89 protein-coding genes, 2 tRNA genes, 3 rRNA genes and 1 pseudogene (2 of these 95 running past the window's edge) are annotated in these 115,343 nt (G+C 62.3%); 28 read left to right on the forward strand and 67 right to left on the reverse strand.

What is annotated here, in order from left to right; all coding sequences use genetic code 11:
* The 35 genes and pseudogenes from CLU86_RS11780 to surE all read right to left on the reverse strand — a co-directional run.
* Window positions 1-488, reverse strand: partial view of a hypothetical protein gene (locus CLU86_RS11780; protein WP_099656248.1) — the 5' portion only. The gene continues 25 nt to the left of window position 1, outside the view; only the first 488 of its 513 coding nucleotides appear in the window; the start codon lies at window positions 486-488; the stop codon falls past the left edge of the window.
* A gap of 220 nt (window positions 489-708) precedes the next feature.
* Window positions 709-2,124, reverse strand: a complete 1,416-nt coding sequence (gene glnA, locus CLU86_RS11785; RefSeq protein WP_099656249.1) for a type I glutamate--ammonia ligase — start codon at window positions 2,122-2,124, stop codon at window positions 709-711.
* A 170-nt stretch (window positions 2,125-2,294) separates the two neighbouring features.
* The gene (locus CLU86_RS11790; RefSeq protein ID WP_099741732.1) at window positions 2,295-3,116 is read right to left on the reverse strand and encodes a molybdopterin-binding protein; all 822 of its coding nucleotides are present in this window, start codon (window positions 3,114-3,116) and stop codon (window positions 2,295-2,297) included.
* Complete coding sequence (locus tag CLU86_RS11795; protein WP_099656251.1) at window positions 3,113-4,024, reverse strand: EI24 domain-containing protein; 912 nt, start codon at window positions 4,022-4,024, stop codon at window positions 3,113-3,115. The genes CLU86_RS11790 and CLU86_RS11795 overlap by 4 nt, the downstream gene beginning before the upstream one ends.
* A gap of 41 nt (window positions 4,025-4,065) precedes the next feature.
* Window positions 4,066-5,079, reverse strand: a complete 1,014-nt coding sequence (locus tag CLU86_RS11800; RefSeq protein ID WP_099741733.1) for a sterol desaturase family protein — start codon at window positions 5,077-5,079, stop codon at window positions 4,066-4,068.
* Window positions 5,080-5,150: 71 nt separating this feature from the next.
* Window positions 5,151-5,906 (reverse strand): annotated as a pseudogene (locus tag CLU86_RS11805) (polysaccharide deacetylase family protein); the annotation flags it as partial.
* Window positions 5,907-5,928: 22 nt separating this feature from the next.
* Entirely contained in the window at window positions 5,929-6,882 is a 954-nt protein-coding gene (locus tag CLU86_RS11810) for a YncE family protein (RefSeq protein WP_099743525.1), read from the reverse strand.
* A 105-nt stretch (window positions 6,883-6,987) separates the two neighbouring features.
* Window positions 6,988-7,737 (reverse strand): 16S rRNA pseudouridine(516) synthase, encoded by a 750-nt coding sequence (locus CLU86_RS11815; RefSeq protein ID WP_099741734.1) that lies wholly within the window; start codon window positions 7,735-7,737, stop codon window positions 6,988-6,990.
* Window positions 7,738-7,829: 92 nt separating this feature from the next.
* A 5S ribosomal RNA gene (gene rrf, locus CLU86_RS11820) occupies window positions 7,830-7,942 on the reverse strand.
* A 153-nt stretch (window positions 7,943-8,095) separates the two neighbouring features.
* Window positions 8,096-10,974 (reverse strand): 23S ribosomal RNA (locus CLU86_RS11825).
* A gap of 371 nt (window positions 10,975-11,345) precedes the next feature.
* Window positions 11,346-11,421: transfer RNA gene (locus CLU86_RS11830), tRNA-Ala, on the reverse strand.
* Window positions 11,422-11,453: 32 nt separating this feature from the next.
* Window positions 11,454-11,530 (reverse strand) — tRNA-Ile (locus CLU86_RS11835).
* Between the two features lie 91 nt (window positions 11,531-11,621).
* Window positions 11,622-13,150: ribosomal RNA gene (locus tag CLU86_RS11840) — 16S ribosomal RNA — on the reverse strand.
* Together the 16S, 23S and 5S rRNA genes with 2 tRNA genes alongside form the textbook arrangement of a ribosomal RNA operon.
* Window positions 13,151-13,609: 459 nt before the next feature.
* Complete coding sequence (locus CLU86_RS11845; protein ID WP_099658737.1) at window positions 13,610-14,134, reverse strand: phosphoribosyltransferase; 525 nt, start codon at window positions 14,132-14,134, stop codon at window positions 13,610-13,612.
* Window positions 14,135-14,150: 16 nt separating this feature from the next.
* Window positions 14,151-15,527: an adenylosuccinate synthase gene (locus CLU86_RS11850; protein WP_099741735.1), complete on the reverse strand. Its 1,377-nt coding sequence runs from the start codon at window positions 15,525-15,527 to the stop codon at window positions 14,151-14,153.
* Window positions 15,528-15,554: 27 nt separating this feature from the next.
* Window positions 15,555-16,703 carry an ATP phosphoribosyltransferase regulatory subunit gene (locus tag CLU86_RS11855; protein ID WP_099741736.1) on the reverse strand — a complete coding sequence of 383 codons (1,149 nt, stop codon included), beginning with the start codon at window positions 16,701-16,703 and terminating at the stop codon, window positions 15,555-15,557.
* A gap of 140 nt (window positions 16,704-16,843) precedes the next feature.
* The gene (hflC, locus tag CLU86_RS11860) at window positions 16,844-17,749 is read right to left on the reverse strand and encodes a protease modulator HflC (protein ID WP_099741737.1); all 906 of its coding nucleotides are present in this window, start codon (window positions 17,747-17,749) and stop codon (window positions 16,844-16,846) included.
* Between the two features lie 9 nt (window positions 17,750-17,758).
* A complete protein-coding gene (hflK, locus tag CLU86_RS11865) occupies window positions 17,759-19,093 on the reverse strand; it encodes an FtsH protease activity modulator HflK (protein WP_099743526.1) in 1,335 nt (444 codons plus the stop codon).
* A 53-nt stretch (window positions 19,094-19,146) separates the two neighbouring features.
* Window positions 19,147-20,307 carry a GTPase HflX gene (hflX, locus tag CLU86_RS11870; protein ID WP_099741738.1) on the reverse strand — a complete coding sequence of 387 codons (1,161 nt, stop codon included), beginning with the start codon at window positions 20,305-20,307 and terminating at the stop codon, window positions 19,147-19,149.
* A gap of 70 nt (window positions 20,308-20,377) precedes the next feature.
* Entirely contained in the window at window positions 20,378-20,635 is a 258-nt protein-coding gene (gene hfq / locus CLU86_RS11875; protein ID WP_099743527.1) for an RNA chaperone Hfq, read from the reverse strand.
* A gap of 156 nt (window positions 20,636-20,791) precedes the next feature.
* Window positions 20,792-22,138, reverse strand: coding sequence for a ribosome biogenesis GTPase Der (gene der / locus CLU86_RS11880; RefSeq protein WP_099741739.1), 1,347 nt, complete (start codon window positions 22,136-22,138; stop codon window positions 20,792-20,794).
* A 16-nt stretch (window positions 22,139-22,154) separates the two neighbouring features.
* Window positions 22,155-23,306, reverse strand: a complete 1,152-nt coding sequence (bamB, locus tag CLU86_RS11885) for an outer membrane protein assembly factor BamB (RefSeq protein WP_099741740.1) — start codon at window positions 23,304-23,306, stop codon at window positions 22,155-22,157.
* 14 nt (window positions 23,307-23,320) lie between these two features.
* Window positions 23,321-24,007, reverse strand: a complete 687-nt coding sequence (locus CLU86_RS11890) for a tetratricopeptide repeat protein (protein ID WP_099741741.1) — start codon at window positions 24,005-24,007, stop codon at window positions 23,321-23,323.
* Window positions 24,008-24,024: 17 nt separating this feature from the next.
* Complete coding sequence (gene hisS / locus CLU86_RS11895) at window positions 24,025-25,296, reverse strand: histidine--tRNA ligase (protein ID WP_233195264.1); 1,272 nt, start codon at window positions 25,294-25,296, stop codon at window positions 24,025-24,027.
* 126 nt (window positions 25,297-25,422) lie between these two features.
* Complete coding sequence (gene ispG, locus CLU86_RS11900) at window positions 25,423-26,700, reverse strand: flavodoxin-dependent (E)-4-hydroxy-3-methylbut-2-enyl-diphosphate synthase (RefSeq protein WP_099741743.1); 1,278 nt, start codon at window positions 26,698-26,700, stop codon at window positions 25,423-25,425.
* The gene (locus tag CLU86_RS11905; RefSeq protein WP_099741744.1) at window positions 26,700-27,611 is read right to left on the reverse strand and encodes a RodZ domain-containing protein; all 912 of its coding nucleotides are present in this window, start codon (window positions 27,609-27,611) and stop codon (window positions 26,700-26,702) included. Before CLU86_RS11905 ends, ispG begins: the two co-directional genes overlap by 1 nt.
* Window positions 27,604-28,437: a type IV pilus biogenesis/stability protein PilW gene (gene pilW, locus CLU86_RS11910; RefSeq protein WP_099741745.1), complete on the reverse strand. Its 834-nt coding sequence runs from the start codon at window positions 28,435-28,437 to the stop codon at window positions 27,604-27,606. The genes CLU86_RS11905 and pilW overlap by 8 nt, the downstream gene beginning before the upstream one ends.
* A 26-nt stretch (window positions 28,438-28,463) precedes the next feature.
* On the reverse strand, window positions 28,464-29,585 hold the full coding sequence (gene rlmN / locus CLU86_RS11915) for a 23S rRNA (adenine(2503)-C(2))-methyltransferase RlmN (protein ID WP_099656265.1): 1,122 nt from the start codon (window positions 29,583-29,585) through the stop codon (window positions 28,464-28,466).
* A gap of 87 nt (window positions 29,586-29,672) precedes the next feature.
* Entirely contained in the window at window positions 29,673-30,098 is a 426-nt protein-coding gene (ndk, locus tag CLU86_RS11920) for a nucleoside-diphosphate kinase (protein WP_099656266.1), read from the reverse strand.
* Between the two features lie 78 nt (window positions 30,099-30,176).
* Window positions 30,177-31,598, reverse strand: coding sequence for a pseudouridine synthase (locus tag CLU86_RS11925; RefSeq protein ID WP_099741746.1), 1,422 nt, complete (start codon window positions 31,596-31,598; stop codon window positions 30,177-30,179).
* Window positions 31,591-32,331: an SMC-Scp complex subunit ScpB gene (gene scpB, locus CLU86_RS11930; RefSeq protein ID WP_099741747.1), complete on the reverse strand. Its 741-nt coding sequence runs from the start codon at window positions 32,329-32,331 to the stop codon at window positions 31,591-31,593. The genes CLU86_RS11925 and scpB overlap by 8 nt, the downstream gene beginning before the upstream one ends.
* 148 nt (window positions 32,332-32,479) lie before the next feature.
* Window positions 32,480-33,535: an RluA family pseudouridine synthase gene (locus tag CLU86_RS11935; protein ID WP_369803820.1), complete on the reverse strand. Its 1,056-nt coding sequence runs from the start codon at window positions 33,533-33,535 to the stop codon at window positions 32,480-32,482.
* A gap of 50 nt (window positions 33,536-33,585) precedes the next feature.
* Entirely contained in the window at window positions 33,586-34,518 is a 933-nt protein-coding gene (locus CLU86_RS11940; RefSeq protein ID WP_099741748.1) for a peptidoglycan DD-metalloendopeptidase family protein, read from the reverse strand.
* A gap of 12 nt (window positions 34,519-34,530) precedes the next feature.
* A complete protein-coding gene (locus CLU86_RS11945) occupies window positions 34,531-35,307 on the reverse strand; it encodes a protein-L-isoaspartate(D-aspartate) O-methyltransferase (protein WP_099741749.1) in 777 nt (258 codons plus the stop codon).
* Entirely contained in the window at window positions 35,307-36,107 is an 801-nt protein-coding gene (gene surE / locus CLU86_RS11950; RefSeq protein ID WP_099658742.1) for a 5'/3'-nucleotidase SurE, read from the reverse strand. The genes CLU86_RS11945 and surE overlap by 1 nt, the downstream gene beginning before the upstream one ends.
* A 243-nt stretch (window positions 36,108-36,350) precedes the next feature.
* On the opposite strand from surE, the gene CLU86_RS11955 reads away from it, so the two are divergent.
* The 4 genes from CLU86_RS11955 (at window position 36,351) to CLU86_RS11970 (ending at window position 41,549) form a co-directional block, all read left to right on the forward strand.
* Entirely contained in the window at window positions 36,351-37,328 is a 978-nt protein-coding gene (locus CLU86_RS11955) for an NADPH:quinone oxidoreductase family protein (RefSeq protein WP_099741750.1), read from the forward strand.
* 135 nt (window positions 37,329-37,463) lie between these two features.
* On the forward strand, window positions 37,464-38,993 hold the full coding sequence (locus tag CLU86_RS11960) for a diguanylate cyclase (protein ID WP_099656272.1): 1,530 nt from the start codon (window positions 37,464-37,466) through the stop codon (window positions 38,991-38,993).
* Between the two features lie 212 nt (window positions 38,994-39,205).
* Window positions 39,206-40,774, forward strand: a complete 1,569-nt coding sequence (locus tag CLU86_RS11965; RefSeq protein ID WP_099741751.1) for an alkaline phosphatase — start codon at window positions 39,206-39,208, stop codon at window positions 40,772-40,774.
* Window positions 40,775-41,003: 229 nt separating this feature from the next.
* Window positions 41,004-41,549 (forward strand): DUF5329 domain-containing protein, encoded by a 546-nt coding sequence (locus tag CLU86_RS11970; protein ID WP_233194972.1) that lies wholly within the window; start codon window positions 41,004-41,006, stop codon window positions 41,547-41,549.
* An 11-nt stretch (window positions 41,550-41,560) separates the two neighbouring features.
* Here the strand turns inward: CLU86_RS11970 and CLU86_RS11975 are convergent, their stop codons facing one another.
* The gene (locus CLU86_RS11975) at window positions 41,561-43,207 is read right to left on the reverse strand and encodes an acyl-CoA synthetase (protein WP_099743530.1); all 1,647 of its coding nucleotides are present in this window, start codon (window positions 43,205-43,207) and stop codon (window positions 41,561-41,563) included.
* Window positions 43,208-43,323: 116 nt separating this feature from the next.
* Between CLU86_RS11975 and dnaG the strand changes: the two genes are divergently transcribed.
* A complete protein-coding gene (dnaG, locus tag CLU86_RS11980) occupies window positions 43,324-45,387 on the forward strand; it encodes a DNA primase (protein WP_233194973.1) in 2,064 nt (687 codons plus the stop codon).
* Between the two features lie 403 nt (window positions 45,388-45,790).
* Window positions 45,791-48,145, forward strand: coding sequence for an RNA polymerase sigma factor RpoD (gene rpoD / locus CLU86_RS11985; RefSeq protein WP_099743532.1), 2,355 nt, complete (start codon window positions 45,791-45,793; stop codon window positions 48,143-48,145).
* Between the two features lie 227 nt (window positions 48,146-48,372).
* Here rpoD and CLU86_RS11990 read toward each other — a convergent pair whose 3' ends face one another.
* The 5 genes from CLU86_RS11990 to CLU86_RS12010 are packed head-to-tail and all read right to left on the reverse strand — an operon-like array spanning window position 48,373 to window position 53,028.
* Entirely contained in the window at window positions 48,373-49,773 is a 1,401-nt protein-coding gene (locus CLU86_RS11990) for a sulfite reductase subunit alpha (RefSeq protein ID WP_233194975.1), read from the reverse strand.
* Window positions 49,774-49,821: 48 nt separating this feature from the next.
* On the reverse strand, window positions 49,822-50,901 hold the full coding sequence (locus tag CLU86_RS11995; RefSeq protein ID WP_099743533.1) for an FAD:protein FMN transferase: 1,080 nt from the start codon (window positions 50,899-50,901) through the stop codon (window positions 49,822-49,824).
* A 50-nt stretch (window positions 50,902-50,951) separates the two neighbouring features.
* Window positions 50,952-51,776 carry a DUF4198 domain-containing protein gene (locus CLU86_RS12000; protein ID WP_099741753.1) on the reverse strand — a complete coding sequence of 275 codons (825 nt, stop codon included), beginning with the start codon at window positions 51,774-51,776 and terminating at the stop codon, window positions 50,952-50,954.
* 58 nt (window positions 51,777-51,834) lie between these two features.
* On the reverse strand, window positions 51,835-52,371 hold the full coding sequence (locus CLU86_RS12005; RefSeq protein WP_099741754.1) for a DUF2271 domain-containing protein: 537 nt from the start codon (window positions 52,369-52,371) through the stop codon (window positions 51,835-51,837).
* A gap of 24 nt (window positions 52,372-52,395) precedes the next feature.
* Window positions 52,396-53,028 carry a PepSY-associated TM helix domain-containing protein gene (locus CLU86_RS12010; RefSeq protein WP_099656277.1) on the reverse strand — a complete coding sequence of 211 codons (633 nt, stop codon included), beginning with the start codon at window positions 53,026-53,028 and terminating at the stop codon, window positions 52,396-52,398.
* Window positions 53,029-53,449: 421 nt separating this feature from the next.
* On the opposite strand from CLU86_RS12010, the gene CLU86_RS12015 reads away from it, so the two are divergent.
* Entirely contained in the window at window positions 53,450-54,460 is a 1,011-nt protein-coding gene (locus CLU86_RS12015; protein ID WP_369803821.1) for a tripartite tricarboxylate transporter substrate binding protein, read from the forward strand.
* Window positions 54,461-54,992: 532 nt separating this feature from the next.
* Entirely contained in the window at window positions 54,993-56,567 is a 1,575-nt protein-coding gene (locus CLU86_RS12025) for a methyl-accepting chemotaxis protein (RefSeq protein WP_099741756.1), read from the forward strand.
* A gap of 85 nt (window positions 56,568-56,652) precedes the next feature.
* On the opposite strand, the gene CLU86_RS12030 is transcribed toward CLU86_RS12025, so the two are convergent.
* The 3 genes from CLU86_RS12030 to CLU86_RS12040 all read right to left on the reverse strand — a co-directional run bounded on the left by CLU86_RS12030 (window position 56,653) and on the right by CLU86_RS12040 (window position 60,045).
* On the reverse strand, window positions 56,653-57,717 hold the full coding sequence (locus CLU86_RS12030) for a tripartite tricarboxylate transporter substrate binding protein (protein ID WP_099741757.1): 1,065 nt from the start codon (window positions 57,715-57,717) through the stop codon (window positions 56,653-56,655).
* Between the two features lie 96 nt (window positions 57,718-57,813).
* On the reverse strand, window positions 57,814-59,055 hold the full coding sequence (locus CLU86_RS12035) for a CaiB/BaiF CoA-transferase family protein (RefSeq protein ID WP_099741758.1): 1,242 nt from the start codon (window positions 59,053-59,055) through the stop codon (window positions 57,814-57,816).
* Window positions 59,056-59,073: 18 nt separating this feature from the next.
* Window positions 59,074-60,045: a hydroxymethylglutaryl-CoA lyase gene (locus CLU86_RS12040; protein WP_199175118.1), complete on the reverse strand. Its 972-nt coding sequence runs from the start codon at window positions 60,043-60,045 to the stop codon at window positions 59,074-59,076.
* 118 nt (window positions 60,046-60,163) lie between these two features.
* On the opposite strand from CLU86_RS12040, the gene CLU86_RS12045 reads away from it, so the two are divergent.
* The 3 genes from CLU86_RS12045 to CLU86_RS12055 all read left to right on the forward strand — a co-directional run bounded on the left by CLU86_RS12045 (window position 60,164) and on the right by CLU86_RS12055 (window position 62,139).
* Window positions 60,164-61,075 (forward strand): LysR family transcriptional regulator, encoded by a 912-nt coding sequence (locus CLU86_RS12045; protein ID WP_099741759.1) that lies wholly within the window; start codon window positions 60,164-60,166, stop codon window positions 61,073-61,075.
* Window positions 61,076-61,356: 281 nt separating this feature from the next.
* Window positions 61,357-61,668, forward strand: coding sequence for a helix-turn-helix domain-containing protein (locus CLU86_RS12050; RefSeq protein WP_099656283.1), 312 nt, complete (start codon window positions 61,357-61,359; stop codon window positions 61,666-61,668).
* 114 nt (window positions 61,669-61,782) lie between these two features.
* A complete protein-coding gene (locus tag CLU86_RS12055; protein ID WP_099741760.1) occupies window positions 61,783-62,139 on the forward strand; it encodes an FKBP-type peptidyl-prolyl cis-trans isomerase in 357 nt (118 codons plus the stop codon).
* 97 nt (window positions 62,140-62,236) lie between these two features.
* Here CLU86_RS12055 and CLU86_RS12060 read toward each other — a convergent pair whose 3' ends face one another.
* From CLU86_RS12060 to ppsA, 4 genes are all read right to left on the reverse strand, one after another.
* Window positions 62,237-62,725: a hypothetical protein gene (locus tag CLU86_RS12060; protein ID WP_099741761.1), complete on the reverse strand. Its 489-nt coding sequence runs from the start codon at window positions 62,723-62,725 to the stop codon at window positions 62,237-62,239.
* 175 nt (window positions 62,726-62,900) lie between these two features.
* Window positions 62,901-64,964, reverse strand: coding sequence for a VC_2705 family sodium/solute symporter (locus tag CLU86_RS12065; protein WP_099743535.1), 2,064 nt, complete (start codon window positions 64,962-64,964; stop codon window positions 62,901-62,903).
* A gap of 22 nt (window positions 64,965-64,986) precedes the next feature.
* On the reverse strand, window positions 64,987-65,364 hold the full coding sequence (locus CLU86_RS12070) for a DUF4212 domain-containing protein (protein WP_099741762.1): 378 nt from the start codon (window positions 65,362-65,364) through the stop codon (window positions 64,987-64,989).
* A 57-nt stretch (window positions 65,365-65,421) separates the two neighbouring features.
* Window positions 65,422-67,812 carry a phosphoenolpyruvate synthase gene (ppsA, locus tag CLU86_RS12075; RefSeq protein ID WP_099741763.1) on the reverse strand — a complete coding sequence of 797 codons (2,391 nt, stop codon included), beginning with the start codon at window positions 67,810-67,812 and terminating at the stop codon, window positions 65,422-65,424.
* A gap of 257 nt (window positions 67,813-68,069) precedes the next feature.
* Here ppsA and CLU86_RS12080 point away from each other — a divergent pair, with 257 nt between their 5' ends.
* Window positions 68,070-68,891: a pyruvate, water dikinase regulatory protein gene (locus CLU86_RS12080; protein ID WP_099656288.1), complete on the forward strand. Its 822-nt coding sequence runs from the start codon at window positions 68,070-68,072 to the stop codon at window positions 68,889-68,891.
* Window positions 68,892-68,966: 75 nt separating this feature from the next.
* Here CLU86_RS12080 and CLU86_RS12085 read toward each other — a convergent pair whose 3' ends face one another.
* The 8 genes from CLU86_RS12085 to ahpC all read right to left on the reverse strand — a co-directional run bounded on the left by CLU86_RS12085 (window position 68,967) and on the right by ahpC (window position 78,289).
* Window positions 68,967-69,794: a heme ABC transporter ATP-binding protein gene (locus CLU86_RS12085; protein WP_099743536.1), complete on the reverse strand. Its 828-nt coding sequence runs from the start codon at window positions 69,792-69,794 to the stop codon at window positions 68,967-68,969.
* A 56-nt stretch (window positions 69,795-69,850) separates the two neighbouring features.
* Window positions 69,851-70,972 carry an iron ABC transporter permease gene (locus CLU86_RS12090; RefSeq protein ID WP_233194977.1) on the reverse strand — a complete coding sequence of 374 codons (1,122 nt, stop codon included), beginning with the start codon at window positions 70,970-70,972 and terminating at the stop codon, window positions 69,851-69,853.
* Window positions 70,973-70,993: 21 nt separating this feature from the next.
* Entirely contained in the window at window positions 70,994-71,911 is a 918-nt protein-coding gene (locus CLU86_RS12095; RefSeq protein ID WP_233194979.1) for a hemin ABC transporter substrate-binding protein, read from the reverse strand.
* Window positions 71,908-73,029: a hemin-degrading factor gene (locus CLU86_RS12100; protein ID WP_099741764.1), complete on the reverse strand. Its 1,122-nt coding sequence runs from the start codon at window positions 73,027-73,029 to the stop codon at window positions 71,908-71,910. Before CLU86_RS12100 ends, CLU86_RS12095 begins: the two co-directional genes overlap by 4 nt.
* On the reverse strand, window positions 73,026-73,370 hold the full coding sequence (locus tag CLU86_RS12105) for a hypothetical protein (RefSeq protein ID WP_099658752.1): 345 nt from the start codon (window positions 73,368-73,370) through the stop codon (window positions 73,026-73,028). Before CLU86_RS12105 ends, CLU86_RS12100 begins: the two co-directional genes overlap by 4 nt.
* A gap of 44 nt (window positions 73,371-73,414) precedes the next feature.
* On the reverse strand, window positions 73,415-75,661 hold the full coding sequence (locus CLU86_RS12110) for a TonB-dependent hemoglobin/transferrin/lactoferrin family receptor (RefSeq protein WP_099741765.1): 2,247 nt from the start codon (window positions 75,659-75,661) through the stop codon (window positions 73,415-73,417).
* A 302-nt stretch (window positions 75,662-75,963) separates the two neighbouring features.
* Complete coding sequence (gene ahpF, locus CLU86_RS12115) at window positions 75,964-77,532, reverse strand: alkyl hydroperoxide reductase subunit F (RefSeq protein ID WP_099741766.1); 1,569 nt, start codon at window positions 77,530-77,532, stop codon at window positions 75,964-75,966.
* Between the two features lie 181 nt (window positions 77,533-77,713).
* Entirely contained in the window at window positions 77,714-78,289 is a 576-nt protein-coding gene (gene ahpC / locus CLU86_RS12120; RefSeq protein WP_099656294.1) for an alkyl hydroperoxide reductase subunit C, read from the reverse strand.
* Between the two features lie 263 nt (window positions 78,290-78,552).
* Between ahpC and bfr the strand changes: the two genes are divergently transcribed.
* From bfr to CLU86_RS12150, 6 genes are all read left to right on the forward strand, one after another.
* Window positions 78,553-79,029, forward strand: a complete 477-nt coding sequence (bfr, locus tag CLU86_RS12125) for a bacterioferritin (protein WP_099656295.1) — start codon at window positions 78,553-78,555, stop codon at window positions 79,027-79,029.
* 324 nt (window positions 79,030-79,353) lie between these two features.
* On the forward strand, window positions 79,354-79,662 hold the full coding sequence (locus tag CLU86_RS12130; protein ID WP_099741767.1) for a DUF3649 domain-containing protein: 309 nt from the start codon (window positions 79,354-79,356) through the stop codon (window positions 79,660-79,662).
* Complete coding sequence (locus CLU86_RS12135) at window positions 79,659-81,437, forward strand: PepSY domain-containing protein (RefSeq protein WP_099741768.1); 1,779 nt, start codon at window positions 79,659-79,661, stop codon at window positions 81,435-81,437. Before CLU86_RS12130 ends, CLU86_RS12135 begins: the two co-directional genes overlap by 4 nt.
* Window positions 81,438-81,441: 4 nt before the next feature.
* A complete protein-coding gene (locus tag CLU86_RS12140) occupies window positions 81,442-81,774 on the forward strand; it encodes a DUF3325 domain-containing protein (RefSeq protein ID WP_099741769.1) in 333 nt (110 codons plus the stop codon).
* A 139-nt stretch (window positions 81,775-81,913) separates the two neighbouring features.
* Window positions 81,914-84,100 carry a TonB-dependent siderophore receptor gene (locus tag CLU86_RS12145; protein WP_099741770.1) on the forward strand — a complete coding sequence of 729 codons (2,187 nt, stop codon included), beginning with the start codon at window positions 81,914-81,916 and terminating at the stop codon, window positions 84,098-84,100.
* Between the two features lie 136 nt (window positions 84,101-84,236).
* On the forward strand, window positions 84,237-86,357 hold the full coding sequence (locus CLU86_RS12150) for a TonB-dependent siderophore receptor (RefSeq protein WP_099741771.1): 2,121 nt from the start codon (window positions 84,237-84,239) through the stop codon (window positions 86,355-86,357).
* Between the two features lie 92 nt (window positions 86,358-86,449).
* On the opposite strand, the gene CLU86_RS12155 is transcribed toward CLU86_RS12150, so the two are convergent.
* Entirely contained in the window at window positions 86,450-88,603 is a 2,154-nt protein-coding gene (locus CLU86_RS12155) for a M48 family metallopeptidase (RefSeq protein WP_099741772.1), read from the reverse strand.
* Between the two features lie 377 nt (window positions 88,604-88,980).
* On the opposite strand from CLU86_RS12155, the gene CLU86_RS12160 reads away from it, so the two are divergent.
* The 6 genes from CLU86_RS12160 (at window position 88,981) to CLU86_RS12185 (ending at window position 100,311) form a co-directional block, all read left to right on the forward strand.
* Window positions 88,981-90,123, forward strand: coding sequence for a porin (locus tag CLU86_RS12160; RefSeq protein ID WP_233194981.1), 1,143 nt, complete (start codon window positions 88,981-88,983; stop codon window positions 90,121-90,123).
* Window positions 90,124-90,229: 106 nt separating this feature from the next.
* Window positions 90,230-91,807 (forward strand): esterase-like activity of phytase family protein, encoded by a 1,578-nt coding sequence (locus CLU86_RS12165; protein ID WP_099741773.1) that lies wholly within the window; start codon window positions 90,230-90,232, stop codon window positions 91,805-91,807.
* 635 nt (window positions 91,808-92,442) lie between these two features.
* Window positions 92,443-94,638, forward strand: coding sequence for a TonB-dependent siderophore receptor (locus tag CLU86_RS12170; RefSeq protein WP_099743540.1), 2,196 nt, complete (start codon window positions 92,443-92,445; stop codon window positions 94,636-94,638).
* Between the two features lie 275 nt (window positions 94,639-94,913).
* Window positions 94,914-95,651: a DUF4198 domain-containing protein gene (locus tag CLU86_RS12175; protein ID WP_099741774.1), complete on the forward strand. Its 738-nt coding sequence runs from the start codon at window positions 94,914-94,916 to the stop codon at window positions 95,649-95,651.
* Window positions 95,652-95,759: 108 nt separating this feature from the next.
* Window positions 95,760-97,961 carry a TonB-dependent siderophore receptor gene (locus CLU86_RS12180; protein ID WP_099741775.1) on the forward strand — a complete coding sequence of 734 codons (2,202 nt, stop codon included), beginning with the start codon at window positions 95,760-95,762 and terminating at the stop codon, window positions 97,959-97,961.
* Between the two features lie 184 nt (window positions 97,962-98,145).
* Complete coding sequence (locus CLU86_RS12185; protein WP_099741776.1) at window positions 98,146-100,311, forward strand: TonB-dependent siderophore receptor; 2,166 nt, start codon at window positions 98,146-98,148, stop codon at window positions 100,309-100,311.
* An 86-nt stretch (window positions 100,312-100,397) separates the two neighbouring features.
* Here CLU86_RS12185 and CLU86_RS12190 read toward each other — a convergent pair whose 3' ends face one another.
* Complete coding sequence (locus CLU86_RS12190) at window positions 100,398-100,739, reverse strand: HPF/RaiA family ribosome-associated protein (protein ID WP_099741777.1); 342 nt, start codon at window positions 100,737-100,739, stop codon at window positions 100,398-100,400.
* Window positions 100,740-100,959: 220 nt separating this feature from the next.
* Here CLU86_RS12190 and CLU86_RS12195 point away from each other — a divergent pair, with 220 nt between their 5' ends.
* Window positions 100,960-101,181 (forward strand): hypothetical protein, encoded by a 222-nt coding sequence (locus CLU86_RS12195; RefSeq protein ID WP_099741778.1) that lies wholly within the window; start codon window positions 100,960-100,962, stop codon window positions 101,179-101,181.
* 36 nt (window positions 101,182-101,217) lie between these two features.
* Window positions 101,218-101,616 (forward strand): hypothetical protein, encoded by a 399-nt coding sequence (locus CLU86_RS12200; protein ID WP_099741779.1) that lies wholly within the window; start codon window positions 101,218-101,220, stop codon window positions 101,614-101,616.
* A gap of 16 nt (window positions 101,617-101,632) precedes the next feature.
* Here the strand turns inward: CLU86_RS12200 and CLU86_RS12205 are convergent, their stop codons facing one another.
* The gene (locus CLU86_RS12205) at window positions 101,633-102,529 is read right to left on the reverse strand and encodes a LysR substrate-binding domain-containing protein (protein ID WP_099741780.1); all 897 of its coding nucleotides are present in this window, start codon (window positions 102,527-102,529) and stop codon (window positions 101,633-101,635) included.
* A gap of 107 nt (window positions 102,530-102,636) precedes the next feature.
* Here CLU86_RS12205 and CLU86_RS12210 point away from each other — a divergent pair, with 107 nt between their 5' ends.
* Complete coding sequence (locus CLU86_RS12210) at window positions 102,637-103,080, forward strand: hypothetical protein (RefSeq protein WP_099741781.1); 444 nt, start codon at window positions 102,637-102,639, stop codon at window positions 103,078-103,080.
* A 35-nt stretch (window positions 103,081-103,115) separates the two neighbouring features.
* Here the strand turns inward: CLU86_RS12210 and CLU86_RS12215 are convergent, their stop codons facing one another.
* From CLU86_RS12215 to CLU86_RS12225, 3 genes are all read right to left on the reverse strand, one after another.
* On the reverse strand, window positions 103,116-104,744 hold the full coding sequence (locus CLU86_RS12215; protein ID WP_233194982.1) for a tannase/feruloyl esterase family alpha/beta hydrolase: 1,629 nt from the start codon (window positions 104,742-104,744) through the stop codon (window positions 103,116-103,118).
* 220 nt (window positions 104,745-104,964) lie between these two features.
* A complete protein-coding gene (locus CLU86_RS12220; RefSeq protein WP_099741783.1) occupies window positions 104,965-106,008 on the reverse strand; it encodes a helix-turn-helix transcriptional regulator in 1,044 nt (347 codons plus the stop codon).
* A gap of 307 nt (window positions 106,009-106,315) precedes the next feature.
* Window positions 106,316-107,098 carry a hypothetical protein gene (locus tag CLU86_RS12225; RefSeq protein WP_099741784.1) on the reverse strand — a complete coding sequence of 261 codons (783 nt, stop codon included), beginning with the start codon at window positions 107,096-107,098 and terminating at the stop codon, window positions 106,316-106,318.
* A 216-nt stretch (window positions 107,099-107,314) separates the two neighbouring features.
* Here CLU86_RS12225 and CLU86_RS12230 point away from each other — a divergent pair, with 216 nt between their 5' ends.
* A complete protein-coding gene (locus CLU86_RS12230; RefSeq protein WP_099741785.1) occupies window positions 107,315-107,704 on the forward strand; it encodes a hypothetical protein in 390 nt (129 codons plus the stop codon).
* Between the two features lie 111 nt (window positions 107,705-107,815).
* On the opposite strand, the gene CLU86_RS12235 is transcribed toward CLU86_RS12230, so the two are convergent.
* The 5 genes from CLU86_RS12235 to CLU86_RS12255 form a co-directional block, all read right to left on the reverse strand.
* The gene (locus CLU86_RS12235; protein ID WP_121728284.1) at window positions 107,816-108,469 is read right to left on the reverse strand and encodes a hypothetical protein; all 654 of its coding nucleotides are present in this window, start codon (window positions 108,467-108,469) and stop codon (window positions 107,816-107,818) included.
* Window positions 108,470-108,583: 114 nt separating this feature from the next.
* Complete coding sequence (locus CLU86_RS12240) at window positions 108,584-110,020, reverse strand: NAD-dependent succinate-semialdehyde dehydrogenase (RefSeq protein WP_099741787.1); 1,437 nt, start codon at window positions 110,018-110,020, stop codon at window positions 108,584-108,586.
* A gap of 234 nt (window positions 110,021-110,254) precedes the next feature.
* Window positions 110,255-111,748: an efflux transporter outer membrane subunit gene (locus tag CLU86_RS12245; protein ID WP_099741788.1), complete on the reverse strand. Its 1,494-nt coding sequence runs from the start codon at window positions 111,746-111,748 to the stop codon at window positions 110,255-110,257.
* 104 nt (window positions 111,749-111,852) lie between these two features.
* On the reverse strand, window positions 111,853-115,095 hold the full coding sequence (locus CLU86_RS12250) for an efflux RND transporter permease subunit (RefSeq protein WP_099741789.1): 3,243 nt from the start codon (window positions 115,093-115,095) through the stop codon (window positions 111,853-111,855).
* 36 nt (window positions 115,096-115,131) lie between these two features.
* Window positions 115,132-115,343, reverse strand: partial view of an efflux RND transporter periplasmic adaptor subunit gene (locus CLU86_RS12255; protein WP_099743541.1) — the 3' portion only. Its footprint extends 1,051 nt past the window's final position; 212 of the gene's 1,263 nt are visible here — the last part of the coding sequence; its start codon lies off the right edge, out of view — the gene reads right to left on this strand; its stop codon occupies window positions 115,132-115,134.

Consider the following 115,343-nt stretch of genomic DNA (forward strand, 5'->3'; position numbering starts at 1 on the left):
TCGCGTTTGATGCCAGCGACATCGCTCTCGCTGCGGGCGACTGCGGCCTTGAGCTCGGCAGTGCGCTCCATGTAGCGCTGTGGGTTGCGCAAATCCAGCGCATTGCGCTCTGGCGCGCCGCCGTTGTATTCCTTGACCAGTTCCGCCTGCCGAGCCTCGGCCTTGCGCAACTCGGACTCGAGGATTGCGCGTGCATCAGAGTCGCGCGCACGCTGGTCGTTGTTGCTGACGCGCGGCGCCCCTGCAGGGGATGACGATGAGGCGGAGGAAGAAGCAGAGGAGCCACCAGACGAGGCCCCGCCGCCGCCCGAAGGCCGCGAACCCTGGATGACGGTGACGTTGCCACCTTCAACCAGTTTGCAGCCACGCTCTTTGGCTTGGGTGGCATTGTTGGTGTATTCGTTGCCGCAGCGGTAGATGCGGTCTTGCGCCAGGGCGGCGACTGGCAGCGCCGCCAAGATCCACAGGGTGAGTAGCGTTTTGTTCATAGATTTTCCTCGCACAGTGCATGCAGGGTTGCCGTGGAGTATCTCCCAATCACTCCGCATCGCCAATGTAGCGATGGGCACGGCTGGCAGGGATTTGTGTAAGGATGCAACGCTTTACACGACGGCCCTGCTGGGGTGGATAAACCGCGCTCACCAATGTTCCATAAAAAAAGGCGGCCGAAGCCGCCTTTTTGGCAAGTGACAGCCGCGTTGCGGGCTATCAGAGCGAGTAGTACATGTCGTACTCGACAGGGTGCACGGCCATGCGGAAGCGGGTCACTTCGTTCATCTTCAGATCGATGTAGGCGTCGATCATGCTGTCGGTGAACACACCACCCTTGGTCAGGAATGCACGGTCCTTGTCCAGGTGCTCCAGCGCCTGGTCCAGGCTGTGGCACACGGTAGGCACCAGCTTGTCTTCTTCTGGGGGCAGATGGTACAGGTCCTTCGTAGCGGCTTCGCCGGGATGGATCTTGTTTTCCACGCCGTCCAGGCCTGCCATCAGCAGGGCTGCGAAGCCCAGGTAGGGGTTCATCAGTGGATCGGGGAAGCGGGCTTCCACGCGACGGCCCTTGGGGTTGGCCACGTAAGGGATGCGGATCGAGGCAGAACGGTTCTTGGCCGAGTAAGCCAGCTTCACCGGGGCTTCGAAGTGGGGCACCAGGCGCTTGTAGCTGTTGGTACCAGGGTTGGTGATGGCGTTCAGGGCACGGGCGTGCTTGATGATGCCGCCGATGTAGTACAGGGCATAGTCAGACAGGCCTGCATAGCCGTCGCCAGCAAACAGGTTCTTGCCATCCTTCCAGACGGACTGGTGCACGTGCATGCCGGAGCCGTTGTCACCGTGGTATGGCTTGGGCATGAACGTAGCCGTCTTGCCGTAGGCGTTGGCCACGTTGTGGATCACGTACTTTTGCAGGATGGTCCAGTCAGCGCGCTCGACCAGCGTGCTGAAACGGGTGCCGATTTCGTTCTGGCCAGCGCCCGCCACTTCGTGGTGGAACACTTCAACCGGAATGCCCAGGGATTCGAGGATCAGGGACATTTCAGCGCGCATGTCTTGCGTGCTGTCAACCGGAGGCACAGGGAAGTAGCCGCCCTTGACGGTGGGACGGTGACCACGGTTGCCACCTTCGAGCTTGGCGCCAGTGTTCCAGGGGGCTTCGTATTCGTCGATTTCGTAGAAAGTGTTGTTGGGCTCTGTGCTCCAGCGAACGCCGTCGAAGATGAAGAATTCTGGCTCGGGGCCGAAGTAAGCTGTGTCGCCCAGGCCAGAAGCCTTCAGGTAGGCTTCAGCGCGCTTGGCGATGGAGCGCGGATCGCGGTCATAGGCCTTGCCATCGCTGGGCTCGATCACGTCGCAGGTCAGGATCAGCGTGGTTTCTTCAAAGAAGGGATCGATGTTGGCCGTGCTGGGGTCAGGGATCAGCTGCATGTCGGAGGCTTCAATGCCCTTCCAGCCAGCGATCGAAGAGCCGTCAAAGGCGTGGCCCGAAATGAACTTGTCTTCGTCGAAGTGAGAGACAGGCACCGTGGTGTGCTGCTGCTTGCCACGGGTATCGGTGAAACGGAAGTCAACGAACTTGACTTCGTTTTCCTTCACCATCTTCATCACATCTGCAACGGTCTTGGCCATCAGGTTCTCCTGGGTAAAGCGCTTGTTGAAAAAATTTAACGAAATTAAGCAGGTTGCGTGCCAACTGGCCACAACCACTGCACTACCGTGGCGCAAAGCCTTGGCATCTGAAGTGCCGAGGACAAAGCAATGCACCAAAAGAAATCAAACCTCACAAAAAACCAACCCACTCACAAAGATCGCACCAATTCAGGGCCTAAATTTGCACCAATTGAGTGCAACCCCTGCAACAGACTGCTCCAACCAGCGGGCACCAGGTCTTTGGGCCCCTTCACCCCGAGCTCAATGTGGCGCCCATATTGGGGGTGGTCCACACTGGGCAGGCTGAAAACACGCAGGCCACGGTGGCTTTGCTCAATCTGCTCCATGAGCGGCGTCAGCGACGACTCCATGGCGCCAAACACAATCACCGAGCGCTCGACTTGGGGGGCTGAGTGAAAGTGGTCCTGGTAGTAGTGGTCCAACGCCCACTCCATCATGGGCCACGCCATGACGGGAAAGCCGGGTACGAAATGTACCCTGCCACCACCCTCGCCCAGACAACTGAAACCCGGAATTTTGTTGTACGGGTTAGGAATGATTTCAGCCCCTTGAGGGAAGACGCCCATGTTCAATCGATGCAGATTGTCCGCGCGCTCGGGCTCATACGCAGCGCCCTGCTCCCGCGCCACATCCTGCATTCGCTCGCGGATCAGCGCTGCGGCACCTTCGTGCAGCGCCAGCTCACGCCCCAACGCAGCCCCAGCGCATTGCCTGGTGTGATCGTCAGGCGTTGCGCCAATCCCACCGCAGGAGAAGACCACGTCACCCGAGGCAAAGGCTCGCTGCAACGTGGCCGTGAGGCGGGCGGGGTTGTCTCCCACGTAGTCAGCGTAGGACAGAGACAGGCCACGGGCTGCAAGCAACTCTATGGCCTTGGGCATGTGCTTGTCCGCACGCTTGCCGGACAGGATTTCATCGCCAACGATGATCAAACCAAAGTGAGGGGTCATGGCGCAGCTCTATGTTGCTCTGTGAGGTTGTTGGCATCAGGCGCATGGGGAGGGTCAGACGCCGAGACATCCCGAGCCAGGGAATTCCCCTCGACAGGTTGGGCCCGCAGTTCACGCTCCGCTCGTAAACGCTCCAGCGCATGAAGACAAAAATGGGCAAACCAGAGCGAGGAAAACGCAAAGACCAGGGTGTAAATCCAGATCGCTAACGGTAGCAGCACCACAAAAGCCGCGGCAAACACCACACCGGAGGCCCAAACAATGCTCGGTGCAGCCCCCAGGTATCCCGTCAATATGCCGATCCCTAGCAAACTGGGGCGGTACCGTTTAAACAGCTCCATGCGCTCTTCCTGGGTCGCATGCTCTGCCAAGGCATCGAATGCCATGACCCTGTAGCTCAGCCAGCCCCAAATCAATGGCGGCAGCACCAGCACCAGAGGTGGCACCAGCCAGAGGGGCATAGAGACCACCAAAGCCACCAGCGCCATCAGCGTGGAAGCGATGGACCACAGCAGGCCAGAGATGAAAGTCCCCCCTTGCTTACGCATCAGCTGAGGAAATCGCCTGGCAGCCACCATGTTGACCAAGGCAGGCGTCATGAGCAGTGCCACCCCCAGGAGTGACAACACAACCAAAACAGGAGACACCAGTAGCACCAGCATCAGCGGCGCCAGCCAGTCCAGCACGCTCGACACGCCCCAGGCTTCCAGCCACGTCAAAACACTGGACAAGAGGGAGGAGCCATCCAGCAATCGGGTCATTGCAGCAACGGCGCTATCCCAATAAAAGTGATGCGACACCAACGCCAAAATCGCCATCAATACCAGCGGCGCCGCAGACAGCAGCATGACGCGTGGGCGCAAACAATATGCGGCAGCACGCCAAAAGGAATCAAAAAGCAGACCCATAGCGCGAGCATAACGCGCCTGCAGAAAAGCCTTGAATACGCCTACGCGCGCCCCAACAAACGCAACACTCCGCGCCATTGCTGCGACCAGAATCCCTGCCCATAGTCACGTACCCTGCCATTGGCGTCGGGCTCGATCTGATCGCGGACTCCAGTGGGGTCACAGCGTTGTTCGAAATTAGCGGTCCCCATCAACATGTCCCACCAGGGTAAGAGCACACCAAAATTATGGCCACCCAGCACGACATGTTTTGCCGATACAACCTGCCCATCTGCACCACAGCGGGCGTCCTTCACAGTTTCATGGCCGATACCGATACTGTGATGCAAGCGGTGGAATCGCGGGCTCACCCAGAGGCGCTCACCAATCACTCCAAACCACACTCGTAGGTTGGCGTGCTGAAAGCTCTCGCTCAACTGGGCAATCGCCACGATCGCAATGAACTGGGCCGGTGCCACGCCAATGCACTGTGCAACGACCACCCAAATGACATCTCGCAATACGTCATCCAACAGGTGATTGCGGTTATCAGTCCACATGGTCATTTGCCGCTGCGAGTGATGCAGTGCGTGCAGCTTCCACCACCATTCAAAATGATGTTGACCTCGGTGAATCCAGTAGTCCACAAAATCGAATACCACCAAGTAAACGATCAAGCTGACCCAAGGAATATCTGTCCAGCCAGGCAGCAATCCGTCTAGTTGCAAAGGGCTGAAACCCGCCAGCCTCAGCACGCCAAACAGCGAATCCATCACTGGCGCCAAAAGAAAGAACATCGCGACGCGGAACAACCCAAGTCGATGGATCAAGGTGTAAAGCACATCCACGCGCACTGCGGCGCGATCCACCACCAGCTCTACAGGCCGCCATTTCTGCAAGGGCCCAATCACCAGACAAATCACTGCAATTTGAAGCGCACCAACCAGTAGCCAACCTGCCGCGTCGTAACCTGACTCAAGGATGCCCCCCAAGCCCATCGCAAACAAAAGCGGCTGCATGACGCTTTCAAAAATCCACTGCTGCGCGGCATCAAAAATACTGGCGACCCATTCCATAAAACAGCGACCTCAATTTCTTTCAACGCAAGCGACCGCAAAGAATCATCGCGACCAACAAGACCAAGCTGGGGATGTTCTCTCAAGGTCTTAAAGCAAAACCCTTTTTGCTTCAATCCCACGATCAAAGGCTCCAACACGGCGGGAGCCCAGGGCTCTTGCCGTGACCAGATTCCAAGATGGGCCATCAAAATATCGCCACTGCGTATGTCCCGCAGAGCCTGGGCAAGTAACTTAGCGTTACCGAACTTTTCGCTGGGCAGTTCATCACCCAAAAAACCTGCTTGAGCCCAGCCTACGTGGCTGTAGCCGCAGGATTTTGCGGCCCGCTCCAATGCCGGGGAGAGCTTTCCACCAGGCGCCCGGAACAGTGGCAAGGTCGCCTGCCCGGTGAGAGCTTCAAGTCGTTGTGAAGCTTGTGTGAGTTCAGAGCAATAGGCTGCGGTGTTCATCACAAAAGATTCGCCTTGGCGAGACCCTGCCGAAGGCTTGACCCTGAAGGCAGACGCGCTCACATCCGATTGCCAGTAAACGTGGTTAAAGGTGTGCGATGCAAACGCATGCCCCTCTTTTGCCCGATCACGCCACCAAGGAGCCCAATAGTCACCCAGGCTGCCATCACCTTCTTTGGTTTTCTCATTTGCCGCGAAAAAAGTGACCAGCACCTTGTGTCTCGCCAACACATCCGCGATCAATGGGGCCACGCCCATGTGGCCCGTATCAAATGTCAAATAAAGCGGCTGACGACAAGGCTCGACGGACGTTGCGAAGACTGAAGAAGCAAACAACACTCCGCAAGACAGCAAAGGCACAACCAAGGCTCGCATGTTGAGCTACTTTTTGTGCGTATCAACGCGGTGCGTGCTGCAAAGTCCAGACGCCATGGGGTGATTTGCCTACCGGAACCTGGCGGACGACTTTTTTCTCAACGGTGTCGACGACCGACAGCTTCTTCGCCCAGCGGGAACTCACATAAATATATCGACCGTCTGCAGACACATCCATGCAATCGGGGCCACCCGGCACTGGATAGCTCTCAACCACCTCCTGGCGTTGCATATCAATCTTGCTGATCGTATTGGCCACTCGGTTGCTCACATACAGATGTTTGCCGTCCCCTGTCGCGCGAAAAGCATGTGCGCCACTGCCCGTTTTGATTTTCTTGATGCTCTGAGGCTGCGAAGCAGACACGTCAAAGACCTCTACGCTGTCACTGCCGGTCAGCCCGACAAATAACTTCTTGTCATCTGAGCTGCCATACACATCGGCAGGCATAGGTCCGGTTTTGATACGCCACCTAATGGACTGGGAAGCGATGTCCATTGCAACCAGCTCGTCACTGTCCTGCATCGTGACGTAAGCCGTAGTACTTTTGCTATCAATCCAAACATGACTAGGGGTGCGCGAGGTAGCAACCCGCTTCACCAAGGTCAAATCCTTGCCATCCCATTTATAAAAATCCACGTGATTCAAACGGTTGGCAGCAGTAATCAACCACTTCATGTCTGGCGTAAAACGCAATTGGTAGGGGTCGACAATGTCGCGGACTGTCCGCTGCACTTCTGCAGTACGAGGATCGATAAACGTCAAGGTGTCACTCAAGGCGTTCGCAATGATCAGCGAACGCTCATCGGGCGTCAGATACAGGTGATGCGGTTCTTTGCCGGTAGCAATCCGCTGTGTCTCGGTCCATGTCTCCGGGTTGATCACGCTGACGTTTGCATCCAGCGAGTTCAACACAAACAATGGTGGGGACTGAACGGCGAACGCTGACACAGAGAGCAGTGTCGATGCCAAAAAGATGGGGACAAAACGGAAATAGACAGAAAAACCCACAAGCTACCTTTTGAATAAACGCACTCTAAGCATGCAAAGCACGTGCAATGTTCACAGACCTCATGAAACCAATCACGCGTGGAAGCCCAACTCTTTCAGATGGGTTGCATCCAGCCACATCCAATCGCCGGGCTTCATCGACTCAGGCAAAACAAGCGCCCCAATCTGCGAGCGGTGCAAACGCTCCACGCGGTTCCCCACTGCTGCAAGCATTCGTTTGACTTGATGGTACTTGCCTTCCAGCAAAGTGAGCTTCAAATGCGTCGAACCCACCATCTGAGCCGCTGCGGCGCGCACAGGCCCGGGATCATCATCCAAAACCACGCCACCTAACAGGCGTTGAATTTGACTTTCATCAAGAGGGTGCTTTGTTGTGACCTCGTAAACCTTAGGCACATGCTTTTTAGGCGAGGTCATCCGATGGATGAACTGCCCATCATCACTGAGCAGCAGCAAACCTGTAGTGTCCTGGTCTAGGCGCCCAACCGCTTGGACCCCCTGAATCGCATTTTTGTTGGGTCGCTGCCTTAGAGGGGCTGGTAAAAGCGTGTAAACGCTAGGGTGCATTGAGGGCTTTTGGGAACACTCTGTACCCTCGGGCTTGTACAACAGAATGTAGGCCTTCTCACACCATGGCCACTCAGCACCCTGTACACGTAACCGCAAATCCCTAGGATTGAAATCCCGGGTTGAATCGTTAATCAACTCAAAACTGTCAGAGGAAGGAACAGTGGCGACTGACACCCAGCCTTGCTGAACCAGACCTGCACACACGCGACGCGTACCAAATCCCTGAGAAAAAAGAATATCTTGTAACTGCATTGCGATTCGGACTTGCCATTTATTGCAAATTCAATACCCATAACGCAAAACCCCCCAATCCTTGTGGACTGGGGGGTATTGGGGCTATAAGAGCCTGACGATGACCTACTTTCACACGGGAACCCGCACTATCATCGGCGCAAAGTCGTTTCACTGTCCTGTTCGGGATGGGAAGGAGTGGTACCAACTTGCTATGGTCATCAGGCATAACTTGGTGCTGGGCTGTTCGTGGAACAGCCTGGCGAATTCATAGAGTTTGGAATCAGATTTTATGTGTTTTGACTGCGTCAACTTGGCATAACAATCTTTGAGCTTTTCACACAAGCATGACTGCTTGAGCGTTGGCTATCAAAGTTATAGGGTCAAGCCTCACGAGCAATTAGTATCAGTTAGCTTAACGCATTACTGCGCTTCCACACCTGACCTATCAACGTCCTGGTCTTGAACGACTCTTTAGGGGGCTCAAGGCCCCGGCAGATCTCATCTTGAAACGAGTTTCCCGCTTAGATGCTTTCAGCGGTTATCTCTTCCACACTTAGCTACTCGGCAATGCCACTGGCGTGACAACCGATACACCAGAGGTGTGTCCACTCCGGTCCTCTCGTACTAGGAGCAGGCTTCCTCAAATCTGCAGCGCCCACGGAAGATAGGGACCAAACTGTCTCACGACGTTTTAAACCCAGCTCACGTACCTCTTTAAATGGCGAACAGCCATACCCTTGGGACCGGCTACAGCCCCAGGATGAGATGAGCCGACATCGAGGTGCCAAACACCGCCGTCGATATGAACTCTTGGGCGGTATCAGCCTGTTATCCCCAGAGTACCTTTTATCCGTTGAGCGATGGCCCTTCCATACAGAACCACCGGATCACTATGTCCTGCTTTCGCATCTGCTCGACTTGTCAGTCTCGCAGTTAAGCACGCTTATGCCATTGCACTATCGTCACGATGTCCGACCGTAACTAGCGTACCTTCGAACTCCTCCGTTACGCTTTGGGAGGAGACCGCCCCAGTCAAACTGCCTACCATGCACTGTCCCCGATCCAGATAATGGACCTAGGTTAGAACCTCAAACACACCAGGGTGGTATTTCAACGTTGGCTCCATGAGAACTAGCGTCCTCACTTCAAAGCCTCCCACCTATCCTACACAGATCTGTTCAAAGTCCAATACAAAGCTACAGTAAAGGTTCATGGGGTCTTTCCGTCTTTCCGCGGGGAGATTGCATCATCACAAACATTTCAACTTCGCTGAGTCTCAGGAGGAGACAGTGTGGCCATCGTTACGCCATTCGTGCAGGTCGGAACTTACCCGACAAGGAATTTCGCTACCTTAGGACCGTTATAGTTACGGCCGCCGTTTACTGGGACTTCAATCAAGAGCTTGCACCCCATCATTTAATCTTCCAGCACCGGGCAGGCGTCACACCCTATACGTCCACTTTCGTGTTTGCAGAGTGCTGTGTTTTTATTAAACAGTCGCAGCCACCGATTTTTTGCAACCCCTTTGGGCTCCCTCTGTACGAGTTCACCTACTTGGGGCATACCTTCTCCCGAAGTTACGGTATCAATTTGCCGAGTTCCTTCTCCTGAGTTCTCTCAAGCGCCTTAGAATACTCATCTCGCGCACCAGTGTCGGTTTGCGGTACGGTCGTCAATAGCTGAAGCTTAGTGGCTTTTCCTGGAAGCAGGGTATCACTCACTTCGTCTGCAAGCAGACTCGTTATCACCCCTCATCTAAGCCCGGCGGATTTGCCTACCAGGCACGACTACAGGCTTGAACCAACATATCCAACAGTTGGCTGAGCTAACCTTCTCCGTCCCCACATCGCACTATTGATCGGTACAGGAATATTGACCTGTTTCCCATCAGCTACGCATCTCTGCCTCGCCTTAGGGGCCGACTCACTCTACGCCGATGAACGTTGCGTAGAAAACCTTGCGCTTACGGCGAGGGGGCTTTTCACCCCCTTTAACGCTACTCATGTCAGCATTCGCACTTCTGATACCTCCAGCATCCGTTACCAGACACCTTCACAGGCCTACAGAACGCTCTCCTACCACGTGCAATAAATTGCACATCCGCAGCTTCGGTAACTGGCTTAGCCCCGTTACATCTTCCGCGCAGGACGACTCGATCAGTGAGCTATTACGCTTTCTTTAAATGATGGCTGCTTCTAAGCCAACATCCTGACTGTTTTAGCCTTCCCACTTCGTTTCCCACTTAGCCAATTTTAGGGACCTTAGCTGGCGGTCTGGGTTGTTTCCCTCTTGAGTCCGGACGTTAGCACCCGGTGCTCTGTCTCCCAAGCTGTACTCGTCGGTATTCGGAGTTTGCATAGGTTTGGTAAGTCGCCATGACCCCCTAGCCTAAACAGTGCTCTACCCCCGACGGTAATACTTGAGGCACTACCTAAATAGTTTTCGGAGAGAACCAGCTATTTCCAAGTTTGTTTAGCCTTTCACCCCTATCCACAGCTCATCCCCTAGTTTTGCAACACTAGTGGGTTCGGACCTCCAGTACCTGTTACGGCACCTTCATCCTGGCCATGGATAGATCACTTGGTTTCGGGTCTACACCCAGCGACTGATTCGCCCTATTCGGACTCGATTTCTCTACGGCTTCCCTATTCGGTTAACCTTGCCACTGAATGTAAGTCGCTGACCCATTATACAAAAGGTACGCAGTCACCCTTGCGGGCTCCTACTTTTTGTAAGCATGCGGTTTCAGGATCTATTTCACTCCCCTCCCGGGGTTCTTTTCGCCTTTCCCTCACGGTACTGGTTCACTATCGGTCGATTACGAGTATTTAGCCTTGGAGGATGGTCCCCCCATATTCAGACAGGATTTCTCGTGTCCCGCCCTACTTTTCTCTAACTTAGTACCACACGTCTGTTTTCGCATACAGGGCTATCACCTGCTATGGCCGAACTTTCCATTTCGTTTTGCTAACAGTCGTGCTATCACTAGAAGGCTCTTCCGATTTCGCTCGCCACTACTTTCGGAATCTCGGTTGATGTCTTTTCCTCGAGCTACTGAGATGTTTCAGTTCACCCGGTTCGCTTCGCATACCTATGTATTCAGTATGCGATACCTCTTGCGAGGTGGGTTTCCCCATTCAGAAATCTCCGGATCAAAGCTTATTTGCCAGCTCCCCGAAGCTTATCGCAGGCTATCACGTCTTTCGTCGCCTGTAATCGCCAAGGCATCCACCACATGCTCTTAGTCACTTGACCCTATAACTTTGACATCTCTTTCAAGATATCGCCATTATTTTCAAGGACTTGCCAGGTCTTTCACCTGACGCGTTATGCCGTAATGTGAATAATTCCTCGACTCCAGGTATTTCTACCTTTCATCTGAGAACATTCGTCATTACTGAATTTCAATCAGCTTTCGCTTATTGAATATTCGTTTTGACGCAATCAAAAAATTGTCATCAGAGGCACGGTCTGCACTAAACCTTTACGAATGTGCAGTTTCCTCTGACAACTCTGATTCGACTCTATGAATTTTTAAAGAACAGCCGATTGATCAATCGATATTGATCAACAACAAAGTGGCCTTTTGCAAAGCCGCTTTGGTGTTGAAGTCCGATGCTTGTTGGTGGTGGAGGATGACGGGATCGAACCGACGACCCCCTGCTTGCAAAGCAGGTGCTCTCCCAGCTGAGCTAATCCCCCAGTTTCCTCTCACGTATCCGTCTATTGGAATATGGTGGGTCTAGTTGGGCTCGAACCAACGACCCCTGCGTTATCAACACAGTGCTCTAACCAGCTGAGCTACAGACCCATTCCGCCTTCTTGCGAATGACTTCGCAAGTCAGCAGCTTGTTCCAACAACCGATAAGTGTGGGCGTTCAATATTGAATGCAGTTTTCCAGAAAGGAGGTGATCCAGCCGCACCTTCCGATACGGCTACCTTGTTACGACTTCACCCCAGTCACGAACCCTGCCGTGGTAAGCGCCCTCCTTACGGTTAGGCTACCTACTTCTGGCAGAACCCGCTCCCATGGTGTGACGGGCGGTGTGTACAAGACCCGGGAACGTATTCACCGCGACATTCTGATCCGCGATTACTAGCGATTCCGACTTCACGCAGTCGAGTTGCAGACTGCGATCCGGACTACGACTGGCTTTATGGGATTAGCTCCCCCTCGCGGGTTGGCAACCCTCTGTACCAGCCATTGTATGACGTGTGTAGCCCCACCTATAAGGGCCATGAGGACTTGACGTCATCCCCACCTTCCTCCGGTTTGTCACCGGCAGTCCCATTAGAGTGCCCTTTCGTAGCAACTAATGGCAAGGGTTGCGCTCGTTGCGGGACTTAACCCAACATCTCACGACACGAGCTGACGACAGCCATGCAGCACCTGTGTTATGGCTCTCTTTCGAGCACTCCTCTATCTCTAAAGGATTCCATACATGTCAAAGGTGGGTAAGGTTTTTCGCGTTGCATCGAATTAAACCACATCATCCACCGCTTGTGCGGGTCCCCGTCAATTCCTTTGAGTTTCAACCTTGCGGCCGTACTCCCCAGGCGGTCAACTTCACGCGTTAGCTTCGTTACTGAGTCAGTGAAGACCCAACAACCAGTTGACATCGTTTAGGGCGTGGACTACCAGGGTATCTAATCCTGTTTGCTCCCCACGCTTTCGTGCATGAGCGTCAGTACAGGTCCAGGGGATTGCCTTCGCCATCGGTGTTCCTCCGCATATCTACGCATTTCACTGCTACACGCGGAATTCCATCCCCCTCTACCGTACTCTAGCTATACAGTCACAAATGCAGTTCCCAGGTTGAGCCCGGGGATTTCACATCTGTCTTATATAACCGCCTGCGCACGCTTTACGCCCAGTAATTCCGATTAACGCTTGCACCCTACGTATTACCGCGGCTGCTGGCACGTAGTTAGCCGGTGCTTATTCTTACGGTACCGTCATGGACCCCAGGTATTAACCAGAGTCTTTTCGTTCCGTACAAAAGCAGTTTACAACCCGAAGGCCTTCATCCTGCACGCGGCATGGCTGGATCAGGCTTTCGCCCATTGTCCAAAATTCCCCACTGCTGCCTCCCGTAGGAGTCTGGGCCGTGTCTCAGTCCCAGTGTGGCTGGTCGTCCTCTCAGACCAGCTACAGATCGTCGGCTTGGTAAGCTTTTATCCCACCAACTACCTAATCTGCCATCGGCCGCTCCGTTCGCGCAAGGCCTTGCGGTCCCCTGCTTTCATCCTTAGATCTTATGCGGTATTAGCAAAGCTTTCGCTTCGTTATCCCCCACGATCGGGCACGTTCCGATGTATTACTCACCCGTTCGCCACTCGTCAGCATCCGAAGACCTGTTACCGTTCGACTTGCATGTGTAAGGCATGCCGCCAGCGTTCAATCTGAGCCAGGATCAAACTCTACAGTTCGATCTTGATAAATTTAAAGTCTTTCGACTTAACTCATAAAAACGGAATTGAAGTGAACTTCACTTCTATTCTCATGAGCGTTTGTAGTGCTAAGCACTAGTTCCAAAGAACTTGGCACTCGCCATCAAACGCCCACGCTTATCGGCTGTATATTTTTAATGAACCGGATCACAAAGCAACCGAAGTTTTCTTTATTTTCCCGACTTAGCTGCAATCAGCTGAGCCTTGAATTCTAGCACAGGTTTTAAAGTCCTGTCAAACTTTAGGGTCTTTGCAGTTTGCAGCAATCACTCTTTTCAGAACAACCACCGCATTTAGCGCAGCCTTAGATTGTACAACAGCTTTTAACCCGCCGACAACAAAAACCTAACTTTCTGCAATCCCCTTCGCTACCTCAACAATCTAAACCGTCTCAGTAGCGAAGCCCTCGATCATAGCACTACTTTGAATCCAAAAACCTCAAAGCTTCCACTTTTCCAACAATCTATCGGGTCCCAAACTGTCGTAGCCTTCGAAAGGCTGATGTATCCAAGGGTTTGAGGGCAAGAACTCAACAGAGTAGTCCGGAGTGAAAGAAGACACCCCCTTTGTCCAAATCACAGCACTACGAAGCTCTGTGATTGGCGCATAGTTTGTTCTCAACATATCCAGCACTGCCCTGAGCGTGTGACCCGAATCGGCCAAGTCATCCACCAACAGCACTCGCCCAGCAATTTCGCCTTTGGGTGTCGTGATGAAGCGCGCGATGTCCAAATGGCCTTGAACAGTGCCGGCTTCCGCTCGGTATGAACTCGTAGACATGATCGCCAGCGGTTTCGAAAAAATTCGACTGAGAATGTCTCCCGGCCTCAAGCCACCTCGCGCCAAACAAAGAATCGTGTCAAATTCCCAGCCAGATTGATGCACCTTGAGTGCCAGTTTTTCAATCAGGCTATGGTACTCATCGTAACTTACGTATAGGTGCTTGCCATCTTCTGTCAGCATCATCTTGCTCCAAGCGTCAGTTCATTGCATAGGGGTGACGCATCAGGATCGTGTGATCACGGTCCGGACTGGTCGAAATCATCGCAATCGGGACGCCAGTAACCTCTTCTATGCGCTCCAAATAGCGCCGCGCATTCGCTGGCAACTTTGAATACTCCGTCACACCCACTGTAGAGTCCGCCCAACCGGGGACGCTTTCGTAGATAGGAAGGCAGCGGGCAATATCGTCTGCGCCCATGGGGAGCAGATCAACACGCTCACCATCAAGCTCGTAACCAATACACAGCTGCAACTCGGTCAAGCCATCCAAGACGTCTAGCTTTGTGATGCATAAACCACTTAAACCATTCACTTGGGCACTGCGCTTCAGCAGCGCAGCATCAAACCAACCGCAACGGCGGCTACGACCAGTCGTCACGCCCTTTTCTGCACCGATCGTGCTCATGTGATATCCAGGAGTTCCTGGAACCTCCCAATCCAACTCCGTGGGGAACGGACCGCCGCCGACACGCGTGCAATAAGCCTTGGTAATCCCCAAAATATAGTGAAGCATTCCCGGCCCAACCCCTGCCCCCGCAGCAGCATTGCCAGCAACACAGTTGCTAGAAGTCACATAGGGATAGGTGCCGTGATCAACATCAAGCAACGTACCCTGCGCACCTTCGAACAACAGATTGCTGCCTTGACCGTGTGCAGCATTCAACTCGCACGACACGTCCGCCATCATGGGACGCAACAACTCGGCATGCAGCATTGCTTCGGAGTAGACCGGATCGAATTGGACTTCTCCATTCTTGAGATACGGAGCAAGCGACTCTCCGAACACGAACTTGGCCGAGCCCAGATAGGTCGTTAGAACATGGTTGTGGAGGGCCAACAATTCCTTGAGCTTCACGGCAAAACGATCTGGATACTTGAGATCTTGAACACGCAAGGCACGACGGGCAATCTTGTCCTCGTATGCTGGGCCGATACCGCGACCAGTCGTTCCAATTTTTTCTACCCCACCCTGCTCACGTACTGCTTCACGGGCCACATCCAATGCAGCATGAAAAGGGAGGATCAGGGGACAGGCTTCACTCACACGCAAACGAGAGCGGACTTCAACACCTGCACGCTCAAGACCTTCAATTTCCTCAAACAATTTGGCAGCAGACACCACTACACCGTTGCCGATATAACACTTGACCCCAGGCCGCATGATGCCGCTGGGGATAAGGTGCAAAGCCGTCTTTACTCCGTTGATCACCAATGTATGACCAGCATTGTGCCCCCCTTGAAAGCGGACCACCCCTTGAGCACTCTCGGTAAGCCAATCAACGAGCTTGCCCTTGCCCTCGTCACCCCATTGGGTACCAACTACGACGACGTTACGACCTTTGGTTGCTTTCATCTCAAACCCAATTCAATTTTCAAAATCTTAGATTGCACGAACAGTCCAGAGACCGGATATTTCAACCAACTCTCGGTCAAAGTTGAATTCATCAGCATCACTCTCATGTCCGGGAAGTACGCAGACAACAGTCTCACCTTGACTGCGCAATGCGATAACCGCCTGGTTGACGGCCACACAATCCACCCAAGGAGCGCGTATTGCTGTTTGAAGAGATCTAGCAGGAACGACGCCCACAATCTGCTTGATATCCAAACTAAAGCCCGCAGCAGGTCGGTTGCGCCCAAACGCAGCACCGACCTCGTCATATCGACCACCGCGGGCCATAGCGTCAGGGGCGCCAGGAGCGAACACAGCGAAACGCACACCGCTGTAGTACGAATATCCACGCAAATCCGCTAGGTCAAAGGTAACGGTCTGATCGCTAAATGCCGAAGCCAAACGCTTCAACTCGTCAACCAAGTCAGCCACCCCGGGGAAGCTACCTAACACCCGCAGGGCCTTGTCCAAAACCGACGCATCGCCGAAAAGCCCCGGCAGGGCCATTAGCCCATCCCGGCTTGCCTTTGGAAAGGGCTGCGAAAGACGGTCAATTTCCGTCAAATCTTTGCGAGCCAATGCTCCATGCAAATCTCGCAATACAGAAGGACTTACTTGCACGCCAGCAAGCAGGCAACGAACGATACGAACATCTGCAAGATCAATCGTCATTTTGACAATGCCAGCCCGATGCAAGCACTCAACAGCCAGAGTCAGAGCCTCAACGTCAGCTTCCAGCCCGGCATGGCCATAAATTTCAGCTCCAAACTGGAGCGGCTCTCTCGTAGCATGCGGCTTATCGGGTCGCGTATGCAAAACGGGCCCGCAATAACAAAGCCGAGTTACGCCTGAGCGATTGAGCAGATGGGCGTCAATCCGTGCCACCTGTTGTGTAGTGTCAGCACGCAAGCCCATAGAACGGCCAGACAACTGATCGACCAACTTGAACGTTTGTAAACTTAATGCTTCACCCGCACCCGTTAACAAAGAATCCAAGTGCTCCAACATGGGTGGGATGACCAATTCGTACCCATAGCTGCGCGCAGTATCGAGCATGCCTCGGCGCAACTCTTCGATGTGTCGAGCCTCTGAGGGCAGAACATCGGCAACGTGATCCGGCAGGATCCAAGCAGACATGTAGAAAGAGGGATGCTGTTAAAACCGCAATTCTACCGGGTGAGCGAACAAGGACCAGCAATCCCTACCGGTTCGTGCCGATCAGCATGCAAAAACTTCAGACAGATCGGTGCCGAAGAATCATGCGATCGAGCAAACGACTAGCGACGAGCAGAGGCACTGCCAGCACCCTGCCCATCGCGAAAGACCTTGAAAAAATCTGATGTCGATGGATCCACAACAACCAAATCAGATTTCTTGCTCAAAGTCGCTTTGTAAGCCTCCAGGCTGCGATAAAAATGTGCAAACTGAGCATCGCGACCAAAAGCCTCGGCATAGACGCGAGCAGCCTCGGCATCACCTTCACCCTTGACTCTCTGAGCGTCTCGATTTGCATTTGCAATCGCAACTTCGCGCTGACGATCTGCATCGGCGCGAATTTTCTCACCTTCAGCAGCACCTGTTGAGCGCAACTCGTTGGCAACCCGCTTACGCTCCGCCTCCATCCGACGGTACACAGATTCGGTGATAGCTTCCACATAATCGACCCGTGTGATGCGGACATCAACAACATCGACACCCCAAGGCTTTGCGCCACGCACGGCACCCAATACCTCTCGCTTAACGTCTTCCATGACGGCTTCTCGCTTCAGAGAGAGGAGTTCCTTGACCGTGCGTTTATTGATTTCTTCCTGGAAAGCATTCCGAACAACGCGATTGAGTTGAGCGGCGCCTGCCTCCTCATCCAGCCCGACATTGCGGATGTATTGGGCAGGTTCCGAAATACGCCAGCGCACATACCAATCAATCACGACCCGCTGCTTTTCGGCCGTCAGCATAGGCTCCGTGTCCTTGCTGTCCAGCGTTAGAAGCCGCTTGTCAATGTATGAAACATTCTGAAAAGGCGGCGGTAACTTGAAGTTCAAGCCGGGTTCGGTGATGACCTCTTTGATTTGTCCTAGTGCGTAGACGACACCAAACTGGCGTTGATCGACCACGAAGAACATAGAACTCATCAAGGCCAGCACAACCAGAAAAGTTGTAGCAATAAATCCAATTCGATTCACAAAACTCTCCTAGCGAACTTCGCGCTCACGGCTACGACCACTGTCACGCCCCCTGACGTCAACGGGCGCCGAGTTTGAAGAGGCTTGCGGAACAACGCTCCCCGAAGCACCGGAAGCAGGCTCAACCAAAGCAGCTCCCGGAGCACTGGCAGCACTTTGCATGATTTTGTCCAAAGGCATATACAACAGGTTTGAACCTTGGCGAGACTCCACAATCACCTTAGTCACATTCCCATAAATTTGCTGCATCGCATCAAGATACATGCGATCCCGGGTGATCTGAGGCGCCTTTTGGTACTCCATCAAAACCGAGGAAAACCGCTGCGCATCACCTTGGGCCTGGGCAACGATTCTTGCCTTGTATGCAGAAGACTCTTCAGCAAGCCGAGACGCCGCCCCCACAGCTCGCGGAATAACGTCATTGGCATAGGCCTGCGCTTCATTTTTCGCGCGTTCACGCTCTTGCCCTGCCTTCAAGACATCATCGAACGAGGCTTGTACCTGCTCAGGAGGTCTAACCCCACCCTGTTGCAAATTAATGCCGACAACCTCAACACCCACCTTGTACCGATCCAGGATGGTCTGCATAAGTTGACGCACCCGAGGAGCGATTTGGTCTCGCTCCTCAGATAACGCCGTGTCCATTCGCATCTTGCCAACGACCTCACGCACAGCGGTTTCTGCAGCCTGGACTACAGCGTCAGAGGGGTTTTTGCTCTCAAACAACCAAGCTCTGGCATCGCTCAATCGGTACTGCACAGCGAACTTGATTTCGACGATGTTTTCATCCTCGGTCAACATCGCTGATTCACGAAGCCCAGTACTCTTGACAATCGAATCCCTGCCAACATCCGCAGAGCGAATTTGGGTCACGAACACCAACTCGTGGCGCTCGATTGGATAGGGCAATCGCCAGTTGAAACCAGCCCCTACAGTTGATTTGTACTTTCCAAACTGGGTGATGACGGCCTGCTGACCTTCTTTGACGATAAAAAAGCCCGAGGCCATCCACACCGCCAAAGCAATCCCCCCAATCAGGGCGATGCCAACACCCGCATTGCGCATGTCAGGCTGCCCACCTTTAGGAGCCCCGCCACCTGAGCCCCCACCAAACAGACCGCTCAGCTTGCGGTTGAGATCTCGCCAGAGTTCATCCAGATCGGAGGACTGCCCGCCGCCTGCCGCCTGGCCACGGTCTCTTGGACTAGGAGTCTTGTCCCCGGGTTGGCGACCTTCATCGGGCTTATCTTCGCTCCGCCCCCATCTAGGGTCATTCAGATTGAAAACCCCTAGTGCCAACCTCTGCAATGCAGCTAAGCGCGAATCGCGATTTTGAAAATTCATGCGCAAAATCTCTTGGTCTCTATAGGTAACGATCAGAGCAGCATTGTGCCCAATCAAGCCGAAAGCTCTGAAAATTCAGCCCCGTCAGCTGGGGACATCTCTGCGGCTTCACGCAAAACGATCTCAGAGAGTATTTCCCTCAGCGCGCCGACACCCATCCCCGTCAAGGCACTCACAAAAACCCGCGTGCACAAAATGCCATTCAAGTCGTAAGTGTCTTTTGACACAAGAGGATGAGACGCCTCCGCCAAAGCATCAGACTTGTTAAATACCAAAATCTGAGGAATTCGGTCAGCGCCAATTTCGGTCAGAACGCGCTGCACTTGCTGAATTTGCTCTGGAAAAGCAGGGTTGGCCGCATCCACAACATGGAGCAACAAATCGGCATCCACAGCCTCTTGCAAGGTCGCCTGAAACGCATCGACAAGTCCGTGCGGAAGATCACGAATGAATCCGACCGTGTCAGACAAAGAGATTGATCGGCCAGCGTCAGCAAGGTACAGCTGTCGCGTTGTAGTGTCCAACGTTGCAAACAGCTGATCAGCAGCATAGGCGCGCGCCTTGACCAAGGCATTGAACAAAGTCGATTTGCCTGCGTTCGTGTAACCCACCAATGAGATGGTGAACGCGTCACGCCGCTCGCGCTGCTTGCGCTGCGTAGAACGCTGGCGCTTGACCTTGAGCAACCGCTCCTTCGTCCGCTTGATGGCGTCTCCAATCATGCGCCGATCAAGCTCAATCTGCGTTTCCCCAGGGCCACCACGTGTGCCGATACCACCGCGCTGCCGCTCCAAGTGGGACCACCTTCGCACTAAACGCGTGCTCAAATACTGCAGCTTGGCAAGTTCCACCTGCAGCTTGCCTTCGTGGCTGCGGGCACGTTGCGCAAAAATCTCCAGAATGAGGAGAGTACGGTCGTTGACAGGAAGCTCCAGATGTCGCTCAAGGTTGCGCTGCTGCGCAGGACTTAAAGACTGGTCAAAGAGCACCTCGACGGCGCCATGCATTTGCGCCAGCATTCTGATCTCATCGGCCTTGCCACTACCAACGAACAAAGCTGCATCCGGAGCTTTGCGCTTGCAGGTCACACGAGCAACAGGGTTCAATCCCGCCGTTTGAGCAAGCAAACCCAACTCTTCCAGTTCGGCATCAAAATGAGGAAACCCCATATCAACACCGACCAAGATGACTGGAGGTGTCGTTTGGGGCTTCATTGTGCAGACCTCGGCACGCTCTTAATGAGGTATGCCACAAGCAAAGGAGAAGTTAGGACGGTGATAAATGTCAGGCCTGAGCACTAACGTCCGTGTCCGATGACTCTGCAGTCGAAAAATTCACAGCACGCCCAGGAACGATTGTGGAGATAGCGTGCTTGTAGACCATCTGGGTCACCGTGTTACGCAGTAAAACGACGTACTGATCAAAAGACTCAATTTGACCTTGTAACTTGATTCCATTCACTAAATAAATGGACACTGGAACGTGTTCACGCCGCAGTGCATTCAGGAATGGATCTTGAAGAAGCTGACCTTTATTGCTCACGATATGCTCCGTGTTCAAAATGTTGTTGTAAAGCAGCACCATACCACACCAAGGATAGCTGGCAGGTGAAATGATGCATTGCCCTTTGGCACCAATGGACAGTCAACCCACCGAACCATTGGTTCAAGCGCCTTTCAAGCCAACGAAGCCACCAGGCTACGAGCTCTCGCCGTCCTTGAAGGGATTGTGAGACGTTTTCATCTCGATTCTCAGTGGCGTACCGACCAGTTCAAACTCTTTGCGAAAACGACCTTCAAGGAACCGTTTATACGCCGCCGTCACATGTTCCAGCGAGTTACCGTGGATCACGATCACTGGTGGATTCATGCCACCCTGGTGGGCATAACGCAGCTTGGGCCTGAACATGCCTGATCGCTGAGGGCTCTGAAATTGCACGGCCTCCAATAGCAACCTCGTCAAGACAGGTGTAGGCATTTTGCAGTTTGCTGCCTTGTGGGCCTGCGCAATGGATGCCCACAACGGACCAAGGCCCTGCCTCTTCTTCGCAGAGATGTAGTGCAAAGATGCAAATTTCAAAAAGGACAGCCGAGACTCGATAGAACGCTCGAGCAGTTGACGCTGGTAATCATCCACAGCATCCCATTTGTTCACTGCTATCACAACAGCCCGCCCACTCTCAAGAATGTACCCAGCGATGTGAGCATCTTGATCTGTCACCCCTTGGGTCGCATCCAAGAGCAGCAAGACGACGTTGGAGGACTCAATCGCCTGCAGGGTCTTGACCACCGAAAACTTTTCGATCGCCTCAAAGACCTGCCCTTTGCGTCGCAAGCCCGCCGTGTCAATCAACTCAAATTTCTGCCCATTTTTCTCAAACGGCACAGAAATCGCGTCTCGCGTGGTTCCCGGCATGTCAAAAGCGACCAAGCGCTCCTCACCCAGCCAAGTATTGATCAACGTCGATTTCCCGACATTGGGTCGCCCTGCTACAGCCAGCTTGATGACATCAGAGGAAGTTTCCGAAACCGCCTCATCATCAAGGTCGGAGATGTTGAGAAGAGCAAACGCGGTATCGACGATGCCGCGAATACCCTGGCCATGGGCCGCGGATGCTGGGACCACAGCCCCCAAACCCAACTCATAGAACTCAGCAAGCTGAACACCCTCCACCATACCTTCGGCCTTGTTCGCCACAAGCAGACAGGGCTTGCTCAGGCGTCGCAGGTATTTGGCAATGTCATGGTCTTGTGCGGAAACGCCAGCGCGAGCATCCACGATAAACAAAACCACATCAGCTTCGGCAACCGCTTGCTGGGTTTGTTTGGCCATCTCGCGGTAAATCCCCGCAGAAGCATCTGGCTCGAATCCACCAGTGTCCACCACGATGTACTCGTGCTTGCCCTGCCGCCCATTGCCATAGTGACGATCACGCGTGAGACCCGCAAAATCAGCAACGATAGCGTCCCGCGATTTGGTTAAACGGTTGAAAAGTGTTGACTTCCCAACATTTGGGCGCCCGACAAGGGCAATAACTGGCTTCATTCAATACCTATCACTATCAATCTGGACGGAAGCCGTACACGCCGCCACTACGCGTGACAACAACCAAAGTATCTGCAGCAACCACTGGGGCCGTAACCATGCCCGAGGAATCAGTCATGACGCGATTCAGAGGAGCGCCATCGGCGCGCGACAAAAAGTGGACCCAACCGGACTCATCGCCCAAGACCACAGATCGCCCCAAGACCAAGGGTGCTGTCAACTTTCGCAACCTGAGTCGATCAGAAGACCACAAGCGTGTCCCATCATCGCGGCGCCAAGCAATCACATGTCCATTGCTCTCAGTCCCATAGATGGCTTCAGAGTCCCCGTGAACACCTTCAGAGCCACTGGCCTGCTGAGACCAAACAACATTGGCCCGATCTCGGACCACATTCACACAGCCCACAGAGGCTTGGAATGCACGCACACAAACCGAATCCCCCACACGGCTGACGCGTCCCACCAACTCCACCAAACGCTCAACGTCATTGATTCCACGTGGACTGGCCAAAGGAGCCTCCCAACGGACCGTCCCAGTGTCAGGATTCAATCCGACCAGCCGACCTGACATACCAACCACCAAGGTATCACCCACAGCAGCTATCACGCCACCCTGCCTCAAGACCAAGGCTTCGCCTCCAGACCGTGCCTGGTTCCAGAGCTTTCGCCCCGTATTCAAATCAAACGCTGAAACCGAACGATCTGCAGCCAAGACGAATACGCGGCCACCAGCGACCAAAGGTGCCGTAAATACCTGCGAAGCAAGACTTTGACGCCACGCTTCTTTACCCTGGTCCAGCACGATCAGGGCATTGGATCGAGAGACAACCGCCGTATACCGAGCGTCACCACCGACGCCAGCCGATAAAGGCGCCCCAAGACTTGCACGCCACAAATCACCACCGGTTCGGGCGTCAATCGCAACCAGGCTGCCCTCGGACGATGCAATCGTCACCCGATAGTCCTGAACACGGACATCTAACGCTGCGCCAGACGAAGCGCCAACCTTGGCACTCCAAGCCTGACGAACACCCAGAACCGGGATGTTTTCTCCCAAATCAGGGGCGACAGCTTTGCTTCCACCCCACATGGAGCAGCCGCTCAAAGCGATTGCAATCACCAGAGGAGCAACTCGCGCACACCATCTGGACGGACGAAGTGAAGACATGGAAGCTATTGATTTCATTTCTTTACATCCGGCGAAGCAATAGCACCAGAGGACGTGCTTTGAGGATCGACACCCAGTGCATTCAGTTTGACTTCCACCATGCGCCGGTATTCAATGGTTTCATCCAGTGCCTTGTAGGCCCGGCCGTACTCAACCGCAGCGTCTGACCGGCGATCAAGCAACATCAGAACATCACCTTTGCGGTCGGCTGCGACACCCTCAAACTCAGGTGGGAAGCTGCCCTGCAATTGCTGCAAAGCTGCATCAAACTGCTTTTGCTCCATCAGCACACTAGACAACCGCAGCTTGGCAATGGCCTTGTAACCCGCATCCGTAGATTGCTCGGCCACCCAACCAAGCGCGGATTTAGCAGCATCCAGGTTGCCGGCTTCCTGCATCGTCTTTGCCAAAGCAAAACCCGCCATATCGGCCTGTGGCGTACCAGAGTACTTCGCCTTGATATCGGTAAACGCCTGCTCTACGCGTGATTGATCTTTTGCTTGGGCGGCAACTTCTACGGCATCCAGCAAAGCAGCCGCCTGGGAAGCTTGTCGATTCTGCCAATATTGGTAGCCATTCCAAGCCGCAAGTCCCCCCATCACCACCAGCAAGACTGCCGAAATAGGTGTACCCCAGGTATTCCAAAAATGCTTGAGTTGATCAAGCTGTTCTTGTTCTTCCAGATCTAAGTGATTTGCCATGAATGCTTTACGTCAGTTCAGTTGGTTGGGCGCGATTGTAGGTTGCCAGCCCAAAGAGAAACGGTTTCCAAGGATTGCTCGACCTGGGCCCCCACCCCATCGCGAAGTGACTTGATGGATACGACGCCACGCGTTAGCTCTTCATCACCAAAAACGAGCGCATACGCAGCACCACTGCCATCGGCCCTCTTGAATTGCGACTTCATGCTACCCATCGAGCCATCAGCAGACGCCGATGCGTGCATCTGAATAGAGAGACCCAAAACACGAAGTTGCTCTATCGTCCTCATTGCCACAGGGAGGGACGAGATACTGGGAACCACTGCATACACATCGGGGGCTAGTGAAATCGCGGCCTTGTCCTGCTCTTTCAACAACTCCAACACACGCTCAACTCCCAAAGCCCAGCCGACGGCGGGAGCGGCCTTCCCACCCACTTGCTCCATCAAATAGTCATAGCGCCCGCCACCACAGATAGTGCCCTGAGACCCAAGCTGGTCCGTCACAAACTCAAAAACAGTGAGGTTGTAATAGTCCATGCCGCGGACCAGCCTCGGATTGAGGGTCCATGCCACACCATTCGCATCCAAAATCGCCTTGACCCTGTCAAAGTGGGCCAGTGACTCTGGACCCAAGAAATCGATCAATCTCGGGGCCGCATTCACAATGGCCTGCAGCCCAGGGTTCTTCGTGTCCAAGATACGCAGCGGATTGCTATGGAGTCGGCGACGAGCCTCTTCGTCAAGGGATTCGCTGTGTTGCTCCAAGTACGCAATCAATGCGGCCCGGTGGGCTTGTCGCTCCTGCGGCTGACCAAGGCTATTCAACTCCAGGCGCACACCTTGCAGTCCCAACTCCCGCCATAAAGAATTGGCCAGAAGTATCAGCTCCGCATCCACCTCCGCCCCAGGAAAGCCAAGCGCTTCGGCACCGATCTGGTGAAACTGGCGATATCTTCCACGCTGCGGCCGTTCGTGGCGAAACATAGGCCCCATGTAATAAAGGCGTTTCCCACCGTCATAGAGCATGGAGTTTTCAGAGACAGCCCGCACAACGCCAGCAGTGGCTTCTGGGCGCAAGCTCAAATGCTCTCCGTTGAGACGGTCTTCAAACGAATACATCTCTTTTTCCACGATATCCGTCACCTCGCCCAAGCCGCGCACGAATAACGCTGTAGGCTCCACAATGGGGGTGCGGATGTTGCGGTAGGAGTAGCGATCCATCAGCGTGCGAACCTTACCCTCCAGCCATTCCCAACGGGCGGAGTCTGGGGGCAAGATATCGTTCATCCCCTTCACCGAGGTCACTTTTTCCGCCTTTGAGGCGGTTACGACTTTGTCTGTGCTCACAGCTTTGCTTTTCTAAAATCTGATATTTCAAGGGTGCGAAAAAACGCGCACCTCATCGAGAGATGGCTAGGCAGCAACCACGCCACCGAATCGGCGTTCAATGTAGCTCTCAACGATCTGATGGAATTCGGCGGCAATGTTCTCGCCACGCAGAGTCAGGGCTTTTTCTCCATCGATAAACACAGGGGCCGCAGGCGACTCACCCGTGCCTGGCAAGCTGATACCGATATCCGCGTGCTTGCTCTCCCCAGGGCCATTCACAATGCAGCCCATGACAGCCACACGCAATCCCTCAACGCCGGGGTACTTGACACGCCACACCGGCATCTGCGAGCGCAAGAAGTCATCAATCTGCTTGGCAAGCTCTTGAAAGGTCGTGCTGGTGGTTCTCCCACAGCCAGGGCAAGCCGTCACACTAGGGACAAATACGCGCAAACCCAGGGCCTGCAAAATCTCGGAAGCAACCACGACTTCCTGATTCCGAGACTCACCAGGTTGGGGTGTCAAGGACACGCGAATCGTGTCGCCAATCCCTTCTTGCAGAAGCACCGAAAGGGCTGCAGCAGACGCCACAGTGCCTTTGGTTCCCATACCTGCCTCTGTCAACCCCAAGTGCAATGCGTAGTCACACCGGCGTGCCAACTCACGGTACACACCGATGAGATCCTGCACACCGCTCACCTTGCACGACAAAATGATCTGGTTGCCGTCCATCCCCATTTCCTCTGCGCGGTGCGCAGATTCAATAGCCGAGGAAATGAGCGCCTCGTACATGACTTGACGGGCATCCCAAGGCTGGCTTCGGCGGCTATTCACATCCATCAAACTCGCCAGCAACTCCTGGTCCAGGCTCCCCCAGTTAACGCCGATGCGAATGGGCTTATTCCAGCGCATCGCAGCTTCAATCATCTGACCAAACTGGCGATCACGCTTCTCACCCTTGCCTACATTTCCCGGGTTGATACGGTACTTTGACAAAGCCTCTGCGCAAGCAGGAAACTGCGTGAGGAGCGTGTGCCCGTTGTAGTGAAAATCACCCACAAGCGGAACGTTCTCACCCATACGATCCAGTTGCTCACGGATGTATGGAACGGCCGCTGCGGCTTCAGGCGTATTGACCGTGATGCGCACAAATTCAGAGCCCGCCTGGGCGAGCTCTTTGACTTGAATCGCGGTGCCGATGGCGTCGACGGTATCCGTGTTGGTCATCGACTGCACGCGTACCAAGGCACCACCACCCACCGTGACAACACGATCGCCCCAAACCACTCGCGCCTGGCGAGATTTACGCACGGCAGGAGTCACCAACGGAATGGGACCGGAAACGTTTGTGAAGTTGCTCACTATTTCACCTCGAAGCGCGCGACGTTCTCACGCGACACAGCATTCAGCTCCAGGGGCTTGCCACGAACAAAGACGTCGGTCACATCGGCACGCCCCACAACCACGCTCAAGGGCAAAACCCCCGACACTGGTGCGGCGTCGCCTGACGCTAACTTTTTCTCGAAAACCACGCGCCCTGTTGCATCACGCACTTGAACCCAAGAGTCCCCACGCGCGCGCAACATCAACAATGCAGCAGACGTATCAGCGATCGCAGGCAACGCAGCAGAAGCGGGTTGAGCGACGGCAGGAGAAGGGGCTACGGGCACTAAGGCAACCGTACTGCTGGCAGCAGGCGCTGGCTCTGCAGCCACCGGCGGCTGAACAACGGCAACAATCTCCTCAGTCTTTGAAGCCGACGCCTCTTGGCCCGAAGTGGGAACAGCTGCGCTCCCCACCAAGGAGAGTGGTCTGGAATTCCAAGGCTGAAAGCCAGCAGGCCAATAAAAAACGGCAGCGGCTCCAATCAAAAGCACGAACACACCGAACATCAACCACGACGAATGCCTCGAACCACCGTTGGAAACAAAAGTCTTGCCGGCCACACTTTTCACGGGTGTGTTGATATCGGATCGCTCGGGAATCAAGCGCGGATTTTTTGACTGAGGCAGAAGAGATAAGACTTGCGCAGGATCCAGCTTGAGTGTCCGACACACACTGGAAGCCAAAGCCCGCATGAATACGGTATCGGGGAGCAACTCAAGCCGATTGGACTCCAACGCTTCCAGCTTGCTGACAGGCACCTTCAGAGCCACAGCCAACGCCTCAATGTGAACACCCGACGCCTCACGGGCACTGCGCAAAATTTCACCCGCAGTGGGCTGAGTCGCACCGTCTTGAGCCGATGCCAAGGCAACCGTGGGCTCACTCATTGAAGGCTCCACGCTGGTACGCACCCATCTCAGCAGACTCTGGGAAGCGCTTGCGCAGTTGGTCAGCCAACTGAAGCATTGCTACGTTGTCGCCTAGCGCCTTCTCGACCTTAATTCCCAACCAAAGGGACTCGGAGTTGGCCATGCCGCTGTTGTTCAATCGCCGAATGTAAAACTGCGCACGCGTCAGTTCTTGACGGCGAAACAGCAGCGAAGCAAGGTGATAACTCACCACCGGATTGGCGGCATCCAGTTGGTATGACTTGAGCAAGGACTGCTCGGCATCCTCTAATTTTCCAGAACTCGACTGGCACAGCCCCTTGCCCATCAAGGTTTTGCTTCTGGCTACGTAAGCAGGGTTCGCCAACGCCCTATCGAACTGCTGATCTGCTTCTGCATACTTTCTTTGCTGACAAAGCAACCAGCCATAGTTGTGCAGCAGATTCGAGTCCGTAGAACGCATGGAAATCGCACGACGGAAGCTGTCCTCCGCTTGGGCTACATCATTCAACTGCATGTAAATCAACCCACGCATATTGAGGGCATCTACATAGGTGGGATCGGTTGCGAGTGCCTGCTTGACCTCATCCAACGCGACGCTGGCCTGTCCGTTCTCAAAATACTTGGCCGCCAACTCAAGCCGGATGCGGGCACGCCGACGCACCTCTGACTCGTCAGAAGGCGTCACCACACTGGAATTGGTGTCAGAGGCCTGCACACCACCATTTGTCGCGCAACCAGGAAGCAGAAAACCCGTGCTTGCTACACCCAACACCCAAAGCGCCCCACGGCAATAGATTCGAATACGCCCAACCAATCTCACCATACAACGCCCCTCTTTGTGTCAGTGAATCAAGCTATCGGCTTCAGCACAATGGTGCGTTGTTTAGCCATGCGCTCTGCAGCGCGCGTTCTGTCCTTAACATCTCCAGCCAACTGCCCGCAAGCCGCATCGATATCATCACCGCGCGTTTTGCGAACTGTCGTGACAATACCTGCATCGCTGAGCAATTTGGCGAAAGCAAGCACCTGATTCTGCGGCGATCGCGTCAAACCCGATGCTGGAAATGGATTAAATGGAATCAGATTGAACTTGCACCGAACACCGCGACCGCGTGCGGGTTGGACCAGCTCAATCAACTGCCTGGCATGCTCAGCTTGGTCATTGACGCCGTCCAGCATGCAATATTCGAAGGTGATGAAGTCACGCGGAGCATGCTCCAAATAACGCTGACAGGCATCCAGCAATTCATGGATGGGATATTTGCGATTGAGCGGGACCAAGTTGTCCCGCAGGGCATCATTCGGGGCATGCAGCGAAACCGCCAGCGCCACAGGGCAGTCTTGGGCCAACCGATCCATCATCGGAACAACGCCTGATGTAGAGACCGTCACCCGCCGCCTGGACAGACCATACCCATGGTCGTCCAGCATGACGCGCAAAGCCGGAACCAACGCAGAGTAGTTCTGCAAAGGCTCACCCATGCCCATCATCACCACATTGGAAATCACCCGGTCAGAGGTATTCAACCGGGCACGCAGCGCATGCTCGGCAAACCACAGTTGCGCAACGATCTCACCCGAAGTGAGATTGCGACTGAAACCTTGGTGACCCGTGGAGCAAAAGCGACACCCCACGGCACAACCTGCCTGGGATGAAATGCACAAGGTGCCTCGATCATCCTCGGGGATAAAGACCGACTCCACAGCGTTTCCATCGCCCACGTCAAAAAGCCATTTGACGGTGCCATCCGCAGACACATGCTCACTGATGACGGGTAACGCTTCGATGTGCGCGCAGCCTTTGAGCTTTTCTCTCAATGCCTTGGCCAAATCGCTCATGGCATCGAAATCGCTGGCCCCGCGCTGGTGAATCCAACGAAATAACTGGGTCGCGCGAAAACGCTTTTCGCCCAATCGCTCACAAAAAGCGATCAGCGCATCCAGGTCAAATTCAAGGAGGTTGGTGGTCATTGCGGCAGCCTTGCGCGAGACCGCTCGCAGCTGTCCCCATGGCACATCCACCCCACACAGGTGGGACAAGTCATGGGGACCGCCATCTCAGCGGGAGTAAATGTTCAGGCCAGGGAAGAAGAAGGCAACTTCCACTTGCGCTGTTTCAGGAGCATCAGAACCGTGCACTGCGTTGGCATCGATGCTGTCTGCAAAGTCAGCGCGGATCGTGCCAGCATCAGCCTTCTTAGGATCGGTAGCGCCCATCAGCTCGCGGTTCTTCAGGATGGCGTTTTCACCTTCCAGAGCCTGGATCATCACAGGACCGGAAATCATGAAGTCCACCAGATCTTTGAAGAAAGGACGTGCCTTGTGCACAGCATAGAACTGCTCGGCTTCCAGGCGCGACAGGTGGGCCATACGGGCAGCCACCACCTTGAGGCCGGCAGCCTCAAAACGGGCGTAGATCTGGCCGATCACGTTCTTGGCCACTGCGTCAGGCTTGATGATGGAGAGAGTGCGTTCGATAGCCATGTTGATATTCCTGAATAAATGTTACTGAAATTCTTTTGCCTAGCAGACAAAACCCTCGATTCTAACCGTGCTGCGCGATCAAGAGCGACCACGGCCGCGTCGAGCGCCCCCCCCACCCGGGGCGCGTTGCGCCTGGCGTTGACGGGAGAGGCTGTCGGACCCGATGTATCCCACCGACGTTTTCATCGGGTCGGGCTGGGCTCCGCCACGCTGGCGATCACCTGCCGAGCCCGCACCACCATCATCACGACGGCGCGAACGTTGCCCGCCAAAGGCACCCACAGCACCTCGGTCGTTGCGGCGGGCTGGCGCACCCGGGCCACCACTTTTGCCACGGGGGTTCGCTCCTGCACGCCGCTGCGCACCCGCATCACCATCACGGTCAGGCGCTGCATCGTTGCCCTCGCCTGCGGCGCGCAACAGCGAGCGGATATCGGAATCATCCAACTCCATCCAGGCACCGCGCTTGAGCCCTCGGGGCAACATCATGGCGCCATATCGGATGCGAATCAGACGACTGACGGCATGCCCGACCGACTCAAGCATGCGGCGCACTTCCCGATTGCGCCCCTCAGAGATCGTGACCCGATACCAGCAGTTTGATCCCTCACCGCCACCGTCTTCAATGGAGCCGAAGGAGGCCATGCCATCGTCTAGGCGCACGCCATCGAGCAGCCGTTGCTTTTCTTCGTTGCTGAGCGCGCCCAAGACACGCACAGCGTACTCGCGCTCCAGCCCGAACCGGGGGTGCATCAACTTGTTAGCCAACTCTCCGGAGCTGGTAAACAGCAACAAGCCCTCGGTATTCAAATCCAAGCGCCCCACAGACTGCCACTTGCCATTTTGAAGTCGGGGTAATTTGCGAAACACCGTGGGCCGGTTTTGCGGATCGTCGTGGGTCACCACTTCGCCGACGGGCTTGTGGTACGCGATCACCCTGGGTGGCGGCGGGTCAATGCGGTAGCGAATGGGTTTGCCGTTGACCTTGACTTGGTCGCCGTACTGGATGCGCTGACCCACGTGGGCGGGCTCGTTGTTGACAGAGATCCGCCCCTCCAGAATCAATTGCTCCATCTCAAGGCGCGACCCCAAACCCGCCTGGGCCAAGACCTTATGCAACTTGGGGGTTTCCACCTGCGGCAACAGCACCCGCTTGGCTGGCAGGACATCGCCTTCGGCATCCTCATCGTCAAACCGGCCCGACACCACATCAGAGAACTGATAACCCTGCGCAGCACCTGCAGAGGGCTGAGGCTTGGCACCGGGACGCCCCCCACGGGACTTAACGGACGGAGACTCGGGTGCAGAATTTTCTGGCACAGCGTCAGCCACTAGTGGCTCCACAGCAGCGCCAACATCATCTGCCAGGTCCGCCGCAGAGGATGCTGGTTTTTTGGTTGCGGCACGCTTGCGTGGAGCCCGTGCTGCAGGTGCAGCATCGTCTTGGACAAGTGGCTCGCGCGGAAGGTCTTCCGCATTCACTGGAGTCGAATCATTCATGTGGGGTTCCTGTAATGCCATCACTGGCATCTACCTGGTCATTGCGGAGCGTGTCCTCCGCCATTTCAAACAAATCACCGCCCAAAGCACCACCCGCCCCCCCAGCCTGTGCTGACGGCACATCGGCTGCAGCCTCTAGCGGAGTCAAGTCGCTCCCGCCACCTTCTTGTACACCTGTGGACTGGGCCACTGCCATCGCCTCCAGTACATTGGCGTGGGACGAAGGATCGTCCAACACCGGCAGTTGGTCCAGCGATGAAAGCCCCAGGTCATCCAAAAACTGCCGGGTCGTTGCAAACAATGCAGGACGACCCACCGTTTCCCGGTGACCAATCACCTCCACCCACCCTCGGTCTTCCAGTTGCTTGATGATCAGACTGTTCACGGTCACCCCGCGAATGTCTTCAATATCCCCCCGGGTGACCGGCTGGCGGTACGCAATGATGGCCAAAGTTTCCAGCGTGGCGCGGGTATACCGGGGCGGCTTTTCAGGATGCAGGCGGTCCAGATACTCGCGCATCTCAGGCTTGCTCTGAAAGCGCCAACCTGTCGCCACTTGCACCAGTTCCACACCACGAGATTCCCAGTCGCGCTGCAAGTCTTGCAGCAGCATTTTCAGCGTGTCTGAACCCAGGGCATCATTGAACAGCACCCTCAGCTCACGCAAAGGCACGGGCTGAGGAGCACAGATCAGGGCAGTCTCTAGGACCCGCTTGGCATCCACCGTATTCATGGTTCAGCGATTCCGGAAAATGGCCCTCGCAACAGGAAGGGCTCACCGATAGCAGGGATTGGTCAAAGGGCGCTGAAAGCGCGGTCGGTATACGACAGGGCCCGGCGGGATTCCGTCTTCGGGCATTCTCAGGCCTCACGGCCCGTTGCTACGGATTGTAGCTCAGCCCCCAATCGGACAGCGCCAAGCGCATATCCGCAGGCACGGGCGCCTCAAGCACCAAGTCATCACCTGTGACTGGATGCCTGAAGGCCAGACGGTAGGCATGCAACGCCTGCCTTTGGATTGCCCCCACGGGAGAGCCGCCATACAACGCATCCCCTACCAGCGCATGCCCCAGCGAGGCCATGTGAACGCGAATCTGGTGGGTGCGCCCAGTGTGCAAGGTGCATTCAACCCAGCACCCCTGCCCACAAGACTGCAGCAGGCGAATATCAGTGCGCGCCGCCTTGCCTGCATGGGTAGAGAGATCCACCACCGCCATGCGCAGCCGATTGCGAGGATCACGCCCTATTGGTGCATTCACCGCACGCAGGGCATTACCGACCCAGGGCTTGTGCGCCAAAGCCAGGTACTTGCGGCTGACGTCGCGGGCCGCAATCATGGTCACCAGCGCATCCATCGTTGACCGATCGCGCGCCACCACCATCAGGCCACTCGTGTCCTTGTCGAGTCTGTGCACAATGCCCGCACGGGGCACCAAAGCAGCCCGCTCATCACGCCCCAAAAGGCCATTGAGCAAGGTACCGCTCCAGTTACCGGGCGCCGGGTGCACCACCAAACCCGCAGGCTTGTTGATCACCAGCAGATGGGCGTCCTCGTACACCACATCAATGGGCATGGACTCTGGACGAAACGCCTGGCTTTGCAACGTAGGGCGCATTTCCAGCACCACTGCATCACCAGCCTTGACGCGGGTGGACGGCTTGGGCACCACCCGGCCATTAACCGCCACCAACCCCTGCCCCAGCAGTTGCTGCAAATAGCTGCGTGAAAACTCAGGCACCAACTCTGCCAGGGTGCGATCCAGGCGCTCGCCGTGCTGCGATGCAGGCACAGACATTGTGCGCAACTCAGACTCTGCCGCAATTCCATCGGCCAGCTCGCCCTCCAAACCCTCCTCTGCCACAGACTGGATGACGCCCAGGGCCCCATCTTCGGATTCAGGCTGTGCGAGGGGCGATGCTGCGTTTGCGCCCTCCAAAACGCTCAAAGGGGCTTTCGCCCCTTTGACTGCCACAGACTTGGCCACGCTCAACGGGCCGCCAAGTAGCGCGCCGGGTCTACCGGTTTGCCCTGACGGCGAATCTCAAAATGCAACTTCACCCGGTCTGCATCCGTGTTGCCCATCTCGGCAATCTTCTGACCGCGCCGCACTGCCTGGTCCTCCTTGACAAGCAAGGTCTGGTTGTGAGCATAAGCCGTCAAGAACGTGTTGTTGTGCTTGAGGATGATCAGGTTGCCATAGCCACGCAAACCAGCCCCCGAATACACCACACGGCCGTCTGCTGCAGCCAGCACCGCGTCTCCAGCCTTGCCGGCAATGTCATAGCCCTTGTTGCGGGCTTCATCAAACCCCGCCAACAAAGCGCCGGACGCGGGCCAGATGAAGGACACATCGTCTTCGACCGCACCTGCGGGAGGTGCCGCTGGTGCAGGGGCAGGCGTTGGCGTTGCAACAGCCACCACAGGCGCTGCCCCAGAGGCAGGCGTCTTGGGAGCGCTGGATGCGCTGGCCGCAGCGGCTGGCGTCACAGACGACGATGTGACGGGGCGCGTCACCACGCCGGTGTCGGAAGCAACGGCCGCAGAGGCGGCTGGCGCGGGAACAGGCACTGAGGCACTCACTCGCAACACCTGCCCGACCTCGATCAGATTGGGGTTCTCCAGGTTGTTCCAGCGGGCAATGTCTTTCCAGCCCTGGCCGTTTTCCAAGCCGATGCGGATCAGGGTATCCCCAGGCTTGACGGTGTAGTAGCCCGGTTTGCCGGCATTTTCAGCGCCAGGCAACGGCTTGATGGGGGTTGCCACCACCACACCAGGCTGAGAGCTGGAGCCAGACGCGTTGCCAGAAGACGTTCCCCGATCTTCCACTGGGGCCTTGCTCAGCCGGGTGCCGCAGCCGGACAGCAGGACCCCCGCCATCGCCACAGAAAACCCAACGACAAGACCACGCGATACGAACATAAGCAATTCCCTTCAGGCAATCCCCGATTTTAGAGGGACAAAATGGACCGGTTCGAGCACGTTTTGTTTCAAACCGTGCACCGTTTTGTCGATTACGAGCAACATTTGCTGACCGCCGGCCACCGCCATAGGGGCCACCAAGCGCCCCCCCACGGCCAATTGGTCGCACCAGGCCTGCGGCACCGAGTCGCCACCCGCCGCCGCAATGATGGCGGCGTAAGGGGCGCCCTTGGCATATCCCAGCATTCCATCGCCAAACAGCAGATGCACATTGGGCAAGCGAAAGGGGCGCAAATTGTCACGGGCTTTTTCATGCAGATTGCGCACACGCTCCAGCGTGTAGACCTCGCGGGCCAGCAGGCTCAGCACCGCCGCCTGGTAGCCACAGCCCGTGCCAATTTCCAGAACACGCCCCATTCCACCCGCACGCGCACCTTCAGCACCCAGAAGCAACTCGCACATGCGGGCGACGATGCTGGGCTTGGAGATGGTTTGCCCCATGCCGATGGGCAAACTGGTGTCTTCGTAGGCTTGGTTACCCAGGGCGCTGTCGACAAAGCGATGGCGCTCCACCGCCCCCATGGCCTGCAGCACCTGGGGTGAAGCACTGCCTGCGGCTGCCAGCTTTTGCACCATGCGGGCACGCACCGCCGCAGAATCCAGCCCCGTGCCCACCGCCGTCGGCACGGCCACCCGGCCCGCCACGGGCAAGGCTGGTGCCGGGGGCTTGGCCGCCGGGGCGTTGGATGCCCCCGGCAATTTGGCGGGGAAACCAGGGCGCCGCTGCATCAATGCCCGCCTCCGCCAGTACCGCCAGACTGCATGCGGGCCGCAGTTTGCGCCCAATACCCCAGGTGGTCGTGGTCTGTCAGGTCAACCTTCAAGGGCGTCATCGACACATGGCCCTGCGCCGTGGCATGGAAGTCCGTGCCCTCGGCATCGTCCTTGGCAGGTCCCGCGCCGCCGATCCAGTACATCACCTCGCCCCTGGGGCTTTCCTGTGTGATGACCCGCTCTGCAGCATGGCGACGCCCCAGGCGGCACAGCTTCAGGGGCTTGAGCGCTTGCAGCGGCATGTTGGGAATATTGACATTCAGCAGCCAAGGCGCTGCCGCCGAAGACGCCACAGGGGCCACCAAATTGCTGTGCAGCAACTGCGCCACGATCTCACGCGCCTTGGCGGCCGCAGCGTCAATCTCGCCCCAACCCTTGTCCACCTGTGAAAAAGCGATGGCCGGAATGCCGAACAGATAGCCCTCCATGGCCGCGCCCACGGTGCCTGAATAAATGGTGTCATCCCCCATGTTGGCGCCGTTGTTGATGCCAGACACCACCAGATCGGGCCGGTAACCCAGCAACCCCGTGAGCGCAATGTGCACGCAATCTGCGGGGGTGCCATTCACGTAGCGAAAGCCATTGGCCGCCTTGTGCACGTACAGGGGGGAATGCAGGGTCAGCGCGTTCGACTTGGCACTGTTGTTGTGCTCTGGGGCCACCACCTCAACGTCTGCCAGAGACTTGAGCGCCTCGTACAACGCCACAATTCCGGGCGCCTGGTAACCGTCGTCGTTGGAGATGAGAATTTTCATGGGGTACGGGTGCTGATTGCAGCGCATTGTAGGAGGGGTGCCCAAGAATGCCCCAAGTGGACATTCGCTGCTTTGGCGATACAGATCAACCCGGGCCCAACCATCCTGGCCATGAAGCGGCCGAAACCCAGGCCGACGCCTGCCGAGGGTCTTTGCTGTCGGTTCCCGGGGGTCGCTCGTGGGACATCGCCCCACCCCAGCCCCACCTATCATCCGCGCCCATAACGACCCAAGGAGACAACCATGCACGCCTGGCTTTGCACCAACCCCACTGGCGTAGACGCGCTGGCCTGGACAGAACTGCCCACGCCCACCCCCAAAGCGGGCGAGGTGCTCATCGAGATCAAGGCCGCCAGCCTGAACTTCCCCGACCTGCTGATCGTGCAGAACAAATACCAGATGAAACCACCGCTGCCGTTTGTGCCGGGCTCTGAGTACGCGGGCACCGTGGTGGCCGTGGGCGATGGCGTCAAGCACCTGCAGGTGGGGCAAAGCGTGGCCTGCCTCTCCGGCACCGGGGGCTTTGGCACCCACACCCTGGCGCCAGCGGCGCTGTGCATGCCACTGCCCGCAGGATTTCCGGCGGTGGACGCTGCTGCATTCATCATGATTTATGCCACCTCGCACCACGCCTTGGTAGACCGCGCCCAGCTCAAGGCGGGAGAAACCGTGCTGGTGCTGGGCGCCGCCGGGGGCGTGGGCACCGCAGCCATCCAGATTGCCAAAGCCATGGGCGCCCGGGTGATTGCGGCCGCGTCCAGCGATGAAAAGTGCGCGCTGTGCACCTCCATCGGGGCAGACGCCACCATCAACTACAGCAAAGAGAACCTGCGCGATGCCATCAAGGCCCTGACCGATGGCAAAGGCCCCGACGTGATCTACGACCCCGTGGGGGGCGACTTTGCCGAACCCGCCTTCCGCTCCATCGCGTGGCGGGGCCGCTACCTGGTGGTGGGATTTGCCTCGGGGCCCATCCCCGCCCTGCCCTTCAACCTGGCGCTGCTCAAAGGCGCGTCCATCGTGGGCGTGTTCTGGGGCGACTTTGCCAAGCGCGAGCCCCAGGCCAATGCCGCCATGATGGCCGAGCTGGCCCAGTGGTACGGGCAGGGCAAGATCAAACCTGTGATCGACCGCATCATGCCCATGGCCGAGTTGCCCCAGGCTTACGCCCACATGGGCTCGCGGGGCGTCATGGGCAAACTGGTCATGGTCAACGGCTGACCGCCCGGGGTGCCAGCCACCACGCCCCAGCCAGGGGCGTGCAGACGCCCCAAAGGCCACCAAAAGGCCACCGCGCCGCAGCGGGGCTGTGTCACACTCGGGCACCCTTGCTGTCCTTGATACTGGTGTTCGCACATGGCAGACCGTCAACCTTACGAAATCGCGCGCGAAACGCTCAAACAACTGGCCACCCGCCGGCTGGCCCCTACGCCAGACAACTACCTGGCCATTTACGACGAGATTGCCGGCACCCGTAGCAGCCAGCCTTTTCCTGACGCCCAGTTGAGCAGCATCCAGCGCCTGCTGCCGGCGCAAACGCCGCCCCAAAAGCGGCTGCTCACCCAGTTTGAAAAAGCCATTGCCAACAAAGACTGGTCAGCGCTGCAAAGCGTGATGGTGGGCTACGCCAACCTGGGACTGAGCCCTGTGGCCGCAACGCCCGCAGCCGCCCCAGAGGGCGCCACCAGTGGCGTGCTGCCCCCCGACTTTGCCGAGCTGCTGGCCCGCCTCATCGACAACACCCTGCCCGCCCTGGGCGAAGACGATGCACGCGTGCACGACATGGCCGGGCAACTCACCGGCTTTCTGCGCGAGCCTGCGCCGCCGCTGTCCACCGTGCAGCTCATGCTGGGCAACTTCACCTACCGCCTGTCGTTCGCCACCGAAGACCAGGCCGCCATCCGCGCCAGCCTGCTGCAATTGCTGCACATGGTGTTTGAGAACATTGCCGTACTCAGCGTGGACGACCGCTGGCTGCGCGGGCAGGCCGAGGCGCTGATGGCGGCCTCGACCCCGCCGCTCACGCTGCGCCGCCTGGACGACGTGCAACTGCGCCTGAAGGACGTGATCTTCAAGCAGACCGAAGCCAAGGCCCGTACAGCGGAGGCCCAGGAGCAAATGAAGGACATGCTGGCCACCTTCATCGAGCGCCTGGCGCAGATGACGGCCTCCAGCACCACCTACCACGACACCATGGAGCGCTGCGCCGACCTGATCGGCAAGGCCAACAACCTCCAGGAAATCGCCCCGGTGCTCGAAGAGGTGATGACCGCCACCCGCGCCATGGCCCTGGACACCAAGCTCACCCACACCGAACTGCAAGAGCTGCGCGAACGCACCGACGCCAAGCACGCCGAGGTGGCCAAGCTGCAGCAAGAGCTGGACCGCGCCAGCGCCCAGGCAAGGCACGACCCGCTGACCGGCACCCTCAACCGCAAAGGGCTGGACGAGGCCATGGAGCGCGAGGTGGCCCGCGCCCGCCGCCTGGGCAACCCTCTTTGCCTGGCGCTGCTGGACATCGACAACTTCAAGAACATCAACGACCGCCTGGGCCACACCGTGGGCGACGCGGCCCTGGTGCACCTGGCACAGGTCACCCGCGAAGTGATGCGCCCCCAGGACCTGCTGGCCCGCTACGGCGGCGAAGAATTCGTGCTGCTGCTGCCCGACACCAACGTGGACAGCGGCGTGGCCGCCATGACGCGGCTGCAACGCGAGCTGACCACACGCTTTTTCTTGCAGGGCAGCGAAAAAATCCTCATCACCTTCAGCGCGGGCGTGGCCCAACTGCACGACAGCGAAACCAGCGTGGACGCCCTCAAGCGGGCCGACCAGAGCATGTATCTGGCCAAACGCTCGGGCAAAAACCGGGTGATGGCCGCGTGACCCCAAAGCCCCCCTGAGTCGCCTGCGGCGCCTTCCCCCACCGGGGGACACCGCCAGCGCACAGAGCGAAGCCGACATTGGCATGTCGGGGCGGCCCTTGCACGGCGGCTGCGCGCCTCGGCCGCGCGATTTTGAAGCGCCGCGGACCGCAACCACCGCCCTGAAGCTGCAAACGGAGTCAGCAAGGGAACAACACAACCCCGGAGCCTGCCATGCACCCCCAGCAGAGACGACTCTTTTTGCAGCGTGCTGCCATCGCGGCGGCCGCCACCACCCTGCCCCGCTGGGCTTGGCTGCAAACCGCGCACCTGACGGGCGACCCCTTTGCCCTGGGCGTGGCCAGTGGCGACCCAACGCCTGATGGCGTGGTGCTGTGGACGCGCCTCATCGCTCCGCTCGGCCAGCCCCTGCCCGCGCAGACCGTGCACTGGGAAGTGGCCCACGACGAGGGCTTTCAACGCATCGTGCAAAAAGGCCAGGCCACCGCCAGCCCGCAGCAGGGCCACAGCGTGCATGTGGAGGTGCAGGGGCTGGAGCCCGCCCAGTGGTACCACTACCGCTTTTTGCTGGGGCAGGCCACCAGCGCCACCGGGCGCACCCGCACCGCACCGGCGGCTGACGCCCTGGTGGCCAGGCTGCGCGTGGCCTTTGCCTCCTGCCAGCGCTGGGAGCACGGCCACTACGCCGCCTGGCGCCACCTGTGCGCCGATCAGCCAGAGCTGGTGCTCTTTTTGGGTGACTACATCTACGAATACGCCACGCCTAAAAACACCGACGGGCTGGCGCGCACCCACAACCTGCGCCACGCCACCACACTGGCCGATTACCGCGACCGCTACGCCCTGCACAAAAGCGACCCCGCCCTGCAAGCCGCCCACGCCGCCTGCCCCTGGGCCGTGACCTGGGACGACCACGAGGTGCAAAACGACTACGCGGGCACCAGCAATGGCCAGGGCGATGCCACCGCTTTCTTGGCGCAGCGCGCCGCCGCGTGGCAAGCGTTCTACGAAAACATGCCCTTGCGCTCCAGCAGCCTGGTCGATGCACAGTTTGGGCAATTGCAGGTGTACCGCCACCTGCGCTGGGGGCGGCTGGCCCAGCTGCACCTGCTGGACGACCGCCAATACCGCGCCCTGCAAGCCTGCCGCAAACCGGGTGCCAGCAACGCAGGCGCCGTGCGCCCAGGCGACTGCGCCGAGCTGGCCGACCCCGCACGCAGCCTGCTGGGCCCTGCGCAAGAGCAATGGCTGGACGCAGGCCTGGCCGCAGACGCGAAAAACGACCACACCCGCTGGAGCGTGCTGGCCCAGCAGACCCTGTTCTCGCCGCGCCACTACCCCAGCGGCCAAGTGGCTACCGATGGTTGGGACGGCTACCCTGCGGCGCGCGAGCGCCTGCTGCAATCGGTACAGCGCCACCAGCCGCGCAACACCGTGCTGCTGGGCGGCGACATCCACCAGAACTATGTGTGCAATGTGCACGCCCCCGGTGCGGGCGCCAGCGGTGGCAGCCTGCCGGTGCTGGCCAGCGAGTTCTGCGGCACCTCCATCAGCTCGCGCGCGGGCACCACGCAAGACAAGGTGGATGCCATCGTCCGCCACAACCCCCATGTGCTGCTGGCCCGTTGCGAGCAACGCGGCTACGGCCTGGCCGACATCACCCCCACGCGCTGGACCACCACCTTGCGCGTGGTGGACAACCCGATGGACGCGGCCAGCACCGCCAGCACCCAGGCCCGCTTTGTGGTGGAAGACCGCAAGCCGGGGCCCGTGGCGGCGTAGGCCTGCGGTGCCAGGTGGCTTAAAATGCTATCAAATAAATAGCTGCTAGCGCTTATCAATCAAGCGCTAGGGGCCAAAATCATTGAAACCCCAGCCCCTCAAAGCCTGCCCAAGGCTGGTGCCAGGCGGCTGCGATGCTTCAGCACGGTGCTGTTGCGCAATTTTTAACAAAAAAGAGGGTGTAGCGCTCACCAAATAAGCGCGAGCAGCTATCAAAACATGAGCAATCATGGCAAGATTGCCCGCTCTGGAGAGCCTGCCGACGATCTCGCAAGAGGTCGTGACCCGGTTCTTGCCGCCGCCTTGCGGCCCCTCCACCCTGTTACCCCGCACCACCATGCACACCACGCCCCGCCGCTTGCCCACACTGGCCCTGCCTTGCCCTCCTTCATTGCGCACCGCCTGCCTGGCTGCCACGCTGTGGGCACTGGCGGGCTACAGCGTGGCGGGCAGCCTGCCCGCAGCCGCCAAGGCCGAGGTCAACACCCTGCTCACCCGGCTGCAAACGTCTGGCTGCGATTTCAACCGCAATGGCTCTTGGTACAGCGGCGCCGAGGCCAAGGCGCATTTGCTCAAAAAGCTGGACTACCTGGACGGCAAGAACGCGGTGCAAACCACCGAGCAGTTCATTGAGCTGGGGGCCTCGTCCAGCAGCGCCAGCGGCAAGGCCTACCAGGTGCGCTGCGCCGGGGCGGCGGCGGTGGAAGCCGGGCCCTGGCTCAAGGGCGAACTCAAAGCCGTGCGCTCAGGCACCGCGGCACCTGCGGCCAAGTAAGCCCAGCCACCTCACACGTTGATCGCGCTGGCCGACCCGGCCTGCTTGCGCAGCTCAAACTTCTGGATCTTGCCCGTGCTGGTCTTGGGCAGCTCGCCAAACACCACGGCGCGGGGCACCTTGAAGCCCGCCAGGTGCTTTTTGCAGTGCGCCACGATGTCTTCGGGGGTGGCGGTGGCACCGGCCTTCAGTTCCACAAAAGCGCAGGGGGTTTCGCCCCACTTGACATCAGGCTTGGCCACCACGGCGGCGGCCAGCACGTCGGGGTGGCGATAGAGCACGTCCTCCACCTCGATGGACGAGATGTTCTCGCCGCCCGAGATGATGATGTCCTTGCTGCGGTCCTTGATCTTGATGTAGCCGTCGGGGTACTGCACCGCCAAGTCACCGCTGTGGAACCAGCCACCGCGAAAGGCGTCCTCGGTGGCTTTGGGGTTCTTCAGGTAGCCCTTCATGGCAATGTTGCCCTTGAACATGATCTCGCCCATCGTTTCACCATCCCAAGGCACGGGCTGCAGGGTTTCCGGGTCCAGCACACGTACATCGCGCTGCAGGTGGTAGCGCACGCCCTGGCGGGCGTTGAGGCGGGCGCGCTCGCCAATGTCCAGGGCATCCCACGCCTCGTGCTTGGCGCACACAGTGGCGGGGCCATACACCTCGGTCAGGCCGTACACGTGGGTCAAATCAAACCCCATCTTCTCCATGCCCTCGATCATCGAGGCCGGTGGCGCCGCGCCCGCCACCATGGCCTTGACGCCTGCGGGCACGCCCACCTTCATCGCGTCGGGGGCGTTGACCAGCAAGCCGTGCACGATGGGCGCGCCGCAGTAGTGCGTGACGCCGTGGGTGCGAATGGCATCAAAAATCGCCTGTGCCTCCACGCGGCGCAGGCACACGTTGACGCCCGCGCGCGCCGCAATCGTCCACGGAAAGCACCAGCCGTTGCAGTGGAACATGGGCAGCGTCCACAAATACACGGCGTGCTTAGGCAGGTCCCACTCCAGCACGTTGCTGATGGCGTTGGTGGCCGCACCCCGGTGGTGGTAGACCACGCCTTTGGGGTTGCCGGTGGTGCCGCTGGTGTAGTTCAGGGCGATGGCGTCCCATTCATCGGCGGGCAGCTCCCAGGCAAACTGCGGGTCACCGCTGGCCACAAAGGCTTCGTAGTCTGGGCCCGGCAAGGTCTGGGCTGGCGCGCCATAGAGGTCGTCTTGCACCTGCACCACCAGCAGCGGCGCGGTGGACTGGCGCAGCGCCAGGGCCTTGGCCAGGGTGGCGGTGAACTCCGGGTCCACGATCACGGCCTTGGCCTCGCCGTGGTCCAGCATGAAGGCAATGGTTTCCGGGTCGAGCCGGGTGTTCAGGGCATTGAGCACGGCCCCGGCCATGGGCACGCCAAAGTGGGCCTCGACCATGGGCGGGGTGTTGGGCAACATCACGGCCACGGTGTCGTTTTTGCCGATGCCGCTGCGCTGCAAGGCGCTGGCCAGCTGACGGCAGCGGGCGTAGGTCTGCCCCCAGGTCTGGCGCTGCGCACCGTGCACGATGGCCAGGCGGTCTGGGTAGACCTCAGCGGCCCGCTCCAAGAACCCCAACGGGGACAGGGGCGCAAAGTTGGCCGGGTTGCGCGGCAGGTGCTGGTCGTACGCAGAGGTCATCACATCCATCCTTGAGCAGAAAAACAGGTAATTTCCCATTACAGCCCCCCGGGCTGACAGCGCGCTGAAAGCGCCCTGGCCGCAATTTACGGCGCCCCGCCCGGGAAGCACCACGCATGGGCGAAAATACTCCCGTGTCCATCCCCCAGTCGTTCATCCAAGAGTTGCTCTCGCGCGTCGACGTGGTCGATATCGTGGGCCGCTATGTGCAACTCAAAAAAGGCGGCGCCAACTTCATGGGGCTGTGCCCCTTTCACGGGGAAAAGTCGCCCTCGTTCAGTGTCAGCCCCTCCAAGCAGTTCTACCACTGCTTTGGCTGCGGCAAGAACGGCAACGCCATCAGCTTCCTGATGGACCATGCGGGCATGGGCTTCATCGAGGCGGTGAACGACCTCGCCCAAAGCGTGGGCCTGCAGGTGCCCGACGACGACATCTCCCCCCAGGAGCGCGAGCGCGCCGCTGCCGCCCGGCAAAAGCAGGCCACGCTGAGCGATGTGCTGGAAAAAGCCGCCGACGCCTACCGCCGCCACCTGCGCGAGTCGCAGCGCGCCATTGGCTACTTCAAGGGCCGGGGCGTGTCGGGCCATGTGGCCAAGCAATACGGCCTAGGCTATGCGCCCGAGGGCTGGCGCAGCCTGGCCAGCGTGTTCCCGGCGTACGACGACCCGCTGCTCGAAGAAAGCGGCCTGGTCATCGTCAACGATGAAGACGGCGGCAAGCGCTACGACCGCTTCCGCGACCGGGTGATGTTCCCGATCCGCAATGTCAAAGGCGAGTGCATTGGCTTTGGCGGGCGGGTGCTGGGCGACGACAAGCCCAAGTACCTGAACTCGCCCGAAACCCCGGTCTTCCACAAAGGGCGCGAGCTGTACGGCCTGTTTGAAGCCCGCACGCCCATCCGCGAGGCGGGTTACGCGCTGGTGACCGAGGGCTACATGGACGTGGTGGCGCTGGCGCAGCTGGGCTTCCCCAACGCCGTGGCCACCCTGGGCACGGCCTGCACGCCCGAGCATGTGCAAAAGCTGCTGCGCTTTACCGATGCCGTGGTCTTCAGCTTTGACGGCGACGCCGCCGGGCGCCGCGCCGCGCGCAAGGCACTCGATGGCGCCCTGCCCCACGCCACTGACACGCGCAGCATCAAGTTCTTGTTTTTGCCCGCCGAGCACGACCCCGACAGCTACGTGCGCGAGCATGGCACCGACGCCTTTGCCCGCTGCATTGCCGAGGCCATGCCGCTGAGCCGCTTTCTGGTCGAAGCCGCCAGCGACGGCTGCGACCTGGCCACGGCCGAGGGCCGCGCCCACATGGCCAGCAACGCCCGCCCCCTGTGGGCCAGCCTGCCCGACGGCGTGCTGCGCCGCCAGCTGCTCAGCGAGCTGGCCCAGCTCACCCAGTTGCCCGCCAACGACCTGTCTGACCTGTGGAGCCAGGCATCGGCGCAAGAGCACCACCGCCGCCCCGGCCCCAGCGCGGGCGTGCAGGGGCACAGCGCACCAGCCCATTCCCCCTACCACTCGCCGGACGAGCCGCCCTGGGGCGGGCCACCCGATGGCGCCGAGCCCTGGCATGGTGCCCCAGATGCGAGCTACGACGCCGGTTATGGCTCACACCAAGGCCAGGGTGGCAGCGCCAAGCCCCCGTTTCGCAAAAGCGGAGACTGGAAGGGCAAGGGCGACTGGAAAGGCAAAGGCAACTGGAAAAAGCGCGACGACAGCCCCTGGCCGCCCCAGCCCCGCCTGCCCAACACCCCCATGGCCAGCCGGGTGGACCATGCAGCGCGGCTGCTGCTGTCGCACATGGCGTTTTTGGAGCACCTGGCGCCGGACGACCATACCGCCCTGTGCGCCCTGCCCGCGCCCCACGGCCCGCTGTTTGCCTGGCTGGAGGCGCAATTCATGGAGCAAGGCCCCCTGGCCTGGGCGGTGCTGCGCGAGAGCCTGCGCGGCCACGAATGCGAAACGCTGGCCGTGAAAGTGATGACCGGCGCCCATGCGCAAACCGAAGGCGACGTGGCCGAGCTGCGGGCCGAGCTGAGCGACCTGCTGACGCGCATCCAGCTGGAGCAGATCAAAGAGCAGCTGAGCGCGGCCAGCGCCAGCGGCGACCTGGCCCTGTGGCGCGAGCTGGATGCGCGCTCACGCACGCTCAAGGCCGCGCTGGAGCCTGCGGCGCCCAAATAACGCTCAGATAACGCCCCAGCAGCGCCTGGGCCCAATGGCGTGGCAGCGCGCAGGCCACCGTCCACACGCCAAAACCAAAAAACCACAAAAGCCACACTGCGGGCTGCAACGGCTGAGAATTACAGCGAAAGTCCTTGAAAAAGCCCCCCGCTGGTATAATGTAGGGTTTTTTGGCAAGAGCGACAGCAGCACCTCCGAGCCGGGCCATCGTGACACGCGCGCACATCAGCGCAGATCAGCCCACTTATCGCAAGGACTGCACACCAAATGTTCGCCCAGACATCTTGCCAATGAGGGCCTCCCCTCCAAGCGCCTGAGCTTTTGCGCTCATGCGTTGCCACCCGCGCCGGGATCTGTGGCGTTTGCGTTTTCTTTGTGTCCGTTTTTGATTCTGAGGTTTTTCATGCCCGCTCAAAAGTCCGCGAAGCCGCCCAAGACTGCTCCAGACACCGCCGCCAAGGCTGTCTCCAAAACCGCTGCCAAAGCGCCTGCCAAGGCTGCAGCGACCAAGAAAGTCCAGACCGTGTACAAAAGCCCAGCCGAGCTGAAAAAAGCCGCCGATGAACTGCTGAAGAAGAAGCCCACCCGCGCCAAAGCCGCGCCGGCCGCCGAGGAAGAAGAAGCAGCTGCTGCCGAAGCCCCCAAGAAGAAGCCAGGCCGCCCTGCCAAGGCTGCAGCCTCCGCCGAAGCCAAGGTGCCCGCCAAGCGTGGCCGCAAGCCCAAGGCAGCCGCAGCGGGCGATGACAGCGGTGACGACACCGACCTGTCGGACATCGAAGCAGACTTGGAAGGCGAAGTCGAGGAAACGACCGAGACGGCCGCTACGGTCGAGAAGGTCAAGCCTCTGCGCATGAAGATCAGCAAGGCCAAGGAACGCGCCTTGATGAAGGAATTCGGCCTGGACGAGACCGTCCTGTCCGAAGAAGACCTGCAAAAGCGCCGCTCGCGCCTGAAGACGCTGATCAAGCTGGGCAAGACACGCGGCTACCTCACGCACGTTGAAATCAACGACCACTTGCCCGACAAGCTGGTCGATGCCGAAACCCTCGAAGCCGTCATCACCACGCTGAACGACCTGGGCGTGGCGGTGTACGAGCAAACGCCTGACGCCGAAGCGCTGATCATCACGGACAACGCCCCCGCAGGCGCCACCGAAGAAGAAGCCGAAGAAGCCGCTGAAGCCGCGCTGTCCACCGTGGACTCGGAATTCGGCCGCACCACCGACCCCGTGCGCATGTACATGCGCGAAATGGGCACGGTGGAGCTGCTGACCCGCGAAGGCGAAATCGAAATCGCCAAGCGCATCGAAGGCGGCCTGATGGCCATGATGGAGGCGATCAGTGCATCACCCGCCACCATTGCCGAAATCCTGAACATGGGCGAAGAGATCCGCGAAGGCAAGGTCGTCATCTCGACCATCGTGGACGGTTTCTCCAACCCCAATGAGGCCGACGACTATGTGGCCGAAGAAGACTTCGACGAGTTCGACGAAGCCGACGACGACGACGGCAAGGGCGGCTCCAAGGCGCTGACCAAGAAGCTCGAAGAGCTGAAGAAGCAGGCGCTGGAGCGTTTTGACAAGCTGCGCGAGCTGTTCGAGAAGATCCACAAGATCTATGACAAGGAAGGCTACGGCACCCCTGCCTACATGAAGGCCCAGGCCTCTTTGTCGGAAGAGCTGATGACCATCCGCTTCACCGCCAAGACCATCGAAAAGCTGTGCGACATGGTGCGCGGCCAGGTGGACGATGTGCGCAAGAAGGAGCGTGAGCTGCGCCGCATCATCGTGGACAAGTGCGGCATGCCCCAAGAGACGTTCATCAAGGACTTCCCACCCAACCTGCTGAACCTGCAGTGGGTCGAGAAGCAAGCCGCCGCTGGCAAGCCCTGGTCGTCCATCATTGCGCGCAACATCCCGCCCATCCAGGACCTGCAGCAAAAGCTGATGGACCTGCAGTCGCGCGTGGTCGTGCCGCTGACCGAGCTCAAGGGCATCAACAAGCGCATGAACGAAGGTGAAGCCACCTCGCGCGATGCCAAGAAGGAAATGATCGAGGCCAACCTGCGCCTCGTGATCTCGATCGCCAAGAAGTACACCAACCGTGGCCTGCAGTTCCTCGATTTGATCCAGGAAGGCAACATCGGCCTGATGAAGGCGGTGGACAAGTTCGAATACCGCCGGGGCTACAAGTTCTCGACGTACGCCACGTGGTGGATTCGCCAGGCCATCACCCGCTCGATCGCCGACCAGGCGCGCACCATCCGTATCCCGGTGCACATGATCGAGACGATCAACAAGATGAACCGCATCAGCCGCCAGCACTTGCAAGAGTTTGGTTTCGAGCCCGATGCGTCCATCCTGGCGGCCAAGATGGAAATCCCCGAGGACAAGATCCGCAAGATCATGAAGATCGCCAAAGAGCCGATCTCCATGGAAACGCCGATCGGCGACGACGACGACAGCCACCTGGGCGACTTCATCGAGGACGGTGCCAACACTGCGCCTATCGAAGCTGCCATGCAAGCCGGCCTGCGCGACGTGGTCAAGGACATCCTCGATGGCCTGACCCCCCGCGAAGCCAAGGTGCTGCGCATGCGCTTCGGTATCGAAATGACCAGCGACCACACGCTGGAAGAAGTGGGCAAGCAGTTCGACGTGACCCGCGAGCGCATTCGCCAAATAGAAGCCAAGGCGCTGCGCAAGCTCAAGCACCCTTCGCGCTCGGACAAGCTGCGCAGCTTCATCGACTCGCTGTAAAGCGCTGCAAAGCTCGGTACAGGGCCCGCCAGCCGGTGTCCCTGCCCCAGTCATTGGGCTCAAGCCCGCCGCCTCTGAACAGGCTGGCGGGCTTTTTCATTGGCGGGGTGGATTATTTAGACAAAAGCAGGCCCTAGCGCAATCTAGATAAGCGCTAGCAGCTATGTTTTTCATAGCGAGTTGCCACACGATGCAGCGCCTGCACTGAGGGCCTCTGTTCAATCCCCTCAATACACGTCGCGCCGGTAGCGCCCTTCGCGCAGCAAGTGGTCCAGGGCGTCTGCCCCCAGAATCTGGCGCAGTGTGCTGTCCACTGCCTGGGCCATGCCCTGCAGGCTGCCGCACACGTACACCGCTGCGCCTTGCGCCACCCAGGCGCGCACAGTGTCGGCCTCGGCCGCCAGCAGGTGCTGCACGTACACGCGGGTGGGCTGGTCACGCGAGAAGGCCACATCCAGCCGCTGCAAGGTGCCTTGCCGGTGCCAGCCCTCCAGCTCGGCCTGGTGGTGAAAGTCGTACGCCGCATTGCGCTCGCCAAACAACAGCCAGTTGGGCCCGGCCCCCACGGCCGCCCGGGCGCGCAGGTGGGCGCGCAGCCCGGCCAGGCCGGTGCCGTTGCCAATCAGAATCAAGGGGCGCTGGGCATTGCCCTCCAGCCGGAAGTTGCTGTGCGCACGCAGCCGCAGGGCTATGGCCGCGCCCACGGCAGCACCCTGCGTGAGCCAGCCCGAGGCCAAGCCGAGCGAGCCATCGCCCCGCACCGCCTGGCGCACCAGCAAGTGGACGCCGCCGTCGCTGGCGATGGAGGCCACCGAGTACTCGCGCGGGTGATCGGGATCTTGCGGGGCACGCACCTGCACCAGGTCGCCCGACTCCCATGCCACGGCAGCGCCTGCAAGGTCTGCGGGGGGCACCAGTTCGAGGTGAAACACCGCCCCGCCCGCGCTGCCGGGGTTCAGGTGCGTGCGGCCAGCCAGCACCCAGTCGGCAAACTCGGGCGCCTGCCAGGCGGGTAAATCGCTGACATGGGCCACCTGCCCCAGGTGGTGCTGCCACTGCTGCAGCGCCTGGGCATCGCCGTTGTCCATCTCCACGGTGTCAAACAAGCGCGTGGCGCCGCAGCGCTGCAGCCACGCGTCCACCTGGCGCCCAAAGCCGCAAAAGTGGGTGTACTGCCGGTCGCCCAGCGCCAGCAGGCCGTAATGCAAGTTCGCCAAATGCGGCTCGCTGGCCAGGGTGTGGCTGGCAAAGGCGGCGGCGTGGTCGGGCGGGTCGCCCTCGCCGCAGGTGCTGACCACCCACAGCGCGCATCGCGCCTGGGCCAGCGCCTCGGGGGTGAGCTGGTGCACGGGGCACAGTCGCACGGGCTCTCCGGCGGCGTGCAGCAGGCGGGCGGTTTCTTGCGCCAGCTCCTGGGCCTGGCCGGTCTGGCTGGCGTACACCACCAGCAGGGCATGAAGCCCCTCGCGGGCAGCGGCCAGCGACGCGGCTTGCGCCTGGGCCGCCTGGCGCTTGCGGCGCTCGCGCCACCACACGGCGGCGCACAGGGCGGCATACAAAGCCACCAGGGCTGCAGCAGCCGTCCAGCGTGCAGCACTCACCATCGCCAAGTCACCCAAAAGCCCCATGGAGTTTCCAAAGAATTTCAATCCACCCGAGCAGGTGGGTTCAGCCACTCAGAGCAGCTCAAAAGCGTCGCTGGTGTGCACCACCAACCCCGCATCCGTGTGCTCGCACAGCAGCGCGGCAATGCCGTGGCGCTGCGCAAAGGCCAGCCCCTTGTGCGGCCCCAGCACCGTGAGCACGGTGGCCAGGGCATCGGCCTGCATGCATTCGGCATGCAGCACCGTGACGCTGCTGAGCCGGTGCAACACCGGCTCGCCCGTGCGCGGGTCCAGCGTGTGCGAGTAGCGGCGCCCGCCCAGCTCGAACGCATGCCAATGGTCCCCCGAGGTGGCCACGGCCCTATCGCGCAGCGGCAGTACGCGGGGAGCAGCCTGCGAGGGCTGGTGCGCCCCATCGGTCACCCCTGCAATCTGCACCCGCCAGGGCTGCCCATCGGGGCGCTGGCCGCTGGCGCGCAGCTCGCCGCCCACCTCCACCAAAAAATGTTCAAAGCCCAGGCGCTGCAGGGTGCGCGCCACCAGGTCCACCCCATAGCCTTTGGCAATGCCGCTCAAATCCAGCTGCGCGCCACCAGGCTGCAGCACGCGGCGCTCGGCCGGGCTCAGTTGCAGCCGCTCAAAACCCACACGGGCCCGGGCCGCCTGCAACCGCTGCGGTTGGGGCAACTGGGCACAGTGGTCTGCCAAAGGGTTGGCACGCGGGCCAAAGCCCCAGGCGTCCACCAGCGGGCCCACAGTGGGGTCCCACGCGCCCTGGCTGGCGCGTGACCAGTGCAGCGCACACGCCATCACTTCCATGAACTCGGGCGATATCACCTGCCACGTGCCCGCCTCCGCGCGGTTGAAGCGGCTGATTTCTGAATGGGCCTCCCAGTGGCTCATCTGCTGTACCACGGTGTCCAGCGCCTGCTGCACCGCTGCCTGCACGGGCTCCAGCGCCTCAAACCCCGGGTTGGCCAGGCGCACCGACCAGGTGGTACCCATGGTGGCGCCCGCCAGGGTGTGCAACGCCGCCGGATCGCGCGCGCGCAGCACTGCGGCCGGGCCCGCGGCATAGCCAGCGGCGGCAGAAGCCAAAGATGCGGTCGGCAGGCCACCGGGCTGGCAACCGGCCCCGTAGCGCACGCGGATGCGCGGGGCCTGGGGTGTGGTGTGCTGGGCGTACAAGGTGTGCGGTGCGCTCAGGGCAGCACTTCCAGGGTGCCGACGTACGACAGGCGGCGCTCCTTGGCCTGGGGCACCGAGGTCTTGTCGTCCTTCACATCGGCATCCACCCAGTACATGCCAGCCGCTGGCCAGGTGATGCTGAACTGGCCCTGCGCATCGGTCTTGGCCTTGATCTCGCCGAGCTTGTCGCGGTAGCGCGAGCTGCCCGCCACCACCACCACCTCCACGCCTGCGGCAGGCTTGCCATCCACATGGAAGGCGAAGGTGGCCTTCTCGCCCTGGGCCAGGTCGTTGGGGTGCGTCACGGGCACCAGCTCCAGCCCCTTGCCGCTGGCCTTGACGGCGCTGGGCTTGCCCACGGTGACATAGGTTTCTACCCGCCCGGCGGACTGGGTGACCTTCAGGTCTTGTGCGTCGGCTGGCACTTCGGCAGCGAACTTGTCGGGGGTACCGCGCCAGCGCTTGGGCTGCCCGGCCTTGTCCTTGTAAGTGGCCATCAGGCCGCCATTGAGCACGGCCAGTCGGTAGGTTCCGGGCTGGGTCAGGTTCAAATCAAACACGCTGCGCAGCTTGCCTTTGTGGGCGTTTTCCGGGGCCAGCGTGGAGCCATCGGGCGCAGTCACCACCAGGTTGTCCAAACCCAGCGGCACGTGGTTGAAGAAGAACAGGTCGTTGGACACCGCAGCGTCCACCGTGATCCATTCCGACTTGGACAGCACAGTGCTCGAAGGCAGAAGCCACACGTTGTGGGCCTGGGCGGCCGAAGCAGCTGCCAACATCAGCGCCACGCCAGCGGCCAGGTGCGCCCACCGGGCGCGTGCAGGAACAGGAAATTTCATCAATGACTCCAGTTGAGCGAAGAGAGCGAATCAAAAAAAGGGGATGTGCCGGAGCAGCTCAGGGCTTCAGGTCCAGGGTGATCTCGCCCAGCTCGCTGCTGCCTGCGACGCGCAGTTGCTGCGCCTTGGCCGCAGGCCAGGTGAAGTGCACCGACACCACCTCGCGCCCACCCACCTCGCGGGCGGCTTCCACCACCAGCTTGTAGTTGCCTGCGGGCAGGGCGGCCAGCGGGTTCTTGCCTTCGGTGAACTGCAGCTGGTGCTTGCCTGCGGGGCGTGTGGGGCTGGTCACGCCATCGATGGGCATCTCCAGATCGCGCCCGGCGCGGCGCCACCACTGGCGCATGTCCTTGAGCCACTTGGTGCCCGTGCCCTCGGCGTTCTTGAGCTTGACGTCGTACCAGACCGACAGCGTGGACGCCACGGTGTTGTCCGCACGCTCCAGCCAGATGGCCACGTAGGGGCGGTGGTACTCGGCCACGTCCAGGCGGGGGATTTCCACCCCCACATTCAGCCCCGCCGCAAAGGCAGGGGCGCCCAGGCACGCGCCCAGGGCCACGGTGTAGCGCAGTTTGGATGGGGAAGGCTTCAGCATAGGCAGGCTTTCTTTCGTGAAAGTTCAGTGGATAAACAAGAGCGCCAGCAGCGCAGGCACCACCAGGCCCAGCCCCACCATGGGCCAGGTCCAGGGGCGGTTGCCCGCGTGCATCTTCAAAATGAACAGGCCCGTGAAAGAGAACACCAGGCAGGCCACGGCAAACAGGTCGATGAACCAATTCCAGGCCACTCCGGTGTTGCGGCCCTTGTGCAGGTCGTTGAGGTAGGCAATCCAGCCTCGGTCGGTGCTTTCGTATTCGGCCTCGCCGTCTTGCAGCCCCAGGCGCAGCCAGGCATCGCCGCCGGGGCGTGGCAAGGAGACATAGACCTCGTCGTCAGCCCACTCGGCCTCGCGCCCGGCCAGCGAGACACCCCACTGCGCGTGGGCCCACTGCGCCAGCTCGGGCGGCACGGCAGAGCGCTTGCCCGCACTCTGGGCCCGCGCTGACAGCACCTGCTGCAACGCCTGCGGGGCCTGCGCCTGGGCCCGCAACACGCGGGGCTTGGATTCGATCTGCCCTGCATGGTTGAGCGTGATGCCCGTCACCGCAAACAGCAGCATGCCCAGCAGGCACAGGGCCGAGCTGACCCAATGCCACTCGTGCAGGGTTTTGAGCCAGAAAGAGCGCCGCCGGTGGTCTTGTAACTTGGTCATGCCTGGGGAAAAAAGAACACGAGGCCGCCCCAACCCGCCTTGGAGAGGCGCAGCCCAAACCCGGCATTGTAGTTTTCAAAACGACAATCATTCTCATTTGCAAAAACTTTACACACCACATGAATCGCAGCGGTTGGCCTTCTCACCGTTACCGCAATGGTAGTAACCCCTACAACCCAGACAGCAAACTGACAGCTTTGCAAGTCACGATTACATCCATTACAAAAACTTCCAGGCATGGACCCGCTCGCCGGGCTGCATGACTTGGCGTGGCGCACACTGCATCCACACCCGGAGCCAACGGGTAGAAAAAAAGCAGGGCCCACAGACACCCCAACCGTTCGTTGTTTCATCGTTCGTTGTCTGGGTGCAGGCCATGAGCCCGCACCCGCTTCAGCCCACTACCCAAGGTTCCATGACCATGCAACGCAGACAGATCCTGGCGCGCAGCGCCGCAATGGCAGCCCTCCTGACCCCGCTGGCACCTGCCGCCCTGGCCCAGGCCACCGCGCCGCGCCCCGGCGCACCCGCCCCCAAGGCCGCCAAGGTGGCGGGCACGCTGCGCATCGTCATCCCGGCCAACCCCGGCGGCGGCTGGGACCAGACGGGCCGCGCACTGGGCGCCGCCCTCAAGGCCGTGGGCGCGGCCGACCAGGTGGAGTTTGAGAACATTGGCGGCAAGGGAGGCACCATCGGCCTGGCCAAATACGCAGAGAAGTACGGCAACGACGCCAACACCCTGCTGATGGGCGGCATGGTGATGGTGGGCGCTGTAGCCCTGCAAAAGCCCACCGTGGATATGGGGCACATCCAGCCCATTGCCCGACTGACCAGCGACTACCTGGTCACAGCGGTGCCAGCCTCGTCCCCCATCAAGAGTGGCAAGGACCTGGCCGAAGCCATGCGCGGCGACCTGCCTGCCCTGCCCGTGGCCGGTGGTTCCGCCGGTGGCGTGGACCACATCTACGCCGGTGTGCTGGCACGCGCCGCCAAGGCCAAGCCCGAAACCTTGGTGTACCGCCCGTTTGCCAGTGGCCCAGAGGTGGTGGAGTCGCTGCTCAAAGGCGATGCCGCCGTGGGCATCTCGGGCTACAGCGAGTTCAGTGATGCCCTGGCCGCTGGCAAACTGCGGGCCATCGGCGTATCGGCGCGGCGCAATGCGTTTGGCATCCCGGCCTTCAAAGACCAAGGCATTGACGCCGTCATGGCCAACTGGCGCGGCGTGTTCACCGGCAAGGGCGTGAGCCCCGCCCGCACCGCCGAGCTGCTGGCCGCCGTAGAGCAGGCCACCCACCACGAAAGCTGGCTGCAAACGCTCAAGCAAAACCGCTGGGAAGCCTCCTGGCTGGCGGGCAAAGACCTGACCGAGTTCATGGAACTGGACCTGACCACCGCACGCGTGATGGTGTACCTGCTCAAGCTCAAGGCCTGAGCCCACTCTCCAGCCCCCTGACTCAGCCCACTGCGGGGTCTGGGTCCGCACGGCCCAGCTGAGAACCTGTTCAAAGTCTTTTTGGAGTTGCACAAGTGTCTTGCCGGGATGGGATGCAAGGCGCGGTGCGCAGCCAATAGCACGGCTATTGGCAAGCGCCGCAACGCCGCAGACCGCCCGACCAGCCACTTGCCCGAAGGGTTGGAGTGAAATCGGGCGATTGGACGCCCCGGCTGCTTGCATGGGCACCAGCCCATGCGGCGCACCCGAAGCATCCACTCATCCCGATTGCACTCCAATGCAATCTCCAAAAAGACTTTGAACAGGTTCTGAGAGGTGTTGTAAGCCGCCCTCACCCGCCATGCCCCCCGCACAGCCCCGCTTGCGGGGCGCCGCCGCCATCGGCACACTGGATTCAGCCCAGGTGCTTTTCTGGATCGCTGCACAGCTAGGCAAGCTGTGCCCATGCCAGAGGGGGCCTGGAGCCGCAGTGCATCCCATTTTTGACCCGCCCTGACCCGCGAGGCTTTTTATGAAAATGTCCCACTTCTCCATTGGTGCACGCATGGCGGGAGCGCTTGGGCTGGTGCTGGCGCTGTTGATTGGTGCCGCGCTGTTTGGCATTGCCGCGCTGTACAAAACCCTGGGCACCTACGACAGCACCGTGCTGCAACGCGTGGCGCAAGAGCGCGCCGTCAGCCGCATGGAAAGCGAGTTCAAAACCCAGGTGCTGGAGTGGAAGAACACCCTGCTGCGCGGCGAAGATGCCCGCAAGCGCGAGTTGCATTGGGGCGCCTTCCAGGCCAGCGAAAAGCGCGTGGCCGAGGCCGCCCGTGCGCTGGAGCCCCAGCTGAGCGACCCGCAAGAAAAGGCAGCGCTGCAGAAGTTCACCGAGGCGCACACGCAGATGGCCCAGGGCTACCGCAAGGGGTTTGAAGTGTTCCAGTCGCTCGGGTTTGTGCCTTCCGCAGGCGATGCCGATGTGGCCGACATCGACCAGGGCCCGGCCAAGCTGCTCACCGCGCTCAGCGAGCAAGTGGCCAACAGCAGCGCCGCCATTGCGCAAGAGGCAGCCCAGGACGCCCGCCACGCGCTGGTCAGCAGCCTGGTGGCGCTGGCGCTGGTCACCGGGCTGGGCGTGGTGGCCGGGCTGGTGCTCACCCGCTCGGTGGTGCGGCCGCTGCGCGAGGCGGTGTCGGTGGCGCACAAGGTGGCTGCGGGCGACCTGACATCGACCATTGCGCTGGAGGGCCAGGACGAGCCCGCCCGGCTGCTGCAGGCCCTCAAGGCCATGCAAGAGAACCTGGAGAACGTGGTGTCAGGCGTGCGCAGCAGCGCCGAGAGCGTGGCCAGCGCCAGCGCCGAAATCGCCCAGGGCAACGCCGACCTGAGCATGCGCACGGAAGAGCAAGCCTCGTCGCTGGACGAGACCGCTTCGTCCATGCAGCAGCTGCAACAAACCGTGCAGCAAAACGCCGCCAACGCCCAGCGCGCCAGCGAACTGGCCCGCAACGGCTCGGCCGTGGCCGAGCGCGGCGGCGCCGTGGTAGAGCAGATGGTGCAGGTGGTGCAAGGCATCCAGGAAAGCTCGCGCCGCATCGCCGACATCATTGGCGTGATCGACTCGATTGCTTTTCAGACCAACATCCTGGCGCTGAACGCCGCCGTGGAAGCCGCCCGAGCAGGCGAACAAGGCCGGGGCTTTGCCGTGGTGGCCAGCGAGGTGCGCAACCTGGCCACCCGCAGCGCCAGCGCCGCGCAAGAGATCAAGACCCTGATCCAGACCAGCGTGGAGCGCGTGCAGGCGGGCTCGGCCCTGGCCCAGAACGCGGGCGGCACCATGGCCGAGGTAGTGGCCTCCATTCGTGGGGTGAGCGAGCTGATGCAGGAGATCAGCCACGCCAGCAGCGACCAGACCAACGACATGCAGCGCGTGACCCAGGCCATCGTGCGCATGGACGAGGCCACCCAGCAGAACGCCGCCCTGGTGGAAGAAAGCGCGGCCGCCGCAGGCAGCCTGAGCGGCCAGGCCAGCGAGCTGGTGCAGGCCGTGGCAGTGTTCCGCGTGCGGCACCAGGGCTCCCACGCACCGGCCTTGTTGCGTTGAGAGCAACGCCAAAATGCTCACATATTCATAGCTGCTAGCGCTTTATTAGCAAGCGCTAGCAGGCAAAAACATTCATAACCTCGCCTCAATCCACCTTCACGTTGGCGGCTTTCACCACCTGCGCCATGCGCGCCGCCTCGGTGCGGAAGAAGGCGGTAGCAGCATCGGGCTGGGTGAGCTTGATCTCGTAGCCCTGCGCGATGAGGGCATCGCGCGCCTCGGGCATGTCCATGGCGGCCTTGAAGCCGTTGAACAGGCGGGCCAGCTCCGCCTTGGGCAGGCCGGTGGGCGCCACGGGGGCGATCCAGCCGTCCAGCTCGTACGCGGGCAAACCTTGCTCTGCAATGGTCGGCACGCCGGGCAGCGAGGCCACGCGCGTGGCCGTGGTCACGCCCAGGGCGCGCAGTGATCCCGACTTGATGTGCGCGGCCGCAGGCGCCACGGCCACCACCGCCAGCTGCACTTGGCCGCCCAGCACGTCGTTCATCAGCGGGCCCATGCCCTTGTAGGGAATGTGCTGGATGGCGACCTTGGCCTGGTCCACAAACATGGCAGCCCCCAGGTGCAGGATGGTGCCGTTGCCCGACGAGCCGTAGTTGAGCACCCCGGGCTTGGTCTTGGCGTAGGCGATCAGCTCCTGCACATTTTTGGCGGGCACCGACGGGTGGGCCACCAGCACAAACGGCGTGGCGCCCAGGATGGTGATGGGCGTGATATCGGCCAGCGAATCGAACGGAATGTTCTTGTACACGCTGGGATTGACCACATGGTTGTTCGACACCACCCCGATCACCGAGCCGTCTTTGGGTGCACGCACGATCTGCGTGGTGCCGGTGATGCCGCCCGCGCCGGGCAGGTTCTCGATCACCACCGGCTGGCCCAGCGCCTTGGCCAAGCTGTTGCTGATGGCGCGGATGGCACCGTCGGCCCCCGAGCCTGCAGACAGCGGCAAGATGATGCGCAATGGCCGGTCGCCCAGGCTTTGCGCCCACACCAGGCCCGGGCGGGTGATGGCGGCAGCGCCCAGGGCGGCGGCCCCCAGCCACAAGGCTTGGCGCCGGGTGGGGGATACCAGAGATGCCGGGGTGGCAGAGGGAGCAAAGGGGCTGCGCAGGCCTGGGGCCACGGCTTTCGGGGGCTGATTCGTCATGGTGTGTCTCCGTTATGGTGGTCAATCCGCCGTGGGCCGCGCAGTCTGTTGCTGTGCTGGTCTCAGGCGGGGGTGTTCAGGGCCTGCCCAGGCAGTTCAGGCCACGGCGCCCGCCTGCTGCAGCGCCTGCACCTGCTCGGGCGTATAGCCCAGCTCTTGCATCAAAGCCGCCGTGTGCTGGCCCAGCACCGGGGGCTGCAGGCGCACGCCCAGGCGCTGGCCGTCCATGGCCAACGGGAGCAGCGTGGTGCGGGCGGTTTGCCCGGCACGCTCGCCGTCGGGCAATGTGATGTCGGCCAAGCCGCCAGTGGCGTTGAGGTGCGGGTCGTCCAGCAACTGCTCGGGCCGAGAGATGGGGGCAAACGGCAGGCCGTGCTTTTCAAAAATGGCGGCCAATTCCGCCGCGCTGTGGGCGGCCAGGCGCTGGCGCAGGTCGGGCATCAGCGTGGGGCGGGCGCGCACGCGGTCGTTGTTGGTAACGAGTTGCGGGTCGGCCTTCAGGTCGGCATAGCCCATGGCGTCGCAGAAGGTGAGCCACTGCGCATCGCTCACGGCGGCCAGGAAGATTTGCTCGCCCTCTTTGACCGTGAACACGTCGTACAGCGCCCACGAGGAGATGCGGTCGGGCATGGGGGCGGCGGGCTTGCCGGTCACGGCGTACTGCATCATGTGCTGGCCGACGAGGAAGACGTTGTTCTCGAACAGGGCTGAGTCCACCTCTTGCCCGCGCCCGGTGATGCCGCGCTGCATCAGCGCCGCCATGGCGCCAATCGCGCCAAACATGCCGCCCATGATGTCGTTGACGCTGCTGCCTGCGCGCAGCGGGTCGCCGGGGCGCCCGGTCATGTAGGCCAGGCCGCCCATCATCTGCACCACTTCATCGAGCGCGGTGCGGTGCTCGTACGGCCCGGCCAGAAAGCCGGTGTGGTTCACGTAGATGAGGCGGGGGTTGATCTGCGACAGCGCTGCGTAATCCAGCCCGTACTTGGTCATCACGCCGGGCTTGAAGTTTTGCGCAACCACATCGGCCGACGCGGCCAGCTTGCGGGCCACTTCCAGCCCTTCGGGGTTGCGCAGGTCCAGCGCGATGCTTTTCTTGTTGCGGTTGAACATGGGAAAGAAGCCCGCCCCGGCGCCCAACAGGTGGCGAGTGCGGTCGCCTTCCACGGGCTCGACCTTGATGACCTCGGCCCCCAAATCGCCCAGCACCATGCCGCAGGTGGGGCCCATGACCATGTGGGTGAACTCAACGACCCGCAGGCCCGCCAGGGGCAAGGAGCCTGCGGACGATTTGGGCGATTCGGACGGGAAAGAAGAAGTAGAGGTGGTGCTTGTCATGGGCGAACGATACAGAAATCAAACCGCTGCAGCGGCCAGGGTGGGCTGTGCGTGGCGGGGCAAGCCCGCCTGCCACAGGGCGCCGTGCAGGGTCTCGCCCACCAGCCAGCCGGCTACGCGATGGCGCAACGCCAGCAGCGCAGGCACGTCGACGCCGGTGGCCACCCCCATGCGCTGCAGCATGTATTCCAGGTCTTCGGTGGTGACATTGCCGCTGGCGCCCGGCGCGTGGGGGCAGCCGCCAATGCCCGCCAGGCAGGCGTCAAAGCGGGTGATGCCGGTTTGCCAGGCGGCGTAGGCATTGGCCAGGCCCATGCCGCGCGTGTCGTGGAAGTGCGCGCAGGCCAGTCGGTCGCCCACCAGGGCGCGGGCCTTGGCAAACAGGCGCTGCACGCTGGCCGGGTCGGCAAAACCTACCGTATCGGCCAGGCTCACGTGGTCGGCCCCAGCGTCGAGCAGGGCTTGCATCAGGCGCAGCACTTCGCTCTCGGCCACCTCGCCCTGCAGGGTGCAGCCAAACGCGGTGCCGACGCCGCCTTCAATCAGCATGGCGCTGCCGGCAGCGTCGCGGGCAGCGCGGATACGGGCCACCTCGGCCACCACCTCGTCGGGCGTCTTGCGCAGATTGGCCAGGCTGTGCGCATGGCTGGCCGATAGGGGCACGACCATCAGGTGCGCGCCACATTCCAGCGCACGCTCTGCCCCTTTGAGGTTGGGCACCAGCACCGAGGCACGCAGGCCCGGTAGCGTTTGCGCATGGGCCAGCACCTCGGCCGTGTCGGCCAGTTGGGGCAACAGACGGGCCGGGACGAACGACCCCACCTCGATCTCGCGCTGCCCGGCGGCGTAGGCGGCGTTCACCCACTCGATCTTCTGGGCCGTGGGCAGCACACGGGCAATGCTTTGCAGGCCGTCACGCAGCCCCACTTCGCGAACGATGGCGCGGGCCACGGGGGGCTGCAGGTCTGACGGGATCGGGGAAGTGCTCACGGGATGTCTCTTGGGGTGGGTTTGTGGAAGATTCTAAAAATTCCAAAAAGAATCAGAAAATACATCTCGGAATCCATAACATTCCCAAACGGAACATCACACCCCCTGGAGACTTGCCATGCGTGACCTTGATTTGCAGACCCTGCGCCTGTTTGCCGCCGTGTGCGAACAGCGCAGCATTGCGCGGGTCGCCGAGCAGGAATCCATCGTGGGCTCGGCCATCAGCAAGCGGCTGGCGCAACTGGAAGACGTGGTGGGGACGCCCCTGCTGCTGCGCAAACGCCGGGGGGTGGTGCCCACCCCGGCGGGCGAGACGCTGCTGGAGCACGCCCGCACCATGCTGGCCAGCGTGGGCCAGATCGAGCGCGACATGGCCGCGTATGCCACCGGCACCCGGGGCCATGTGCGCATGCTGGTCACAGCCTCGGTCATGGCGGAATCGTTGGCCGATGATGTGGCGGCGTTTTTGCAAGACCCTGCCCACCGAGACATTCAGATCAGCATGGAAGAGCGGGTGAGCCCGGACGTGGTGCAGGGCATCCGCGAGGGCAGCGCGTCCATCGGCATCTGCTGGGACGCAGCCGACCTGAGCGGCCTGCAAACGCGCAGCTACCGCAGCGACCACCTGGCCATCGTGGCCCACGCATCACACCCTGTGGCACAACTGCCCACGGTGCGCTTTGCCGATGTGCTGGGCTACGAGTTTGTGAGCATGCCCGCGCTGAGCGCGGTGCAGGTGCTGCTGGCCCGCGCGGCGGCAGTGGAGGGCAAGACGCTGGACCACCGGGTGCTGGTGTCCAACTTTGACGCGGCCCTGCGCGTGGTGCGGGCCAACCTGGCCATCAGCGTGGTGCCCCGCGAGGTGGCTGCGCCCTTTGCCAGCATGGCGCCGGTGCGCATCGTGCCGCTGAGCGATGCCTGGGCCCAACGCCGCTTTGCGATTTGTTTCCGCGATGAGGTTGCCTTGTCTCCCGCCGCACAGTTACTGGTGCAGCACCTGGCCGCCCAGACACAAGCCATGACTGCGTAGCCTGCGTGCCACACTTGAAAGGCCGCCGTGGCCGCTTTGCCCCAGCAACAGCGCGTGCCAAAAAGCCGTTGCCGCACGGGCGAAAACCCCTGACAAAACCCCGCTGGGCAGGCATAAAAACAAGGCCCAAAATCAAGGGTCTATCGCATATGCAGATTGCCTTTTGAGCTACCAAACTTGTAGCAAAATAGGTTCCGCGCTATAGTCGCAGCGCATTGGCAGGTGCGCAAGCACCCTGCTCCCAAATAACCGACCCAACACTCGCGCAAGGAGAAGCATCCATGAGCTCCAAAGAAAACGCCGCCATCCACCAGCTGTTTGAACGGCTCGAATGCCGTTACGCGCTGCGCGTGCTGTGGGCCCTGCGGGACGGGCACCCCCAAACCTTCCGCCTGCTGCAAGACAGCGTGGGCGGCATCACCCCCAACACCCTGAACACCCGCATCAAAGAGCTGCGCGAAGCCGGCCTGCTGGACCACGGCAACGACGGCTACACCGTGACCGCCTCGGGCGCCGACCTGCTCAAGCGCCTGAACGATGTGCAAGCCTTTGCCACACGCTGGGTGGCAGGCCGCGCCAAAAAGCAGGCCTGAACCCGGCCCACTGATGGCAGCGCCCCAGGCGGCGCAAACATCAAGCAAAAACACCCCCTAAGGCTTGATAGACAAGCGCTACAAGCTATATTTTCAATAGCAAAAGGACATTCCATGGCCCTCACCACCACCGCCTCTGGCCTGCAATACGAAGACACCACTGTGGGCGAAGGCGCCGAAGCCACCAAGGGCGCCAGCGTTTCGGTGCACTACACCGGCTGGCTGTACAAGGATGGCGAGCAAGGCGCCAAGTTCGACTCCAGCCGCGATCGCAATGACCCCTTCGAGTTCTCGCTGGGCGCTGGCATGGTCATCAAGGGCTGGGACGAAGGCGTGCAAGGCATGAAGATCGGCGGCCAACGCACGCTGATCATCCCCGCAGCCCTGGGCTACGGTGCACGCGGCGCGGGCGGCGTGATCCCCCCGAACGCCACCCTGAAGTTTGATGTGGAACTGCTGAAGGTGCGCTGAGCGCTGGCAGCCCCGCGGCTCACGCCCCCCAACAAAAAAGCCAACCGGATCGGTTGGCTTTTTTCATGGTGAATCCGATGGGTTGGGGCGCCCCCCATCACCCAAACAGCGCCTTGCGCAGGGGTTCGTACTTGGCCTCCCCCACCGCTTCCTTGATCTTGGGGGCCAGTGCGGCCAGGTCTTCAAAGCTCGAAGCCGCCTCCACCGCCAGATTCAGTCGAAAACCGCGCAGGCCCAGGGCGGCCGTCATGGCCGTGGCCACCGGGTAGGCATCTTTGTAACGTTGCTGTGACGGCCTGGCAGTCTCGCCCGCCCCGCCCTCCGCAGGGGTTGCCGATGGCGCGGCAGCAGGTGCTGCAACCGCTGCTACGGGCAGGGCACCACCGCCCACAGGGGCCAGCAGGCCTTGCTCGATCATCGCCTGCACATCGTCCTGCGTAATGCCCATGGCGGCCGTGGCGGCCAGCACCTCGCCCAAAGTCCGCTTGCCATCAAACAGGATGAATGCCGAGCGTTGCCTGGACGTCAGCCCACCGTGCCGATCCTTCATTGCATCCTGACCTGCCTGCGTTTTGACGAGAACCATGTGCCTCCTGGGTTTAAATCAGGCTGCACCGCTGGGCGCAACCTGGGGCACAGCGTGGCACATTTGGTGACAATTGGGTATGGGGTTTATCCATAAGAATTTGTTCACCTTTGCCGAACGCCGTGCAGCGCCGGAACAGAAGCCGAATCGCCACCGCAGGGGCTGAGACAGATTCTCAGATTTCGAGCCGCACCCCGGTGGGCACGGGCGCCGGGCGCGTGATGCGGCTGACCACCGCTGCCGCAACAAACCCCGCCGGCACACCAAACACCCCGGCCGAGATGGGCTGGATGCCAAACCACATGCCATTGGCCAGCAGCCATCCAGGCAGCGCACCGCGCACAGCAGGCACATGCGAGAGCAGGTAGTACACCGCCACGCCCAAGCCCGCCAACATGCCTGCCACCGCCCCCTTGCGGGTGGTGCCGCGCCAGAAAATGCCCAGCACCATCACCGGCACAAAGGCCGACGCTGCCAGCGAAAACGATGCCGAAACCATGGTCAGGATCTCGGACGGTTTGAGCGCTGCCACAAAGGCAGCCGACAGCGCCACCGACAGCAGCGTGAACTTGGTGAGAATCACCCGCTGCTCAGGCGATGCATCGCGCTTGGTGCCCCTGAAGTACAGGTCGCGCACCAGCGCATTGCTGATGGTGAGCAGCAGCCCATCGGCCGTGGACAGCGCCGCCGCCAGCCCTCCCGCAGCCACAAGGCCCGACACCACATAGGGCAGGCCGCCCAGCTCGGGCGTGGCCAGCATGATGAGGTCGGCCCCCAGACGGATTTCGCCAAACTGCACGATGCCGTCGCCGTTGACGTCCTCAATCGACAGCAGCGAGCTGTCCACCCGCGCCCACTGGGCCATCCAGTTGGGCAACGCCTCAAAGCTGCTGCCCACCAGGTTTTGCATGACCTCGAACTTGACCAGCACCGCCAAGGCGGGCGCGCTCAAATACAGCAGGGCAATGAAAAACAGCGACCACGCCACCGACGCCCGCGCGCCCGCCACCGTGGGCGAGGTGTAGTAGCGGGTGAGCAAGTGCGGCAGCCCTGCCGTGCCCACCATCAGGCAAAACATGAGTGCCAGAAAGTTGCGGCGAGCTAGGTCGTATTCATGCTGCTCCTCAGGCGTCCCATTGGGATCGCCCGCATAAGCCTGGCTGTGTAGCGGCAGCCCACCCAAGGGTTTGGCGCGCTCGTAGTTCTCGTGCATTTCGCGGGTCCAGCGTTCGCGAGCACCTGCCACATCGCGGGGCAAGGCGGCCAGTTCGCGGCTGGCCGAGACGATGAGTCCTACGTCGGCGTTCTGGGCACGCAGCAGGTGAATGCGCTCGCGCCCTAATTCGCGCTCGCGCTCCAAGGCGCCTTCCACATCCTGCAGCCGCGCCTCCAGCTCTTTGGCACGGCGCAGATAGGCTTGCACCACCTGGTGCTCTGACGGCGAATCCAGCAGCTGCGCCTCCAGGTCTGCAATCTTGCCGATCTGCGCACCATACACGGCGGGCGCCAACGGGTTGCCCAGTTGCTTGTAGGCCAGCCAGGACACAGGAATCAAAAATGCCAGCAGCAGCACCACGTACTGCGCCACCTGCGTCCAGGTGATGGCGCGCATGCCGCCCAAAAACGAGCACAGCAACACGCCCCCCAGGCCGAGCATGATGCCGATCTCGAACTGCACCCCCGTGAGGCGAGAGGCGATGAGCCCCACCCCGTAAATCTGGGCTACCACGTAGGTGAACGAGCACAGCACCGCCGCCAGCGCCGCGATGATGCGCGGCCAGCGCCCGCCAAAGCGCACATGGAAAAAATCGGGCACGGTGTACAGGCCCATGGCCCGCAGGTGCGGCGCAATCAGCATCGCTACCAGGCAAAAACCGCCCGTCCAGCCCAACAAGTAGGCCAGCCCACCGGCCTGCCCCGAGGTGCCAGAAAACCCCTGCAGGTACAGCGCCCCGGACAGGCTGATGAACGACGCCGCGCTCATCCAGTCGGCGGCAGCGGCCATACCGTTGTACATGGGCGGAATGCGCCGCCCCGCCACGTAGTACTCCTCCGAATCGGACGTGCGCCCGTACACGCCGATGCCGGCGTACACCATCACCGTGAGAAAGAGAAAGATCGGCCCGATCCAGTGGCGCGACAGGCCCTGACTCTCGGCCCAGGTCATGAGGGCCAAAAAGCCCAGCACCCCCAGCACATAGAGCAGAAAAAACCGGTGGGGGCGCAAAAAGGAAGGCAGCCACCCACCCGTGGAGCGGCGCTCAGACACCGTGGCGCCCCACCGCTGAAGGACTGGACGGCTGGGCGCCGCGTGATGTCTCGACAGCCGCTGCGGCGCGTGCGGCGGCGTCCTGGCGTTCAAACCGGCTCATGGCCCAGGCATACACCACCACGATGCCGATGAACACCAGCACGGCGCCCTGGGCGGCAATCCAGTAGCCCAGGGGCCAGTCACCCAGGGAGATGTGCTGCAGATCGCGTGCAAAGTAGGTGGCCACAAAAGACACCAGCACCCACACGCCCAGCAACCCGGCCTTGAGCCACAGGTGGCGCACGTCGTGCAGGTCGGGCGGAAACGGCCCTGCCAGCTCGGGTTCGGGCTGCGGGGGAACGATGGATCGGGGCGCAGGGGCTCGCATCGGTCAGCGTCTCTTCAGCCGTGCATGCCCCAAGTGCCCCGCCTCTGGCCAGGGCGATCAGCCCGCCAGTTGCTGCCAGGTGGCGACCACGCTGTCAGGGTTCAGCGAGATGGACGAGATGCCTTCATTCGACAGCCACTGCGCAAAGTCAGGGTGGTCGCTGGGGCCCTGGCCGCAGATGCCGATGTACTTGCCCTGCGCCAGACAGGCCTTGATGGCCTGGTGGATCAGCGCCTGCACCGCAGGGTCGCGCTCATCAAAGTCGTGCGCCAGCAACTCCAGGCCCGAGTCGCGGTCCAGGCCCAGGGTCAGCTGGGTCAGGTCGTTGGAGCCGATGGAGAAGCCGTCGAAGAACTCCAGGAAGCGCTCGGCCAGGATGGCGTTGCTGGGCACCTCGCACATCATGATGACCTTGAGGTCGTCCTTGCCGCGTTGCAGACCATGGGCGGCCAGCAGCTTGGTCACGCGCTCGGCCTGGCCCAGCGTGCGCACAAAAGGCACCATCACCTGCACGTTGGTCAGGCCCATGTCGTTGCGCACGCGCTTGAGCGCCTCGCACTCCATGGCAAAGGCTTCGCCAAAGTCAGCACTGATATAGCGCGCCGCACCCCGGAAACCCAGCATTGGGTTTTCTTCCTCAGGCTCGTAGCGGCTGCCGCCGATCAGCTTGCGGTACTCGTTGGACTTGAAGTCCGACAGGCGCACGATGACGGGCTTGGGCCAGAAGGCGGCCGCAATGGTCGCCACGCCTTCAGCAACCTTGTCCACATAGAAAGCACGGGGCGATGCATGGCCACGGGCCACAGATTCGACGGCCTTCTTCAGGTCGGCATCGATCTGGGGGTAGTCCAGGATGGCCTTGGGGTGCACACCAATGTTGTTGTTGATGATGAACTCCAGCCGCGCCAAGCCCACGCCTTCGTTGGGCAGCTGGGCAAAGTCAAACGCCAGCTGGGGGTTGCCCACGTTCATCATGATCTTGGTCTTGATGGGGGGCATGGCGCCGCGCTGCACTTCGGTCACTTCGGTTTCGAGCAGGCCGTCGTAAATGTGGCCAGTGTCGCCCTCGGCGCAGCTCACAGTGACCAGGGTGCCGTCCTTCAGGCGTTCGGTCGCATCGCCACAGCCCACCACAGCGGGGATGCCCAGCTCGCGCGCAATGATGGCGGCGTGGCAGGTGCGGCCGCCCCGGTTGGTGACGATGGCGCTGGCGCGCTTCATCACGGGCTCCCAGTTGGGGTCGGTCATGTCGGTCACCAGCACATCGCCGGGCTGGACCTTGTCCATCTCGGAGATGTGGTGCACCAGGCGCACGGGGCCGGTGCCGATCTTCTGGCCAATGGCGCGGCCTTCTGCCAAAACGGCGCCCTGGCCCTTGAGCTTGTAGCGCAGCTCGGCCTGGCCTTTGGACTGGCTTTTCACGGTCTCAGGACGGGCCTGCAGGATGTAGAGCTGGCCGTCGGTGCCGTCCTTGCCCCACTCAATGTCCATGGGGCGGCCATAGTGCTGCTCGATCACCAGCGCGTACTGGGCCAGCAACTCCACATCGGCATCGGTCAGCGAATAGCGGTTGCGTTGCTCGGTGGGCACATCCGTGGTTTTGACCAGCTTGCCAGTGGCAGCCTTTTCTTCGGGTGTGGAGAACACCATCTGGATCAGCTTGCTGCCCAGGTTGCGGCGGATCACAGCCTTCTTGCCCGCCTTGAGCATGGGCTTGTGCACATAGAACTCGTCAGGATTCACGGCGCCCTGCACCACGGTTTCGCCCAGGCCGTAGCTGCTGGTGATGAACACCACATCTTCAAAGCCGGATTCAGTGTCGATGGTGAACATCACGCCCGCTGCGCCCAGGTCCGAGCGCACCATGCGCTGCACACCGGCCGACAGAGCGACCACATCGTGCTCAAAACCCTTGTGCACGCGGTAGGAGATGGCGCGGTCGTTGTACAGCGACGCGAACACTTCCTTCATCTTGTGCAGCACGTCGTCGATCCCCACCACGTTGAGGAAGGTTTCTTGCTGGCCCGCGAACGAGGCGTCGGGCAGATCTTCCGCCGTGGCGGACGAGCGCACTGCAAACGATGCGCTGGGGTTGCCCGCGCTGAGCTTGGCGAATTCGTCGGCGATGGCCTTTTGCAGATCGGCCGGGAACGGCTGGGCCTCGACCATGGAGCGGATTTCAGCGCCGACCTGCGCCAGGGCGCGGACGTCTTCGGTATCGAGTTTCGCCAGTTTGGCGCTGATCTTGTCGGCCAGACCATCGTGGGCCAGGAACTGGCGGAAGGCATGGGCCGTGGTGGCAAAGCCGGTGGGCACCCGCACGCCCTGGGGCAGCTGCGAGATCATTTCGCCGAGGGAGGCGTTTTTACCGCCTACCGACTCGACATCGGTCATTCTCAGGTTTTCAAACGGTACGACCAGGGCGGTCGGGCTGAAAAGTGCAGACATGGGAAAGCTCCAGAAGTTGAAACCGGGTCTGCATGCCTGGCCCCGGCGGGCGTCAGGCAAGCGGCCATGCACAGGCTGCAGCTTTGTCGTTGTGGTTGTAGGCCGACGGTGTGCATGGTGAGAATTTGGATAATTGTGACAATTGTAGGCCCGAGCTTCTGGCAACGGGCTGACGACGCAATAGGACGGACACAAATCGGGACGCAACGCCTGCCCCAACCCTGTTTGGCGTCCATCATGTTTACAAAAGGGCCTCCATGCACACCCGCACCGTATTTTTCGTGTCAGACGGCACCGGTATCACCGCCGAGACCTTCGGCAACGCCATCCTGGCCCAGTTTGAGATGAAGCCCCGCCATGTGCGCCTGCCCTTCATCGACACCGTGGACAAGGCCCACCAGGCGGTGCGGCAAATCAACCACACCGGCGAAGTCGAGGGCAAGAAGCCCGTGGTCTTCACCACCCTGGTCAACATGGAAGTGCTCAAGGTCATCCAGGACGGCTGCAAGGGCATGCTGCTGGACATGTTTGGCACCTTCGTCAACCCACTGGAAGAAGAGCTGGGCATCAAGTCCAACCACCGCATTGGGCGCTTCAGTGATGTCAGCCGCAGCAAGGAATACAACGACCGCATCGAGGCCATCAACTTCAGCCTGGCGCACGACGATGGCCAGAGCAACCGCGACCTGGCGGGCGCTGACGTGATCCTGGTGGGCGTGAGCCGCAGCGGCAAAACCCCCACCAGCCTGTACCTGGCCATGCAGTGCGGCCTCAAAGCGGCCAACTACCCGCTGATCCCCGAAGACTTCGAGCGCCGCCAGCTGCCCCCTGCCCTGGTGCCGTTTCGCAGCAAGATTTTCGGACTGACCATCAGCCCCGACCGCCTGGCGGAGATCCGCGCCGAGCGCCGCCCCAATTCCAAATACGCCAGCCTGGAAAACTGCCGCGCCGAAGTGGCCGAGGCCGAATCCATGATGCGCCGCTCGGGCATCCGCTGGCTGTCCACCACCACCAAGTCCATCGAAGAGATCGCCACCACCATCTTGCAGGAAGTGCGGCCTGAGCGACTGGTGTATTGAGGCGTATTGAAGAGCCGCGCCTTAAACGCTATCAACTTGATAGCTTCTAGCGCTTATCAATAAAGCGCTAGCAGCCTAAAACACTTCAAACCCTGAATCGGAAACACCGCCCGCCATCAACAGCTGGCGCACACCATCCGCCAGACGTACGTCGGTACAGCCCACGCCCCACACACGGCCCACGGCCTCGGGCGTGATGACCGCATCCACAGCGCCAAACTGCCCCCAGCCCTCGGCCAGCAGCACCGCGTCGTGCGCGTAGCGCAGTGCCAGGTTCAGGTCGTGCAGCACCACCACCACGCCCACACCGTGCTGCTCGGCCCAGTGGCGCAGCAGGCGCAAGGTTTGGTGCTGGTGGGCCAGGTCCAAGGCGGCGGTGGGTTCGTCCAGCAGCAGCCAGCGGTGTGGGGCGTCTGGCAACGGTTCCCAGATTTGCGCCAAGGCCCGCGCCAGGTGCGTGCGGGCGCGTTCGCCGCCTGAGAGGGTCGTGACGCTGCGCCCGGCCAGATGCGCGACGCCCGTGGCCTGCATGGCGGCGTCCACCACCTGCGCCTCGTTGGCGCTGGGCTGGCGGCGGTGCGGGTAGCGGCCCATGTCCACCACCTCGCGCACCGTGAAGTCAAACGCCACGGCAGTGTCCTGCGGCATCACAGCGCGCCAGCGGGCGATGTGCTCGGGCGGGTGCGCCGTCACCGCCCTGCCCTGCAGCAGCACCTGCCCGTGTGCGGGCTCGGCCAGCCCCGCCAGCAAGCCCAGCAGGGTGGATTTGCCCGCGCCGTTGGGGCCCAGGATCGCCGTCACACGCCCCGGCGCAAAGGTGCCGCTGGCCCGCACCAACACGGGCTGCCCCGGCGGGGCCACGCCCACATCCAGGCATTGCAACCCGTGCCCGGCACGGGCCAGCGGTGGCCGCTCGGCCGCCTCTCCTTCTCCCTCTGTAATCCCGTCGGGGTAGCGCCTCACACCCGCCCCTTGAATTGCCGCAGCATGACCAGAAACAGCGGCGCACCCAGCACCGCGGTGAGCACGCCCAGCGGCAGCTCGGCCGGTTTGACCGCCGTGCGCGCCACCGTGTCGGCCAGCAGCACCAGCGCCGCCCCCAGCAGGGCCGATGCGGGCAACACCACGCGGTGGTCTGGCCCCGCCAGCAAGCGCACGCCGTGCGGTGCCACCAAGCCGATGAAGCCGATCACGCCCGTGGCGGCTGTGACGGCGCCCACCGCCAAGGCGGACACACCGATGGCCAAGCGCTTGGTGCGCTCCACCGGCACACCCAAGAGGCGCGCCTGCGCCTCGCCCAGCGCCAAGGCATTGAGCGGGCGGGCCAACCAGCCAGCGCCTGCCGCCGCCACGCACACGGCCAACGCGACCACCGAAGCCGTGCCCCAGCGCGCGCCGCCCAAGCTGCCCATCAGCCACATCTGCAGGTTGCGCAGTTGCTCATCGGTCGAGACAAAACTCAAATACCCCAGGCCCGCCATAGCCAGCGCATTCACCGCCACACCCGCCAGCAGCATGAGCCCCACCCGCGTGCCACTGGCCGACTGGGCCAGCGTGTAGATGACGAGCGTGACCACCAGCCCACCGGCAAACGCCATACCCAGCAGCGGCCAGCTGCCCAAAGAGCGCGGCAGGCTAGGCCACCACAGGCCACCCAGCACGATGGCCGTGGCCGCCGCCAGTGCCGCACCACTGCTCACGCCCACCAGGCCCGGGTCGGCCAACGGGTTGCGAAACAGCCCTTGCATCAACGCCCCAGCCAGGGCCAGCCCAGCGCCTGCGGCAGCGCCCAGCAGCAGGCGCGGCAGACGGATGTGCATGAACACCAAATGGCCCGAGCCCGCAGGCTCCGCACCGGTCAGCGCGCTCAGCACAACCTGCAGCAACTCTCGGGGGCTGAGTGCGTAAGCCCCCTGGGTGCTGGCAATGCCAAGGGCAAGCAACGCCAAGGCCCCTGTCAGGCCCAGCACCCACCGTGCGGGCAAACGCCGCTGGCCCAGGGCCTGCAGGGCACGGCTGGCGCGGTGCCACCAGGGCAGGCGGGTGTTCAAAGCAGCCATGGCAATGGCCGTGGATGGCATGGAAGTCCCCGTCCGTGCGGATCAAGCCACCAGGCTGCGCATGCGCGTGTGCAGCGCTTGCACCACCCCGGGCAGGCGGGGACCAAAGCCCAGCAGGTGGTTGGCCTCCATGGCCACCAGGGCCTTGCGGGCAAAGGCAGGGGTCAGGGCCAGCTCGGGCCGCTGCCAGAAGGCCTCTTCACCGCCCACGGCTTCGATGCCCTGGGTGGTGTTGAGCAGCACGTCGGGCGCAGCTTCGGCCAGGGCTTCGGCCGTCCAGGGGCGGTAGCCTGCAAAGCCGGTGACGGCATTGACACCGCCCGCATAGCGGATGAGTGCATCGGCCGCCGTGCCTGTGCCCGCCACCATGGGGCTGCCGCCGTGCGACAGGATGAACAGCGCGCGCGGCTTGCGCGGGGCGGCGGCCACCTGCTGCTGCACGCGCGCCCATTCGGCATCCAGCCGCACAAACAGGGCTTGGGCGGCGCTCTCGCGCCCCACCACCTGGCCCACCACGGCCACCTTGCGCTGCACCTCGGCCCAGTTGTGGCTGGCGGGCACCAGCTCGATGCGCACCCCGGCGCTGCGCACCTGGTCCAGCACCACACGGGGCCCCGCCTCTTCGGTGCCCAGCAAACAATCAGGCCGCAGCGACAGCAGCCCTTCGGCCGAGAGCTGCCGCATATAGCCCACCTTGGGCGTGCGCTGGGCGGCTTCGGGGAAGAGGCTGGTGGTGTCCGTGCCCACCAGTTGGGCCTGCGCCCCCAGCAGGTACACCACCTCGGTCAGCGCGCCGCCCAGCACCACCAGGCGCTGCGCCGCGCGCGCAGGGGTGGTCTGCGCCGACGCTGCAATGGGGAAAGCCCATGCCGACGCACCCCATGCGCCCATCGCGCCCAGCACGGCTCTGCGCGGCAATGAACCGGCTGCAGAGCTGGCGGTTTTCATCTCGTGCTTCATGGCTGCAGCACCGGCATATCGACACGGGGCAAGCCCGCCACCAGGTCGCGCCAACCTATCAGCTCTGCTTGGCCGGGTTTGCGCTCGCCAAAGAACATGCACATCAGCTCGCCGTCGTGGTCAAAGGCCTCGACCGAGGTCACCACGCCATCGGCCGTGGGCTTCTCCACCGCCCATACGGCGGCGATGCGGTCGGTGCGCAGGTGCAGGTTGAAGCCGGGGTCCAGCACATTGATCCAGCGGGCGTCTGCCGTGTCCATGGGGCGAATGGTGTGCACCGGCCCCGTGTGGATCTGGATGCAGCCACCACTGCCCACAAACACCATGATGGGCAGCGCGTCGCGTGCGGCGCGCTCGAGCAGCCAGGGCACGGCCTGGACCTGCAGGCGCTGGGTGAACTGCCCCTCCACCAGCCGAAAGCTCTGCTGCCGCTCTGCGCCAAATTGGCGCAGCAGGCCAAAGAACTCGTGCGTGTCCTGCATCGCGCTCCACGCCTCTTGAAGGCCTTGCGCGTCGATGTCCGCGTCGGGCCGCACGGCAGGCTTGGGGCCTGCGGGCTGGAACACATAGCCCGCGCTGGGCTCGGCAAAGCGCGCCACCACGGCGTTCCACACGGCCAGGTCGGTCTGCTCGCGCAGATAAATCTTGTGCACCGCATGGCCCTGGGCGTTGAAGAACTGCAGGCTTTGCGCGCTCGGGTGGCCGGGGCGGCCCGGCTCCGTCACGGCAAAGCCGGCATGCCACTGGGCAAAGAACAGGCGCAGGTCAATGTCTGGCCCCAGCGCCAGCCCCACAGGCCCGGTGGCCGAGACGTTCTGGTACACGCCGGTCTTCTCGTGCACGGTGGATTCGTTGCGGGTCAACGCCATCAGCGGGCCGCAGGCCTGCAAGGCTTGCAGCAACTCCAGCCACGGCCCGCGCAGGGCCAGTGCCTTCAAGGCATAAGCATGTTCACCCGCATGGGCCGCCACCACAGCGCCTTCGGGCTGCTGCATGCGCTCGGCCGCATCGCGGGCGCGCAGGCCCTGGGCGCGCAACGCGGCAAACTGCTCACGGATGGCGGGGGCCAGGGCCGCGGGCGGCACAGCGTCCAACGGCGAAGACAGCACGGCACTCATTGCACAGCCTCCGGTGCGGCCAGCCACAACGCGCGGCGCTGCTCTGCCGCCGTGAGGGCGGCACTCGCGTGCTCTTGCAGGCCCTGCGGTTGCCAGCGCGCCTGCAGGTTCCACAGCATGGTGCGAAAGTGCGGGCTCAGCGCCTGGGCCTGGCCCAGCGCCTCCAGGTTGGTGGCGATCTTGCGGGCCATGGCTTCGCGGTGGCTGTCGCAGCAAGCCTGCGCGTAACCGGTCATCAGCGCCAACGTGCCTGCCAGCAGGGCCTCCATGCACGGCATGCTGTATTCCTCGTCGCGGTTGGCCTCTGGGGTGGCGGTGTTGTCACCGGGGATGGTGCCCATGGGGTTCTCCTGGTTGGGGTGGACAGGGGTTGGGGTGGCGTGCGTCAGAAGTCCGCCACCAGCGACACGCGCACCGAGCGCCCTGGCTGGCTGTAGGCGTCGATGGTGCTGTTGCCAGCAGCCAGCCCGCGCACATCGGCCCAGCGCCAGTACTTCTTGTCGGTGAGGTTGTAGATGCCTGCATTCAGGCGCAGGTCCTTGCGGATGCGCCACTGGCCGCTCAGGTCCAGCGTGGTGTAGGCGGGGGTGAGGTATTGCGTGCTGCCCGCAGCGGTGTAGACGTCGTCTGCCTTCTTGGCAGCGCTGTGGGTGGCATCGAGGCGCACATGCCAGGCGGCGGTGTCGTAGCGCACGCCGGCCGTCAAGCGCTGCGGCTCCACCGAGTTGACGGCACGGCCCGTGTTGGTGTCGCGCCCGCGCGCCTGGCCGTAGGCAAAGGGCGTGCTGATGCGCCCACCCAGCCAGTCGCCCCAGGCCATGTTGCCCTTGATTTCAAAGCCGTCGATCTTGACGCGGCCCAGGTTGATGGACTGATAGACCACAGGATTGCCAGGCGCACCCGTGCCGCCAACGACCTGCAAGTCCTCAATGAAATCTTTGTAGCGTCCCGTGAAGGCAGCCGCCTCAATGGACAAGGCCTGCAGCCGCCCACGTGCACCCACTTCAAAGTTCTGGCTTTTCTCGGGGCGCAGGTTGGGGTTGGGAATGCTCTTGTATCCCTGGGCGGTGTTCTCAAAGAACGCGTTCACCTGCCCGGCATTGGGCGCACGGAAGCCCGCTGCGTAGTTGCCATACAGGCTCCATGCCTCGTTGGCACGGTAGAGCACACCCAGCTTGGGCGATGTGGCGTGGCCCGAGAGCGAGACGGCGTTGGCCGCAAAACCAGCCTGGTCGGCTTTGATGCGGAAGCTGTCGAAACGCACGCCAGGCGTGATGCTCCACGGCCCACGGATGAACTCGTCCTGCACATACAGCGCGGCGCTGCTCTCGGTGGTGTCCGGGAAGCGCTTGAGCGGGAAGGTCTCGCCCGCAGGCGGCGTCACGCCGGTCTGCAGGTTTTCGACCTCTGCGCGGGTGTAGTCCAGCCCGTAGGTGAGCTTTTGCGCCCAGGCATCTGCGCCCGATCCCATGCGGACCAGCTTGCTGCCCTGCAGGTTGGCCTGCAGCGTGCGCTCGTCATAGGTCACATCGCGCACGCGGTCGGCGGCGGTGTTGCGGTCTTCGGTGATGTACTCGCGCGACTGCGCATCCTGGTAGCTGAGCACCGCCTTCACATCGTCGGCCCAGGCGGCGTTCACGCGCCAGTTGCCCTCCCAGGTGGCGCGGCTGCGCTGCATGTCGGTGAACGAGGTGGAACCCAGCACCGAGGTGCTGGTGAGCGGCGCTTTGCTGCGGGCGCTCAGCAGCTCGTAGTCGGCCGTTTTGTCCACATGCTCCAGCGTGAACACATGGCGCTGTCCGCCGCCGGGGGTGACCACCACCTTGCCCAGCACCGAGGCGTTCTTGTCCTTTTGCGGGTTGGGCAGCGTGCGGTCCACATTGGCCGCGCTGTTGGTGCCCATGTTCTCCAGCTCGTTGGCGCGGCCCACGTTGGCGCTGATGAGCCACTGCACCGTATCGTTGGTGCGGCCCGCCAGCGTGGCACCCAAGCGCTTGCCATCGTCATCACCGTCATAGGCAGCACTCACGCGGCCACCCAGGGTTTTGCCGTCCTTCAAAAAGGCGGACGGGTCGGCCGTGATGAAGTTGACCAAGCCCCCCATGCCGTCAGACCCATACAGAGCCGAGGTTGCGCCACGCAGCACCTCGATGCGCTGCAGCAGCCCCACGTCCACATAGTCACGGCCAAAGGCATTGGCGCTGAAGACATAGCTGCGCGGCAAGCGAATGCCATCGACCAGCATCAGCACCCGGTTGCCCTCCAGGCCCCGGATGTTGAAGCCCGCATTCTGGTCACGCCCCGTGGAGCCGCTGGCCAGCGTGAAGCGCGCAGGCGAGCGCGGCACGGTGATGTTGGGCTGGTCGCGCGCCACATCGCGCAGATCGCGCACCTGCCCCTCCTCCAGCGCCTGAGCATTGATCACGTCAATGCGCATGGGCAGGTCGTCGGGGTTTTGCTCGCTGCGCGTGCTGCTGATAACCACCTCTTTGAGCTGCGGCGTACCACCGGCCTGGGCCAGCAGCTCTTGGCCGTGCACTGCCGACAAGGACGCGACGGTGAGGGCCGCTGCCAGCGCGACCGGCTTGAGGGGGAGCGGAGAACGAAAAAAAGATGCGTGAACGTGCGCCAAAGCGGGCCTCTTCCTGGGTCAAAAATGCGTGACAAGAAGCTGGCTCCGCGTGCAGACCGTGCCCCAAGCATGGGGAGGCCTGCGCTGGCTGGCGTGGATGCAATATATTACATGAGAATAATTATCAATACCAACAACTACCCCACGCCCTCCAAGGAACTTGGCACAGCCACCCCATGAAAAAAGCCGGGGCAGCATCGCCCCCCCGGCTTTCTGTTCAGCGCTGAAGGCGCCTGATTTGCTACGTTTTCTATAGCTTCTAGCGCTTTATCCATAAGCGCTAGAGCCCAATTTAACTCACATCAAGCCACCACAGGCATGCGAATCATGTGGTCGAACGCGCTGAGCGCTGCCGTGGCCCCGGCACCCGCCGCAATCACGATCTGCTTGTACGGCACTGTGGTGCAGTCACCGGCGGCAAACACGCCGGGCACGTTGGTGTGGCCCTTGGCGTCGATCACGATCTCGCCGAACTTGGAGAGTTCGACCGTGCCCTTGAGCCATTCGGTGTTGGGCACCAGGCCGATCTGCACGAACACGCCTTCCAGCGGCACCAGGTGCTCTTCGCCCGTGGCGCGGTCCTTGTACTTCAGGCCGTTCACCTTGCCGTCGGCACCAGTGATTTCGGTGGTCTGGGCGTTGGCGTGGATGGTCACGTTGGGCAGGCTCTTGAGCTTACTCACCAGCACCGCGTCGGCCTTGAGCTGGTCGGCAAACTCGATCAGCGTGACGTGCTGCACGATGCCTGCGAGGTCAATCGCCGCTTCCACGCCCGAGTTGCCGCCGCCAATCACCGCCGTGCGCTTGCCCTTGAACAGCGGGCCGTCGCAGTGCGGGCAATAGGCCACGCCCTTGTTCTTGTACTCGGCTTCGCCGGGCACGTTCACATTGCGCCAGCGGGCGCCGGTGGACAGGATCACCGTCTTGGACTTGAGCGTGCCGCCGTTAGCCAGTTGCACCTCGATCAGGCCGCCGGGCTGCGCGGCGGGGATGATCTTCTCGGCGCGCTGCAGGTTCATGATGTCCACGTCGTAGGCGCGGGTGTGGGCTTCGAGGGCCGCGGCAAACTTGGGGCCGTCGGTTTCGAGCACCGAGATGTAGTTCTCAATGCCCAGCGTGTCGTTGACCTGGCCGCCAAAACGCTCGGCAGCCACGCCGGTGCGGATACCCTTGCGGGCGGCATACACCGCCGCTGCGGCACCAGCGGGGCCACCGCCAACGATGAGCACGTCGTATGCATCCTTGGCGCTGAGCTTGGCGGCTTCGCGGGCCGCAGAGCCGGTGTCGAGCTTGGCGACGATTTCTTCCAAGGTCATGCGGCCCGAGCCAAACAGTTGGCCGTTCAAAAACACCATGGGCACGGCCATGATTTCGCGCTCGGTCACTTCGGCCTGGAAGGCGCCGCCTTCGATCACCGTGGTCTTGACCTTGGGATTCAAGATGGCCATGAGCGACAGCGCCTGCACCACGTCCGGGCAGTTGTGGCAGGTCAGGCTCATGTACATCTCGAAGTGGAAGTCGCCATCCAGCGCCTTGATCTGGTCGATGACTTCTTGCTCGACCTTGGGTGGATGGCCGCCCGTCCACAACAGGGCCAACACCAGCGAGGTGAACTCATGGCCCAGGGGCAGACCAGCAAAGCGCAGGCTGTTGTCGCCGCCCACGCGCTGCAGGCTGAAGGATGGCTTGCGGGCGTCGTTGCCGTCGGTGCGCAGCGTGATCTTGTCGGCGCGCAGGGATTGGATGGTTTCGAGCAGCTCGCGCATCTCGCGGGCAGTGTCGCTGTCGTCCAGAGAAGCCACCAGTTCAAACGGCTGTTGCACGCGTTCCAGATAGGCCGAGAGTTGCGATTTGAGTTGGTCGTCGAGCATGGTGGCTTCCTAAAAATTCGAGTTGTGGTCTTGTAGGTTTAAGGGCAAGCGGCTGTGCTTTCAAGCCTGATTGCCAAATTCCGGGCGAAAAAAAGCCGGACGGCATGGCGTGAACGCCATGGCGCTGTCCGGCTTTGGGGAGCGCGCTGCAGTCGCGCGCTCAGCCGATGCAATGCAGGGCTTAGATCTTGCCGACCAGGTCCAGGGATGGAGCCAGAGTCTTGGCGCCTTCCTTCCACTTGGCGGGGCACACTTGGCCAGGGTTGGCGGCGGTGAACTGGGCAGCCTTGAGCTTGCGCAGGGTTTCGGACACGTCGCGGGCGATTTCGTTGGAATGGATTTCCAGGGTCTTGATCACGCCATCGGGGTTGATCACGAAGGTGCCGCGCAGTGCCAGGCCTTCTTCAGGGATGTGCACGCCAAAAGCATTGGTCAGGGTGTGCGTTGGGTCGCCGACCAGGGGGAACTTGGCCTTGCCCACGGCGGGGGAGGTTTCGTGCCACACCTTGTGCGAGAAGTGCGTGTCGGTCGTCACGATGTAGACCTCTGCGCCAGCGGCCTGGAAGGCAGCGTAGTTGTCAGCAGCGTCTTCGATTTCGGTGGGGCAGTTGAAAGTGAAAGCGGCAGGCATGAAGATCAGCACGGACCACTTGCCCTTCAGGCTTTCTTCCGTCACGGTGATGAACTCACCCTTGCCATTGCGGTTCACAAAAGCTTCGGTCTTGAAAGGCTGGACTTGCGTATTGATCAGGGACATTGCTGTTTCCTTAAAGGGTTGGTTGACTGAACAGGACTGAAGTCTAGGCGCATTGGAGCCATGCATCCAATTAATTGATTTCATTGAATCAATTGCCTGTGACTATTTTATGAAAGAGTATCTGCTCCCCAAAAGGCCCGCGAATGCAAACGGTATTGCGCATCACACGCAGCCAATGCGGGCCAACAGGGGCTTGTGTTGTCAGCGCACTCTCAGGCCCGGCACAATCGCGCATCCACACAACAAACAAGGAAGGAGCCCCCATGAAAGGCGACGCACAAGTCATCGCGCACCTGCAGGCGCAACTGAAGAACGAACTCACGGCCATCAACCAGTACTTCCTGCACTACCGCATGCTCAAGCACTGGGGCTTCGACAAGCTGGCCAAGAAGGAATACGAAGAGTCGATTGGCGAGATGAAGCATGCTGACTGGCTGATGGACCGCATCTTCATGCTGGACGGCCTGCCCAACCTGCAAGACCTGGCCAAGCTGCAAGTGGGTGAAGACGTGCCAGAGATCCTGGCCTGCGACCTGCGCGCAGAACAAGGCGCACAAGCCACCATCAAGGAAGGCATTGCCCACTGCGAAAGCGTGCGCGACTATGTCTCGCGCGACCTGCTGCAAAAAATCCTGGACGACACCGAAGAGCACATCGACTTTCTGGAAACCCAGATCGACCTGCTCGACAAGGTGGGTATCCAAAACTACCTGCAGTCGCAAATGGGCGACGCGGACTGATCACACCGGGGCGTGCCTGGCACGACCTCGCTGCGGCACCACCGCACTCTCAACGGGCCCAGGCCCGTTTTTTTTCGCCCAGGCTTGGCCCACGCACCCGCTTTAGGTCGTTGCAATCTTGCGCCAACACAAGCAAATCTTTACAAAATGAATACGAATACTTCTCAATAAAAGTAGAATCGCGGCCCAGCAAGCCAGCATGACCGGAGCCAACCCGGTAAGCAGCCAGCCTTTGAATTGGTTCTGAGAACCACCCCAAACTGGAGCCCCTGCCATGCCGCGCCGCGCACTCTGCACCCATCGTTTTGCCCCACGGGTACAGCCATGAAAACCGCCCGAGTCGATTGGCGGTACCGCCTCACCATTGCCTCACGCACCCTGGCCGCTGCCGCTGGGGGCTATGCTGTGGCTGCGGCATTTGCGGCGGCGCTGTCGCTGGCGCTGGCACAGGCCATGCCCCGGGTGGATGCGGTGCTCACGGCCACCATGCTGGCCTGGCTGGCGTATGCCGCAGCGGTGGCCTGGGTGTTTTATGCGCGCACCAGTTGGGGCGCCTGGCTGGGCACGCTGGCACCCGCGGCCGTGATGGGCGCCGTGGCCATGGCGCCGCGCTGGCTGGGGGCTGCTGCATGAGCACGTTGCCAGCCACCGAGAGCGCCCTGCCCGCACAGGCAGGGGCCAGGGCCAAAGCCAAGACACCGAACGACCGCGAAGGCTTTCGCCAAGCCATGTCGTGGCTGCACACCTGGGCCGGGCTGGTGCTGGGCTGGCTGCTGTTTGCCATCTTTCTCACAGGCACGTTGTCGTTCTTCCGAAACGAGCTGAACCTGTGGACGCACCCTGAGCTGCACGGGCTGCCTGCCACCGCCGCAGACACCGAGACGAACACGGCAGAAAAAGCCCTGGCCGCCCTGCACCGCAAGGTGCCGGACGTGACCCAATGGATCATGCACCTGCCCGACGAGCGCGACCCGGCCGTGAACGTGCTGTGGCGCGACACGGGCAATGGCCGCTTTGAAACCCTGCGCATGAACCCGCAAACGGGCGAGGCGGTGGACATCCGCCAGTCCATGGGGGGCGATTTTTTCTACCGCTTTCACTTTGAGCTGCGCACTGCGCAAAAGGGCCGCTGGACGCTGGAAGGCCGCTGGGTGGTGGGCGTGGCCACGCTGCTCATGTTCATTGCCCTGCTGACCGGTGTGGTCACGCACCGGCGCATTTTCAAAGACTTCTTCACCTTCCGCCCCGGCAAAGGCGGCCAGCGGGCCTGGCTGGATGCGCACAACGTCTCGGGCGTGCTGGTGCTGCCGTTTTACCTGATGATCACCTTCAGCGGGCTGATGATCTTCCACTCGCTGTACCTGCCCAGCGGCATCGCCACGGCGTATGTCGGGGCCGATGGCAAGGTGGACTCGAACACCTACTTTGCAGACCTGCAGGGCGACAAGCCCGAGCGCCGGGCCCGGCGCGACCCAGGGGCCAAGGTCGATCCCCTGCCGCTGGTGCCCATGGCCACCATCATGGCCGCGGCGCAAAAGCACTGGGAGGGCGGCCGCATTGGCGCCATCCAGGCGCGGCGCGACACCAAGGGCAACCCGGTGGTGGAAGTCACCCGCCACGAGGGCGACCGCCTGCAATACCGCCCGCCCCGCCTGCTGTTTGATGCCACCACCGCGCAGCCCATTGCCGAGGCCAATCCCACCAGCGCTGGCATCGCCACCTATGGCGTGCTGTATGGGCTGCACCTGGCCCGCTTCGCAGGCACGGGCCTGCGGTGGACGCTGTTTGGCTTTGGCCTGCTGGGCAGTTTGATGATTGCCACCGGCATGGTGCTGTGGTCCGTCAAGCGCAGCGCGCAGGCCAAGCGCAAGAGCGCCGCCCAGACCCCGCCGCGCCTGCCGCTGGGCGAGCGCCTGGTGGCGGGCCTGAACATTGCCACCCTGGCGGGCCTGCCGCTGGCCTGCGGCGTGTTCCTGGCCGCCAACCGGCTGCTGCCGCTGGCCCTGCCCGAGCGTGCCGACACCGAGCTGGCCTGCTTCTTTGCCACCTGGGCCCTGGCCTTGGTGTGGGGCCTGCTGTGCCCCCGGCGTATGGGCTGGACCGTGGTGGTAGCCCTGGCCGCTGTGGTGTGGGCCTTGCTGCCCGTGCTCAATGCCTTGACCACATCCGCCCACCTGGGCGTCACCTTGCCTGCGGGCGACTGGACCTGGGCGGGGCTGGACCTGGCCTTTTTGGCCACGGGCGCCGTGCTGGGCGCCGTGGCGTGGCACCTGCACCGCCGCCAGCCGACCAAGGCGTCCCCCACCCAACAACGGCCCGCCCGCACCCACACGGCGGCGCCCCAAGCCCCCGCGCCGGCGGCGCATGCCCTGCCCAACGCGGCCTCAGAAATCACCGCAGGAACCTGAACCCATGTCTGCCTTCCTGTTTTGCTTTGCAGCCTGGCTGGCCATGGCCCTGGGCATGGACAAACACCACGAAGACGCCTTGGGCCACGAGGCCGCCGCCGCACGCCTGCGTACGCTGCGCCGCGTGGGCTGGGTGCTCTTGCTGGCCTCGTTGTGGCTGGCCACCCGCACGCCACCGGGCGTGCCAGCCTCCATCGGTGTCACGGTGTGGGCCGCAGCCCTGTCGGTGGCGGCCGTGGCGGCCACCGCCACCGTGACCTGGTTGCCCCAGCGCGCCCCCCCACTGGGCGCCACAGCGCTGGCGGCAGGGCTGCTGGCGTACTTCAGCGGGTTTTAGCCCAGCGGGTTTCAGCACCCAAGCGGCTTTCACTGCCGCCGTTGCCCGTCTTCCAGTGCAGCGCCACCGTGCGCAGGCTGTTGCCTGCGCGGTGGTGCGGCGCCCCTGTGTTTCATCCACTCTCCTCTCAGGAATCGCTATGCCTTCATCGTCCACGCCACACCTGTGGAACACCGCGCCCTTGGCCCACACCCTCAGCCCACTCGCTGCGGCCGTGTTGTTGCTGGCCTGTGGCACCGCCCTGGCCCAAGGCACCCCGGCCGACGCCGCCGCCCCCAAGGCGCTGGGCGAAGTCACCATCAAGGCCGCGCCGCAAGACGACACCTACACCCCCACGGCCACCTCCACCGCCACCAAGGGCAGCGCGCCCCTGCGCGATGTGCCACAGGCCGTGAACGTGGTGCCTGCCCAGTTGCTGCGCGACCAGGGCGCCCGCTCGATGGAAGACGCACTGCGCAACGTGCCCGGTGTGGCCATGAGCCACGGTGACGGCCAGCGCGACCAGGTGGTGATTCGCGGCTTCACCGCCATTGCCGACCAGTTTGTGGACGGGGTGCGCGACGACGCGCTGTACTTCCGCGACCTGGCCGACATCGAGCGCATCGAAGTCCTCAAAGGCCCGGCCGCCGTGCTGTATGGGCGCGGGTCTTCGGGCGGCCTCATCAACCGCGTCACCAAGAAACCGCAGTTTGGCGAGACCTCTGGCGAAGCCTCGGTGGGCGTGGGCAGTTTTGACTATCGCCGCGCCACGGCCGACCTGAACGTGGGCATCAGCGATGCGGCGGCCTTTCGCCTCAATGCCGCCGTGGAAGACTCTGGCAGCTACCGCGACCAGCAGTTTGTGAAGCGCCACAACTTTGCGCCGTCGCTGGCCCTCAAGCTCGCGCCGCAAACCGATTTGCTGCTGCAATACACCCACGCCCGCGACAAGCGCCTGACGGACTTCGGCATCCCGGCGCTGAACGGGCGCCCGGTCAACGTGGCGGCCAGCACCTACTACGGCTCCAGCAACGCCGCGCAGGACGACACCACCACCAGCGCCATGCAGTCGTTCACCGCCACGCTCAATCACCGCTTCAACGACGACTGGTCGGTGCGCAACGTGACGCGCGCCTACGACTACAGCCTGGACCGCTACAACACCCTGCCCGGTGGCACCACCGACCCCGTCGCCATGACGGTGGGCCGCACCCGCGCCTTCATCCTGCGCGACGAGAAGGGCGTGTTCAACCAGACCGATGTGACCTGGCGCAACCAGCTCGGCGGGCTCAAGCAAGAGTGGCTGATGGGCATGGAACTGGGCCAGCAAAAGAAGCGCTCTGAATCCGTCTCGGGCGGGGCCGACCGGGTGTCCATCCTCAACCCCAGTGGGGCGGCACCCGTCATCCCGGCGGCCAACTACAACGCCGACAGCGCCATCCCCAGCCACACCACACAAGACACCGCCGCGCTGTACTGGCAAGACCAGATCACGCTGGCCCCCCAGTGGAAAGCCCTGGTGGGCGCACGCTACGACGTGTACGGGCAAGAGACGCGTTTTGACCGCAAGCTCGCCACGCTCTCGCGCACCGACAAAAAGCTCAGCCCCCGCGCCGGTCTGGTGTGGCAGCCCAGCGATACCGTCTCGTACTACGTGTCGTACAGCAAGTCGTTCCAGCCCTCGGCCGAGGCCTTTGCCCTGGCCACCAACATCACGGCGGCCGAGCCAGAAATCACCCAGAACAAAGAAATTGGCGTGAAGCTGGACCTGCTCGATGGCAAGCTGAACCTGACGGGCGCCCTGTTCAACCTGGAGCGCACCAACATCAAGAACACCGACCCCGCCAACCCATCGCGCCAGATCAACGTGGGCACGCAGCGCACCAATGGCTTTGAACTGACCGCCAACGGCCGCCTGCCCGGCCGCTGGGATGTGAGCGCAGGCTACGCCTACCTGGACGGCCGCATGACCAAGTCGCTGGCCACCACCACCTCGTCGCAGCTGCCCACCGCAGCCGTGCCAGCCCTGGGCAAGGTACCCGCCCTCACGCCCCGCAACAGCGCCTTTGCCTGGGTGATGAAAGACCTGGGTCAGGGCCTGCGCCTGGGCGGCGGTGTGAACCATGTGGGTGAACGCTTCACCTCGCTCACCAACCTGGTCACCCTGCCCGCCTACACCACGGTGGATGCGGCCCTGCAATACACGCTGGGCCAGTGGGACCTGGACGTGAACGTGAAGAACCTGGCCAACCGCAAGTACTACGTATCGAGCCACGGCAGCAACGACAACCTGATCCTGCCGGGCTCGCCCCGCGCCCTGCAGGTCACGCTGCGCACGCACTTCTGACCCCCGCACGCAAACCGGCGTGCGCATCGCTCGCGCACGCCATTTCAAGCGAAACAGGCCTCCAGCGCTTTATCAATAAGCGCTAGCAGCTACCAATTCAATAGCAATATTTCAAATACCGAGGAGGAGAAGCACCATGCGCATGCACCCACTGGCCCTTGCGGTCTCGCTGCTGGCCACCATGGCCACGGCCCAGCAAACCCAGGCACAGACCACCACCGCACTGCCCGAGGTGAAGGTGACCGACGGCGCCGACAGCGCGGCCACCGAAGGCTCGGGCCAGTACACCGCCCGCGAGGTGAGCGTGGGCAAGCTGGTGCAGTCGCCCCGCGAGACGCCGCAGTCCATCAGCGTCATCACACGCCAGCGGCTTGATGACCTGAACATCACCAAGCTCGAAGACGCCGTCAAGCAGACCACCGGCGTGAACGTGACGCGCCTGGACGGCGCGGGCAACTACAACACCATCCAGGCACGCGGGTTTGACATCGGCGCCATCCAGCTCGACGGCATCGCCATTCCACAGGGCGCCAACTTTGCCACGGCGCTGGACACCGCCATCTACGACCGCATCGAAGTGCTGCGTGGCCCCTCCGGCCTGCTGCAAGGCGCGAGCGAGCCGGGAGGCACCATCAACCTGGTGCGCAAGCGTGCGCGCAGCCAGCTGGGCCTGTCAGCCACCCTGTCCGCAGGCGCGTGGGACATGCGCCGCGCGGATGTGGACATCACCGGGGCACTCAACGCCACGGGCAGCCTGCGCGGGCGGCTGGTGGTGGTCTCTGATGAGCGCAAGAGTTTTGTGGACACGCTGTCCAACGACAAACAAGCGGGCTATGGCACGGTGGAGCTGGACATCAACGCGGCCACCACGCTATCGGTGGGCCACACCCGCCAGCGCGTGCGCGCCACCATCGACCAGGGCCTGCCCGCCTATGCCGATGGCCGCCTGCTCGACGTGCCCCGCTCCACCTTTGCCGGGCTGGCGCGCAACCAGCAAAACCTCGACACCACCGACACCTTTGCCGAGCTGGAACACCGCCTGGCCAATGGTGGACTGGTGAAGCTGGCGGCGCGCCAGGTGCAGCGCGAATCGTTCTACAGCGCCGCCCGCGCCAACTCGGCCGTGGCCGCCAATGGCAGCTACCAGATGCAAACGGTGGACTACCTGCAGGAGAACACCGACCGCAACTACGACGCCTACCTGACCACGCCGGTGCAGTGGCTGGGCCGCACCCACCGCGTGCTGCTGGGTGCCAGCCACAGCCAGAACAACAGCCTGGGCGGCAACTACGTGTACGGCCCCACGTCCACCGCCAACATCTTTGCGCCCAACTACACCGCGCCCTACCCCGTGCTGACGCTGCCCGGGTATGACAGCGACACCCGCCGCACCGAGAACGCGATGTACGGCCAGGCCCAGCTGAGCGTGACCGACCGCGCGCGCGTGCTGGTGGGCGGCCGCCTGTCGTGGGCCAAGGTAGAGACCGAGCGCCTGAGCGACGGCAAGATCACCTCCACCGCCAACCCGGGGCGGCAGTTCATCCCGTCCGTGGCGGCACTGTATGACTTGAACGCACAGACCACGGCCTACGCCAGCTATGCCGAGACGATGGTGGTGCAATCTGCGCTGACCGCTGCTGGCAGCCTGCTGCCCCCGCGCACGGGCTCGCAGGTCGAGCTGGGGGTGAAGGGTGAATTCCTGAACAAGCGCCTGCAAGCCCATGCGGCGGTGTTTCGCATCCTCGACAGCGACCGCGCCATTGCCGACCCAGTGGTGACCACCGCGTCCATCCCGGGCGGCAAAGTGCGCAGCCAGGGCCTGGAGATGGAAGTGAGCGGCCAGGTGGCGCCCGGCTGGGATGTGCTGGCGGGCTACGCCTACACCGACACCAAGTACCTGCAGGCACCCGCTGCGCAGCAAGGCCAGGTGTTCAGCCCGGTCACCCCACGCCACAGCCTGAACCTGTCCACCCGCTACGCCTTGCGCAGCCCCGGTTTGCAGGGATGGAGTGTGGGCGGTGGCGTGTCGTATCGCAGCGAGTTCTACGCACAAAGTGGCGCGCTGCGGCTGGTGTCAGGCGACTATGCGTTGCTCAACGCACAAGTGGCCTACCAGATCAATGACCACCTGGGCGTGAGCCTGACGGTGGACAACCTGCTGGACAAAACCTACTACGAAAAAGTGGGCAGCTTGGGCCGCCAGAACTTTTACGGGGAGCCCCGCCGCATCACCGTGGCACTGAAGGCCAAGTACTAGTCCACCGAGTCAGTGCAATCGAGGGTGCGCCGGGGCTGCAGGGGGAGGGCTGCGCATTTCGGCGCAGGCGGGTGGCTCGGCCACCGCTGTGATTACATCGACTCCAGATGCTGGCGCGCATGCCAACCCGAAAGGTAGCGCTGCACCGCATCGTGCAGGGCCTCCAGGTCCATGCCTTTGACTTTGGTGGTGCCCACCACCAGCTTGTTCTTCTGGGGGCGGTAGGTGACACGGCGCAGGTTCGTGTGGGGGGCCTGCAGGCGCGGGGCGGCAGGGTCCAGGTCAAAGGTCATGACCATGTTGGAGCCGTTGACCACGGTGGAAGAATAGTTCGCCACGGCTGACCAGGGCACCACCTGCGGCCAGCCCGGCACGCGCATGCCCTCGGCCGTGAGCTGCATCACCATGACCGAAGAGCGACGCCAGAACAACCAGGCCATACCTGCCAGCCCACCAAAGCAGGCCAAGGCAATCATCACCACATCCTGCACACGGGCAAACGACTTGCCCGCCGCGAGGGCCTGGGCGGTGATGGCCACGGCGCTGATCAAAGCCACCAGCGCCATCCCACCAAACAGCCACACATTGCCCCGGCGCTCATACAGGTCCAGCGAGCCTTGCGCTTGCTGCACCGCCTCGGCCAGATCCTTGCGCACCTGCTCGTTGTGCTCTTGCGCCACGCCTTTGAAGTCATTCAACAGCCGTGCCTGCAGGCCCTGGCTGTCGGCGAACAGTGAGCGCACCCACACCAGCGCCTGCGCATCGGGCTGCACCAGAGCGGCTTGCACCATGGCATCGGTCACGGGGGCGTTCACGGCCTTGGCGCGTTCCAGCGTGGGGGGGTGGGTGTCGGTCGGGTGCACGGTGGCCACTTCGGTGGCGAAGTTGGGGGCCGTCAGGCCCTTGGCCTGCACAGCATCGTGCAGCATCTGCACCACGTCGCTGCCCACGTCTTGCGGGCGGCGGCCAATCTCATGGAGGACATCGCTCACCACCTCATGCAAGGCTGTCACACGCACCAGCGAGCGGGCGATGGCGTCGCCGCTGACCAGCTTTGCCGCCACCTGGTCAGCGGCAAACTCGCGCTCGCGGCTCCAGTGCTTCACCGCCAGGTCAAAGCGCTCCAGCAGGTATTCGATGAACGAGGTGGCGGGCAGGTCCATCCACGGGCTGCTGTCCTCGCGCCCATAAATGGCGTGCAGGCTGGCCACCAGCCGCTGGTAGATGGGCGAGAACTGCAGGCTGTAGGCCGTGTCGGCCCCGGCAAAGTGGCCCAGCTCGTGGGCCAGGATGGCGCTGATCTCATCGCGCTGCAGCAGCGACAGGTAGGTGAGCGGCAGGTACATGGTCTCGCCCGTGAGCTGCTGGCCGCTGGGCACCAGGCGCATGGCATGGGCCGTGACGTAAAAGCCATCGGTCAACCCCACCACCAGGTGGGCGGGGGCTGCGGCACCGGCGCCCTGGGCCAGGGTGTCCACATAGGCCCACAACGCGGGGGCCTCCTGGCGCGACACGGTCACGCCCATCACTTCGCTGGGCTCGTCGTGCAGCTCTTGCAGCGACTTGTACAGCGCGCGCAGCAGCGTCACGCCGCACCACAGCACCGTGCCCGCCAGGATCAAGATGAGCGCCTGGAACTTCATCTCGCCCTTGCCTGCATGGCCCAGGATCACCACCTGGTACGCCACGCCCAGGCGCACCACCAGCAGCGCCCCCACCGTGGCCAGCAGCAGGCCCATGTGCACCGTGAGGTAGGTGGGCAGCAGGTTGCGCCAACGGGCAAACTGCACCATCAACGCATCGCGCGACTGCAAAGCCCGGCGGCCTGCGGCATTGACGCCCCACAGCCCTGCCAGCGCCACCAGGGCCGCCAGCACACCCATCACCATGGCCACGATGCTGGCCGGGCGCACCACCGACGCCACCTGGTCATGGGCTTCGCTGTCGCCCTTGGCGCTTTTGGCGATCTGCTGCAGCTTGAGCGATGCAGAGAAACCGCTGTACTTTTGCCCATCGATGGTGAGTGAGGCGCGCGGATTCTCGGCCAGTGCGGCCTGGGCCTGCGCCACTTCTTGCAGCAGTTGTAGCTGCGCTGGAGACAAAGCCGGGTGCTGGTACTGGCGGTACTCCCACAGCCCGATGCCAGACAGCAGCAAGGGAATGCACACCGCCCACAGCACCAGCTGTGCGCTGCTGGGCAAGCGGTTCCAGGCCTTGCGGAATTTTTGACCCAATGAAGATGCCATAGTGATTTGAATCGTTGGTTTGAATGGACAGGTAGGGCGTGGCCCAGAGGGTGCGCAAGGCGCACAGTGCTGAGCGCACAAGGGCTGCCTCCTCCGCAACCCCGCGTGGTGGGCACCTTCCCAGGCGCCACCACGCCAAGCGGGCCGATTCTGCCGCCGCACAAGGCCGCAGCGCACAGCCCGCGCAACCAAGAAGCAACCGTTTGTGTATTTGTGCACGAAGGGGCGCGTGCATTGCATTGCCTGTCACCGCCCTGGCTTTCATGCCATGCACCACAGCTGTAACAAATATGACTTATGCGTTGTTTAAATTGGTAACAGCGGCTGCCAGAAAGTCACCGTCATCCTCTTCGATAAATTCAACTCACATCACGGCAATGAAAACAAAAAAAACGCGCTCGCACTACCTGGCACTTGCCATTGGCACATTGGTGACCTCGGCTTCCAGCTTGGCATTGGCGCAATCCTCCGTCACCGTTTTTGGCGTAGTGGACGTCGGCATCACCAGCGCCAAGGTTGGCAACGCCAGGCTCAATGCATTGAATTCCAGCCAAGGCAAGACCAGTCTGATTGGCTTTCGCGGCACTGAAGACCTCGGTGGTGGCAACCGTGCTCAGTTCTGGCTCGAAGGTGGCCTCAACCCAGACACCGGCAGTGGCGGTAGCAACGGCTCTTTGGGCTTCGAGCGCCGCTCCACGATCGGACTGATGAACGACTCTTGGGGAGAAATCCGCCTGGGCCGCGACTACACCCCCAGCTACAACATCTTTACCGCGTTTGGCGGTCCCGACACCACGACAGGCGTGCAGGCGAACCTGTTCCAGACGATCCGCCAGACGGCCTATAACGCGGCCAGCCAGAGCGGCACCGTGGATCGCACGCGCATCAGCAACTCCGTAGGCTACTTGCTCCCGCAGGACTTGGGCGGTGTCTACGGCCAGGTCGCGGTTTCCTTTGGTGATGAAAACGCCTCCAACTCTGGCGCAAGCAAGGCGCGCAAATACGTCGGGGGTAACCTGGGCTATCGCTCTGGGCCACTGAACGTTGGCATCGGCTACGGCAAGATGAACGGCACTGCAGCCATGACTTCGCCCAGCGCCATTGCGGCAACCAGCGATCTGGAAGATTTGGTGCTGGGCGCTTCCTACAACTTCGGTAGTTTTGTGCTCAATGGCGGATACAACAGCCTGAAGTGGGAACCCGCCAACGGCACAACCTCCGGGAAGGTGGATGGGTTCTACCTGGGCACAACCATCCCAGTGGGGCCGGGCAGCCTTCGCATCAAGTACGCCAGCGCCAAGTTCAGTGGTAACGCCACAGCCCTCACTCGCAGTGGTGGCAAGTCCGACAAGTATTCCGTCGGTTACGTCTACGACTTCTCCAAGCGCACCTCGTTGTACGCAGGGGTCGCACGTGTCAGCAACAAAAATGGAGCCAGCACTGGCCTGATCGGCGGTCCCGCAGGTGTGGCAAATACCGGATCGACCGGTTTGGACCTGGGCATCAGCCACTCTTTCTGAGTAGCACAACGCTTCTTTCCATCACGAAGTCGCCAAGGTTGAGCAGGTCCTTTTCCATGAGGGCCTGTTTTTTTTGGGGCTTCAACTTCTCCAAGCCATTCTCACCATGCGCCACTTCACTTCTTCATCCCGATTGATGGCAGTGACCGCTGCGGTTGCCTTGCTGAGCGCCTGCGCCAACACCCGCCCATCCGATGTCGCTAGCTCCGAGACGGTCACACAGACCACCGGCGTTGGCAGCATCAGCGCCATCGTCACACGCCAGGACATCCAGTTCGACGACAAGTTCTATTTCCCCTATGAAGGTCACCACCCTGCCACCAAGGCCGATTTCCCCAAGGGCTTTCTGCCAGCCTACGGTTCCGGCCTGGCCTTGAAGGGCAGGCGTGCCGACGGAACGCTGGAGTTCTACGCCATCACCGACCGTGGCCCGAACGCCACCACCGGCCCAGTCACGCAGATCACCGACGGCTCCAACCCCATGGGGTTCTCCAGCTCCACGGTGTTTCCTTCGCCTAACTTCACACCGTCCATCGGCGTGATCACCCTCGGCAAGGACGGAGCCAAGCTCGTCTCCACCCTGCCGATCAAGTTCAGCGCCACGCAAAATGCCAATGGGCGCGTCCAGCCACGCGGCATCACAGGCAACACAGGCGAACAAGTGTTAGACGACTCCTTCACCTACCCCGGTAAGGCCAAGGGCTACAGCGAGTTCGGCCTGGACACCGAATCCGTGGTGGTGGATACCGCACGCAATGCGCTGTGGGTGTCCGACGAATACGGGCCCTTCATCGTGAAAATTGATCCGGCTACCGGCATCATCCAGAAGAAATACAAGCCCGGCACTGGTGAGGCCGATCTGCCTGCCATCCTTGCCAAGCGCCGTGCCAACCGTGGCATGGAGGGCCTCAGCATTGATCTGGCCAGCGGCAAGCTGCACGGGTTCCTTCAAAGCCCGCTGAACGACGGTAAGGCTGACTACACCACCTCAGCCGTTCCTGACGCGACCGGCAAGTCGGAAAACGTGCGCGATTACGCCCGCTTTGTGCGCTGGGTGGAGTTTGACCCGACGACAGAGAAAACCCGTCTGTTTGCATTGCCCGTGGACAGCAGTTGGTACAACCAGGGCAAGACCGGCAATGCCAAGTTTGGTGATGTGGTCTCGCTGGGCAAGGGCAAGTTCATCGCCATTGAGCAAGGCACAGGCAAAGACAAAAAGGTTTTTAACGATTTAGTGTTGATTGAGTTTCCAGCCAACTCTACCGACATCACCGCGCTGGGCTCCGACCTGGAAAAGAGCAGCATGACCGGCAAGCCGGTCCATGGGGCGGACTATTCCAAGGTAGTGGCGCTGAAGAAAACCCGGCTCTTCAACTTGAATGCCACCGGCTGGACGGCCGAGAAAGCCGAGGGCTTGGCACTGGTCGACGACCACACCTTGGCGCTGACCAACGACACGGACTTCGGTGTCTCGCTGGCCGTGCTGGATACCAGCGGCAAGGAGATCGAAGGCTCCGACGTGACCCAATGCACGGTAGATGCCGACGGCAAAATCGTGAACGATGGCCACTGCGCCAAGGGTGCTGCGAGCCTGCGCTTTACCACCAATGACGTCAACGATCGCGCCCAGCGACTGTGGACCTTTCAGTTCAGCAAAAAGTTGAGCGAATACGGCGCTCCCTGAACTACCGTGGCTGCGCAAGCGGCTTTCTGGTTCAGTGCCATGCGCCGCTGCACGGGCGTCAGTCGACCCGATTGCACGAGGGCTGGCGCTTGTCTGCGCGGGCCGTAACGCACATCCCACGCAGGGTGGCTCCAGGCCGATGGAGGGACTGCAATGCCTTTGCTGCCTGGCGTTTTGTGGCATCTCTCGTCTCCCTGCCGGGGCCGATCTTTCGCGCCCACGGCGGTTTTGTTTCTCAACGCTGCTCCATCGCTGACCGCTGCAGTCAGCCCACCGCACTGTTGCAATCACACACAAAATCGATAAAAAGAACCATTCTCATTTAGAATGTAGCCTCACTGCGAGCCACCGCAGCGGGCACCCAGGCGACACGCCGCCCCGCGCACCAGCCAGCAATCGCCCTTCACCCCTTTCGCGGGCTGGACAGGGTTGGAGATGGGCTGGCCCTGCGCTTTTCTTTTCCATGGCCTGCGCGCCCTCCTCCGGCCCACACCCAGCTGCCCCGGGGCCAGGGCTATCGCCCCCTCTGACGACACCGCTGCCACAGCGTGCGCCCTGCGCACCAAACGCTGCCGCCGCGCCTTCGCTCTGGGTCCATCGCCATGCATTTCTTCACGCCTTTGGGTCACTCTTTCATGCACAGCCAACGCCGCCCCGCCCTCCAACCCACCGCCTTGGCTGCCGCCCTGGCCTGCCTGCTGACGGTGTCTGCCGCCCACGCACAAGACACGGCAGACAAAGCCCTGTCCACCGTCACGGTCAACGCCAGTGCCGACGCATCGGCCCAGGGCCTGTCGCCCGCCTACCCCGGCGGCCAAGTGGCGCGCGGCGCGCGTGCGGGCATCCTGGGCACGCGCGATGCGATGGACACGCCGTTCTCGGCCATCAGCTACACCAACGAATTGATCCTGGACCGCCACGCCCGCAGCGTGGGCGATGTGCTGCAAAACGACCCCACCGTGCGCGTGGCGCGCGGCTTTGGCAACTTCCAGGAGTCGTACTTCATTCGCGGCTTCCTGCTCGATTCGGACGACACCGCCTACAACGGCCTGTACAGCCTGCTGCCACGCCAGTACATCGCCACCGAGCTGTTTGAGCGCGTGGAGGTGTTGCGCGGCGCATCGGCCTTTTTGAACGGTGCCAGCCCCGCAGGCGGCGGCATTGGCGGCAGCATCAACCTGCTGCCCAAGCGCGCGCCTAACGAGCCTTTGAACCGCGTGAGCTTTGGCCTGGGCAGTGGCGGCAGCACGCAGCTGGCGGCCGACATTGCCCGCCGCTTTGGGCCTGACGGCAACACCGGTGTGCGCCTGAACGCAGCCACCCACAACAGCGGCACCGCCATCAACGACGAAGACGCCAAGCTGGGCCTGCTGGCCGTGGGACTGGACTGGCGCAGCCGCGATGTGCGTCTATCGGGCGACATTGGCTGGCAAGACCACAAGCTCAAGCGCACTCGCACCAACGTGACGCTGGGGGCTGGCGTCACCAGCGTGCCCACGGTGCCCGACAACCAAACCAACTACGCCCAGCCCTGGAGCTACTCGAACGAGCGCGACACCTTTGGCACCTTCCGTGGTGAATGGGACATCACCCCCGACGTGACCGCCTGGGCTGCGGCCGGTGCGCGCCGCAGCGAAGAGGCCAACTCGCTGGCCAACCTGACCGTGAACAACGGCAGCACGGGTGCGGCCACCACCTACCGCTTCGACAACACCCGCGAGGACAGCGTGAACACCGGCGAGCTGGGCGTGCGCGGCAAGCTGCAAACGGGCAGCGTGGGGCACGAATGGGTGACCACCGCATCGGTGTACGACTTTGAAAAGAAGAACGCCTACGCCATGGACTGGAAAAACACCCAGGCCACCAACCTGTATGGCCCCGTGTCCACCAACCAGCCCGCCTTCAGCGCTGACACGCTGTATGGCGGCGACCTGGCCAACCCGCTGCGCACCGGCACCACGCGCCTGACCAGCTTTGCCGTGGGCGACACCCTCACGCTGCTGGACAAGCGCCTGCTGCTCACCGCTGGCCTGCGCCACCAGAAGATCAACATTGCCAACTACCTGTATGCCAACAGCGCCCTCACCGACCGCTACGAGCAAAGCCGCACCAGCCCACTGCTGGCCGCTGTGTACAAGCTGGACAAGAGCGTGTCGCTGTACGCCAACTACGTGGAGGGCCTGAGCCAGGGCCAAACCGCCCCCAGTACCGCCACCAACCGGGGCGAGATGCTCAAGCCCTACGTCGCCAAGCAAAAGGAAGTGGGCGTGAAGTACGACGCGGGCCGCGTGGGCGGCAGCCTGGCCTTCTTCAGCACCGACAAGCCCCGCGCCTATCTGGACGCCAACAACCTCTTCGGCACCAATGGCAAAGACCGCCACCAGGGCCTGGAGCTGGCCGTGCAGGGCGAAGCCACCAAGGGCCTGCGCCTGCTGGGCGGCCTGACCTGGCTGGACGCCAAGCAGCAGACCACCGGCTCGGCCACCACCGATGGCAAGCGCGTGATTGGCGTGCCTGAGGTGCAGGCCAACATTGGCGCCGAATGGGATGTGCCCGGCGTGCGTGGCCTGGCCGTGGACGGCCGTCTGGTGCACACCGGATCGAGCTACGCCAACGCCACCAACACGCTGAAGGTAGGCGGCTGGAACCGGCTGGACCTGGGCGTGCGCTACCTCACCGAAATGCAGGGCAAGCTCGTCACCCTGCGCCTGCGCATCGACAACGTGGCCGACAAGAACTACTGGGCCTCGGTCGGTGGCTACCCCGGCTCAGGCTACCTGACGGTGAGCGCCCCGCGCACCGTGAGCCTGAGCGCCAGCGTGGACTTCTAAGCCCTCCAGGGCCTACCTGGGCGCAGGCTCTGCGCAGCCCGCGCCCAGCACACCCATCGCCTGACGCCGTGAAGCCGTACAGGCCCGCAGCCCCTGCAAAACAGGGGGCTGCACCCAAAGGTTTTAAGCAAAAACAGCCACCAACGCTTATCTAACAAGCGCAGGCAGCTATCAAAACATGAGCATTTTAGTCCCCACCTGTGTGGGGCGGGATGTGCTCGCCCTGTGATTTCTGAAACCCGTTTCGTTGAACCCACCGCAAGGAGCTGACTGACATGAACCAACCTTTGAACACCCGCACCCCAGGCCTGGCCCGTAACCTGCTGGCCGCCGCCCTGCTGGCTACCACCGGCCTGGCCGCACAAGCCCACCAAGTGTGGCTGGAGAACTCCGGCGGCCAAGCCAAGCTGCACTTTGGCGAATACAACGACAACCTGCGCGAAACCTCGCCTGGCCTGCTCGACAAGTTCAAGGGCGTGCCGGTGCTGGAGCAATCAGTCGCAGGCGCCAAGCAGCGCGTGGAAGGCCAGCTCACCAAAGAAGCCTTCACCTACACCGCCGCTGCGAATGCCGAGACGCTGTTTGCCGACGCCGCCTACCCCGTGATCGACCGCACCAAGGCCAACCTGCCCGCACTGCTGTGGAAACCCACTGCCCGCTGGGTGGCCAGCCTGGCCCAGCCCGTGGCCCCCACCGCCGCGCTGGACCTGGTGCCCACCGGCAAGCCCGGCCAGCTCAAGGTCGTGTTCAACGGCGCCCCGCTGCCCAAGGCCAAGGTCGAGCTGGTGTCCCCATCAGGCTGGGCGCGCGAAGCCACCAGCGGCGACGACGGCACCGTCACCTTCGCCCTGCCCTGGAAGGGCCAGTACGTGGCCGAAGTCAAGCACAGCGACAAAACCCCTGGCGAGGCCCAAGGCCAGAAGTGGGGCGAGGTCAGCCACCTCATCACGCTGAGCTTTGTGCAAGCCGAAGGCATGGCATCGCCAGCGATGCCTGCGGCGCACGCGCACTGAACTGCAGCAACACAAAGTTCAAACCAAAAACGCGGCTAGCGCTTGATACACAAGCGCTAGCCGCTATCAACTTTGAAGCATCTTTCACCACCGACCGATGTAAGCCCTATGAACACCCCGCAAGCCCTTGCACGCCGTCCAGCACAGGCACTGACACCCACGGCCATCGCCCGCGCCGCCATGCTGCTGTTGTGCACATCCACCGTCCACGCCCAAAACACCAGCGCCCCGGCGCCTGCCACGGCAGACAAATCCCTGCCCTCCGTCACCGTCAATGCCGCCCCCGATGGCGGTGAGACTGCCACCAGCCCCGTCACCGGCTTTGTGGCCAAGCGCGCCTTGAGCGCCACCAAGACCGACACGCCTCTGCTGGAAACCCCACAGGCCATCAGCGTGATCACCCGCGACCAGATGGAAGCCCAAGGTGTGCAGACCCTGCGCCAGGCCACGGCCTACACGGCAGGTGCCGTGTCCAACTACTTCGACAGCCGCGTGGACAGCTTCAGCGCGCGCGGCAGCAGCGTGACGCAGTACCAAGACGGGCTGCTGCGCAGCTACGGCACCTACAACACCAGCCGCCCCGACCCCTACACTCTGGAGCGGGTGGAATTTTTGCGCGGCCCCACCTCGGTGCTGTACGGCCAGGGCAGCGTGGGCGGGGTGCTCAACCTCAGCAGCAAGCGGCCCCAGGCCGAGCCATTGCGCGAAGTGCAAGTGCAGCTGGGCAACCACAGCCGCAAGCAAATCGCCACCGACCTCACGGGGGCACTCGACCAGGAAGGCCAGTGGCTCTACCGCCTGGTGGCCGTGGGCCGCGACAGCGGCAGCCAGGTCGACCATGTGGACGACAACCGCGTGGTGCTGATGCCCTCACTCACCTGGAAGCCCAACGCCGCCACCTCGCTCACGCTGCAAGGCTTGCACCAAAAGGACAAGAGTGGCTCGCTGATCGGCTTCTTCCCCTGGCAAGGTACGCAACTGCCCAACCGCTATGGGCAAATCCCCACCAACACCTTCATCAGCGAACCGGGCTGGGACGCCTACGACACCACCAACAACTCCTGGGGCTACCTCTTCAGCCACCAGTTCAACAGCGACTGGACCCTGCGCCAGAACCTGCGCCGCACCGTGAGCGAGGTGGACTACCGCACGCTGTACACCAGCTTCAAAGCCGACGCAGCCACAGGCCGCCCTGCACGCCCCGTGTTCAATAGCGATGGCCGCACCGTAGTGCGCGATGCAGGGTGGCAACTGAACACGGGCCGCATGCTGCTGATTGACACGCAGCTTGAAGGAAAGCTCCAGGCGGGCAACACCACACACAACCTGCTCACAGGCATCGACATCCAGCGCAACCACACAGGCCAAAAAACCTGGTCGGCAGTGGCGCCCGCCATCGACGTCTACAACCCCGTGTACGGCAACTTCACGCCGCCGACGGCATCGCAGCTGGTGCGCCAGCCCAGCGTGGTGCAAAAGCAGCTGGGCTTTTACGCGCAAGACCAGATCAAATGGGGCCGCTGGACGGCCACGCTGGGCCTGCGCCACGACAGCGCCCAGACCGAAACCGAAGGCCGCCCTGCCGCAGCAGTGGACGACAAGGTCTGGACCAAGCGCGCGGGCGTTACCTACCAGATGGATGGCGGCTGGGCACCGTATGCGGGCTACTCCGAATCCTTCCAGCCCCTGGGCGGCGTGGACGTGTATGGCACAGCCTACAAGCCCCAGCGCGGCGAGCAGTGGGAGGCTGGCGTGAAGTGGCAGCCGCCGGGCCAGGGCATCAGCGCCTTTGCCGCGGTGTACACCCTGCGCGAGAAGAACCGCAAGACCAGCGACCCCAGCAACCCGCTCAACAGCCTGCAGATTGGCGAGGTGAAGGTCAACGGCTTTGAAACCGAAGTGCAGGCCAGCCTGGCCCGCCAGTGGGACTTCACCCTGGCCTATGCCTACACCGACGCCAAGATCAGCCGCAGCAATGCAGGCGACCAGGGCCTGCCCGTGGCCAGTGTGCCCAAGCACACCGCATCGGCCTGGCTGAGCCATCGCTTTGCCGCCGAAGGCCGTGGCGGCTGGACGGTGGGCGCAGGCGTGCGCTACACCGGCTCGCAGTGGAGCGGCACCACCGCCATCAGCACCCCGGCAGCCACCATTGCCGACGCCATGCTCGCCTACGACGCTGGCGACTGGCGCGTGGCCTTCAATGTGGTGAATCTGACCGACAAGGTGCAGATCACCCAATGCCTGGCCCGTGGGGACTGCTTCTATGGGCAGGCGCGCACGTACACGCTGACGTCGACCTACCGCTTCTGAAGCGCACCCCGCCCCGCTCCCAGGTGCCGAGGCGTACCCGCCCTGGCACCGGGCTCGCCCGCCGGGCCTGCGCCCCTGCCAAGCCAGGTCAGACCCCAAGCGGTATCCCGCGATCAAGGCAACGCGGGTCGATCACACCACTGGCCCTCCAACGGTTCTCCAACCTTCTACCCATGTAAAAGCCATGACCACATTCACCCCCCATCGGCCCACGCTGACCGCCGTGGCGCAAGCCACCTTGGCGCTGCTGTGCGCCTGCGCAGCCCATGCGCAGACGCAAAGCGCACCCGCTCCGGCCGCAGACAAAGCCCTGCCTTCGGTCACCGTCAACGCCGCCCCCGATGGCGGCGAGACCGCCACCGGCCCCGTCACAGGCTTTGTCGCCAAGCGCGCCTTGAGCGCCACCAAGACCGACACACCGCTACTGGAGACTCCGCAGGCCGTCAGCGTCATCACCCGCGATGAGATGGAGGCGCAAGGTGCGCAAACGCTGCGCCAGACCACGGCGTACACCACCGGGGTGGTGTCCAACTATTTCGACAGCCGCCAGGACTCGTTCACGGCGCGGGGCAACGACTTGTCGCAGTACTTGGACGGGCTGCTACGCCAAACCGGCTACTGGAACGACACCCGCCCCGACCCCTACACGCTGGAGCGCGTGGAGGTGCTGCGCGGGCCATCGTCCGTGCTGTACGGCAAAGGCACCGTGGGCGGTGTGCTGGCGCTCACCACCAAGAAGCCGCTGGCCGAAACCCAACGCGAAGTACAGATCGAACTGGGCAACCACCACCGCAAGCAGATCGCCGCGGACCTGACAGGGGCCATCGACAAGGACGGTGAGTGGCTTTATCGCCTGGTGGCCGTGGGGCGCGACAGCGACACCCAGGTGGACTACGTCAAGGACGACCGGGTGGTGATTGCCCCATCGCTCACCTGGAAGCCCAACGCCGCCACGTCGCTCACGCTGCAGGCCACCCACCAGCGCGACAAAAGCGGCTCGCTCATCGGATTCTTTCCGTGGCAAGGCACGTTGCTGCCCAACACCTACGGCCAGATTCCGACCTCCCGCTTCAATGGCGAGCCGGGCTGGGACGCCTATAACGCCAGCAGTGACGCGATTGGCTACCAGTTCAGCCACCAGTTGAACGACAGCTGGACGCTGCGCCAGAACCTGCGCCGCACCGTGAGCGATGTGGACTACAAGACGCTGTACACCAGCTTCTCGCCCCGCCCTGTCTTCACCTCGGACAACCGCACCATCGAGCGCGATGCCAGCTGGCACCTTGGCAACGTGCGCATGCTGCTGATAGATACCCAGCTGCAAGGCAAACAGCAGTGGGGCGCCACCGAGCACAACCTGCTGATGGGCATGGACGTGCAGCGCGTGCGCTCGGGCGCATCAGACTGGTTCCAGTCCAACGCCGCCGACCTGGACCTCTACAACCCCGTGTACGGCAACTTCACCCCGCCCACCGCGGCAGACCTGACCCTGCAGCCCAGCGTGAGCGAGCGCCAGCTAGGCTTCTACGCCCAAGACCAGATCCGCTGGAACGCCTGGACCTTCACACTCGGCCTTCGCCACGACAAGGCCCGCTCTGCCACCGATGGCAGCCCCGAGGCATCGACCGAAGACAAGGCCTGGAGCAAGCGCGCAGGCGCCACCTACCAACTGGGCAACGGCTGGGCGCCGTACGTGAGTTATGCGGAGTCGTTCCTGCCGCTGGGCGGCGTTGACTTCTACGGCAAGCCCTACAAGCCCACGCGCGGCAAACAATGGGAGGCTGGCGTGAAGTGGCAGCCCGCAGGCCAGGGCATCAGCGCCTACGCAGCCCTGTACCAATTGCGCGAAACCAACCGCAAGACCAACGACCCCGCCAACCCCATGAACAGCCTGCAGGTGGGCGAAGCCAAGGTGCGCGGCCTGGAGGCGGAAGTGAAAGCCAGCCTGGCGCGCCATTGGGACGTGAGCCTGGGCTACGCCTACACCGATGCCCGCATCTCGCGCAGCAACGACGGCGACCAGGGCCAGCGGCTGGAGAGCGTGCCCAAGCACACCGCATCGGCCTGGCTGAGCCACCGGTTTGCGGCCGAAGGGCGTGGCGGCTGGACGGTGGGCGCAGGCGTACGCTACACCGGCTCACAGTCAAGCAGCAGCGGCACGTATGCCATCAGCACCCCGGCCTCCACCATCGCCGACGCCATGCTCGCCTACGACGCTGGCGACTGGCGCGTGGCCTTCAACGTGGTGAATCTGACCGACAAGGTGCAGATCACCCAGTGCCTGGCGCGCGGGGATTGCTTCTATGGGCAGGCGCGGACGTACACGCTGACGTCGACCTACCGCTTCTGAAGCGCATCGAGCGATTGCGCAAGTCCCTCTGAACCTGCTGTGGGCAGCGACCTTGCACCGGGCCGCTGCCCACAGTAACGACGGGCTCAGCCTTCCCAAGCCACCGGCTTGGCACGTGGCCGACGCGCCAGCGTTGCTCGGTGCCAGGTCTTGAGTACATGCCGCACGGCCCGGGCCAGGGCCTCGTCCAGCGCGGTGCGCCAATCCCCAGCCACAGACGACACCACCACATCGCCCGCACCATCGGTGCGCAAGGCAATCTGGCAGCGCTTGTCCAGCCCGCCGCGTGGGCCATTCACATCGACCAACTGAACCTGCGCCCGGGGCACCAGGGCATTCAAACGCCGCAGCGCAAACCGCACACGGCGCTCCACGGTTTCTCGCATCAAAGCGGCTTCAGGATGACGGGACTTGAAAATTATCTGCATCAGCGTTCTCCTAGGTTGGAGCCCTCACCTTAGCCCCGCAACGGTTCGCGTCACAGCAGGATTTTTCAGAACGTAGTCTCCAAAAAACCTGTCGCCGCACCAACTGGCCTTGCACTGCAAACTTCGTAAAAGCCGAAGTACCCTGCATAAAAAGCCTGCTTGGTTGCATAGGCACCAGGACACACATTCGATGCTGTACCCACCACCTTGGAGATGCCCCATGAAAACCTACCGATCCCTTCGCCCCACATTCCTGCAGCGGCTACAGGCCTTGCGCGAAGCCGTCATGCACCAGGCTATGCAATGGCTGTGGCAGTGGTCGCAGCGCAGCAGCCGCGCACAGCGGCCTGCTCTGGTGCCTGTGCGCATCCACGACGAGGAGAACGCCCCGCGTCGCCCTGCGCCACGCCAGCGGCAGCGCTTTCACCCTTACGCCGACTGAACCCGCTCAGCATCACATCTTGCGAGGAACACCCCTATGCGCAGCTATTCCCACAACAGCCCCCAGGCAGCCGCCCGCATCGTGGCACTGCTGCTGATCGCCGACGGCCATGTCAGCCGCTCTGAGATGGATGCCCTGTATGGACGCGACATCGAGCGCGAACTGGGGCTGCCGCCCGGCGAATTTGCCCAGGTGCTACACACCCTGTGCGAAGACCTGCTGATGGGCATGCGCGACCGGCGCCTGCTCACCGGCAGCATCGACGACGCCACGCTGGCCGCACTGCTGGCCGAGGTAAGCGATGCACCCTTGCGCCACAAGGTGCTGTACTTTGCGGATGCCGCCGCCACCGCAGACCACCACGTAGCCCCCGCCGAGGCTTGGGTGATGGGGTTTGCGCTGAAGCACTGGCACCTGAGGGAGGCACAGGCCTAGGGCCCCACTGCACGAATCAACGTGTGGCGCTGGCCGCGTGGGCCGCAACCACCAGCTGACGGACCAAGGGATGGTGCTGCCCACGGCGGGACCAGATGGCGTGCACCTCTTCATGGATATCGGGGCTATCGCCCAGCAGGCGCAGGCCCCGCACCAGGCCTACGTCTTGTGCGCCCAGCTGGCTCACGGGGAAAACGCCCAGCCCCCGCGCCGCAAACACCGCCAGCAAAGCGCTGTCTTCAAACTCCCCCACCACGCGGGGCCGCAGGCCCTGGTCATGGAACCAGGCATCGAGCGTGGAGCGCAAAGGCGAATGCACGGTGGGCAAAAGCACCGGGATGTCCTGCAGCGATTGCGGGAACCTGTCTCGCGCAGATTTTTTGACCAGAGACGACGGGCCATACCATTGCACGGCCGTGCGCGCAATCCGCTCGCTGGACAAGCGTTGGTTGGGGTTGCGCGGTGCGGCCTGCCCGGCCAGCACTACATCCAACTGGTGCAAAGCCAGCTCGGACAGCAGCTCATCAAATTCACCCTCGTGGCAGACCAGCCGCAGGTTGGGGGTGGCAAGCACGGGCTCCAGCAGCGCGTGCGCCGCCAGCTTGGAGATGCCATCCGACAACCCCACGGACAGCCGAACCACCGGGCTACTGGCCGCCTCGCGCACCTCGTCGGTGATGCACTCACCCAGCTGAAAAATTTCTTCTGCCCGCACATAGGCCGCCTGACCGGCCTCGGTCAGCACCACCCCACGGCCCGAAGGCTTGAGCAACTGGTGCCCCAGAGATTTTTCCAGATCGCGCACCTGGGCGCTGATGGTCTGCACCGCCATCTGCAGGCGGTCGGCTGCGCGGGCAAAGCCGCCCTCTTTGGCGACCATCCAGAAGTAGTACAGGTGGCGGTAGTTGAGCATGCATGCCCCGGTTCGTAAAAACCGAATACTAGGTTCGAGCCAGGCTGGTGTCTATTTTTCTGACCCATCTCCATACTGCACGGCTGTATTTGAAAAGGAGTGATCCCATGTTCTATGCCATCAGCTGGTTTGTTTCATTGTCATTGCTGGCCATCTGGTCGCTGCTGTGCTGGGGCGTGCATGCCTTCACGGTGTGGGCCATGTCCAGTGCCGGAGCCCTGGCTGCGGGTGCAGCAGGGGCAGCAGGTGCGGCTTCCGTCCAAGCAATTTTGTTGCCTGCATGGCTGCAGGGCTGGATACCGCCGGAGCTGCTGCGGTCTCTGGAGGGCTGGATCACGTCTGCTGGCCCCATGCTGCAGGCGGCGCTGGAAAGCGTGCCAGCCCTCGCTGGTGCAATCACAGTGCTGGTCTGGGGCATTTGGGGACTGGGGGCGGTGGTTCTGATCGCACTGGCAGTGGGCCTTCATGTGCTGGTCAGGCTGCTGCAACGCCATACCACCGCATCAGCACTCAACGCGCAGGCTGCACAGCGCAACCTGGCCAAAGGCTGAGCCTGCCGGCAAGCCATGCAGGCCCAGCCGCCCCCTCAGGTGGCAGAGCAGCTAAAGCTCTCTGCCTTGGCGGGGTCTCCCGTGCCGTTGTAGCGCGGGAACTGCGGGAACTCGCACACAGGGCGCTGCAACACAGGCGTCTTGCTGCCCGCAGCAAACTTGGTGGCCACCAGCTTGTCGGGCGCGGTTTGCTTTTCTACCCAGTTGTCCAGGGCCGTGAGCAGGTCGATGGAGAGCGGGTCGGTGCCTGCACCATCCAGGTTGTGGCCCACGGATGGTGAGGTGAGCATGCGCGCAAAGCCCCGTGCCTTGGTGGCGCCCACCTGTTGCTTCATCGACTCAAAATAGTCCGCTGTGCGGTACACCGATACGCAAGCATCGGCCAGGCCGTACCAGATGAGCAGCTTGCCGCCGTTGTCCGCGAAGGCAGAGATGTCGGGGTTGGTCGAATCGATCATCTCGGCCAACCGCAGGTACTGGGACGTGAAGCGGGTCGGGTCGTGGTCGAGCAGGCTGAGCTTGGGGTTGCCCTCCACCAGGCGCGCGGCCTCTTGCGCCGCCATGAAGTTGAACGAATCCCGTGCGGCAAAGCTGTTGCCGAACATGTAGTCCTTCCAGTCTGACGTGGAAGCACCACCCCGCCCATAACGGGGGTAACCCCGTGCGCCCCGCGAGAGCGTGACAGGTGTGTCGTGGTCGGCGTAGATCAGGCGGATGGATTCGATCTGTCCAGCCGTCAGGCACGTATCGTTTTCGGCCCCGGTGCACAGCAGCTCGGTGGGCACGTAGTTGCAAGCCGCCACATTGCCGATGATGCCGTCCTTGAGGCCATCGAGGGCATCGCAGGCCGCCGTCTCGGCCTTGGCATACAGGGCGATCTTCTCCGCGCTAAGCCAGTTCTCGGGTTTGGAAAAGATGTGCTTGAGCACCGTAGGCCCCAGGTTGACCTGGTGCGCCTGCTGGCTGATGGCGGGCTCCATGGCGATCACGCCGTCGTAATCCTTGGGGTAGCGCTGGGTAGCGGCCAGGGCCGATCGGCCGCCGTTGGAATGCCCCATGTGGTAGCGGCGCACAGGCCGTTTTCCGTAGAAGTCGGTCGCCATCGCCGTGCCCACTTCCAGCACCAGGTGGTTGGCTTCAAACGCATGGTTGCGCAGCGCTGCGTCGCTAGAGCCCCATGAGAAGCCTGCTGGCCCGTGCCCCGAGTCCGAGCTGATCTTGACGTAAGGGTTGGCCGATGGGCCGACGAGCTGCTGGTAGAACGCATCGTCCGTGGGGATGAAGCCATCGAACCCGCCGCCCCCGATGGTGAGCGTTTTGCCATTCCACAGACTGCCGCTGGGCAGCTCCACCGCCCAGTGGATGGTGGAATCGGCCGACGAAACGATTTCGCCACGCACGATGCACGCGTCTGGCAGGCTGCCGTTGGATTTGCGGACCTCCGTGGCCGTGACCTTGGCACCGCCGGGCAATGCAGCGGGGCGGTAGGTGGGGCAAGCCTCGGCCAGGGGGCGGGCAGAGGGCGATGGTGTGCCGTCGCTGCCGCCGCAGGCGCTCAAGGCCAGCGCGGCCACAACAGCCAGCGCTGTGCCCGCAGCGTTGCGGGCCCGCAGGGCCCTGCCCGGCGAGCGCAACGCAGACGCGTGAAAGGTGGGGGAAGTCATGTGCAAAGTCTCCATATGTCGTGATGGTTTTAGGAGCCTTGCCGGCGGCGTGCGATGCAGATGGGCTGTTGCGCTCGCGTGCCTGCCCTTGCAATGGCTCCGGGCACCACGATAGGAGGCCAGTGGCGCAAATAAGCCTCTGCAAATGCAGAGGGGAAGGGAAAGTCCTGAGCATTGGTGACGGCACTTGAAACTGGCGCTGCCGCGCCAGAAGACCCCCCTATTTGCGCAGGGCGCTCACCAGCTCGACCTTGTTGCGCACGCCCAGCAGGCCGTAGGCACTGCGCAGATAGGTGCGCACGGTGGCGGGTGACAGGCCCAGTGCCAGCGCAATGTCTTTGTACGAATGCCCGTGCGCATACAGCGTGGCCGCACCCAGCTCACGCGGTGCCAAAGGCGACTGCGACGGTGGCTGCGCACTGCCCGGCTGGCGCACCACCAAGCTGATGAGGACCAATGGGCCACAGGCCTCAAACCGCAGCCGGGTGCTCTTGCCCAGCGCCACGGTGCCAGGTACCTTGCACAGCCCCGCATGCAAGGCGGCAGGCAGCGCGGGGCCGGACCACTGCGGGTGGGCCTGGTGCAGCGCCTGCCCAAGGCGCAAGCCCACGTAGAGCAAATTGCCATCTGGCTCGGCCAGCGCATGGCCATCCCACGGGTGGGCCGATGGCAGCGCCTGCAGGCGCTGCAACGCATGGCGCCAGTGGCACAGCAGGTGGGCAACAAACTCGCCAAATAGCTCTGCCTCCAGCCCCGAGAACGGCGGGCCTTGCGGTGGACGGTAGACAGAGACGAAGAACATCATCCCGCTGCCCGGCAGTTCCACCGTGATGGCCATGCAGTGGAACAGGCCATGGCGGCGGCAGAAGGCTTCCAGCTCCGGGGGGATGGCGCCGGGCGCATCCGGACCGTTCTCGCAGATGACCTCACCCAGGCGCTCCATGGACATGCGCGCAAACTCATCGCCCGCCGCCAGCGCGTTCCACTCCTGGGCAAACCGCTGGCTCAGGCCGATGCTGCCATGCAACCAGTTGCGCGGCGCAGCCTGTGCATTGCCTGCGGACACTTCGCCCCACCATGCTGAATCAAACGGCACCAGCCGCTGCAACAGGTGCAGCGCGTCGTGCAGCATCTGCTGCGGCGGGGTTTGATGGGCCAGTGCCGTCAGATCCAGCAGGCTGGCGCTGAGGGCTTGCAAGGGCGGCAGGGGCGGCGCGTGCAGCCAACGCTGTGGGCGGGGTGCGCTGCCAACGGAGGGGGGCATGGGGCGTTTCCTGGTTATTTTTCATAACCAATGTACCGAACCCCCCAGGGGCTGCGTACCCGTACATGCCCTGCCGCACACGCGAGGCCGATTGGTGTGCAAACGCCTCCAGCGCAGTGCATATTTCAGGTCAAATCAGGCTCTAGCGCTTATTCAATAAGCGCCAGCAGCTATCAAAAATGCAGCAAATCACCGCAAAATCAGTGGAACTCCAGGCGCACATACCCCGCCTGTGCAAGCGCTTCAGAGCCGAAGCGGCCCCATCATGGGCAATGCCACGGGGACAGTCTGGCTCCCTCCCCAGGCCTCAGTGCCCACCAAACGTCCCCAGCTGCCGCAGCCCACCCGTCAGGCTCCACAGGCTGATGCACCAACCGTCACAGCCCTCCTCCACCACCAATCCAGGCAGGTCATTGCCGTCGATGTCGACATAGCCATCGGGCGCGCCCGGCACCTCGCCCATGTAGACGTAAGCGTCCTGCTTGCGCACAAACACATGGTGCCGCTGGGCTTCGTAGAACGCATTCACATCGCGCACCACCTTGCCCGGCACCACCAACGTGGTGCGCGCATCCGCCGTCGCCTGGGGCAGACGAACAGACAGGGCCGATTCCCAGCGCAACTGGGGCTGTAGCCAGCCAAAGCGGCGCGTGTCGGACTGCAGATAGGCTTGCAATCCTGTGCGGTGCTCAGGCTCGATCTTGCGCACATCCCACCCGGGCGTGGCGGGTGGCGTGAGCGAGAACAACCCGTACTCCCGCCGATCACTCTGACGTGCAAGGCCCTGCACCGTCACCCCCGCTGACTCCCACTGCTCAGCGCCTGAAGCGTTCTTGAACACCTCGGCCTTGCACTGGTACTTGGCCCCAGTCTGCAACGCAAACACGGCCTTGCCTGTATTGCAGTGCTGCGCCAGTTGCTGCAGCGGCGCCTTGTCATTGAACCGTGCAATCACCTGCTCCACATCGGGCGTCAGCATCGCAAAGAAGAAACCGCCGCGGCTGCTGTGGCTTTCTTTTTCCATGCCGGCGAAGGCGGGCAAGGTGCAGGCGAGGGCCAGCAGGGAGGCAAGCAGACGTGGCAAGGTCATGGCAGCTTCTTATGGATAACTAGGGGATGCTAACGCGATGGGGGCTGGCAGCGTTGGGCCAATATTCTGCGATAACGTCGACGCCGAACTTCACGGGGGTATGTTGACCCTTTCCAATTCCGAACTCCGACTCCTTGTAGATATAGTTCGCCGATACGGCACATACCAGCAAATCTCTCTGGGTTTCCGCAATACACGCGCTAGCAGGACTAAGCCATGCACATTCGTTGCGAGTCTGATTTCTACGTTTCGATCGAGAGTGCAGAGCCTTCAAACGAAGACGTCCTCGTCATCGTTAAAGCCAGATGCCCCGGATTCCATGGCGAGATTGACACCTGGATTGCCCGAGATGCTTGGGTTGGGTTTTGCAACCAGTTGGCGGTCCTGAATGAACATCGCCAAGGTCAAGCTACTGTCGAGAGCATCAGCCCCAAGGAATTGCACCTCATTGTCCGATCCATAGATCGCTTAGGTCACATGGGGGTGGAAGGCGAGCTAGGCTATCGAGGTGTCCATGGCGAAACCCATCTTCGTTTCTCGACCATGGCATTTGATCCATCGACGCTTCCGCAGCTTCTGACTGAGGCACGTGAAATCGCGGGCTAAAAATCGACCGCAGCGGACCGACACCATCCTCGCTGGCTGGCCTGCTGAATTCAGATTTTGAGCGACCACTTTCATTGCGGCTGAACGGCTGCGCCGGGCCGATATCCGCCGTCATTTCATGGCGTTAGCGCCAGGGATTTTTCCGTCTACCTGAATAAGTATCGACTCATCGAGTTCGACGACCTCGAATCGACCGCCTTCTCGCTCATAGACTTCACCCGACAGAAATTGAACAACCGTCGAGCCGATCAGGGCATGGATCTCAATGACATTGCTTGTTGTTCCATCCCGTCGAAGCTTCAGGATTGTCATGAGGCCTGTCGGAAGTTCAGAAAGCTCCCGATGTCTAAAAATGCCAGACGAGGAATCAATCCGCATTAGCCCTTTGTCCATGGCTGAGCCCACGTAAAGCCCGTGCACCCCAGTTCCATCTTCGCACTGTGATTGCAAGGAAAGCGTTTGCCCGTCAGCAAGGGTCACGCAGACATCGACAAACTGCAGATAGGGGACATTCGGATGGCTCCACACAATCTCGCCTGGAGCGAAAGACGCCATCCCAGAGGCGTCCATTTCCCAGCTACCGCCCTCGGCCAATGCCATCTCGCAGCCCGTCCAGCGGACAACTACTTGTTGATCAAGCTTAGAAACCGAGTTGGGTAAAACAGTGATCATCAGCTGTGGTTGAAAAAAGCAGGCGCTAATTTTGAACTGAAAAAGCGAATGTCCGTGCTGGCTGATAGCAGCTAGCCACTCCAACACAAACAACGGGCCACTGCTTATTGCATTGGCCTCGCTGGTAACAAAACCCCTTCACATAACAGACACCATGGGCAGCGCGCCTTGCGCGCACCGCCCAACAGCGCCTGCAGTGTCAGAACATCACGCGTTCATGATCGACACCAGGCGTGTATTCAAGTGCGCCTCAATGGCTTCCGTGCCGCCTTCTGAGCCATAGCCCGAATCCTTCAAGCCACCAAACGGCAGCTCAGCCGCAGGGGCCGCCGCCTGGTTGATCCAGAGCATGCCCACTTCCAGGCGCTGGGACAGCAAGTGGGCGTTTTTCAGCGAGGTGGTGAAGGCGTAACCGGCCAGGCCAAACGGCAGGCGGTTGGCTTCGGCGATGGCGTCTTCGATCTTTTCAAAGCCACGCACGGCGGCCACGGGGCCGAAGGGTTCTTCGTTAAAGATGCGGGCCGACAGGGGCACGTCGTTGAGCACGGTGGGCTGGAAGAAGTTGCCTTCCGATCCAATGCGCTGGCCACCGACAGCCACCTGGGCGCCGTGCTGCACGGCGTCGGCCAGCAAGTCAGCCATGGCGGTGATGCGGCGGGGGTTGGCCAGAGGGCCCATCTGTGTGCCTTCGGCCAGGCCGTCGCCCACTTTCAAGCCCTGCGCGTGGCGGGCCAGTGCGGCCACAAATTCACCGCGGATGCTTTCGTGCACCAGAAAGCGCGTGGGCGAGATGCACACCTGCCCCGCGTTGCGGAACTTGGCACCGCCTGCGGCGCGGATGGCCAGCTCAACGTCGGCGTCCTCGGCCACGATGACGGGGGCGTGGCCGCCCAGCTCCATCGTCACGCGCTTCATGTGCTTGCCAGCCAGGGCCGCCAGTTGCTTGCCCACGGGGGTAGAGCCGGTGAAGGTGACCTTGCGGATGACCGGGTGCGGGATGAGGTAGTTGGAGATTTCTGCCGGGTCGCCATAGACCAGGCCCACGGTGCCTGCAGGCACGCCTGCATCGGCAAAGGCGCGGATCAGCTCGGCGGGGCTGGCGGGGGTTTCTTCAGGCGCCTTAACGAGGATGGAGCAGCCTGCGGCCAGGGCGGCAGCGAGCTTGCGCACCACCTGGTTGATGGGGAAGTTCCACGGCGTGAAAGCAGCCACAGGGCCCACGGGGTCCTTGATCACCAGCTGCTGGGCCTTGAGGTTGCGCGAGGGCACGATGCGGCCGTACACGCGCTGGGATTCGTCGGCAAACCATTCGATGATTTCTGCGGCCGACATGGTTTCGACCTTGGCTTCGGCCAGGGGTTTGCCCTGCTCTTGCACCATGATGGCGGCGATGGCGTCGGCGCGTTCGCGGATCAACGCAGCGGCGCGGCGCATGGTCTTGGCGCGGTCCACAGCGGGGATGTCGCGCCAGGCTTCAAAGCCTTTTTGGGCGGCTTCCAGGGCGCGGTCCAGGTCGGCCTTGCCCGCGTGGGCCACCCGGCCAATTTCCTTGCCGGTGGCGGGGTTGTGCACGGCAATGGTCTTGCCGTCCGCAGCGTCCTGCCATGTGCCTGCAATGAAAAGACGGGTGTGGGGGTAGCTCATGCAAAAACTCCTGTGGATGGAACAAAAGACGGTGGCCAGCCCCGGGCCGGGCACCCTGGTGAATCTGCTTGAGCCCCAACAAGGCGTTGGGGGCCAAGCGCGCCCCACACTATAGGCGCAGCGCCAGCGGGCCGCCGTGGTTGTATGACAACCCGAGGCGAAGGTGGGGGTACTTGCCCCCTGCCCTTCGCACCCTGTCCACGCCCGCCGTCGCGCTGCGCCCTCGCCTGCAGGTCAGGGGGCTGCGGCCACACGCGGGGCCGCATCGCCCCAGTCGCCACCCAGGGCCCGGATGAGCCCCACCGTGGCCGTGTACTGCGCGGTGCGCACCTGCAGCGCCTGGCGACGGTTGCGCAGTTCGCTGCGGCGGGCGTCCAGCAGTTCCAGCTGGCTGACCAAGCCGTTGCGGTAGCGCGTGTCTGACAGCTGCGTGGCGCGGCGGGCGGCCGTCACTGCGCGGCCTTGTGCCTCGGCCTGGCCAGCAAGCCAGCGCAGCGAAGCCAATTGGTCTTCCACCTCGCGGAAGGCGGTGAGCACCTGCTCGCGGTGGCTGGCCAGGGCCTGCTCCAACCGGGCGTTGGCGCCCTGCACTTGCGCGTCGCGCTGGCCGCCGTCCCACAGGGGCAGCGAGAGCAAGGCACTCACGCCCCAGGCGCGGGCCGACCACTTGAAGAGGTCGCCCAGCTCGGGCGATGCGTGGCCCGCATTGCCCGTGAGCGTGATGGCCGGGAACCAGGCCGTTTGCGCCACACCCACACGGGCCTGCGCGGCCATCACTGCAGTCTGCGCAGCCGACACATCGGGCCTGCGGGCCAGCACGGTGCCAGGCACGCCGGGGGGGATGACCGGCAGGGCCGCATCGCTGGCAGCAGCTGGCAAGGCAAAGCCGCCAGGCACCTCGCCCACCAGCACGGCCAGGGCGTTGGACAGCAGCGCCTGCTGGCGTTGCAGGGCCAGGGCTTCGGACTCGGTGGCGGCCACCTCGGTCTGCACGCGGGCCACGTCCAGCTCGGCCACATCACCGGCCTGCTGGCGGCGCTGGGTCAGGCGCAGGGTGTCTTGGTACGCGGCCAGGCTTTCATTGACGAGTTGCAGCTCGGTCTGCGCAGCCCGCAGCTGCAAATAGGTTTGCGCCACGTCGGCCTGCACCATCAGGCGCGTGCTTTGCAGCAGCGCGGCGCGGGCATCGGCGTCCAGCCGCGCGGCATCGCTGGTTTGCGACAGCTTGCCAAACAGGTCCAGCTCGTACGACACATTGAGCCCGGCCGTGCCCAGTGTGGCGGGGGTGGCACTGCCCGTGGTGGCGGCACCGGCCTGGCGCGTCACGCCCGCCGATGCGCCCACCTGCACCGAGCGCGCAGCGTCGGCCGAGCGCAGCAGCGAGCGGGCCTCGGCCAGCCGCCCAGCGGCTTGCTGGATGCTGGTGTTGGCGCTGCCTGCGCGCTGTACCAGGTCGGCCAGCGCGGGGTCTTGAAAACCCAGCCACCACTCGCCGCGGGGTTGGGCCTCAGCGGGCGGGGCCACCGTCCAGGGGGCGGGCGGCACGGCGGCTTGCTGGCTGCCTGCGCTGAAGGCCTCGGGCACAGGCACACCGGCGTGCGGTGCGGGCACCACCGGCTGCGTCATGCAGCCGGCCAGCACCAGCGCAGCGGCCAGGGGGACCAGCAGGCTGCGCCTGCGGGCGGCGGGGGTTGGCACGGCCCCGGGATGATTTGCGTTGTCTGTCATGTTGAATCTCCTGCCGGGCCCACAGCCCCGGTCTTCCAGGGCTGTGGGCGGCTTTGGGCGCAGGGCCTGGGCCCATTGCAAATAGCTCAAAGGCACAAAGGCGTTCAGGCACCTTCATGGGGGTGGCGGGGCGCTGCCAGCACGGGGTGCGCGGCACTGCCTGCGGCGTGCGGAGCATGCGAGATGGGCGCCACGTGCGCGCCATGCTCCACCAGCGGGCGGTTGCCTGCCAGCTTGCGCAGCAGCACGTAGAACACGGGTGTGAGGAACAGGCCAAAGGCTGTCACCCCAATCATCCCGGCGAACACGGCCACGCCCATGGCGCTGCGCATTTCTGCGCCCGCACCGGTGGACAGCACCAGGGGCAGCACGCCCATCACAAACGCCAGCGAGGTCATGAGGATGGGGCGCAGACGCAGCCGGCTGGCCTCAATGGCAGCCTGCACGGGGCTGCGGCCCGCAAACTCCAGCTCGCGCGCAAACTCCACGATCAGGATCGCGTTCTTGGCCGATAGCCCCACCAGCACGATGAGCCCGATCTGCGTGAACACGTTGTTGTCGCCCTTGGTGAGCCACACCCCCGTCATCGCCGCCAGCAGGCCCATGGGCACGATCAAGATGATGGCAATGGGCAGCGTGAGGCTTTCGTACTGCGCAGCCAGCACCAGGAACACCAGCAAGATGGCCAGCGGGAACACCAGCACCGCAGAGTTACCCGCCAGGATTTCCTGGTAGGTCAGCTCGGTCCATTCAAACGTGATGCCCTGGGGCAGCGTCTCGGCTGCAATGCGCTCGATGGCGGCCCGGGCCTGGCCCGACGAGAAACCGGGCGCAGGGCCACCGTTCACATCGGCGGCCAGGTAGCCGTTGTAGCGCATGGCACGCTCAGGGCCAAAGCTGGGCTCGATCTTCATCAGCGCAGACAGCGGCACCATCTCGCCCGTGCTGGAGCGCACCTTGAGCGCCGCCACATCTTCAGCCCGCGCACGGTAGGCCGCATCGGCCTGCACGCGCACGCTGTAGGTGCGGCCAAACTGGTTGAAGTCATTGGCGTACAGGCTGCCCAGGTAGATCTGCAGGGTATCGAAGATGTCCGTCACGGGCACGCCCAGCTGACGCGCCTTGGTGCGGTCGATGTTGGCGTACAGCTGCGGCACATTGACCTGCCAGCTGGTGAACAGCCCAGCCAGCTCGGGCGTCTGGTAGGCCTTGCCCATGAAGGCCTTCACGGCGCCGTCCATGGCTTCGTAGCCCAGCGAGGCACGGTCTTCGATCTGCAGCTTGAAGCCGCCGGTGGTACCCAGGCCTGCCACGGGTGGCGGCGGGAACATGGCGATGAACGCTTCCTGGATGCTGCCAAACGCCTGGTTCAACTGCATGGCCACGGCACCGCCACTTTGGTCAGCGCGGGTGCGCTCGGCAAAAGGCTTGAGCGTGACGAACACGATGCCCGAGTTGGAGCTGTTGGTGAAGCCGTTGATCGACAGGCCCGGGAAGGCGATGGCGTCTTCCACATTGGGGTTGGTCTTGACGATTTCACCCATGCGGCGGATCACATCTTCGGTGCGGTCCAGCGTGGCGCCATCGGGCAGCTGGGCAAAGCCCACCAGGTACTGCTTGTCTTGCGCAGGCACAAAGCCGCCAGGCACTACCTTGAACAGGCCCCAAGTGGCGCCCACCAAGGCCAGGTAAATGACCAGCATCAGCGCCTTGCGGCCAATGACGCGCTTGACGCCACCGCTGTAGGCATCCGATCCGCGCTGGAACACGCGGTTGAAGGCGCCAAAGAAGCGGCCCAGCACCTTGTCCATGCCGCGCGTCAGTGCGTCCTTGGGCTCGTGGTGGCCCTTGAGCAGCAGTGCGCTCAGCGCGGGTGACAAGGTCAGCGAGTTGATGGCCGAGATCACCGTGGAGATGGCAATGGTGACCGCAAACTGGCGGTAAAACTGGCCCGTGAGCCCGCTAATAAAGGCCAGCGGCACGAACACCGCCACCAGCACCAGCGCAATCGCGATGATGGGGCCAGAGACTTCACGCATGGCGCGGTAGGTGGCTTCACGCGGGGTCAGGCCCGCCTCGATGTTGCGCTCTACGTTCTCCACCACCACGATGGCGTCGTCCACCACGATACCGATGGCCAGCACCAGGCCGAACAGGCTCAAAGCGTTGATAGAGAAGCCAAGCAGGTGCAGCACCGCAAACGTGCCCACCACCGACACCGGCACGGCCAGCAGCGGGATGATGGAGGCGCGCCAGGTCTGCAGGAACAAGATCACCACAATCACCACCAGGGCGATGGCTTCGATCAGCGTCTGGATGACGGACTTGATGGACGCACGCACGAACTGTGTGGGGTCGTACGCAATGCGGTACTCCACGCCTTCGGGCATGTTCTTCTGGATCTCGTCCATGGTCTTGCGCACATTGGCCGAGATGTCGAGCGCGTTGGAGCCGGGCGCCTGGAACACGCCCATGCCCACGGCGGGGTCGTTATTGAGCAGAGAACGCAGCGAATAGTCGGCAGCACCCAGCTCCAGGCGGGCGATGTCGCGCAGGCGTGTCACCGCGCCGTCGGCGCTGGTCTTGACGATGATGTCGCCAAACTCTTCCTCGGTCGTCAAACGGCCTTGGGCGTTGATGGACAGCTGCAGGTCCACGCCCGGCAGGCCGGGCGAAGCACCCACCACACCGGCAGCCGCTTGCACGTTTTGCCCGCGGATGGCAGACACCACATCGCTGGCCGAGAGGCCGCGCTGCGCGACCTTTTGGGGGTCGAGCCACACACGCATCGAATAGTCGCCGCCGCCAAAGATCTGCACCTGGCCCACACCGCCAATGCGGGCGAGCCGGTCCTTCACGTTGAGCACGGCGTAGTTGCGCAGGTAGTCGATGTCGTAGCGGTTGTTGGGCGAGACCAGGTGCACCACCATGGTCAGGTCAGGCGCGCTCTTGACGGTGGTGACACCCAGGCGGCGCACTTCCTCAGGCAAGCGCGGCTCGGCCTGCGAGACGCGGTTTTGCACCAGCTGCTGTGCCTTGTCGGGGTCAGTGCCCAGCTTGAAGGTCACCGTCAGCGTCATCACGCCATCGGTCGTGGCCTGGCTGCCCATGTAGAGCATGCCTTCCACACCGTTGATGGATTCCTCCAGCGGCGTGGCCACGGTCTCGGCGATCACCTTGGGGTTGGCACCTGGGTACTGGGCGCGCACCACCACCGATGGTGGCGCGACCTCGGGGTACTCAGAGATGGGCAGACCGCGCAATGCGATGAGCCCCCCCAGGAAAATGAGCACCGACAGCACCCCGGCAAAGATGGGGCGGTCAATGAAAAAACGGGACAGGTTCATACAAATATTCCTGATGGCTCAAATCACTCGCGGCGCTCACACAGCGGGCGACTTGGTGGCGCCTTGGGCTTGCTTGCGCTCACCGGGCACCTCTGCTTTGGCCGACATGGGCACGGCTTGCGGTGCCAGCACAGCACCGGGGCGCACGCGCTGCAGGCCGTTGACCACAATGGTCTCGCCCTCCTTCAGGCCCGAGGTGACCACGCGCAGGCCGTCCACCGGGGCGCCCAGCGTCACCTCGCGGTACT

This window comes from Acidovorax sp. 62 (assembly GCF_002754495.1).
GTDB lineage: Bacteria > Pseudomonadota > Gammaproteobacteria > Burkholderiales > Burkholderiaceae_C > Acidovorax.

Excerpts from the sequence above, each read along its gene's own strand:
- glnA (WP_099656249.1), bottom strand. The coding sequence starts at position 2,124 with ATGGCCAAGACCGTTGCAGATGTGATGAAGATGGTGAAGGAAAACGAA.
- CLU86_RS11790 (WP_099741732.1), bottom strand. The coding sequence starts at position 3,116 with ATGACCCCTCACTTTGGTTTGATCATCGTTGGCGATGAAATCCTGTCC.
- CLU86_RS11795 (WP_099656251.1), bottom strand. The coding sequence starts at position 4,024 with ATGGGTCTGCTTTTTGATTCCTTTTGGCGTGCTGCCGCATATTGTTTG.
- CLU86_RS11800 (WP_099741733.1), bottom strand. The coding sequence starts at position 5,079 with ATGGAATGGGTCGCCAGTATTTTTGATGCCGCGCAGCAGTGGATTTTT.
- CLU86_RS11815 (WP_099741734.1), bottom strand. The coding sequence starts at position 7,737 with ATGCAGTTACAAGATATTCTTTTTTCTCAGGGATTTGGTACGCGTCGC.
- CLU86_RS11845 (WP_099658737.1), bottom strand. The coding sequence starts at position 14,134 with ATGCTGACAGAAGATGGCAAGCACCTATACGTAAGTTACGATGAGTAC.
- CLU86_RS11850 (WP_099741735.1), bottom strand. The coding sequence starts at position 15,527 with ATGAAAGCAACCAAAGGTCGTAACGTCGTCGTAGTTGGTACCCAATGG.
- CLU86_RS11855 (WP_099741736.1), bottom strand. The coding sequence starts at position 16,703 with ATGTCTGCTTGGATCCTGCCGGATCACGTTGCCGATGTTCTGCCCTCA.
- hflK (WP_099743526.1), bottom strand. The coding sequence starts at position 19,093 with ATGAATTTTCAAAATCGCGATTCGCGCTTAGCTGCATTGCAGAGGTTG.
- hflX (WP_099741738.1), bottom strand. The coding sequence starts at position 20,307 with ATGAAGCCCCAAACGACACCTCCAGTCATCTTGGTCGGTGTTGATATG.
- der (WP_099741739.1), bottom strand. The coding sequence starts at position 22,138 with ATGAAGCCAGTTATTGCCCTTGTCGGGCGCCCAAATGTTGGGAAGTCA.
- bamB (WP_099741740.1), bottom strand. The coding sequence starts at position 23,306 with ATGTCTTCACTTCGTCCGTCCAGATGGTGTGCGCGAGTTGCTCCTCTG.
- CLU86_RS11890 (WP_099741741.1), bottom strand. The coding sequence starts at position 24,007 with ATGGCAAATCACTTAGATCTGGAAGAACAAGAACAGCTTGATCAACTC.
- hisS (WP_233195264.1), bottom strand. The coding sequence starts at position 25,296 with ATGAACGATATCTTGCCCCCAGACTCCGCCCGTTGGGAATGGCTGGAG.
- CLU86_RS11905 (WP_099741744.1), bottom strand. The coding sequence starts at position 27,611 with ATGAGTGAGCCCACGGTTGCCTTGGCATCGGCTCAAGACGGTGCGACT.
- pilW (WP_099741745.1), bottom strand. The coding sequence starts at position 28,437 with ATGGTGAGATTGGTTGGGCGTATTCGAATCTATTGCCGTGGGGCGCTT.
- rlmN (WP_099656265.1), bottom strand. The coding sequence starts at position 29,585 with ATGACCACCAACCTCCTTGAATTTGACCTGGATGCGCTGATCGCTTTT.
- ndk (WP_099656266.1), bottom strand. The coding sequence starts at position 30,098 with ATGGCTATCGAACGCACTCTCTCCATCATCAAGCCTGACGCAGTGGCC.
- CLU86_RS11925 (WP_099741746.1), bottom strand. The coding sequence starts at position 31,598 with ATGAATGATTCGACTCCAGTGAATGCGGAAGACCTTCCGCGCGAGCCA.
- scpB (WP_099741747.1), bottom strand. The coding sequence starts at position 32,331 with ATGAATACGGTGGATGCCAAGCGGGTCCTAGAGACTGCCCTGATCTGT.
- CLU86_RS11940 (WP_099741748.1), bottom strand. The coding sequence starts at position 34,518 with ATGTTCGTATCGCGTGGTCTTGTCGTTGGGTTTTCTGTGGCGATGGCG.
- CLU86_RS11945 (WP_099741749.1), bottom strand. The coding sequence starts at position 35,307 with ATGCAGCGGCGCCCTGGTTTCCCCGCCAAATTGCCGGGGGCATCCAAC.
- surE (WP_099658742.1), bottom strand. The coding sequence starts at position 36,107 with ATGAAAATTCTCATCTCCAACGACGACGGTTACCAGGCGCCCGGAATT.
- CLU86_RS11955 (WP_099741750.1), top strand. The coding sequence starts at position 36,351 with ATGCACGCCTGGCTTTGCACCAACCCCACTGGCGTAGACGCGCTGGCC.
- CLU86_RS11960 (WP_099656272.1), top strand. The coding sequence starts at position 37,464 with ATGGCAGACCGTCAACCTTACGAAATCGCGCGCGAAACGCTCAAACAA.
- CLU86_RS11965 (WP_099741751.1), top strand. The coding sequence starts at position 39,206 with ATGCACCCCCAGCAGAGACGACTCTTTTTGCAGCGTGCTGCCATCGCG.
- CLU86_RS11970 (WP_233194972.1), top strand. The coding sequence starts at position 41,004 with ATGGCAAGATTGCCCGCTCTGGAGAGCCTGCCGACGATCTCGCAAGAG.
- CLU86_RS11975 (WP_099743530.1), bottom strand. The coding sequence starts at position 43,207 with ATGACCTCTGCGTACGACCAGCACCTGCCGCGCAACCCGGCCAACTTT.
- dnaG (WP_233194973.1), top strand. The coding sequence starts at position 43,324 with ATGGGCGAAAATACTCCCGTGTCCATCCCCCAGTCGTTCATCCAAGAG.
- rpoD (WP_099743532.1), top strand. The coding sequence starts at position 45,791 with ATGCCCGCTCAAAAGTCCGCGAAGCCGCCCAAGACTGCTCCAGACACC.
- CLU86_RS11990 (WP_233194975.1), bottom strand. The coding sequence starts at position 49,773 with ATGGGGCTTTTGGGTGACTTGGCGATGGTGAGTGCTGCACGCTGGACG.
- CLU86_RS12000 (WP_099741753.1), bottom strand. The coding sequence starts at position 51,776 with ATGAAATTTCCTGTTCCTGCACGCGCCCGGTGGGCGCACCTGGCCGCT.
- CLU86_RS12005 (WP_099741754.1), bottom strand. The coding sequence starts at position 52,371 with ATGCTGAAGCCTTCCCCATCCAAACTGCGCTACACCGTGGCCCTGGGC.
- CLU86_RS12010 (WP_099656277.1), bottom strand. The coding sequence starts at position 53,028 with ATGACCAAGTTACAAGACCACCGGCGGCGCTCTTTCTGGCTCAAAACC.
- CLU86_RS12015 (WP_369803821.1), top strand. The coding sequence starts at position 53,450 with ATGCAACGCAGACAGATCCTGGCGCGCAGCGCCGCAATGGCAGCCCTC.
- CLU86_RS12025 (WP_099741756.1), top strand. The coding sequence starts at position 54,993 with ATGAAAATGTCCCACTTCTCCATTGGTGCACGCATGGCGGGAGCGCTT.
- CLU86_RS12030 (WP_099741757.1), bottom strand. The coding sequence starts at position 57,717 with ATGACGAATCAGCCCCCGAAAGCCGTGGCCCCAGGCCTGCGCAGCCCC.
- CLU86_RS12035 (WP_099741758.1), bottom strand. The coding sequence starts at position 59,055 with ATGACAAGCACCACCTCTACTTCTTCTTTCCCGTCCGAATCGCCCAAA.
- CLU86_RS12045 (WP_099741759.1), top strand. The coding sequence starts at position 60,164 with ATGCGTGACCTTGATTTGCAGACCCTGCGCCTGTTTGCCGCCGTGTGC.
- CLU86_RS12050 (WP_099656283.1), top strand. The coding sequence starts at position 61,357 with ATGAGCTCCAAAGAAAACGCCGCCATCCACCAGCTGTTTGAACGGCTC.
- CLU86_RS12055 (WP_099741760.1), top strand. The coding sequence starts at position 61,783 with ATGGCCCTCACCACCACCGCCTCTGGCCTGCAATACGAAGACACCACT.
- CLU86_RS12060 (WP_099741761.1), bottom strand. The coding sequence starts at position 62,725 with ATGGTTCTCGTCAAAACGCAGGCAGGTCAGGATGCAATGAAGGATCGG.
- CLU86_RS12070 (WP_099741762.1), bottom strand. The coding sequence starts at position 65,364 with ATGCGAGCCCCTGCGCCCCGATCCATCGTTCCCCCGCAGCCCGAACCC.
- ppsA (WP_099741763.1), bottom strand. The coding sequence starts at position 67,812 with ATGTCTGCACTTTTCAGCCCGACCGCCCTGGTCGTACCGTTTGAAAAC.
- CLU86_RS12080 (WP_099656288.1), top strand. The coding sequence starts at position 68,070 with ATGCACACCCGCACCGTATTTTTCGTGTCAGACGGCACCGGTATCACC.
- CLU86_RS12090 (WP_233194977.1), bottom strand. The coding sequence starts at position 70,972 with ATGCCATCCACGGCCATTGCCATGGCTGCTTTGAACACCCGCCTGCCC.
- CLU86_RS12095 (WP_233194979.1), bottom strand. The coding sequence starts at position 71,911 with ATGAAGCACGAGATGAAAACCGCCAGCTCTGCAGCCGGTTCATTGCCG.
- CLU86_RS12100 (WP_099741764.1), bottom strand. The coding sequence starts at position 73,029 with ATGAGTGCCGTGCTGTCTTCGCCGTTGGACGCTGTGCCGCCCGCGGCC.
- CLU86_RS12105 (WP_099658752.1), bottom strand. The coding sequence starts at position 73,370 with ATGGGCACCATCCCCGGTGACAACACCGCCACCCCAGAGGCCAACCGC.
- ahpF (WP_099741766.1), bottom strand. The coding sequence starts at position 77,532 with ATGCTCGACGACCAACTCAAATCGCAACTCTCGGCCTATCTGGAACGC.
- ahpC (WP_099656294.1), bottom strand. The coding sequence starts at position 78,289 with ATGTCCCTGATCAATACGCAAGTCCAGCCTTTCAAGACCGAAGCTTTT.
- bfr (WP_099656295.1), top strand. The coding sequence starts at position 78,553 with ATGAAAGGCGACGCACAAGTCATCGCGCACCTGCAGGCGCAACTGAAG.
- CLU86_RS12130 (WP_099741767.1), top strand. The coding sequence starts at position 79,354 with ATGAAAACCGCCCGAGTCGATTGGCGGTACCGCCTCACCATTGCCTCA.
- CLU86_RS12135 (WP_099741768.1), top strand. The coding sequence starts at position 79,659 with ATGAGCACGTTGCCAGCCACCGAGAGCGCCCTGCCCGCACAGGCAGGG.
- CLU86_RS12140 (WP_099741769.1), top strand. The coding sequence starts at position 81,442 with ATGTCTGCCTTCCTGTTTTGCTTTGCAGCCTGGCTGGCCATGGCCCTG.
- CLU86_RS12145 (WP_099741770.1), top strand. The coding sequence starts at position 81,914 with ATGCCTTCATCGTCCACGCCACACCTGTGGAACACCGCGCCCTTGGCC.
- CLU86_RS12150 (WP_099741771.1), top strand. The coding sequence starts at position 84,237 with ATGCGCATGCACCCACTGGCCCTTGCGGTCTCGCTGCTGGCCACCATG.
- CLU86_RS12155 (WP_099741772.1), bottom strand. The coding sequence starts at position 88,603 with ATGGCATCTTCATTGGGTCAAAAATTCCGCAAGGCCTGGAACCGCTTG.
- CLU86_RS12160 (WP_233194981.1), top strand. The coding sequence starts at position 88,981 with ATGAAAACAAAAAAAACGCGCTCGCACTACCTGGCACTTGCCATTGGC.
- CLU86_RS12165 (WP_099741773.1), top strand. The coding sequence starts at position 90,230 with ATGCGCCACTTCACTTCTTCATCCCGATTGATGGCAGTGACCGCTGCG.
- CLU86_RS12170 (WP_099743540.1), top strand. The coding sequence starts at position 92,443 with ATGCACAGCCAACGCCGCCCCGCCCTCCAACCCACCGCCTTGGCTGCC.
- CLU86_RS12175 (WP_099741774.1), top strand. The coding sequence starts at position 94,914 with ATGAACCAACCTTTGAACACCCGCACCCCAGGCCTGGCCCGTAACCTG.
- CLU86_RS12180 (WP_099741775.1), top strand. The coding sequence starts at position 95,760 with ATGAACACCCCGCAAGCCCTTGCACGCCGTCCAGCACAGGCACTGACA.
- CLU86_RS12185 (WP_099741776.1), top strand. The coding sequence starts at position 98,146 with ATGACCACATTCACCCCCCATCGGCCCACGCTGACCGCCGTGGCGCAA.
- CLU86_RS12190 (WP_099741777.1), bottom strand. The coding sequence starts at position 100,739 with ATGCAGATAATTTTCAAGTCCCGTCATCCTGAAGCCGCTTTGATGCGA.
- CLU86_RS12195 (WP_099741778.1), top strand. The coding sequence starts at position 100,960 with ATGAAAACCTACCGATCCCTTCGCCCCACATTCCTGCAGCGGCTACAG.
- CLU86_RS12200 (WP_099741779.1), top strand. The coding sequence starts at position 101,218 with ATGCGCAGCTATTCCCACAACAGCCCCCAGGCAGCCGCCCGCATCGTG.
- CLU86_RS12205 (WP_099741780.1), bottom strand. The coding sequence starts at position 102,529 with ATGCTCAACTACCGCCACCTGTACTACTTCTGGATGGTCGCCAAAGAG.
- CLU86_RS12210 (WP_099741781.1), top strand. The coding sequence starts at position 102,637 with ATGTTCTATGCCATCAGCTGGTTTGTTTCATTGTCATTGCTGGCCATC.
- CLU86_RS12215 (WP_233194982.1), bottom strand. The coding sequence starts at position 104,744 with ATGACTTCCCCCACCTTTCACGCGTCTGCGTTGCGCTCGCCGGGCAGG.
- CLU86_RS12220 (WP_099741783.1), bottom strand. The coding sequence starts at position 106,008 with ATGCCCCCCTCCGTTGGCAGCGCACCCCGCCCACAGCGTTGGCTGCAC.
- CLU86_RS12225 (WP_099741784.1), bottom strand. The coding sequence starts at position 107,098 with ATGACCTTGCCACGTCTGCTTGCCTCCCTGCTGGCCCTCGCCTGCACC.
- CLU86_RS12230 (WP_099741785.1), top strand. The coding sequence starts at position 107,315 with ATGCACATTCGTTGCGAGTCTGATTTCTACGTTTCGATCGAGAGTGCA.
- CLU86_RS12240 (WP_099741787.1), bottom strand. The coding sequence starts at position 110,020 with ATGAGCTACCCCCACACCCGTCTTTTCATTGCAGGCACATGGCAGGAC.
- CLU86_RS12245 (WP_099741788.1), bottom strand. The coding sequence starts at position 111,748 with ATGACAGACAACGCAAATCATCCCGGGGCCGTGCCAACCCCCGCCGCC.
- CLU86_RS12250 (WP_099741789.1), bottom strand. The coding sequence starts at position 115,095 with ATGAACCTGTCCCGTTTTTTCATTGACCGCCCCATCTTTGCCGGGGTG.